Origin of the sequence: Burkholderia sp. 9777_1386, assembly GCF_015712265.1 — a bacterium.
GTDB classification, from domain to species: Bacteria; Pseudomonadota; Gammaproteobacteria; order Burkholderiales; family Burkholderiaceae; genus Burkholderia; species Burkholderia cenocepacia.
The window spans coordinates 1-112,750 of sequence record NZ_JACCQB010000019.1 but is presented as its reverse complement, the minus strand read 5'-3'; the positions used below and the strand labels follow the sequence as shown (position 1 = coordinate 112,750).

Annotated in this window: 104 protein-coding genes and 1 tRNA gene; 55 read left to right on the top strand and 50 right to left on the bottom strand. The window is 67.1% G+C overall.

Features of this window, described 5'->3' with window-relative positions; genetic code table 11:
* Window positions 1-56: 56 nt before the first annotated feature.
* Together H0X91_RS16945 and H0X91_RS16940 are read right to left on the bottom strand one after the other, a co-directional pair.
* The gene (locus H0X91_RS16945) at window positions 57-590 is read right to left on the bottom strand and encodes a cytochrome b (protein ID WP_196433159.1); all 534 of its coding nucleotides are present in this window, start codon (window positions 588-590) and stop codon (window positions 57-59) included.
* Window positions 587-1,675: a catalase family peroxidase gene (locus tag H0X91_RS16940; RefSeq protein ID WP_105866423.1), complete on the bottom strand. Its 1,089-nt coding sequence runs from the start codon at window positions 1,673-1,675 to the stop codon at window positions 587-589. Before H0X91_RS16940 ends, H0X91_RS16945 begins: the two co-directional genes overlap by 4 nt.
* 158 nt (window positions 1,676-1,833) lie before the next feature.
* Between H0X91_RS16940 and H0X91_RS16935 the strand changes: the two genes are divergently transcribed.
* The gene (locus H0X91_RS16935) at window positions 1,834-2,355 is read left to right on the top strand and encodes a sigma-70 family RNA polymerase sigma factor (protein ID WP_034201189.1); all 522 of its coding nucleotides are present in this window, start codon (window positions 1,834-1,836) and stop codon (window positions 2,353-2,355) included.
* Window positions 2,352-3,110 (top strand): anti-sigma factor family protein, encoded by a 759-nt coding sequence (locus H0X91_RS16930; protein ID WP_196433158.1) that lies wholly within the window; start codon window positions 2,352-2,354, stop codon window positions 3,108-3,110. The genes H0X91_RS16935 and H0X91_RS16930 overlap by 4 nt, the downstream gene beginning before the upstream one ends.
* A 588-nt stretch (window positions 3,111-3,698) precedes the next feature.
* Here the strand turns inward: H0X91_RS16930 and H0X91_RS16925 are convergent.
* The 4 genes from H0X91_RS16925 to H0X91_RS16910 all read right to left on the bottom strand — a co-directional run bounded on the left by H0X91_RS16925 (window position 3,699) and on the right by H0X91_RS16910 (window position 5,204).
* Window positions 3,699-4,016, bottom strand: a complete 318-nt coding sequence (locus H0X91_RS16925; protein ID WP_080323632.1) for a hypothetical protein — start codon at window positions 4,014-4,016, stop codon at window positions 3,699-3,701.
* Window positions 4,017-4,198: 182 nt separating this feature from the next.
* Window positions 4,199-4,456 (bottom strand): Imm74 family immunity protein, encoded by a 258-nt coding sequence (locus H0X91_RS16920; RefSeq protein WP_060213137.1) that lies wholly within the window; start codon window positions 4,454-4,456, stop codon window positions 4,199-4,201.
* A gap of 18 nt (window positions 4,457-4,474) precedes the next feature.
* Window positions 4,475-4,804, bottom strand: a complete 330-nt coding sequence (locus H0X91_RS16915) for a hypothetical protein (protein WP_196433157.1) — start codon at window positions 4,802-4,804, stop codon at window positions 4,475-4,477.
* Window positions 4,805-4,835: 31 nt separating this feature from the next.
* The gene (locus tag H0X91_RS16910; protein WP_230877958.1) at window positions 4,836-5,204 is read right to left on the bottom strand and encodes a hypothetical protein; all 369 of its coding nucleotides are present in this window, start codon (window positions 5,202-5,204) and stop codon (window positions 4,836-4,838) included.
* A 480-nt stretch (window positions 5,205-5,684) separates the two neighbouring features.
* Between H0X91_RS16910 and H0X91_RS16905 the strand changes: the two genes are divergently transcribed.
* A tRNA-Val gene (locus H0X91_RS16905) sits at window positions 5,685-5,761 on the top strand.
* A 308-nt stretch (window positions 5,762-6,069) separates the two neighbouring features.
* Entirely contained in the window at window positions 6,070-6,585 is a 516-nt protein-coding gene (locus H0X91_RS16900; protein WP_196433156.1) for a DUF2628 domain-containing protein, read from the top strand.
* A 101-nt stretch (window positions 6,586-6,686) separates the two neighbouring features.
* On the opposite strand, the gene H0X91_RS16895 is transcribed toward H0X91_RS16900, so the two are convergent.
* Window positions 6,687-7,568, bottom strand: a complete 882-nt coding sequence (locus H0X91_RS16895) for a sigma-70 family RNA polymerase sigma factor (RefSeq protein WP_196433155.1) — start codon at window positions 7,566-7,568, stop codon at window positions 6,687-6,689.
* Entirely contained in the window at window positions 7,568-8,044 is a 477-nt protein-coding gene (locus tag H0X91_RS16890; RefSeq protein ID WP_034201185.1) for a carboxymuconolactone decarboxylase family protein, read from the bottom strand. Before H0X91_RS16890 ends, H0X91_RS16895 begins: the two co-directional genes overlap by 1 nt.
* Window positions 8,045-8,625: 581 nt before the next feature.
* Between H0X91_RS16890 and egtB the strand changes: the two genes are divergently transcribed.
* From egtB to H0X91_RS16865, 5 genes are all read left to right on the top strand, one after another.
* Window positions 8,626-9,852, top strand: coding sequence for an ergothioneine biosynthesis protein EgtB (gene egtB / locus H0X91_RS16885; protein ID WP_006495412.1), 1,227 nt, complete (start codon window positions 8,626-8,628; stop codon window positions 9,850-9,852).
* The gene (gene egtD / locus H0X91_RS16880) at window positions 9,836-10,849 is read left to right on the top strand and encodes an L-histidine N(alpha)-methyltransferase (protein WP_124699369.1); all 1,014 of its coding nucleotides are present in this window, start codon (window positions 9,836-9,838) and stop codon (window positions 10,847-10,849) included. Before egtB ends, egtD begins: the two co-directional genes overlap by 17 nt.
* A 293-nt stretch (window positions 10,850-11,142) precedes the next feature.
* Window positions 11,143-11,445, top strand: a complete 303-nt coding sequence (locus H0X91_RS16875) for a hypothetical protein (RefSeq protein WP_006477218.1) — start codon at window positions 11,143-11,145, stop codon at window positions 11,443-11,445.
* 53 nt (window positions 11,446-11,498) lie between these two features.
* Complete coding sequence (locus tag H0X91_RS16870; RefSeq protein ID WP_006487314.1) at window positions 11,499-11,753, top strand: glycine zipper 2TM domain protein; 255 nt, start codon at window positions 11,499-11,501, stop codon at window positions 11,751-11,753.
* A gap of 187 nt (window positions 11,754-11,940) precedes the next feature.
* Window positions 11,941-12,315, top strand: coding sequence for a hypothetical protein (locus H0X91_RS16865; protein ID WP_048984953.1), 375 nt, complete (start codon window positions 11,941-11,943; stop codon window positions 12,313-12,315).
* A gap of 266 nt (window positions 12,316-12,581) precedes the next feature.
* Here the strand turns inward: H0X91_RS16865 and H0X91_RS16860 are convergent, their stop codons facing one another.
* From H0X91_RS16860 to H0X91_RS16780, 17 genes are all read right to left on the bottom strand, one after another.
* A complete protein-coding gene (locus H0X91_RS16860) occupies window positions 12,582-15,614 on the bottom strand; it encodes a type III restriction-modification system endonuclease (RefSeq protein WP_196433154.1) in 3,033 nt (1,010 codons plus the stop codon).
* Window positions 15,614-17,632: a site-specific DNA-methyltransferase gene (locus tag H0X91_RS16855; RefSeq protein WP_034178472.1), complete on the bottom strand. Its 2,019-nt coding sequence runs from the start codon at window positions 17,630-17,632 to the stop codon at window positions 15,614-15,616. Before H0X91_RS16855 ends, H0X91_RS16860 begins: the two co-directional genes overlap by 1 nt.
* 346 nt (window positions 17,633-17,978) lie before the next feature.
* Window positions 17,979-19,106, bottom strand: a complete 1,128-nt coding sequence (locus H0X91_RS16850) for a porin (protein ID WP_043204954.1) — start codon at window positions 19,104-19,106, stop codon at window positions 17,979-17,981.
* A 282-nt stretch (window positions 19,107-19,388) separates the two neighbouring features.
* Window positions 19,389-20,066 (bottom strand): response regulator, encoded by a 678-nt coding sequence (locus H0X91_RS16845; protein WP_196433153.1) that lies wholly within the window; start codon window positions 20,064-20,066, stop codon window positions 19,389-19,391.
* Between the two features lie 13 nt (window positions 20,067-20,079).
* Window positions 20,080-21,447, bottom strand: a complete 1,368-nt coding sequence (locus tag H0X91_RS16840) for a sensor histidine kinase (RefSeq protein WP_196433152.1) — start codon at window positions 21,445-21,447, stop codon at window positions 20,080-20,082.
* A gap of 87 nt (window positions 21,448-21,534) precedes the next feature.
* The gene (locus tag H0X91_RS16835) at window positions 21,535-22,383 is read right to left on the bottom strand and encodes an ABC transporter permease (RefSeq protein ID WP_006495404.1); all 849 of its coding nucleotides are present in this window, start codon (window positions 22,381-22,383) and stop codon (window positions 21,535-21,537) included.
* Between the two features lie 58 nt (window positions 22,384-22,441).
* Window positions 22,442-23,239 (bottom strand): ABC transporter ATP-binding protein, encoded by a 798-nt coding sequence (locus H0X91_RS16830; protein WP_006491292.1) that lies wholly within the window; start codon window positions 23,237-23,239, stop codon window positions 22,442-22,444.
* A 110-nt stretch (window positions 23,240-23,349) separates the two neighbouring features.
* A complete protein-coding gene (locus H0X91_RS16825) occupies window positions 23,350-24,354 on the bottom strand; it encodes an ABC transporter substrate-binding protein (protein WP_006491288.1) in 1,005 nt (334 codons plus the stop codon).
* A gap of 184 nt (window positions 24,355-24,538) precedes the next feature.
* Window positions 24,539-25,321 carry a flagellar biosynthetic protein FliR gene (gene fliR / locus H0X91_RS16820; RefSeq protein WP_006491278.1) on the bottom strand — a complete coding sequence of 261 codons (783 nt, stop codon included), beginning with the start codon at window positions 25,319-25,321 and terminating at the stop codon, window positions 24,539-24,541.
* A gap of 31 nt (window positions 25,322-25,352) precedes the next feature.
* The gene (fliQ, locus tag H0X91_RS16815) at window positions 25,353-25,625 is read right to left on the bottom strand and encodes a flagellar biosynthesis protein FliQ (RefSeq protein WP_006491272.1); all 273 of its coding nucleotides are present in this window, start codon (window positions 25,623-25,625) and stop codon (window positions 25,353-25,355) included.
* A 19-nt stretch (window positions 25,626-25,644) separates the two neighbouring features.
* Window positions 25,645-26,406 carry a flagellar type III secretion system pore protein FliP gene (fliP, locus tag H0X91_RS16810; protein WP_006495403.1) on the bottom strand — a complete coding sequence of 254 codons (762 nt, stop codon included), beginning with the start codon at window positions 26,404-26,406 and terminating at the stop codon, window positions 25,645-25,647.
* A 36-nt stretch (window positions 26,407-26,442) separates the two neighbouring features.
* The gene (fliO, locus tag H0X91_RS16805; RefSeq protein ID WP_006495402.1) at window positions 26,443-27,018 is read right to left on the bottom strand and encodes a flagellar biosynthetic protein FliO; all 576 of its coding nucleotides are present in this window, start codon (window positions 27,016-27,018) and stop codon (window positions 26,443-26,445) included.
* Window positions 27,015-27,503, bottom strand: a complete 489-nt coding sequence (fliN, locus tag H0X91_RS16800) for a flagellar motor switch protein FliN (RefSeq protein WP_006491286.1) — start codon at window positions 27,501-27,503, stop codon at window positions 27,015-27,017. The genes fliO and fliN overlap by 4 nt, the downstream gene beginning before the upstream one ends.
* Window positions 27,496-28,494, bottom strand: coding sequence for a flagellar motor switch protein FliM (gene fliM / locus H0X91_RS16795; protein WP_006477232.1), 999 nt, complete (start codon window positions 28,492-28,494; stop codon window positions 27,496-27,498). The genes fliN and fliM overlap by 8 nt, the downstream gene beginning before the upstream one ends.
* Before the next feature lie 22 nt (window positions 28,495-28,516).
* Window positions 28,517-29,017: a flagellar basal body-associated protein FliL gene (gene fliL, locus H0X91_RS16790; RefSeq protein ID WP_006491281.1), complete on the bottom strand. Its 501-nt coding sequence runs from the start codon at window positions 29,015-29,017 to the stop codon at window positions 28,517-28,519.
* 240 nt (window positions 29,018-29,257) lie between these two features.
* Complete coding sequence (locus tag H0X91_RS16785; protein WP_062884215.1) at window positions 29,258-29,980, bottom strand: LrgB family protein; 723 nt, start codon at window positions 29,978-29,980, stop codon at window positions 29,258-29,260.
* Between the two features lie 13 nt (window positions 29,981-29,993).
* The gene (locus tag H0X91_RS16780) at window positions 29,994-30,467 is read right to left on the bottom strand and encodes a CidA/LrgA family protein (RefSeq protein WP_196433151.1); all 474 of its coding nucleotides are present in this window, start codon (window positions 30,465-30,467) and stop codon (window positions 29,994-29,996) included.
* Between the two features lie 141 nt (window positions 30,468-30,608).
* Here H0X91_RS16780 and H0X91_RS16775 point away from each other — a divergent pair, with 141 nt between their 5' ends.
* Complete coding sequence (locus H0X91_RS16775) at window positions 30,609-31,535, top strand: LysR family transcriptional regulator (protein ID WP_006491270.1); 927 nt, start codon at window positions 30,609-30,611, stop codon at window positions 31,533-31,535.
* 30 nt (window positions 31,536-31,565) lie between these two features.
* Here H0X91_RS16775 and H0X91_RS16770 read toward each other — a convergent pair whose 3' ends face one another.
* The 3 genes from H0X91_RS16770 to H0X91_RS16760 all read right to left on the bottom strand — a co-directional run bounded on the left by H0X91_RS16770 (window position 31,566) and on the right by H0X91_RS16760 (window position 34,142).
* Window positions 31,566-31,817: a type II toxin-antitoxin system Phd/YefM family antitoxin gene (locus H0X91_RS16770; RefSeq protein WP_006495400.1), complete on the bottom strand. Its 252-nt coding sequence runs from the start codon at window positions 31,815-31,817 to the stop codon at window positions 31,566-31,568.
* Window positions 31,818-31,913: 96 nt separating this feature from the next.
* Complete coding sequence (locus tag H0X91_RS16765; protein ID WP_006491289.1) at window positions 31,914-33,476, bottom strand: DHA2 family efflux MFS transporter permease subunit; 1,563 nt, start codon at window positions 33,474-33,476, stop codon at window positions 31,914-31,916.
* Between the two features lie 177 nt (window positions 33,477-33,653).
* Entirely contained in the window at window positions 33,654-34,142 is a 489-nt protein-coding gene (locus H0X91_RS16760) for a MarR family winged helix-turn-helix transcriptional regulator (protein WP_006491271.1), read from the bottom strand.
* A 174-nt stretch (window positions 34,143-34,316) separates the two neighbouring features.
* Between H0X91_RS16760 and H0X91_RS16755 the strand changes: the two genes are divergently transcribed.
* Complete coding sequence (locus H0X91_RS16755) at window positions 34,317-34,601, top strand: multidrug ABC transporter ATPase (RefSeq protein WP_077176516.1); 285 nt, start codon at window positions 34,317-34,319, stop codon at window positions 34,599-34,601.
* Between the two features lie 284 nt (window positions 34,602-34,885).
* The gene (locus tag H0X91_RS16750) at window positions 34,886-36,451 is read left to right on the top strand and encodes an efflux transporter outer membrane subunit (protein ID WP_196433150.1); all 1,566 of its coding nucleotides are present in this window, start codon (window positions 34,886-34,888) and stop codon (window positions 36,449-36,451) included.
* Window positions 36,452-36,476: 25 nt separating this feature from the next.
* On the opposite strand, the gene H0X91_RS16745 is transcribed toward H0X91_RS16750, so the two are convergent.
* From H0X91_RS16745 to gspG, 8 genes are read right to left on the bottom strand one after another with little or no spacing between them, the layout of a single operon-like run.
* Entirely contained in the window at window positions 36,477-37,265 is a 789-nt protein-coding gene (locus H0X91_RS16745) for a type II secretion system protein N (protein WP_006491283.1), read from the bottom strand.
* A gap of 36 nt (window positions 37,266-37,301) precedes the next feature.
* Window positions 37,302-37,808, bottom strand: a complete 507-nt coding sequence (gspM, locus tag H0X91_RS16740; protein ID WP_062884744.1) for a type II secretion system protein GspM — start codon at window positions 37,806-37,808, stop codon at window positions 37,302-37,304.
* On the bottom strand, window positions 37,805-39,178 hold the full coding sequence (gene gspL, locus H0X91_RS16735; RefSeq protein ID WP_020979342.1) for a type II secretion system protein GspL: 1,374 nt from the start codon (window positions 39,176-39,178) through the stop codon (window positions 37,805-37,807). The genes gspM and gspL overlap by 4 nt, the downstream gene beginning before the upstream one ends.
* 26 nt (window positions 39,179-39,204) lie before the next feature.
* Window positions 39,205-40,314, bottom strand: a complete 1,110-nt coding sequence (gene gspK / locus H0X91_RS16730; protein WP_060213158.1) for a type II secretion system minor pseudopilin GspK — start codon at window positions 40,312-40,314, stop codon at window positions 39,205-39,207.
* Between the two features lie 2 nt (window positions 40,315-40,316).
* Entirely contained in the window at window positions 40,317-41,018 is a 702-nt protein-coding gene (locus tag H0X91_RS16725) for a PulJ/GspJ family protein (protein ID WP_102898891.1), read from the bottom strand.
* A complete protein-coding gene (gspI, locus tag H0X91_RS16720; RefSeq protein ID WP_058902309.1) occupies window positions 40,996-41,397 on the bottom strand; it encodes a type II secretion system minor pseudopilin GspI in 402 nt (133 codons plus the stop codon). The genes H0X91_RS16725 and gspI overlap by 23 nt, the downstream gene beginning before the upstream one ends.
* A 2-nt stretch (window positions 41,398-41,399) precedes the next feature.
* A complete protein-coding gene (locus tag H0X91_RS16715; protein WP_006491630.1) occupies window positions 41,400-41,969 on the bottom strand; it encodes a GspH/FimT family pseudopilin in 570 nt (189 codons plus the stop codon).
* A gap of 39 nt (window positions 41,970-42,008) precedes the next feature.
* Entirely contained in the window at window positions 42,009-42,461 is a 453-nt protein-coding gene (gene gspG / locus H0X91_RS16710; protein ID WP_012492990.1) for a type II secretion system major pseudopilin GspG, read from the bottom strand.
* Between the two features lie 175 nt (window positions 42,462-42,636).
* On the opposite strand from gspG, the gene H0X91_RS16705 reads away from it, so the two are divergent.
* A complete protein-coding gene (locus H0X91_RS16705) occupies window positions 42,637-43,047 on the top strand; it encodes a type II secretion system protein N (RefSeq protein WP_006496338.1) in 411 nt (136 codons plus the stop codon).
* A 31-nt stretch (window positions 43,048-43,078) separates the two neighbouring features.
* Here H0X91_RS16705 and gspF read toward each other — a convergent pair whose 3' ends face one another.
* From gspF to gspD, 3 genes are read right to left on the bottom strand one after another with little or no spacing between them, the layout of a single operon-like run.
* Window positions 43,079-44,296 (bottom strand): type II secretion system inner membrane protein GspF, encoded by a 1,218-nt coding sequence (gene gspF, locus H0X91_RS16700; protein WP_060213113.1) that lies wholly within the window; start codon window positions 44,294-44,296, stop codon window positions 43,079-43,081.
* Window positions 44,297-44,300: 4 nt separating this feature from the next.
* Complete coding sequence (gene gspE, locus H0X91_RS16695; protein ID WP_006496336.1) at window positions 44,301-45,800, bottom strand: type II secretion system ATPase GspE; 1,500 nt, start codon at window positions 45,798-45,800, stop codon at window positions 44,301-44,303.
* Window positions 45,797-48,130, bottom strand: a complete 2,334-nt coding sequence (gspD, locus tag H0X91_RS16690) for a type II secretion system secretin GspD (protein WP_196433149.1) — start codon at window positions 48,128-48,130, stop codon at window positions 45,797-45,799. Before gspD ends, gspE begins: the two co-directional genes overlap by 4 nt.
* Window positions 48,131-48,498: 368 nt before the next feature.
* Here gspD and H0X91_RS16685 point away from each other — a divergent pair, with 368 nt between their 5' ends.
* Together H0X91_RS16685 and H0X91_RS16680 are read left to right on the top strand one after the other, a co-directional pair.
* Window positions 48,499-48,975 (top strand): lytic transglycosylase domain-containing protein, encoded by a 477-nt coding sequence (locus H0X91_RS16685; RefSeq protein ID WP_077056014.1) that lies wholly within the window; start codon window positions 48,499-48,501, stop codon window positions 48,973-48,975.
* A gap of 153 nt (window positions 48,976-49,128) precedes the next feature.
* Window positions 49,129-50,442, top strand: coding sequence for a GTP-binding protein (locus tag H0X91_RS16680; protein ID WP_020979349.1), 1,314 nt, complete (start codon window positions 49,129-49,131; stop codon window positions 50,440-50,442).
* 129 nt (window positions 50,443-50,571) lie between these two features.
* On the opposite strand, the gene H0X91_RS16675 is transcribed toward H0X91_RS16680, so the two are convergent.
* A complete protein-coding gene (locus H0X91_RS16675; RefSeq protein WP_006401505.1) occupies window positions 50,572-50,850 on the bottom strand; it encodes an HU family DNA-binding protein in 279 nt (92 codons plus the stop codon).
* A gap of 388 nt (window positions 50,851-51,238) precedes the next feature.
* Between H0X91_RS16675 and mnmC the strand changes: the two genes are divergently transcribed.
* The 7 genes from mnmC to H0X91_RS16640 all read left to right on the top strand — a co-directional run bounded on the left by mnmC (window position 51,239) and on the right by H0X91_RS16640 (window position 60,103).
* The gene (mnmC, locus tag H0X91_RS16670; protein ID WP_048988781.1) at window positions 51,239-53,170 is read left to right on the top strand and encodes a bifunctional tRNA (5-methylaminomethyl-2-thiouridine)(34)-methyltransferase MnmD/FAD-dependent 5-carboxymethylaminomethyl-2-thiouridine(34) oxidoreductase MnmC; all 1,932 of its coding nucleotides are present in this window, start codon (window positions 51,239-51,241) and stop codon (window positions 53,168-53,170) included.
* A 672-nt stretch (window positions 53,171-53,842) separates the two neighbouring features.
* Window positions 53,843-55,057, top strand: a complete 1,215-nt coding sequence (locus H0X91_RS16665; protein WP_006490002.1) for a cation:proton antiporter — start codon at window positions 53,843-53,845, stop codon at window positions 55,055-55,057.
* Window positions 55,058-55,071: 14 nt separating this feature from the next.
* Window positions 55,072-56,187 carry a YbdK family carboxylate-amine ligase gene (locus H0X91_RS16660; protein ID WP_006490006.1) on the top strand — a complete coding sequence of 372 codons (1,116 nt, stop codon included), beginning with the start codon at window positions 55,072-55,074 and terminating at the stop codon, window positions 56,185-56,187.
* A gap of 507 nt (window positions 56,188-56,694) precedes the next feature.
* Window positions 56,695-57,333, top strand: a complete 639-nt coding sequence (locus tag H0X91_RS16655; RefSeq protein WP_006489994.1) for a MarR family winged helix-turn-helix transcriptional regulator — start codon at window positions 56,695-56,697, stop codon at window positions 57,331-57,333.
* Window positions 57,334-57,361: 28 nt separating this feature from the next.
* Window positions 57,362-58,072 carry a glutamine amidotransferase gene (locus H0X91_RS16650; RefSeq protein ID WP_043205327.1) on the top strand — a complete coding sequence of 237 codons (711 nt, stop codon included), beginning with the start codon at window positions 57,362-57,364 and terminating at the stop codon, window positions 58,070-58,072.
* 210 nt (window positions 58,073-58,282) lie between these two features.
* Window positions 58,283-59,395, top strand: a complete 1,113-nt coding sequence (locus H0X91_RS16645) for an NADH:flavin oxidoreductase/NADH oxidase (RefSeq protein WP_006496328.1) — start codon at window positions 58,283-58,285, stop codon at window positions 59,393-59,395.
* Window positions 59,396-59,572: 177 nt separating this feature from the next.
* Window positions 59,573-60,103: an SET domain-containing protein gene (locus tag H0X91_RS16640; RefSeq protein WP_062884205.1), complete on the top strand. Its 531-nt coding sequence runs from the start codon at window positions 59,573-59,575 to the stop codon at window positions 60,101-60,103.
* Between the two features lie 153 nt (window positions 60,104-60,256).
* On the opposite strand, the gene H0X91_RS16635 is transcribed toward H0X91_RS16640, so the two are convergent.
* The gene (locus H0X91_RS16635) at window positions 60,257-61,741 is read right to left on the bottom strand and encodes a sensor histidine kinase (protein WP_062884204.1); all 1,485 of its coding nucleotides are present in this window, start codon (window positions 61,739-61,741) and stop codon (window positions 60,257-60,259) included.
* A 120-nt stretch (window positions 61,742-61,861) separates the two neighbouring features.
* Complete coding sequence (locus tag H0X91_RS16630) at window positions 61,862-62,554, bottom strand: response regulator (RefSeq protein ID WP_006401494.1); 693 nt, start codon at window positions 62,552-62,554, stop codon at window positions 61,862-61,864.
* A 122-nt stretch (window positions 62,555-62,676) separates the two neighbouring features.
* On the opposite strand from H0X91_RS16630, the gene H0X91_RS16625 reads away from it, so the two are divergent.
* Window positions 62,677-62,907 carry a DUF3717 domain-containing protein gene (locus H0X91_RS16625; protein ID WP_006401493.1) on the top strand — a complete coding sequence of 77 codons (231 nt, stop codon included), beginning with the start codon at window positions 62,677-62,679 and terminating at the stop codon, window positions 62,905-62,907.
* Window positions 62,908-62,999: 92 nt separating this feature from the next.
* Here the strand turns inward: H0X91_RS16625 and H0X91_RS16620 are convergent, their stop codons facing one another.
* Both H0X91_RS16620 and phhA read right to left on the bottom strand, forming a co-directional pair.
* A complete protein-coding gene (locus tag H0X91_RS16620) occupies window positions 63,000-63,377 on the bottom strand; it encodes a 4a-hydroxytetrahydrobiopterin dehydratase (RefSeq protein ID WP_256097641.1) in 378 nt (125 codons plus the stop codon).
* Between the two features lie 91 nt (window positions 63,378-63,468).
* A complete protein-coding gene (phhA, locus tag H0X91_RS16615; RefSeq protein WP_230877957.1) occupies window positions 63,469-64,362 on the bottom strand; it encodes a phenylalanine 4-monooxygenase in 894 nt (297 codons plus the stop codon).
* 139 nt (window positions 64,363-64,501) lie between these two features.
* Here phhA and H0X91_RS16610 point away from each other — a divergent pair, with 139 nt between their 5' ends.
* The gene (locus H0X91_RS16610) at window positions 64,502-64,987 is read left to right on the top strand and encodes an Lrp/AsnC family transcriptional regulator (protein ID WP_006408082.1); all 486 of its coding nucleotides are present in this window, start codon (window positions 64,502-64,504) and stop codon (window positions 64,985-64,987) included.
* A 76-nt stretch (window positions 64,988-65,063) separates the two neighbouring features.
* On the opposite strand, the gene H0X91_RS16605 is transcribed toward H0X91_RS16610, so the two are convergent.
* Window positions 65,064-65,597 carry a class IV adenylate cyclase gene (locus tag H0X91_RS16605; RefSeq protein WP_006482724.1) on the bottom strand — a complete coding sequence of 178 codons (534 nt, stop codon included), beginning with the start codon at window positions 65,595-65,597 and terminating at the stop codon, window positions 65,064-65,066.
* Window positions 65,598-65,801: 204 nt separating this feature from the next.
* Window positions 65,802-66,701: a LysR family transcriptional regulator gene (locus H0X91_RS16600; RefSeq protein WP_012492239.1), complete on the bottom strand. Its 900-nt coding sequence runs from the start codon at window positions 66,699-66,701 to the stop codon at window positions 65,802-65,804.
* A 188-nt stretch (window positions 66,702-66,889) separates the two neighbouring features.
* Here H0X91_RS16600 and H0X91_RS16595 point away from each other — a divergent pair, with 188 nt between their 5' ends.
* From H0X91_RS16595 to H0X91_RS16475, 25 genes are all read left to right on the top strand, one after another.
* Window positions 66,890-68,575, top strand: a complete 1,686-nt coding sequence (locus tag H0X91_RS16595; RefSeq protein WP_196433147.1) for a GMC family oxidoreductase — start codon at window positions 66,890-66,892, stop codon at window positions 68,573-68,575.
* Between the two features lie 438 nt (window positions 68,576-69,013).
* On the top strand, window positions 69,014-69,793 hold the full coding sequence (locus tag H0X91_RS16590; protein ID WP_006477266.1) for an ABC transporter ATP-binding protein: 780 nt from the start codon (window positions 69,014-69,016) through the stop codon (window positions 69,791-69,793).
* Complete coding sequence (locus tag H0X91_RS16585) at window positions 69,790-70,545, top strand: ABC transporter ATP-binding protein (RefSeq protein WP_059721128.1); 756 nt, start codon at window positions 69,790-69,792, stop codon at window positions 70,543-70,545. Before H0X91_RS16590 ends, H0X91_RS16585 begins: the two co-directional genes overlap by 4 nt.
* Window positions 70,546-70,622: 77 nt before the next feature.
* On the top strand, window positions 70,623-71,822 hold the full coding sequence (locus H0X91_RS16580) for an ABC transporter substrate-binding protein (protein ID WP_006482735.1): 1,200 nt from the start codon (window positions 70,623-70,625) through the stop codon (window positions 71,820-71,822).
* Between the two features lie 132 nt (window positions 71,823-71,954).
* Window positions 71,955-72,839 (top strand): branched-chain amino acid ABC transporter permease, encoded by an 885-nt coding sequence (locus H0X91_RS16575; RefSeq protein WP_006482704.1) that lies wholly within the window; start codon window positions 71,955-71,957, stop codon window positions 72,837-72,839.
* On the top strand, window positions 72,839-73,816 hold the full coding sequence (locus H0X91_RS16570) for a branched-chain amino acid ABC transporter permease (protein WP_006482714.1): 978 nt from the start codon (window positions 72,839-72,841) through the stop codon (window positions 73,814-73,816). Before H0X91_RS16575 ends, H0X91_RS16570 begins: the two co-directional genes overlap by 1 nt.
* Window positions 73,817-74,897: 1,081 nt before the next feature.
* Window positions 74,898-76,055: an ABC transporter substrate-binding protein gene (locus tag H0X91_RS16565; RefSeq protein WP_006482734.1), complete on the top strand. Its 1,158-nt coding sequence runs from the start codon at window positions 74,898-74,900 to the stop codon at window positions 76,053-76,055.
* 206 nt (window positions 76,056-76,261) lie between these two features.
* On the top strand, window positions 76,262-77,317 hold the full coding sequence (locus tag H0X91_RS16560) for a branched-chain amino acid ABC transporter permease (RefSeq protein ID WP_006496318.1): 1,056 nt from the start codon (window positions 76,262-76,264) through the stop codon (window positions 77,315-77,317).
* Between the two features lie 4 nt (window positions 77,318-77,321).
* Complete coding sequence (locus tag H0X91_RS16555; RefSeq protein ID WP_196433146.1) at window positions 77,322-79,106, top strand: branched-chain amino acid ABC transporter ATP-binding protein/permease; 1,785 nt, start codon at window positions 77,322-77,324, stop codon at window positions 79,104-79,106.
* Window positions 79,106-79,861, top strand: coding sequence for an ABC transporter ATP-binding protein (locus H0X91_RS16550; protein WP_006496317.1), 756 nt, complete (start codon window positions 79,106-79,108; stop codon window positions 79,859-79,861). Before H0X91_RS16555 ends, H0X91_RS16550 begins: the two co-directional genes overlap by 1 nt.
* 539 nt (window positions 79,862-80,400) lie before the next feature.
* Window positions 80,401-82,371: a tRNA uridine-5-carboxymethylaminomethyl(34) synthesis enzyme MnmG gene (gene mnmG, locus H0X91_RS16545; RefSeq protein WP_077056020.1), complete on the top strand. Its 1,971-nt coding sequence runs from the start codon at window positions 80,401-80,403 to the stop codon at window positions 82,369-82,371.
* Window positions 82,368-83,054, top strand: a complete 687-nt coding sequence (gene rsmG, locus H0X91_RS16540) for a 16S rRNA (guanine(527)-N(7))-methyltransferase RsmG (RefSeq protein WP_048988771.1) — start codon at window positions 82,368-82,370, stop codon at window positions 83,052-83,054. The genes mnmG and rsmG overlap by 4 nt, the downstream gene beginning before the upstream one ends.
* Before the next feature lie 51 nt (window positions 83,055-83,105).
* Window positions 83,106-83,885, top strand: a complete 780-nt coding sequence (locus H0X91_RS16535; protein ID WP_006482737.1) for a ParA family protein — start codon at window positions 83,106-83,108, stop codon at window positions 83,883-83,885.
* Window positions 83,886-83,916: 31 nt separating this feature from the next.
* On the top strand, window positions 83,917-84,810 hold the full coding sequence (locus H0X91_RS16530) for a ParB/RepB/Spo0J family partition protein (protein WP_006482728.1): 894 nt from the start codon (window positions 83,917-83,919) through the stop codon (window positions 84,808-84,810).
* Window positions 84,811-84,820: 10 nt separating this feature from the next.
* Entirely contained in the window at window positions 84,821-85,951 is a 1,131-nt protein-coding gene (locus H0X91_RS16525) for an SLC13 family permease (RefSeq protein ID WP_196433145.1), read from the top strand.
* Between the two features lie 569 nt (window positions 85,952-86,520).
* Complete coding sequence (locus tag H0X91_RS16520; protein WP_006482723.1) at window positions 86,521-87,045, top strand: ATP synthase subunit I; 525 nt, start codon at window positions 86,521-86,523, stop codon at window positions 87,043-87,045.
* Window positions 87,046-87,154: 109 nt separating this feature from the next.
* Complete coding sequence (atpB, locus tag H0X91_RS16515) at window positions 87,155-88,006, top strand: F0F1 ATP synthase subunit A (RefSeq protein WP_012492242.1); 852 nt, start codon at window positions 87,155-87,157, stop codon at window positions 88,004-88,006.
* A gap of 75 nt (window positions 88,007-88,081) precedes the next feature.
* A complete protein-coding gene (atpE, locus tag H0X91_RS16510; RefSeq protein ID WP_006482730.1) occupies window positions 88,082-88,351 on the top strand; it encodes a F0F1 ATP synthase subunit C in 270 nt (89 codons plus the stop codon).
* Window positions 88,352-88,480: 129 nt separating this feature from the next.
* A complete protein-coding gene (locus tag H0X91_RS16505; protein WP_006477283.1) occupies window positions 88,481-88,951 on the top strand; it encodes a F0F1 ATP synthase subunit B in 471 nt (156 codons plus the stop codon).
* Window positions 88,952-88,953: 2 nt separating this feature from the next.
* Window positions 88,954-89,493, top strand: coding sequence for a F0F1 ATP synthase subunit delta (locus tag H0X91_RS16500; protein ID WP_006482713.1), 540 nt, complete (start codon window positions 88,954-88,956; stop codon window positions 89,491-89,493).
* Between the two features lie 44 nt (window positions 89,494-89,537).
* Window positions 89,538-91,079: a F0F1 ATP synthase subunit alpha gene (gene atpA, locus H0X91_RS16495; protein ID WP_006482717.1), complete on the top strand. Its 1,542-nt coding sequence runs from the start codon at window positions 89,538-89,540 to the stop codon at window positions 91,077-91,079.
* Between the two features lie 69 nt (window positions 91,080-91,148).
* A complete protein-coding gene (atpG, locus tag H0X91_RS16490) occupies window positions 91,149-92,024 on the top strand; it encodes a F0F1 ATP synthase subunit gamma (RefSeq protein WP_006482709.1) in 876 nt (291 codons plus the stop codon).
* A 66-nt stretch (window positions 92,025-92,090) separates the two neighbouring features.
* Entirely contained in the window at window positions 92,091-93,485 is a 1,395-nt protein-coding gene (atpD, locus tag H0X91_RS16485; protein ID WP_006482710.1) for a F0F1 ATP synthase subunit beta, read from the top strand.
* Window positions 93,486-93,606: 121 nt separating this feature from the next.
* Window positions 93,607-94,032, top strand: a complete 426-nt coding sequence (locus tag H0X91_RS16480) for a F0F1 ATP synthase subunit epsilon (protein WP_006477288.1) — start codon at window positions 93,607-93,609, stop codon at window positions 94,030-94,032.
* 281 nt (window positions 94,033-94,313) lie between these two features.
* On the top strand, window positions 94,314-96,041 hold the full coding sequence (locus tag H0X91_RS16475; protein ID WP_196433144.1) for an AMP-binding protein: 1,728 nt from the start codon (window positions 94,314-94,316) through the stop codon (window positions 96,039-96,041).
* Window positions 96,042-96,339: 298 nt separating this feature from the next.
* Here the strand turns inward: H0X91_RS16475 and H0X91_RS16470 are convergent, their stop codons facing one another.
* Entirely contained in the window at window positions 96,340-96,528 is a 189-nt protein-coding gene (locus H0X91_RS16470) for a hypothetical protein (RefSeq protein WP_158380823.1), read from the bottom strand.
* Between the two features lie 248 nt (window positions 96,529-96,776).
* Window positions 96,777-97,589 (bottom strand): transporter substrate-binding domain-containing protein, encoded by an 813-nt coding sequence (locus H0X91_RS16465; RefSeq protein WP_006482715.1) that lies wholly within the window; start codon window positions 97,587-97,589, stop codon window positions 96,777-96,779.
* Between the two features lie 149 nt (window positions 97,590-97,738).
* Between H0X91_RS16465 and hemE the strand changes: the two genes are divergently transcribed.
* The 4 genes from hemE to H0X91_RS16445 all read left to right on the top strand — a co-directional run bounded on the left by hemE (window position 97,739) and on the right by H0X91_RS16445 (window position 107,083).
* The gene (hemE, locus tag H0X91_RS16460) at window positions 97,739-98,833 is read left to right on the top strand and encodes a uroporphyrinogen decarboxylase (protein ID WP_006482732.1); all 1,095 of its coding nucleotides are present in this window, start codon (window positions 97,739-97,741) and stop codon (window positions 98,831-98,833) included.
* A 451-nt stretch (window positions 98,834-99,284) separates the two neighbouring features.
* A complete protein-coding gene (locus H0X91_RS16455; RefSeq protein WP_006496309.1) occupies window positions 99,285-101,546 on the top strand; it encodes a primosomal protein N' in 2,262 nt (753 codons plus the stop codon).
* 380 nt (window positions 101,547-101,926) lie between these two features.
* On the top strand, window positions 101,927-105,859 hold the full coding sequence (putA, locus tag H0X91_RS16450; RefSeq protein ID WP_196433143.1) for a trifunctional transcriptional regulator/proline dehydrogenase/L-glutamate gamma-semialdehyde dehydrogenase: 3,933 nt from the start codon (window positions 101,927-101,929) through the stop codon (window positions 105,857-105,859).
* Window positions 105,860-105,943: 84 nt separating this feature from the next.
* Window positions 105,944-107,083: a branched-chain amino acid ABC transporter substrate-binding protein gene (locus tag H0X91_RS16445; protein WP_006482201.1), complete on the top strand. Its 1,140-nt coding sequence runs from the start codon at window positions 105,944-105,946 to the stop codon at window positions 107,081-107,083.
* A 123-nt stretch (window positions 107,084-107,206) separates the two neighbouring features.
* Here H0X91_RS16445 and H0X91_RS16440 read toward each other — a convergent pair whose 3' ends face one another.
* Together H0X91_RS16440 and H0X91_RS16435 are read right to left on the bottom strand one after the other, a co-directional pair.
* Window positions 107,207-108,715: an AMP-binding protein gene (locus H0X91_RS16440; RefSeq protein WP_084749709.1), complete on the bottom strand. Its 1,509-nt coding sequence runs from the start codon at window positions 108,713-108,715 to the stop codon at window positions 107,207-107,209.
* Between the two features lie 51 nt (window positions 108,716-108,766).
* Window positions 108,767-110,419, bottom strand: coding sequence for an acyl-CoA dehydrogenase family protein (locus tag H0X91_RS16435; RefSeq protein WP_084749712.1), 1,653 nt, complete (start codon window positions 110,417-110,419; stop codon window positions 108,767-108,769).
* Between the two features lie 120 nt (window positions 110,420-110,539).
* On the opposite strand from H0X91_RS16435, the gene H0X91_RS16430 reads away from it, so the two are divergent.
* Complete coding sequence (locus tag H0X91_RS16430) at window positions 110,540-111,208, top strand: TetR/AcrR family transcriptional regulator (protein ID WP_006488476.1); 669 nt, start codon at window positions 110,540-110,542, stop codon at window positions 111,206-111,208.
* 211 nt (window positions 111,209-111,419) lie between these two features.
* Window positions 111,420-112,574 (top strand): pyridoxal phosphate-dependent aminotransferase, encoded by a 1,155-nt coding sequence (locus tag H0X91_RS16425; RefSeq protein ID WP_084749715.1) that lies wholly within the window; start codon window positions 111,420-111,422, stop codon window positions 112,572-112,574.
* Window positions 112,575-112,750 lie beyond the last annotated feature (176 nt).

Genomic DNA, 112,750 nt, shown 5'->3' with positions numbered 1-112,750 from the left:
GCAGCCTCGGCCGCCCTTGAGCAGCCCCCGCCGTATCGCGCCCAACCTTCCGTCGATTACCGCCCCACCATCGCCCTCACCACGCCGTCCCGCCGAATCAGCCCGTGATACAGCGCCGCGGCAAAGTGCGCGAGGAACGTCAGGAAGAACAGATAGGCCAGCACGCGATGCGCGACCCGGAGCCACGCGAACGTCACCGGATCGGCCGACACCAGCGCCGGCAGTTGCACGCCGCCGCCCAGCGTCACCGGATACCCGCCCGCCGACAGCATCGCCCAGCCGATCAGCGGCATCGCCACCATCAGCGCGTACAGCACGAGATGCGACCCGTGCGCGGCCACCTTCTGCCACCACGGCAGATCGTCGGGCAACGCCGGCGGCTTCGACAGCATCCGCACCACGATCCGCACACACACCAGCACCAGTACCGCCGCACCGAGCGGCTTGTGAATCGCCACCAGGATTGCGTGCCGTTCGGAAACGGACGCCACCATCCCCACCCCGATGAACAGCATCGCGAGAACCATCGCGGCCATCACCCAATGCAGCACTCGCGCCGGCACACTAAACGTCGTCGAAGCCTTCATCATCGTCCCTCCCCACTCAGTCGCGCCGCGCCCGCCACGCCGGCCTCTTCACTCGTGCGCCGCAGATACGAATCCGCATACGCGGCCGAGCGCGCCGCCAGCAGCGGATCGCCCGACACCTGGATCCCCTGCGGCAGCACCGTCGGGTCGTAATTCACGTCGCGGCAGGGGCCGCTGTCCTGCGCCTCCACGCGGTCGAGCACGAGCGTGCCCGCGTCGATCGTCGTGCGCTCCACGGGCCAGACCTTCGTCGCGTCGTCCACCGGGTCGCCGGGCTCCGCCAGCGTGACCAGCAGCTTCCACTTCTGCGCACCGGCCGCGATGCGCTGCGTCACGTCCTGTTGCAGCACGTTCGGATCCGCGGCCGTCGCGACGTCGCCGGCGCCGGCCGTCTGCTCCGGCACGACGCGCCACCGCACCGCCTGGCGCTTGCCGGCCGCGTCGACGAAATAGAACGCGTTCAGCCCGTAATAGCTTTCGGTGACGTAACTCGCGCTCGGCTTCGCACCCTTCACCCACTTCAGGAACGCGCCCGCTTCCGGGTGCGCGCCGAAGAACGCCTTCACCTTCGCCGGATCGGGCTTGCCCGTCTTCGGATCGGGGCGGGTCGCGAGCGTCTGCTCGTAGAACGCCTGCGGCGTCGCGACCGGAAACACCGGCATCGCGTTCATCCCGGTCCGCCATTGCTCGCCGTCCGGCGCGGTCAGCTTCAATGCGAGGCTTCGGATCGGCACGCTGCTGTCCGGCGCGTACGGATTTCCGCCCGGCAGCGCGAAGCGCCCGACCACCGGCGTGCGCACCGGCTTGAAGAACGGCGCGACCGAATACGCGCTCGCGGCGCCGTTGCCTTCGAAGTAGCCGGTCACGCACACGCCCTTCGCGTGATTGCGCCGGTAGCCGGGATGGATGCCGCTGTTGGTCTGCAGCGCGTCGACGAGCCGGTGCGGGGTCAGACGCGCCGGCGCGAGCCACCCGCCGGCATACCCGAACGCCGCGGCCACGCCGGCCACCGCGCCGCCGATCACGGCCCAGCGCCACCACCCGCGCCCGGGCTCGCGCTGCGGCGAAGAAGAGGAAGATTGCTTCATCAATGCACTCCCGATCGTCAGATCATTGTCGAACGCGCGTAGGACGCCGCCCGCGCCGCTTTATTCCACGAAAAGTTTTTTCGTATGCTGGAGGGAATAATCGATGCCGGCCGGCGTCCTACGCGGCATCCACGACCCTTTCGGCAACCGGCCCGGCCATGCCCTCCACCGCCCTCGACGACGAAGCATTGCGCGAACTCATCCCCCGGCTGCGACGCTTCGCGCTCTGGCTGGCGCGCGACGTCCACGCGGCCGACGATCTCGTCCAGTCGACGCTCGAGCGCGCGCTGTCGCGCTGGACGAGCCGTCGCGACGACGCGTCGTTGCGCAGCTGGCTCTTCACGATCCTGTACCGGCAATTTCTCGACGGCAAACGCAGCGCGAAGCGCTACAGCTGGCTGCTCGGCCGCATCCGCGACGACGACGAAGCACACTGGCCGTCCGCCGAACGCGAATTCGCGGCACGCGCGACGCTCGAAGCATTCGGTCGGCTCTCGGACGAGCAGCGCAGCCTGCTGTTGCTCATCGCGGTCGAGGGCTTCACCTATCAGGAAGCCGCGGACCTGCTCGAGGTGCCGATCGGCACGGTGATGTCGCGGCTCTCCCGCGCGCGCCAGGCGCTGCGCCAGCTCAGCGATGGCGAACTTCCTGCTCCTTCCTTGCGGCTGATGAAGAAATGAACACGCCTCCGAACGAACACGACCTTCAGGCCTATGTCGACGGCCAGCTCGACGACGATGCGCGTGCCGCGGTCGAGCGCTATCTCGCGCTGCATCCGGCGCGTGCGGAACAGGTGAAGCAATGGCAGCAGGACGCGCAGCGGTTGCGGGCCGCGCTGGAGAGCGTGCGGATGCCGGCCGATAATCCCGCGCTCGATCCGGCGGCGATTCGCGGCCGGCGAGCCGAACGCTCGCGGATGCGGTTCGCGATGGCGGCTTCGTTCGTGTTCTGCGTCGGGCTCGGGACGTTCGGCGGATGGCAGGCGCGCGGGTGGAACGCGCCGCCGCCCATCGCGCCGATGAGCGATGCGGTCAAGGCTTACCAGATGATGGTGGTCGATCGGACGGCCAAGGTCGATTACCGGCCGACCGGTGCGGGCGATTTGCAGGGCTGGCTCACCCGGCGCGTGGGCGCATCGGCGAAGCTGCCGGATTTGAGCGCGGCGGGGTTCAGGCCAGTCGGTGGACGGTTGTTCACGACGGACAGCGGGGCCACCGCCGCGATGGTGCTCTATCAGGATGACGCGGGGCGGACGCTGAGCTTCTATCTCCGGCCCGCGGAATCGGGACATCGGCTGCTAACCGCTGGACAACGCGTGGATGGGGCGCTGCTGGCGCGGTATGGATCCGTGAACGGGCTCAACTATGCGGTGGTCGGGCCGGCCGGGAGCCTCGGGGAAAAGGCGGTCGTGCAGGCGCTCGATCAGCAGACTTGAAGCGGCAGGATGCGCGTCCGGCTGGCGGTTGGTGGTAGCCGCCAGCGCCTTATGTGCGGCGGCCCGGCGGGCTTGAACGGGCGCACGCTCACCATTCGCTTGCACAGCGTTTCGACTGACTTCCCCGGGCTGTTATTCACATCCGAAACCCCGCCGGCACCCTCACCTTTAAAATCACAGGGTTTCGAGTCGCCGCGGAACGGGATATCCACACCTCTCCTGATGGTGCTGCGTGCTGACTTCGATGGGTTCGCTCACCTTTGGCATGCACAGCGTTTCTCGTTGTTTTGGGCATCGATATCCACAACCCGGGTAATTGACCGATCGTCTTCGCCGGGTTCGACTACGCTCACCCGTTGAATGCAGCCGGTTTCGAGTGGCTTCGAGTCAACGATATCCACACGGCATTCGACATCCGGACGTCGCCGGCGATTCGTTCGCTGCCCTCTTTCATGGTCGGCAAAGCCTTGCCGGGCAATGCATTCAGGCCGACGAGCCCATCGAAACCAGGACGCTCACCGCTCGGATGCACAGGGTTTCAACTGGATCGTGCGCCGGTTATCCACACACCGCCGCTCGCGCTTCGGGTCACTTCGCCCCGACTCTCCCGAGATTCTCGCCGGTTTCCGGCGCGATGACGTAGTGGATCGACTTCCCGAGCCGGTTTGCATTGCCCAGTCCGCGCATACCCGGAATCAGCTTTGCCACGAACGTGATGGTGACGACATCGTCATCTGGCACGGGGTCCACCGTGGATGCCCTTTTATCCGTGATGCAGATCTCGAAGTTATGCAGATCCTGTCCGGTCGCCGCAAAGTCTTCGTAGGTAGCCTTCAGGCCCAGCAGCGTCGCTGTGTTGAGCGTGACCGAACACTGGTCGACCGTGCCGAAATTCAACGTGCTCATCGTGTTCTGCGAATATCACCGGGCGAAAACTGCCCGCGCTGCCGGATGCGCGCGGCAATGCCCGCGGATATCGTGATCCCGTTATCGTGTCCGTGCGGACGGCACATGATCGGTCCCGTTACCTGCTCCCTTTGCAAGCGCCGCTCGCATCACCCGGCTCTTTCCTCGGTTTCGTGACTGGCTCAGGATTCGAAATCAACCGTTGTACGTCGCGACAAAAAATAGTCGGTGATCGCCGAGATCACGGCCTCGCGCGTGGCGTTATCGATCGTCTCGCCATCGCCTTGGGGCTCGACGTACTTCATCGAATCGACATAGACGACGAATGCGGGACCGTTGTCCACGCCGGACGACAATGCCTCGCCAGGCACCCGCACGGTACGGTTTCCGTCGGACAGCACGATTTCGCCGCGCGACACCATCGGGACCGTGTACGTCATCGCGTTGCCTCGCGTGATTCAGTCATGTCGTTCGACCGCGTATTGCGACGGCCCGCGCCATGCAACCGAACGGTAACCACTTCGAACGACACCGATCTCCCGGTAATACTCGACGAGTGCCTGCGGGCTCCAGTCACGGCCCGCGGAGAACAGCGCATCGAGATCGATGAGCGCGGCTACGAGCGCCTGGCGGTCATGGTCATCTGCGATCGCGCGTTCCCAGCGATCGGATTGTCGAGCGAAGCCCAACTGCTTCAGCACATCGGCGGCAGCTGTCAGCTCGGTCACGACGACCGCAACGCGGCCTGCGATATCCGTCACCAGCATCTCATTGACAGGTGCCTTCATCGATCGCTTCGCCCCGTATCGTCTGCCGTGATCACCCTGCCACCTTCGTGAGCCATCCAACGATCTTCGCGACGTCCTCGGCGGACAGCATGCCAACACGCTCGACAAACATGCCGTAGTCGAGATCGAACTTCACGTTGAATCGCTCGCCCTCGTAGCGGCAACACAGGACCTCGGCTTCCGGTATCGACACGCGTTGCTCGAACACGATGTCGCCTGGATGGTGCTGCATCCTGCGTACGACCGTATCGATATCGAGTGCCTGGAGACGGGGCGATGAAGCATCGGTCATTTGCCGTGAGCCCGTTCGCCGAGCCTTTGCATCCTGGATGCTGGCGATTCTACAGACATGACGGCTCACGTATCGCTCGAGCACTTCACAGCGTTCCGCTTCGTTCATCCAGCCGCTGCACGCAGTGCATGTCCTGAGCGGATCACAGTCGCCGGACTGTGCTTATCCAAAGGTGTTAACAGGGTTCGTATATATACGTAGTGATAGTTAACAAGCGCTGTGCCCCACAGTGGATAACCTCGGTAACGCACTGAATTTTCAACGCGAAGCGAAATGCATAACCCTGGGTGCGCGACGTGAACAGCGCTCGGCAGCACAGAACAACTTTTCGTCGATTCACAGACTCGCCGACATATCCTCAATCGTTCCACTGTGAATCCAGAGACTTCCCGGACGGTTATCCAGAGGGCAATGTGGATAACACCGCATCACATCGACGCGTTTTGCTGTGATGCGAACAGGTGAAGCTCACGCTCGCGGCCTCGCGAGGCAACATCGATCGTCAGCCCACCGCACACGTCGATTCAAAAAATTTTCACGAAGGGGCTTGTGCTCCCCCAAAACCCTCTCTATAATTCGCGGCTTCTTAGGCTCGTAGCTCAGTTGGTTAGAGCACCACCTTGACATGGTGGGGGTCGTTGGTTCGAATCCAATCGAGCCTACCAACGAACAAAATGAAGGGGTCCGGCAGCACAACTTGCCTACAGGCAACGCGGCTCGCCAAACATACAAACGCCACGCGGCAACTTCGCGTGGCGTTTTTCTTTTCCGGTCCGAAACGACGCGTGAAGCCCCGATGCGTTGCCGGAACCGCGGCATCGCGTGCTCTCTTCGATATCCCGATCTGCCACACAACGGCCGCTGCACGGCGCGTAGAATCGTCTGCGCATCGACGCGGCGACTTCGCCCGTCACCCGATTTCCACCGCATCAGAACAACGACGCGCGTTCCGCGCGACTGAGAGCACACGATCATGTCCGAGGTCTCGACCGCTGCATCGCCTGCGAGCAACGACGAAATCGCCGCTTACGTCCGCAAGAACGCCGCCTGGTTCGAACGAAAATGGGCGATCGCCGACTCGCGCAAAAGCCGGCAATCGTGGAACTGGGCCGCGTGCTTTCTCGGCCCGGTCTGGTTGGCGTACCGATGCATGTACTGGCAGGCGGCCACCGTGCTCGCCGTCACGCTCGGCATCACGCTGGTCGAATTGCTGTACTTCCCGGGATACTTCGAATCGAGCGTGCTCGACCCGGCCACGATCGCGATCGCGGTGTCGCTCGGCTGGTACGGGAACGGCCTCTACAAGCGGCACGTCGAGCGCCAGATCGAAAAACTGCGCCCGACCGCGACGTCCCGCGAATCGTTTCTCGCGCTGCTCGAGGCGCAAGGCGGCACGAACTGGCTGGCGGCGGCCGGTTTCGCCGTCGCGACGCCGCTGCTCGGCGTACTGCTGTTCATGATGGGCAACGCCGGAGGCGCGATGTACTGATCGCGGTAGCCGGCAACCGGCAACGCAGGGCAGAAAGAAGAGGGCGGCGCTGGCGCCATGCGTTCATATGGCACATCGCACACGGCGCATGCGCGCCGCCTTCAATGCAGATGCTTCAACTTGTCAGGATTGCGTACGACATAGATCGCGACGACCTTGCCGTCGTCGATCTCCAGCGCAGTCGTCTGCAGCTCGCCATCGGCTTCCCGCGTGACGAAGCCCGGCAGCCCGTTGATGAACCCGGCCCGCACGAGCGTCGACGCATGCGTCGCGAACAGCTCGGCCAGATACGCATGCACCCGCATCACGCGCTCGAAGCCGAACACCGGCTTGCCGGCCGCCGCGCGCTTGCCGCCACCGTCGGAATGCAGGCTCACGTCCTCGGCGAGCATCGCGCCGAGCGCACGCATGTCGCCGCTGCGTGACGCCGCGAAGAACGCTTCGGCCAGTTCGATCCCGCGCTGCTTCTCGACATGAAAACGCGGCCGCGCGTCGCGCACGTGCGTGCGGGCCCGCGCGGCGAGCTGCCGGCACGCGGCCGGGTCGCGCTGGATCGTCGTGGCCACTTCGTCGAATTCGAGGCCGAACACGTCGTGCAGCAGAAACGCCGCGCGTTCGAGCGGCGAGAGCCGTTCGAGCGCGAGCAGCAGCGGCAGCGTGACGTCGTCCGGTTCGTCTTCCTCGACGACCGGCTCGGGCAGCCACGGGCCGATATAGGTCTCGCGCTGGTGTCGCGCGGACTTCAGCTGGTCGACGCACATGCGCATCACCATGCGGCGCAGGAACGCCTCGGGCACGCGCACCTCGGTACGGTCGACGTTCATCCAGCGGATGAACGCCTCCTGCACCATGTCCTCGGCATCCGCGACGGAGCCGAGCATCCGGTACGCGACGCGGATCAGCGTGCGGCGCAGCGGGTCGAAGCTCGTCGCCGCGTCGGCCTGTTGTTCGGCGCGGCCGCTGGCCGGGTCGAGGCTCGGCATCAGGCCACCATCTTCGCGGCGGCGGCCTTCGCATCGGCCGGGTCGACCCACAGCCCGAAGCCGACGGCGAGCCGGTTCCAGCCGTTGATCACGTTGATCATCACCGTGAGTTTCACCTGTTCTTCCTCGCTGAAATGGTCGTTCAGCGCCGCGTAGGCCGCTTCGTGCGCCGCATGGCCCTCCGACAGCCGGGTGAGCGCGTCGGTCCAGCCGAGCGCCGCGCGCTCGCGGTCGGTGTAGCAGGGCGCGTCGCGCCACGCGGACAGCAGGTAGATGCGCTGCTCGGTCTCGCCTTGCTCGCGCGCCTCGACGGTGTGCATGTTAAGGCAGTTCGCGCACGCGTTGATCTGCGATGCACGGATCTTGACCAGCTCGATCAGCGTCGGCTCGAGGCTCCCGGCCGCGGCGACCGACACGGTCATCCAGCTCTTCATCAGCGCGGGGGCGGCGGCAAACGGATTGAGTTTCGCAGTCATGGTTCCTTCTCCTTTCGTGTGGGTTCCGCTGATATGACGAGCGAGCCCCCCGCGTGTGTGACATCGATGCAAAAAATTTTTTGGACCGCCGAAGCGGGCAGCGGCAAGCGAAGGACCGATGAGCCGTTGAGCAGGGCGCCGAAGGACGCGATATCGACCGCCGAAGCGTCCGCATGACGCGACGCTTCCGACGAACGCGCGCCATCGACCTTTCACGCCCGCCGTGCGGTTGTCACCGGGCGTCAGGAGTGCGCAGCCGCGGGCATGGGTATTGCGTCCGCCGGCCGAGCCCCGTCGCGACCGGCGCCGACGGTCCGTTGCACATGCGATGCCGACATCACGAATGCTTTCATTTTTCTTTCTTGTTCGTTTCACCCGAAATCCGATTCGCGACGTTCACATTTCTGGACCATACTGTTCTGCACGGGCAGATGAAGTGACGCCGCATCCGCGGCCCGGCGCGCGCGCCGGCTGCCCGACGACGCAGCAGCAGGTCGCACGTCAGCCGCGCGCATTCGAGCGCAAGGCTTTCCCTTTTCCGGCAACGCAACGCAGCGAATCGCGACGTGGACGGTAAACCGATGAGCCTTCTTGCATCCCAGCTTCAGCGCCGTTACCAGGACGTGCGCGCCCATAGCGTCGCGCTGACCGCGACGCTGTCCGCCGAAGACCAGGCCGTGCAGTCGATGCCGGACGCGAGTCCGACGAAATGGCACCTCGCGCATACGACCTGGTTCTTCGAAACCGTCGTGCTGATGCGCCGCGTGCCCGGCTACGCGCCGTTCGACGACGCATTCCAGTTCCTCTTCAATTCCTATTACGAAGCGCTCGGCCCGCGCCATCCGCGGCCGCAGCGCGGGCTGCTCACGCGTCCGTCGCTCGACGAGGTGCATGCATATCGGCAATACGTCGACGATGCGATGCTGCGCGCGCTGGCCGGCGCCGATGCGGCGCTGCTCGACGCGATTGCCCCCGAGCTCGTGCTCGGCCTGCATCACGAGCAGCAGCATCAGGAACTGATCGTCACCGACATGCTCCATGCGTTCTCGTGCAACCCGTTGCGGCCGGCATTCCGGCCGCGCACGGGCGACGAAGCCGGATGCGCGCTCGCCGCGGGCGACGCCGGCCCGTTGCGCTGGCTGCCCCAGCCCGGCGGGCTCGTCGAGATCGGCCACGATGGCGACGCGTTCTCGTTCGACAACGAACGGCCGCGTCACACCGCGCTCGTGCGGCCGTACGAGATCGCGAATCGCCTCGTGACGAACGCGGAATTCGCGGCGTTCGTTGCCGATGGCGGCTATACGCGCCCCGAATTCTGGCTGTCCGACGGCTGGGCCACGGTGCAGCGGGAAGGGTGGCAAGGCCCCGCGTACTGGATGCCGGACGACGACGATGCGGCCGCCACGCGCGTGCGGCGCACCTTCGGCCTGCACGGCGTCGAGCCGCTCGCACCCGACGCGCCGGTGTGCCACGTGAGCTTCTACGAAGCGGCCGCGTATGCGGAATGGGCCGGCGCGCGGCTGCCGACCGAATTCGAATGGGAAACCGCGTTCGCGGCCGACGGCATCCGGCAGATGCTCGGCCACGTGTGGCAGTGGACGCGGTCGTCCTACGAGCCGTATCCGGGCTTTCGGCCGCTCGCCGGGGTCGCGGCCGAATACAACGGCAAGTTCATGGTCGGCCAGCAGGTCCTGCGCGGCAGCAGCATCGCGACGCCACCCGGACACGAACGGCCGACGTACCGCAATTTCTTTCCGCCGGCGGCACGCTGGCAATTCACGGGAGTGCGACTTGCGCGAGACGTCTGACCTGACGGCCACGAGCGGTGGCCTGCAACCCGCCCGCGATTCGCGGCCGAGCGCGTTCGAGCGCGACCTGATCGACGGACTGTCGCGCACGCCGCGCAGCATCCCGCCGAAATACTTCTACGATGCGGCCGGCTCCGCGCTGTTCGACCGCATTTGCGAACTGCCCGAGTACTACCCGACGCGCACCGAGCTCGGCATCCTGCGCGATCGCGCGGCCGAGATCGTGCGGCGCGTCGGCCCGCATGCGGACATCGTCGAATTCGGCGCGGGTTCGCTCGAGAAGATCCGCGTGCTGCTCGACGCATTCGCGGACAACTATGCGAACGCACCGGCGCGCTACGTGCCGGTCGACATCTCCGCCGATTACCTGCACGGCGCGGCCGCGCGGCTGCGGGCGGCCTATCCGTGGCTCGACGTCGCGCCGCTCGCGGCCGACTACACGAAGGCCGAGCAACTGGCCGCGCTGACCGAGACGCCGCGGCGGCGCATCGGTTTCTTTCCCGGCTCGACGATCGGCAACTTCTCGCCGGAAGAGGCCGACACGTTCCTGCGCGACGCGGCGCGGCTGCTGCGCGGCGGCGGCCTGCTGGTCGGCGCGGATCTCGTGAAGGACGAACGCACGCTGCATCACGCGTACAACGACGCGCAGGGCGTGACCGCGCAGTTCAACCTGAACCTGCTGGTGCGCGCGAACGCGGAGCTCGGCGCGGACTTCGACGTCGACGCGTTCTCGCACTGCGCGTTCTACGATCGCGGGCGGCAGCGCATCGAGATGCATCTGGTCAGCGACGTCGCGCAGACCGTGCACGTGCGCGGCCACGTGTTCCGTTTCGAAGCTGGCGAACGCATCCATACGGAGAACTCGCACAAGTTCACGATCGACGGCTTTCATGCGATCGCGCGCCGCGCCGGGTTCGAACCCGATACCGTGTGGACCGACGCGGACAACCTGTTCAGCGTCCACTGGCTGCGCAGCGTCGACGATATCCGCGCGTAACGTGCGTTGCCGCGAACCGCCCGCGCCGCGAAGGCGAGGACGGTTCGCTCGCCATGCACACCGGCAAGTGCGATCCGATCGCCGGTTTCGTGCCGAAAAACCCCTTTTTACCGACCCGGTGCGTCGCTGCAACGGTGTGTGGAATACCGCCTTTTCCTTGCTCCATCAGGCTTTGCGGGTACCCGTAAACGTCCGTTACCTGTCTCGCATACCCGTTTCACCTGTGTCAGCGTCCGGTGCCTAGACTCCGAACCGTAGTCACATGACGCACGACACGTGCAGGGAGTCGCGAAATGAGCAAGAAACTTATTCTCGGTGCAGTTCTCGGTGTAGCGGCGCTGGCAGCCTCGGGCGTCGCGTCGGCCCACGTCGACCTGTCGGTCGGCATCGGCGTGCCGGGCGTCTACACGGCGCCGGCGCCTGTCTATGTGGCGCCGCCTCCGCCGGTGATGTACGCGCCGGTCGGCTATCGCGATGACGACTGGCGTGCGCGTCAGTGGCGTGAACACGAGTGGCGCCGCCGTGAATGGCGCGAGCACGAGTGGCGCGAGCGCGCCTGGCGTGACGGTGGCGGCTGGCGCGGCCGTTGGGACTGAGCGCGACCGGCTCACGAGCGCACTGATCACGACGACCTGAGGAGAGTGATCACATGAATCCCATCCGGTACATCGGACGGTATGCAACCGCCGCAGTCGTTGCGCTCGCAACGATCGGCAGCGCGCACGCGGCGGGCTGCATGAAGGGCGCGGTGGTCGGCGGGGTGGCCGGCCACTACGCGGGACACCACGCGGTGGTTGGCGCGGTCGGCGGCTGTATCGTCGGCCATCACATGGCGAAGAAGCAGGCGCAAGAGCAGGCCGCGCAGCACAAGGCCGCCGTGCAGGGCATGCAGCCGGCGCAGTAAGCGACCTCGTTACCGGGGCGATGCCGTGGCGTCGCTCCGGTGCTTCGTTCCGGCGTTCATGCGCATACCGAATTGATACGACGAATGCGTGCCGCACGCGTCGTTACGATCATTTACAACGTCGTGTGGCGCGAATGTCGCGCGTTCATAAAATGCAGTCACACAAACGCGCTCCAGGGAGCACCAGATGAAACAGCAACGATATCTGTCCGTCCTGACGGCCGCGCTGCTCGCGCTCGGCTCAGTGTCCGCGCATGCGGCGGCCGGCGGCAATGGCGGTGGCGGGGGCAACGGCGGCGGTCATGGCGCAGGCGGCTCGGGCGGCAATGCGGGCGGCATGTCCGGCGGCCACATGAGCGGCCAGGCGCTGAGCAACTCGAACGGCATGCACGCGGGCGACCGCGACAAGGGCCTCGCGCGCGCGGCCGACCGTTCCGACACGATCGCCGATCGCGCCGGCACGCAGCCGGGCCGCGGTCACTCGCACGCGCATGGCCATACCGCCCATGCGTCGACGTCCACGCATCATTCGCATCGCAACGCATTCGGCCGCACGCTGTAAGCACGGCCAGCGAATGCAGGAGAAGGGCGCTTCGGCGCCCTTTTTTCATGGTGAAAACGCAACGTGGCTGGCGACCGGAAACATCGTGCCGACCCGATTTGCAACCAGCCGTAACCGCCGCGCCCGCCCGCGAGAATACGGATTGCTTTCACGCGAATGACAGGATGAAAACCGGCCGGAGCAACAGGCGACACGCGGGCACCCGGCACGATCGATAAAAGCCGAGCCACGCCGAAAAAAAGGGCGGCTCGTCGCCGCCCTTCGTCTTACCGCTCGCCGCCCGCCGGCGGCGCACCGGAGGCCGATTCGAACAACGCATCCGCCCGCCCGACGCGCACGAAGCGCGCCGCGCCGTCGCCGTCGACCAGCGCGCGGAAATGCGCTTCGCCGCATGCGAGCTTCGCGCGCTCGTGCTCGCTCGGCACGTGGCCGTCGGCATTCGGCGTATCGACGACGAAGTACAGCCGCTCGCCGCCATCCTGTTCCGCGAGCACGGCCCAGTCCGGGTGATAGCTGCCGAGCGGCGTCTGCACGCGGAACCATGCAGGCAGCTTCGCGTACAGCTTCACGCCGTCGTGCGCTTCGAGCGCATCGGCGAACGCGCGCTCCGCGTCCGTCTCGCACACCACCGCTTCGTGGATCGACTTGCGCGCGTCCAGCCGCAGGTTGCGCAGGTAGCCGGTCAGCGCCTCGCTCTCGAACGATTCGAGCGCATGCACGTGGCGCTCGCCGAGCTTGCGGTACGCGATGCCCGCGACGAGCGCGAGCCGCTTGCAGCGGTTGATCGCATCGGCCGCGACCGCGATGAACTGCTGCGGATTCACGCGGAAATCGTCGAGCCGGCCGCTGTCCGCGAGGATCGTCGCGAGCGAGCGACGCGTGAGCTGCGTGCGGTCCTGCAGCTCGGTGAGCAGGTCGGGCAGCGGCAATTCGCCTTCGTCGAGCAGCACGGTGCCGGCGCCGGCCACCTCGATCGCCTCGATGCCGGCCTTGCCGATGTCGATCTCGGCCTTGCGCCACTGCAGCCGCGCCCGTGCGATGTCCGGCGCGTCGCGCAACGCGGCCGTGCAGTCGCGCACCAGCTTCGCGTTGTCGAACTCGACGCGGTACACGGTGCGATGGCGAATGCGATCCCACAGCGCGCGGAAATCCTCGCCGAACACGACGGCCTTGCCCGACGCATCGCGCCGCAACGCGATCGCGCGGCGCTCGTCGGCGTTGCGCACCGCGAAGCGGCCCGACAGCTTGCGCAGCGTCGCGACGATCGGCGCGCGCAGCCGCTCGAACGCGTCCGGCAGCACGAGCGCGCTCTGGCGCAGCGCATCCTTCAGCCGGTCGAGCACCTTGCCCTGCGCGTCGACGTAGCCCTGCTCGTGCAGATGGTTCCACAGCACGCGCGACAGCTCGATGCCGAGCGCATGCGCGGGGCCGTCGTCTTCCTGCACCGGCAGCGCCGCGAACTGGTGTTGCTCGACGATCCCGAAGCGGATGCCCGTATCGGCCTCGATTTCCTTCTGGAGATTTTCCGCGAACGACTCGTAGCGCTCGGTCGCGATCACGGTGAGCGTGTTCACGCCCGGATCGCGCACGCGTTCGCCGTCCTGGTCGACCGCGAGGCGCAGCCCGCGGCCGAGCGTCTGGCGGCGCTCGCGTTCGGTCTGGATGTCGCGCAGCGTGCAGATCTGGAACACGTTCGGGTTGTCCCAGCCTTCCTTCAGCGCCGAGTGCGAGAAGATGAACTTCAGCGGCGTGTCGAACGACAGCAGCGCTTCCTTCTCGCGCATGATCAGGCCGTATGCGCGCTCCGCGTTCTCGCGGGCCGCCGCGCTGCTTTCGCTCGTGTCGGTCCAGCCGCCCTTGCGGTCGATCGAGAAGTAGCCGTTGTGCGCACGCTCGACCTCGAGGGCGATGTCGACGCCGTCGAACAGCGCACGGTAGGCCGGTACGCGGGCCGCGCGCGCATATTCCTCTTCGAAGATCAGCGCGTAGTCGCCCTTCACGGGCATGCCGTTCTCGTCGTAGCGGCGATAGCGCTCGACCGAGTCGACGAAGAACAGCGACAGCACCTTCACGCCGCGTTCGGCCAGACGCAGCTCCTTGTCGAGATGCTCGCGGATCGTGCGGCGGATCATCTCGCGCTGCACGGCGAGCGTGTCGATGTCGCCGAACGCCTCGCCGAGCGACAGGAACGCCTCGCCTTCCGGATGGCGCAGCTCGACGTATTCGGCGCCCTTGACCGCATGCACCTCGCCGATCCGCAGCCCCGCATACAGCGCGCGCTTGGTCAGGCGCTCGAGATCGTCGCCGTCGGTGGCCGACACGATCTGGCGCTTCACGCCGGCCGCCGTCGCGACGTCGAGTTCGACGCGCGCGCTGATCGCGCCGCGCCGGTTCGACACGCCGACGAGCCGCACGTACGGCTTGTTGTGCGCATCCTCGACGATCGCCGACGCGATCTCGATCTGCTTGACGAGCTTGCGCTCGTACGCGTCCACCGCATCGAGCCGGTACACCATGTGGTGACGGTCGACGTGGGTGGCCGAATAGCGCAGCGTGCAGAGCGGCGCCATCGCGGCGAGCGCTTCGCGCCCGCGCCCTTCGAGGCCGCCGTCGACGCTTTGCGGCTCGTCGACGATCACGATCGGTCGCGTCGCGCGGATCAGGTCGATCGGCTTCTCGCCGCCGGTCTTCTCGCTGTCCTTGTAGAGGTTGTTGATCTCTTTCTTGTTGATCGCGGCGACCGTCATCACCATGATCTGGATCGCCGCGCTCGCCGCGAAGTGGCGCACCTGGCCGAGCTTCGCGGAGTCGTACAGGAAGTAGTCGTACGGCACGCCCGCGTACAGCGCGCGGAAGTGATCCTCGGTGATCGCGAGCGTCTTGTGCACGCCTTCCTTGATCGCGATCGACGGCACGACGATCACGAATTTCGTGAAGCCGTAGCGGCGGTTCAGCTCGAAGATCGTGCGCAGGTACACGTAGGTCTTGCCGGTGCCGGTCTCCATCTCGACGGTGAAGTCGCGCGAGCCGGGCAGGCCGGACGGCGGCAGCCCGCCGCGCAGCTGCACGTCGGCGAGATTGCGCGCGAGCGCGTCGTCGGTCAGCGACAGCCGGTTGCCGACGCCTTGCTCCGACACCGCGAAGCCGAGCGAGCCTTGCGCGGCGGCCGTCGTGCCGGGCGCGGCGTTCGCGAGCACGCTGAAGTCGCCGCGATACGATTCCTGGCCGCGAAACAGGTCGCAGACGGCGTCGATCGCCTCGCGCTGGTAGTCGAGATCCGCTTCGAAATGCAGCCGCATCACAGGCTCCGCACGCGCTTCACGCCGTGCTGTTCGAGCAGCGCGGCGAGATTGAGCTTCGCGACGTCGTCGACGAAGCCGCTGTCGCGGAACAGGCACGTGACGTCGCGCGACGCGCCGGTGGCGTCGAGCAGGTCGACGATGCCGTCGGCGAGCGGGCCCGCGTCGTCGCGCGACAGGCGCGCATCGAAGCACGCGACGATCGCGCGCCCGATCAGGTGCACCGTCTTGCCGGCCACCTGGTGATGCTCGACCGGCGTGCACAGGTCGAGGCCGAGCTTGAGCGTCAGCTCGGCGAGCAGGTCGTCCTCGGTGCGGCCGGTCTTCACGTGTTCGACGGACGCGAAGAGCGCATGGTCGAAGTCGTCGCGGCGCGGGTCCCACTCGATCACGTTGGTCGTGTCGAGCCGGTACACGCGAAAGCCGAGGTCGCCATAGCTTTCCGGATAGTCGCGCGCGACCTGCTGCGCGGCGCGGCGCAGGCGTTCCTTCGTGATTTCGGCGAGCGTCAGCGGTTTTTTCAGCTTCGCGCAGAAATCGGCGGCGGCCGTCTGCGTCTTGTCGCGGCGGTCGAGCGCCTCGGGCAGCTGCACGAGGATGTAGCGGCGCGCGCCGCCGTCGGTCGCGTTCACCTGCATGACAGCGTGGCCGGTCGAGCCGGAGCCGGCGAAGCAGTCGAGCACGATGTCGTCGCCGCGCGTGCACCAGCCGATCACGGCCGCCGCGAAGTCGACCGGCTTCGGCAGGTCGAACGGAATGCCGAGCGTCTTCAGCAGCGCGTCGTCGGAGCCGGCGAACGGCAGCACCGACGGCACGTTCTCGTACATGTTCTCGTCGAGGTAGTAGATCCGCTGCGGCTGCGTGGTTTCATCCGGGCCGAATTCGATCTGGCCGCGTTCGAGCAGCGCCTGCATCGTCGCCGGCGGGTTGCGCCAGCCGCGCGCCGGCATCGCGCACGGCTTGCCGGTGACCGGGTGGATCAGCGGCGTGAAATATTCTTCGGGCGCCTTCTTCTTGTTCGGCCAGGCCATCGACACGAGGCGGTACACGCGGCCTTCCGCCGACAGCCGGTCGTACATCACCTCGCCGCCGGACAGGTTGGTCTGCGCCTTCATCCACGCGCGGTACGCCTTCTGCGCGTCCTTCGGGTTGCCGCTGCGGTACACCGCGTCGTGCGCGGCGTCGAGCATGCGCTGCGCGTTGCGCTTCGGGCGCTTGAGCGGCGCCCGTTCGAGCAGCGTCTCGGCGTTGCGCGCGAACAGCACCAGCGATTCGTGCTGGTACGCGACGCCGCGCGCGTCGCCCTTCGGGTTGCGCTTGTCCCACACGGCCACGCCGAGCTCGTTTTCCTCGCCGAAGATCTCGCGCAGCATCAGCACCAGCGCATGCACTTCGTGCTCGTCGATGTGCACCGCGATCAGCCCTTCGTCGGACAGCAGCGCGTGCGCGAGCTTCAGGCGCGGATACATCATGTTCAGCCAGTCGGTGTGGAACCGGCCGTTCGCCTCGGTGTTGGTGCTGCGCTTCACGCCGGCTTCGGTCTGGCCCGTCATCGCCAGGTAGTGGCGGATGCTGTCGCTGAAGTCGTCCGGATAGACGAAATCGCTGCCGGTGTTGTACGGCGGATCGATGTAGACGAGCTTCACCTTGCCGGCGTAGCTCTTGTGCAGCAGCTTCATCACGTCGAGGTTGTCGCCCTCGATCACCAGATGGCGCGTGTCGTCCCACGCGACGCTGTCGTCGGGGCAGGGCCGCAGCGTGCCCGTCGACGGCGTGAGCGCGGCCTGGCGCGCGGCGCGCTTGCCGTGCCAGTGGAAGCCGTAGCGCTCGTCGGCGTCGCCGACCGTGCGCTCGCCGACCAGCGCCTTCAGCACGTCGACGTCGACCGACGCGCCGTGCGGGCCTTCGGTCACGAGTTCGGGGAACAGCGCCTTCAGGCGCGCGACGTTGTCGGCGGTGAAATCCGTCGACATCGCCTGCGGGCTGGCCGCATCGAGTTTCTGCATCGTCTTTTCCATCGGAACCCGGCCGCGCGCGCCAGGACGTCGGGCGCGCTCACGGCACCGGCGGCAACGGCCGCCCGGGCAAACCCGAAACGCTAGCGAGTCGGTCGGCGCAGGTCAAGCGCCGATGTGGGCCGGGCGCGTGCGCATCGGCCGCGATCGCCCGCCGGACGGGCCGCGAGCGGGTTCGGGCCGGTTGTCGCGCGGGGCGGCCGGCGGGCGCGCGACGGCGCCGCTCAAAGGCTGAAACAGGACGAAAAAAAGGGCACGGTCGGCGCAAGCGCCGGCGTGCCCGCATGGAGAATCCCGGAAGAAGGGTGCGGCAGGGCCCGGCGGGCCCCGCCCGGATGACCGCCTCGGGTCAGAAGCGCGTGCGGATGCCCGACGTCAGTTCGAGCTGGTTCTTCGCGCCGAACGTCGACGACACCGTGTAGCCGCCGTGCAGCTTCATGTAGTCGCCGGCCAGGTACACCTCGGTGCGCTTGCTCAGGTGATAGAACACCGACCCGTAGATCGTCTCCTTGAAACCGTTGGCGACGCCGTTGGTCAGGCTGAACGCGCCGAGGTTGGCGTTCGGCGTGAAGCCGTCCGCGTTGTTCGCGGCGTTCTTGATGCGCATCTGCTGGTAGCCGAGCTCGTAGTCGAGCGCGCCCTTCGGCGCGATCTTCATCGACACCGTCCACGAATCGTCGTGGCGCTGGCCGAGCGGGCCCTGGTCGCCGTTGTAGCGGAAGTAGCCGGCATTCAGGCGCACGATGTCGAACGTGTAGTTGCCGCCGACCGAGAACGTCTGGTTCCGGAAGCCGTTGTGGTTCACGTGGTTGTAGAAGCCCGACACGGCGAACGGCCCGCCGTTGTAGCCGAGCGCGGCCTGGTACGCGGAGCCGGTCGCGAACGACGTCGAGTTGCTGAACTGGTAGCCGGCGCTCGCGAAGATGCCGTTGCTGAACAGCTTCTTCCACGCGACGCCGTTGTTGTAGCGCGTGCCGGTCGGGCCGGCCGCGTAGAAGATCATCTGCTTGAAGTTGTTCGAGTTGGTCCAGCCGCCTTCCTCGGTCGACAGCTTCGCGGAGCCGTACGCGTCGCCGTAGATCGTCGCCGCATCGCGCGCGATCGTGTTCTGGAAGCCGGCCGTCAGCTTGCCGAAGCGCTCGTCCTCGACGCCGACCCACGCGTCACGGTCGAAGATCTGGCCTTCGTCTTCCATCTGGCCGTTCGCGACCACGAATTCGCTTTCCAGGCGGAAGATGATCTTCGTGCCGCCGCCGATGTCTTCGGCGCCTTTCAGGCCCCAGCGGCTGCCGCTGAACCACGGTTCGCCTTCGTTGCCCATCCCGATCACGTGCTTGCCGTTCGCATCGGCATGGGTCCGGTAGGTCGGAAAGCTCAGGTCCATCAGGCCGTAGAGCTGCACGCTCGACTGCGCATGCGCGTGGCCGGCGCACAGGCCCGCCGCCGCGATGGAAAGGGCAAGGGTTTTTCGTTTCAAGATCGTCTCCTCCGAGCTGCCGCATTGAAATCCGGTCGTTGGCAGTACGTAATGTATGCCGACTCTTGCCGGCCACAGCGAGCGGGCCGACGCATAGCATCGTAGAGGGGGCAATCCTTCACGGCGCTTTCCCGGCGGAAAGAATCGGATCGGTGAAAACACCGAACGCGCAGCCATCACGGATCGGGCACGCGAGCGGAAGCGGTTCTGCCGGACGTCGGGCAGGCTTCGACGATGATTCGCGCTACGAATTGATGTGCGGAAGGCGGGAAGCGCGCCGCGTCAATCGTGCGCGCTCTTCATGCGCAGGATGTAGCCGAGCCCGCGCAGCGTGATGATCTCGGCCGTGCTGCCGGCGAGATGCTTGCGCAGCCGGTGGATGTAGATGTCGATCGCGTCGGCGCTGGGCTCGTCGTCGAGCGCGAACACGCTGTCCATCAGTCGCGCCTTCGACACCGTCTTGTTCTGCTGCAACATCAGCGTTTCGAGGATCGCGTGCTCGCGGCGGCGCAGCGCGAGCACCGCGTCGCCATAGCGGAATTCGCGCGTGCCGAACGCATAGACGAGGTCGCCGCACACGAGCTGGGTCGTGCCGACGCCGGCCTGCCGGCGGATCAGCGCACGGATGCGCGCCACCAGCTCGCGCGACTCGAACGGCTTCACGACGTAATCGTCGGCGCCCGCGCCGAAGCAGTCGACCTTGTCGTCGACCGAGCCGTGCGCGGTCAGCATCAGCACCGGCACGTTGTCATTGCGGCGCCGCAGCCGTGCGAGCACTTCCTTGCCGCTGATGCCGGGCAGGCGCATGTCGAGCAGCACCGCGTCGTAGCGTTCGGTCTTGAGCACCGTGTCGGCCCGTTCGCCGTCGCCGACGCAGTCGACCGCGAAATCCTCGCCGCGCAGCAGGTTCACGATCCAGTGCGCGAGCTCGGCGTTGTCTTCGACCAGCAAAAGTTTCATGACGGCGTTCTCTTCAATCGAAAGCGGGCAACCGCACGGTCACGACGACACCGCGATTGCCGGGCCCCGGCGCGAGCGACACGCTGCCGCCGTGCGCCTGCGCAATTTCGCGGACGATCGCGAGCCCGAGGCCCGAGCCGTCGGTGTCGGCCGACACGCGGTAGAACCGCTTGAATACGTGCGGTCGCGCTTCGGCCGGGATGCCGGGGCCGTCGTCGACCACGTCGAGCACGATCGCCTCGCCGTCGCGCCGCGCGCAGACCGTCACGCAGCCGCCCGGCTGGGTGTAGCGCACCGCGTTGTCGACGAGGTTCATCACCAGCGCGGTGAGCAGGCTGTCGCTGCCCGCGACGTCGAGCCGCTCGCCGAGATCCGCGCCGAGGTCGATGTCGCGCCGCTGCGCGAGCACGATCGTCTCCTCCAGCACGCTCGACACCACCGCGGCCAGGTCGACGCGCTGGGTCAGGAGCGTCGACGGCGTCGCTTCCGCGTGCGCGAGCAGCAGCAGCTTGTCGGTCACGTCGGCCATCTTGCGGCTGCTGCGCTGCATGCTGTCGAGCACCGACGCGAGTTCACGATCGTCGTTGCCGCGCTGCTGCGCGTACTGGATCTGCGTGTCGAGCACCGCGATCGGCGTGCGCAGCTGGTGCGCGGCATCCGCGATGAAGCGGCGCTGCGTGGCCGTGTGCGTGTTCAGGCGCGCGATGCACTGGTTGATCGCGTCGACGATCGGCCGCAGTTCGTATTGCAGCCGCTCCGGGCGGATCGGCTCGAGTTCCATCGGCCCGCGGTCGGCCACGTCGTCCTTCAGCTTCATCAGCGGGCGCAGCTCGAAGGTGAGGCCGAGATAGACGAGCACCACCGCGAGCACCAGCATCAGCGACAGGCGCACGAGCTGCGGCCGCCAGATCGTCGCGACCATCGCGCCGTACGAACGCGTCGTTTTCGCGACGACCACGGTGACCGTCTCGACCTGCCCCTCGTCGTACAGCTGGCGGTCGTAGGCCACCGCGCGCAGCGGCACGCCGTCGAGCGACGTGTCGTACAGCGTCGGCTCGATGCCGTGCTGCGCGGGCAGGTCGAGCGCCGGATTGCCGGCGAGCAGGCGGTCGTGGCCGTCGATCACCTTGTAGAACACCGAGTCGCCCGACGGCGATTCGAAGATCTCCAGCGCGGCAGGCGGCACATCGGCCGCCGGCCGGCCGTTGCGCCATTCGACGTCCTCGCCGATCGTGCGCGCGGACGCGACGAGCGCGCTGTCCTGCACGAGCGCGGCCGTGGTCCGCGCGGTGTCGTACGACATCGCGCCGGCGATCAGCACGAACACCGCGAGCGGCAGCAGCAGCCACCACAGCAGTCGTCCGCGCAGGCTGTGCGCCATCCTGTTGCGCTCCTTCCCGGAAATGCCGAACCGCGCCGGGGTCGCCGGCGCGGTCGGGGTGTCATGTCAAGCGCCGGCGGGCGGCGTTCAGAACGCCGCGGGGCGCCACTTCAGCAGCCGCTTCTCGATCCGCGTCAGCAGGTAGTCGGCGGCCAGCGCGACCACGGCCAGCACGATCATCGCCGCGAACACGCCGCTCGCGTTGAACGCGCCCTGGGCGGTGGAGATTAACAGCCCGATCCCTTGCTTGGAACCCAGGAATTCGCCGACCACCGCACCGACCAGCGCGAAGCCGAAGCTCACGTGCAGGCTCGCGAGAATCCAGGAGAGCGCGGACGGGATCACGACCGACGTGGTGATCTGCCGGCGCGACGCGCCGAGGATCTGCGCGTTCGCGATCAGGTAGCGATCCGCTTCGCGCACGCCCTGGAACGCGTTGCCGAACACGACGAAGAACACCATCACGACGGCCAGCGCGATCTTCGACGCCATCCCGAGGCCGAGCGCGATCACGAACACCGAGCCGAGCACGACGCGCGGAATCGAGTTTGCGATCTGGATGTACAGGCCGAACACGTCGGCCATCAGCTTGTTGCGGCCGAGCACGATCCCGCAGATCACGCCGGCCACCGAGCCGATCAGGAAGCCGATCGTGGTTTCCTCGAGCGTGACCCACACCTGCGTGAGCAGCGGACCCTGCGACGTGCCGTTCACGAACCAGTCCTGGATCTGCGCGAAGATCAGCGACGGCATCGAGAAGAAGAACGGATCGATCCATTTCAGCCGGGCGGCGAGTTCCCACCCGCCCAGCACGATCACGAGTACGGCGATCCGCAGCGTGACGATCAGCGTGCGCCGGCGGCGCAGCCGGCGTTGCGCGGCGCGCTCGTCGTCCTCGAGCGTGGTCGCCGGAAGGGCGGTGGTGGGAAGCGTCATGTCGGTCATGCTCCTGTCCTTGCTGTTTCTTGCCGGTGCTTGTCGTGCGGCGTATGCGTCAGCCGATCTGCACTTCTTCGCGCAGGTCGTGCCAGATGTCCTTGGAAATTTCGATGAAGCGTGCGTCGTAGCGCACTTCCGACATGACGCGCGGGCGCGGCAGGTCGATTTCATACACGCGCTTGAGCGTCGCGGGGCGGGCGGTCAGCACGAACACGCGGTCGGCGAGCGCGATCGCTTCCTCGAGATCGTGCGTGACGAACACGACCGACCCCTTGTTCGCGGACCACAGCTGCAGCAGCTCGTCCTGCATCAGCGTGCGGGTCTGCATGTCGAGCGCGGAGAACGGCTCGTCCATCAGCAGGATCTCCGGCTGGTTGATGAAGGTCTGCGCGAGCGCGACGCGCTTTCTCATCCCGCCGGAGAGCTGGTGCGGGTAGTGTTTGGTGAACTTGTCGAGGCCGACCTTGCGGATCCACTCCTCGGCCTGCGCGTACGCGACGTCCTTCGAGCGGCCGCGAAACAGCGGGCCGGCCGCGACGTTGTCGATCACGTTGCGCCACGGGAACACGGCGTCGGCCTGGAACACGAAGCCGATGCGCGGGTCGATCCCGTCGACCGGGCGGCCCATCACGCGGACTTCGCCCGACACGGGCTTGAGCAGCCCGGTGATCAGGTTCAGCGTGGTCGACTTGCCGCAGCCGGTCGGGCCGACGATCGCGATGAATTCGCCGCGCGCGACGCTCATGCTGAAGTCGCGCAACGCGACGGTGGCCTTGCCTTCCGGCGAAATGAAGCGGCACGACACATTGCGAAACTCGATCGCCGGTGTGCTCGGGGAGACTGCCTGATTCATCGCATTGATCCTGCGGGTGAGGAGGGCGTCGCAGTGGCGGCGCCGGGCCGGTCAACCGGGCCGGAACGGGGAACGCGCGGCGGCGGGATCGCCGCCGCCGGCGTCGCGGCTTACTTTGCGTTCACGAAATCGTTCGTATAGGTGCGCGCCAGGTCGATGTGCTTGCCCTTCACCGACGGATTGAACGCCGACAGCACCTTCAGCACGGTCGCCGGACCGTCGGCCGGCATCTTGCCGTCGGCCGTGTACATCGGCAGCGACGCCTTCAGCGCGGCCACGTACAGCGCCTTGTCCTTCTGGTAGTCGGCCGGCATCTTCGCGGCGATTTCCTCGGCGCTGTGCGTGTGGATGAACTGCATCGTCTTCGCGAACGCGTGCGCGAGCTTGGTCGCCTCCGCCTTGTGCGCATCGGCCCACGCCGACTGCACGTACAGGCTCGCGGCCGGGTAGGTGCCGCCGAGCGCGGCGCGCGTGCCGTCCAGCGTGCGCAGGTCGACCAGCACCTTCGCGTCGCCCATCTTCTCGAGCGCGGACACCGTCGGCTCGGTCGTCATCCCGGCGTCGATGCGGCCCTGCTTGATCGCGGCGATGAAGCTCGCGTCGGCGCCGACCGGCAGCATCGTGTACTGCGTCGACGGCACGCCGTGCTGCAGCGCAAGGTATTGGGTGAGGAAGCTCGTCGACGAGCCGAGGCCCGTCACGCCGAGCGTCTTGCCCTTCGCGTCGGCCATCGACTTGAAGGTCGGCGCGGCCTTGGTCGAGACCATCTCGACTTCGCCCGGCACCTGGCCGAACACGGCGATCGCCTTCACGTCCTTGCCCTTGCTCTGCAGGTCGATGGTGTGATCGTAGAAGCCGACGACGCCTTGCACGGCGCCCGCGAGCAGCTCGTTCTCGGCGTCGACGCCGGCCGGCTGCGACAGCAGTTCGACGTCGAGCCCTTCGGCCTTGAAGTTGCCGAGCTCCTGCGTGAGCCGCGCGGGCAGGTAGATCAGCTTCGCGATCCCGCCGACCATGATCGTGATCTTGCCGCCGTCGTCGGCGAACGCGGGATGAGCGGCGAGCGCGCAGCTCAGGCTGGCTGCAACGGCGAGGGTGCGCAGGATGGGTCGCATCGGGGTCGTCTCCTTCGTTGTATTCGTATGGCGCGATGCTTGCTGCATCGTCATCACGAGTATAGGGAGGCGAAACCTTCCGCAACCTTTCGCGGGTCGGCGGTTCGTTTAGGGGTTTTCCAGCAACGGGGGCGGAATGGGGGCGACCGGCGCCGAAGCGGGTCGACAGGGGACCGCGGGGCGTCTAGCGCCAGCCGAGCAACACCCGCCCCATCGCATCGAGCCCCATGTCGAACAGGTGCGACACGAACGGCACCAGGTTCGGCACCATCAGTTGCACGAGCAACAGCCCGACGAGCATCGTCACCGGAAAGCCGACCTGGAACACGCCGATCTGCGGCGCCGCGCGGTTCAGGATGCCGAGCGCGAGGTTCGCGATCAGCAGCGCCGCGACCACCGGCAGCGCGAGCAGCAGCCCCATCTCGAACACGACCGCGCCGAAGGTGGCGAGCGTGCGCCAGCCCGGCGCGTGCAGCAGGTCGCCCGACACCGGCAGCGACTGGAACGACGCGGCGAGCGCCGCGAACATCTGCAGGTGGCCGTCCACCGCGAGGAACGCGAGCATCGCGACCGCGTTCAGGAAACGGCCCATCACGGGTGTCGCGCCGCTCGTGTGCGGATCGAAGAAGGTCGCGAAGCCGAGGCCCATCGACAGCCCGATGAAGTCGCCGGCCGCCTCGACGGCCGCGAACACGAGCTGCATCGTGAAGCCCATCGCGACGCCGATCAGGAATTGCGTGACGAGGATCCAGATGCCCGGCGCGGAGAACACGGTGACGTCCGGCATCGCGCCGAGCGTCGGCGCGACGACCAGCGCCATGAACGCGGCCAGGCCGATCTTCACGCGCACCGGCACTGCCGCGTGGCCGACGACGGGCGCCGTCGCGACGAGCGCGAGCATCCGCACGAACGGCCACAGGAACGCCGTGAGCCAGCCGTTGAGCTGCGCGTAGGTAACCGAGAACATCGTCGCGGAACGGGGCTGCCGGGCGCGCGGCTCAGCCGACGCCGAGCGTCGCGACGTGCAGCAGCGTCTGCCGCAGGTAGTCGAGCATCGTCGTCAGCATCCACGGGCCGGCGATCACGAGCGTCGCGGCGACCGCGAGCAGCTTCGGGATGAACGACAACGTCGCTTCGTTGATCTGCGTCGCGGCCTGGAACAGGCTCACGACGAGGCCGACCGCGAGCGCGACCAGCAGCAGCGGGGCCGCGAGCAGCAGGCCGACCATCATCGCCTGGTGCGCGAGCGTCATCACTTGTTCGGGCGTCATCGCGTGATTCCTCCGCGGCTTACGTGAAGCTCTGCGCAAGCGAGCCGATCAGCAGCTGCCAGCCGTCGACCAGCACGAACAGCATCAGCTTGAACGGCAGCGACACGGTGGACGGCGACACCATCATCATCCCCATCGACATCAGCACGCTCGCGACGACCATGTCGATGATCAGGAACGGGATGAACACCGTGAAGCCGATCTGGAAACCGGTCTTCAGCTCGCTCGTGACGAACGCGGGCACCAGCAGCGACAGCGGCACGTCGTCGGGGCCCTGCATCGGCGCGGCCTTCGAGATCTTCGCGAACAGCGCGAGGTCGGTCTCGCGGGTCTGCTTCAGCATGAAGGTCTTGAACGGCGCGACGCCGCGCTGCACGGCCTGCTCCATCGGCATCGAGCCGTCGGAGAACGGCTTGTAGCCGTCGTTGTACGCGCGGTCGAGCACCGGCGACATCACGAAGAAGGTGAGGAACATCGCGAGGCCGACGAGCACCTGGTTCGGCGGCGTCGTCGCGGTGCCGAGCGCCTGGCGCAGCAGCGACAGCACGATGATGATGCGCGTGAAGCTCGTCATCATCAGCAGCATCGCCGGCAGGAACGACAGCATCGTGAGCAGCAGCATCGTCTGCACGCTCAGCGAATAGGTGGTGCCGCCGTGCGGCCCCGGGCTCGCGTTGAACGCGGGCAGGCCGCTCGCCTGCGCATACGCGAGCGCAGGGGCGAGACAGAGGATCAGCACGGGCGCGACGCGCGCCGCGCGACGCAGGAATGCGTGTTTCATCGGAATGCGGAGACTGGAAGAGGGCGCGGCGCCATGTCAACGGTCCTTGCCACGCCCGAGGCGTTTCGCGGCTTCGCCCGCGAGCGCGTCGCGAAACCGCGAGCCGAACGTGCCGGGCAGGCCGGCGTCGGGCGCATGGCCGCCGGCGGACGCGTCGGCCGGAGCCGACCCCGCGGTCGCGGTGGTGGCCATCGAACCGGCCGGCAGCGTATGCAGCAATCGCACGTTGCCCGGCGCGACGCCGAGCACGAGCCAGGTGTCGCCGATCTCGACGATCGTCGCGCTTTCCTTCGCGCCGAGCCCGACGCTCGACACGACCTTCAGCGGGCCGCCGCGCCGCGCGGGCTGGAAGCCGAAGCGGCGCGCGAGCCACGCGCACGCGAACACGAGGCCGATCACGACCGCGAGCCCGACGAGCGTCTGCAGCACCGCGCCGATGCCGAGCGACGGCGCGGCCGAGCCGACCGTCACGCTCGACGCGATCGAACCGGGGTGGTTCACCGCGTTCATGTCCGCGGCGCCGGCCGGCGCGCACACGAGCGACGCGACGACGGCAAGCACCGTCGCCGCCATCGCGCGGCACACACGCTGGCCGGGCTTGACGACGTTCATCGATTCAGCTTCCGGATACGTTCGGCCGGCGTGATGATGTCGGTGAGGCGAATGCCGAACTTGTCGTTGACCACCACGACTTCGCCCTGCGCGATCAGGCAGCCGTTCACGAGCACGTCCATCGGCTCGCCGGCCATGCCGTCGAGCTCGACGACCGACCCCTGCGCGAGCTGCAGCAGGTTGCGGATCGCGATCTTCGTGCGGCCGAGCTCCACGGTCATCTTGACCGGGATGTCGAGGATCATCTCGATGTCGTTGTGCGTCGAGCTCGCCGCGGCCTTCGACAGCGGCTGGAACACGCCGGCGCCCGTCGCCCCGGCCGCCACCGGCTGCTGGTTCTGCTCGGCGAGCGCGGCCGCCCAGTCGTCCATGCCCGGATCCTCGTCGGCCGCGGCCGGCGCCTGCGCGTCGGCGGCCGACGCCGCGAGCGCTGCATCGGCCATCGCCTGCATGTCGTCGTCGGGCGTCTGGTTCAGCTCACTCATATCCACCTTCCTTCATCGAATCGCTCGCGCCGATCATCTTCTGCACGCGCAACGCATATTGACCATTGAAAATTCCGTAGCCGCATTCCATCACCGGCACGCCGTCGACCTTCGCGGTGATCGTGTCCTCGATCTCAAGCGGCAGCACGTCGCCCGCGCGCAGGTTCAGGATCTTCTCGAACGTCGACGAGATCTCGGCGAGATTCGCGGTCAGCTCGACCTCGGCGGCCTGCACCTGCTGCGACAGCACGCGCACCCAGCGGCGGTCGACTTCGAGCGCCTCGCCCTGGATCGGCGAGCTGAGCACGTCGCGGATCGGCTCGATCATCGAGTACGGCATGCAGATGTGCAGCGTGCCGCCCGTCGGCCCGAACTCGATCGAGAACTGCGTGACGATCACGATCTCGTTCGGCGTCGCGACGTTCGCGAACTGCGTGTGCATCTCCGAGCGCACGAATTCGAACTGCAGCGGCCGCACGCTCTTCCACGCGGTCGTGTAGTGCTCGAACACGAGGTTCAGCAGCTTGCCGATGATTCGCTGCTCGGTGGCCGTGAAGTCGCGGCCTTCGACGCGCGTGTGGAAGCGCCCGTCGCCGCCGAACAGGTTGTCGACGACGAAGAACACGAGGTTCGGGTCGAACACGAACAGCGACGTGCCGCGCAGCGGTTTCACGTGCACCAGGTTCAGGTTGGTCGGGATCGGCAGGTTGCGGGTGAATTCGCTGTACTTCTGCACCTTCACCTGGCTGACGGAGATTTCCGCCGTACGCCGCATGAAGTTGAAGATGCCGATCCGCAACAGGCGCGCGAAGCGGTCGTTGATGATCTCGAGGCCGGGCATCCGGCCGCGGACGATTCGCTCCTGCGTCGCGATGTTGTAGGGGCGGACGCCCGATGTGTCGCGCTGCTCGTCGACTGCATCGGTTTCGCCCGTGACGCCCTTGAGGAGGGCATCGACCTCCTCCTGGGACATGAACTCCTGGTGACCCATACGCGCTCCTTTCGCGGCCGCGTTACTGGACGACGAACTCGGTGAACAGGACGTCGTCGACCTTCGCGCGCTGGTTGCCCGGCTGCGTCGGCTGCTCGATCAGCTCCCGCAGCTCCGTCGCGAGCGAACGTTTGCCGTCCGGCGTCGCAAGCTCCTCGGGATGCTTGTTCGACAGCGCGAGCAGGATCCGGCTGCGGATTTCCGGCATCCGCGCAGTCAGTTGCTCCTGCGCCTTCGGGTCGGTGAGTTTCAGCGACAGGCCGACGCGCAGGTAGTGCTGCGCGCCGTCGTCGGACTGCAGGTTCACGGTCAGCGGGTCGAGCGGGAAGAACACCGGCGCGGCCAGCGGCGCCGGCTCGGCGGGCGCGCTCGCGTGGCCGACGCCTGCCTTGCCCAGGAACACGTACATGCCGCCGGCGGCGGCGGCAGCCGCGCCCAGCGCGATGACGGCGATGAGCGCGATGCGCTTGAACTTGCCGGACGAAGCCGGCTTGTCGGCGGTCGGGTTTGCGGTCGTGGCCATGTGAATGCGTGCGTGATGTCTCGTAGCATGCATTGTTCGGCATCCGGGCCGAGGCCGATGGGCGGAAAAGAGGGGGGAATTGCGGCTATCTCAGCCGATTGTCGGCCGGCGCGGCTCGATGCAGGGCAGGAACGGCGGGGAAACGATCCCCGGGGAGGAGCGGAGTGCGGCCGGCGGGAACAGACCGTCAGGCGAGGAACGCGGCAGGGCGGCGAGCGGCGCCCGCCCGCGCATCCGTCGTCAGATCGGCAGCAGCGTGAGCAGCGGCGCGATCAGCACCATCGCGACGCCCGCGATCATCATCGTCAGGCTCGACACGACGCCTTCCTCGTTGCCGATCTCGCGCGCCTTCGCGGTGCCCACGCCGTGGGCGGCCGCGCCGAACAGCGCGCCGCGCGCGAGCCGCGTGCGCATCGGCACGAGCGCCAGCACGAGTTCGCCGAGCAGCATCCCGCAGATGCCGGTCGCGATCACGAACAGGGCCGTGAGGTCCTTCGGCGCATGGATCTTGTCGGACACGGCGAGCGCGAACGGCGTCGACACCGAGCGCGTCATCAGCGAGCGCTGCAGCTCGGGCGACAGGTGCAGCAGCTTCGCGAGCAGCAGCGACCCGCATACGCCCGCCGCGATCCCGACCGCGACGCCGACCGACAGCGACAGCCAGTGGCGACGGATCAGGTCGCGATAGTCGTAGATCGGCACCGCGAACGCGATCGTCGCCGGGCCGAGCAGCCACATCAGCCAGCGCGTGTCGCGGAAATAGACCGAATACGGGATGCCGGTCAGCAGCACGAGCAGCACCAGCACGCCCGGCACGAACACGAGCGGCGAGAACAGCAGCGTCTTCTTGTACGCATAGAGCCGCTTCGACGCGAAATACAGCACGACGGTCAGCACGAAGCAGCCGACGGAGATCGCGGTATTCACCCGGTCGGCGGGCAGGTTCGATAGCGCGGCGAGCATGAACGGCTCCGGCTCAGTGCGCGATGGCGCTCAGGCGCGCGCGGCGGCGTTCCGCGAACACGCGCTGCGCGGCGAGCCGGCGTTCGAGCTTCGCGGCGAGATCGACCGCGACGGCCACCGCGACCATCACGAACGCGGTGCCGGCGAGCATCACCAGCGCGATGCGCCAGCCGTCCTCGCGGAACAGCCCGCCGTACTGCACGGCCGCGACGGCGGCCGGCACGAAGAACAGCAGCATGTCGGACAGCAGCCAGTTCGCGCCGTCCTTCACCCACGCCGGCGCGACGCGACCCGAGAACAGCAGCACGAGCAGCACCGCGAGGCCGATCACGCCGGACGGAATCGGCAGCCCGACCTTGCGCACGGCCCAGTCGACCGTCATCCACAGCACGCCGAGCGCGGCGGCCTGCAGCACGATCCGGCCCGTGTGCGCGAGGCTGCCCGAAGCAGCGGGGCGGGCGGCGGCAGTGGCGGTCGGCTTGTTCATGGCGGGCTCCATACAGATGTTTCTGTCAATGGAGCAAGTATAGGGTTTCCCCTAACCATAAATAAAATGACTTGTCTCTATCCTTGTCATTCCAATTCGGAATTCGCTTGCATTCAGCCGCACCAATCTGGGGAGTGATCGATGGAATTGCGCGCACTGCGGTACTTCGTCGAGGTGGTTCGTCAGCAGAGCTTCACCGCGGCGGCCGACAAGCTGTTCGTCACGCAGCCGACCATCAGCAAGATGGTGAAGGCGCTGGAAGACGAGATCGGTTCGCCGCTGCTGCTGCGCGACGGCCGGCAGATGGTGCTGACCGACGCCGGGCGGATCGTGTTCCAGCGCGGCCAGGACGTGCTGGCCGCGCAGGCGCAGCTGCAATCGGAGCTGAACGATCTCGGCACGCTCGGACGCGGCGAGCTGACGATCGGCATTCCGCCGCTCGGCGGTTCGCTGTTCACGCCGATCATCGCCGCGTACAAGCAGCGCTACCCGAACATCGAGCTGAAGCTGTTCGAGCAGGGCGCGCGGATGATCGAGGCCGCGCTGACGTCGGGCGAGCTGGAGCTCGGCGGGCTGCTGGAGCCGGTCGATCCCGGCACGTTCGAGCGGCTGCCGATGGTGCGCGCGCCGCTGTGGCTCGTCGCGCCGCGCGAGTCGCGCTGGGAGGACCACGCGGCCGTGCCGCTCGCGGATCTCGCGCGCGAATCGTTCGTGTTCTATGCGGAAAGCCTCGCGCTGCACGACGCGGTGCTCGATGCGTGCCGGCAGGCCGGCTTCACGCCGTCGATCGTGAGCCGCAGCGGTCACTGGGATTTCATGGCCGCGCTCGTGCATGCGGGCGTCGGCATCGCGCTGCTGCCCGAGCCGTATTGCCGGCGGCTCGACGCGGGGCAGTTCACGTGCCGGCCGATCGTCGAGCCGGAAATCACGTGGGCGATCGCGCTCGGCTGGCTGAAGAAGGGCTATCTGTCGCACGCGGCGCGCGCCTGGCTCGACGTCGCGCGGGCGACGCTGCCGCTCGCGCCGGCCGACGATCTCGCGTTCGGGGGCTTGCGGGCGCGGGAATGAGGCAAGGACGAGACGTTCGGCACGCTGATTTCATTCAGTGCCGTCGAATCTGTTTCGAATCGTGTCGGCGTGCAACGCATCGAAATCCTCGGGGACCCGAATCTGCCCCTTCATGAATCCGACCCGCGATACCGGAGCAAGCGTCGGTGCCGAGGCAATCGGCACGACTTTGACCAGCGGCTTGCCGTCGTTCTCGATGACGAACGGTTCACCAGAACGAATTGCGTCATCGATCAAAAGCGACAGGTTCCTTGTCGCATCACGTAGGTCATAAGTCGGCATTTCACTGTTCCGCGAGTCCGGGTCGGCCAGCTTAGCTCTTTATCTATGTGGCGGACGCCGCATGGGCGGCGTGCCGGGAACCCGAACGCGACCGCCTCAATGCCCCATCGCCGGCCCCGCGCCCTTCTTGGGCTTCGTGATCCACACGAGCGCCGCGAGCGCGATGAACACGCCCGCCGACAGATGGAAGAAGTCGTTGGTCGCCATCATGAAGCCCTGCTGCGTGACGAGCTGGTTGAGTTGCGCATTGGCCGTCTGCCCGACGATGCCGAGCTGCGCGAGCGCGCCCTGGTAGTCGGTCGTGTTCTGCGCGTAGACGCTCACCGATTCCGACAGCCGCGCATGATGGTAGATCGCGTCGTTCTCCCAGAACGTCGAGCTGGCCGCGGTGCCGATCGCGCCGGACAGCGTGCGCAGGAAGTTCGACAGCCCCGACGCGCTCGCGAGCCGCTCGTCGGAGATGCTCGACAGCGTGATCGTCGTCATCGGCACGAAGAAGCACGCGACGCCGATGCCCTGCACGAGCCGCGGCAGGATCACGTGGTTGAACGGCACGTCGAGCGTAAACGTCGCGTTCCACAGCGACACGCCCGCGAACACGATGAACGCGAAGCTCGCGACCATCCGCAGGTCGAGCCGGTGCATGTTGCGGCCGATCAGCGGCGACAGCACCAGCGCGAGCAGCCCGACCGGCGCGGTCGCGAGGCCAGCCTTGCCGGCCGTGTAGCCCATCACCGTTTGCAGCCACAGCGGGAAGATCACGACCGAGCCGAAGAACGCCATGAAGCCGAACGAGATGATCAGCGCGCCGAGCGCGAAATTGCGGTCCTTGAACAGCGACAGGTCGACCACCGGCTCCTTCTCGGTCGCCTCCCACACGAGCATGAACGCGAGCGACACGACGGCGATCAGCGCGAGCGCGACGATGAACGACGAGTTGAACCAGTCGCGGTCCTTGCCGAGGTCGAGCATCATCTGCAGGCACGACACGCCGATCACGAGCAGCGCGAGGCCGATCGCGTCGATCCGCTGCTTCGACGTCTTCGTTTCGCGGCCGCGCAGCAGGAAGTACGCGCAGGTCGCCGAGAACACGCCGATCGGCAGGTTGATGTAGAAGATCCACGGCCACGTGTAGTTGTCGCTGATCCAGCCGCCCAGCAACGGGCCGAAGATCGGCGCGACAATCACCGTCATCGCCCATAGCCCGAGCGCGAGCCCGCGTTTCGCGGGCGGGTAGCTGCGCATCAGGATCGTCTGCGACAGCGGCACCATCGGCCCCGACACGAGGCCTTGCAGCAGCCGGAACGCGATCAGCGTCTCGAAGTTGGTCGCGAGGCCGCACAGCGCCGACGCGATCGTGAACGCGAGCACCGACAGCGTGAAGAGGCGCACCTCGCCGACCCGGCGCGCGAGCCAGCCGGTGAGCGGCACCGCGATCGCGGACGCGACCGAGTACGACGAAATCACCCACGTGCCTTCGCTCGTCGCGACGCCGAGGCTACCCGAGATGGTCGGCACCGCGACGTTCGCGATCGACGTGTCGAGCACTTCCATGAAGGTGCCGAGCGCGAGCCCGACGGTCAGCAGCGCGAGTGCGCCGCCGGTCAGCGGTGCGGGTTCGGCGGCGGGGGAGGGGGCGGATGCCGTGGTGGCGGACATCGGAATCTCCTAGACGCGGCGCGCGCGACGCGCCGGCACAACGCACGGGCGCGCGACGCAGCGCGGCCCGGCCGGGTGGAATGAAAAAGGGAAAAAGCGGAGCGCGTGCCTCGTCATCTTCTGCCCAGACAGAGAAATAAGCGAATGCTTAACCTAGACATGAGGGCTCCGCGCACATCAGCAGTCGGGTTCGTCGGGCTTCGGGCAACCGGTCGAGCCTGGCCCGTTGGCGATGAAACGCTGCAGCAGGCCGGTGAGCGTCGCCAGTTCGTCGGCCGAGAAGCCTTCCAGTTGCGCGTTGAGCGCGGTCGCGACCAGCGACGGCAGCGCGCGGGCGGCTTCGAGGCCGCGCTCGGTCAGCGTCAGCTCGATCATCCGGCGGTCCTGCTCGCTGCGCGCGCGTGCGATCAGCCCCTTGCGTTCGAGCCGGTCGAGCATGCGCGTCATCGAGCCGCTGTCGTACGACATCTTGCGGGACAGTTCGAACGGCGTGCGCGCGTAGCCGCGCGACAGCAGCAGGATCACGCCGATCTGCTGCGCGGTGAGGTCGAGCGGCTCGAGCGCGCGATCCATCCGCTCGACGAGCGCCTGCTTCGCCTTCGACAGGTAATAGCCGAGGCTCGTTTCCAGCGCGATGTTCTCGGGATCGTAGAGGCCGCCGGTCATACGATTGCGCGCGCAGCAATAGTGCGTTTCGGGTTAAAACGCGCCCAGTATCTTGAAAAATGATTGCTTAGTCAATATTATTTGAGTCAACCAGTTACGACGTGCATGTTGCACTGCCGGAGACTATGTTCTGACCGATTGGCCCGCGCTGCCGGGCACCCGAGGATGTTCGCGATGCTGTTCCTGAAAAATGCCGCCGGCGCGCTGCGCCGCAACCTGACCGATACCGCTCATCATGTGTTCTCCGGGCCGCACCGCGGCTGGAAGATCGCGCTGTACGTGACGATGCTGGTCGTGCCTGGCGGCTCGCTCGCGGCGCTCGGGTTCGCATGGTTCGATCATCGCCGGCAGCGCAACGCGAAGGGCGGCGCCCGCCGTACGAGCCAGCCGGCCGCGACGGAGCCGTCGACATGGCGGGCCGCCGCCGAACCCGTCCCGGTGCCCGTGCGCTGCCACTGACGCTGCGCTGCTCCCGCCGCTCTCCGCACGATCCCGCCTGATCGCCGGCCGCGTCACGCGCGGCCGGTGTCGTACGCCCGTTCGTACGCCCGTTTTCCCGCAAGCCGGCCGTAATGGCCGGTAAACCGGCCGGCCGCGCCGGTAACACATTCGGGCTGTCGCCCACCGTACCCTTAGGGCTGCGCAGCTTTCCCGCCGTCAGTTACCATTTGTCCGCCAGCGGCATGACGACCGCATCGCGCGGCGCCGCTCGCCGGCCGTCACGCCCAGACAGGAAAACCACCATGCCGTACGCCCCCCTCCCGCGCGCCGTTCGCCCGCTGAGCGCCGCCGTCGCCATCGCGACGGCCGTGCTGCTCGCCGGCTGCGCCGTCGGGCCCGACTATCACCGGCCCGACACGTCGATCCCCGCCGCCTTCAAGGAAGCGCCGGCCGGCTGGAAAGTCGCGCAGCCCGCCGATCGCGCCGACCGCGGCCCGTGGTGGACGGTCTACAACGATCCGCAGCTCGATGCGCTGATCGGCAAGCTCAACGCGTCGAACCAGACCATCGCGCAATCGGCGGCCGCCTACCGGCAGGCGCGCGCGCTCGTCACCGAGGCGCGCGCCGCGTATTTCCCGACCGTCGGGCTGACCGCATCGGGCTCGCGCGCGCGGACGCCGCGCACGTCGCTGTCGTCGGGTTCGTCGTCGAATTTCGGCAGCGGGTCGACCGGGTCGATCAACAACAGCTACAGCGTCGGCCTCGACGCCAGCTGGGAACCCGACCTGTGGGGCAAGGTGAGCCGCACCGTCAGCGCGCAGCGCGCCGGCGAAGCGGCCGCCGCGGCCGATCTCGCGAACGCGCGGCTGTCGCAGCAGGCGCTGCTCGCGCAGACCTACTTCCAGTTGCGCACGTCCGATGCGCTGCAGAAGCTGCTCGACGACACCGTGCAGTCGTACCAACGGTCGCTGCAGCTCACGCAGAACCAGTACGCGCAGGGCGTCGCCGCGCGCGCCGACGTGATCCAGGCGCAGACGCAGCTGCAGAGCGCGCAGGCCGCGCAGATCGACAACGGCGTCGCCCGCGCGCAATACGAGCATGCGATCGCGACGCTGATCGGCGAGCCGGCGTCGACCTTCTCGCTGCCGCCGAACCCGCTCGCGGCCGAGCCGCCGATCACGCCGGTCGACGTGCCGTCCGCGATCCTCGAGCGCCGGCCCGACATCGCGGCGGCCGAGCGCCGCGCCGCGGCCGCGAACGAGCAGATCGGCGTCGCGATCGCCGCGTTCTTCCCGACGCTCACGCTGTCGGCCACCGGCGGCTTCCAGAGCTCGGTGTGGTCGCAGCTGTTCACGCTGCCGGCGCGCTTCTGGACGGTCGGCCCGCAGCTCGCGGCCACGCTGTTCGACGCGGGTCTGCGCGCCGCGCAGACCGATGCGGCGCGCGCGACCTACGACCAGGACGTCGCCGCCTATCGGCTCGCGGTGCTCACCGCGTTCCAGGACGTCGAGGACAACCTCGCGTCGCAGCGCATCCTCGCGCAGGAAATCGACGTGCAGCGACAGGCCGTCGACAGCGCCGAGCACGCGCTCGCGATCGTCACGAACCAGTACAAGGCCGGCACGGTCGCGTACCTGAACGTGCTGACCGCGCAGACCACCGCGTTCACCGCGCAGCAGAAGCTCGCGACGATCGCCGGGCAGCGGATGGTGTCGTCGGTCGGGCTCGTGAAGGCGCTCGGCGGCGGCTGGAACGTATCGGAGATGGCGCGCGAGAACGGCGACATGGCGGCGCCTGTGCCGGCGTCCGGTGCGGCCGTGCCCGCGGCCACCGCACCGTCGGTCGCCGCGCCGCTCGCGCAGAAGTAGAAAGGGAAGCGGGCGACGCGCGCGTTCAGCGCTGCGCGTCGCCGAAGATCAACGACACCTGGTTGTTGCCGATCGGGTGGCCGAGCAGGTTCAGCAGCCCGGCGAGGTTCGCCTGCTGCTCGGGCGCCGCGTGCGCGGTGCCGCGGAACGAACCCTGGCCGGGGCCGAAGCTGCCGTGCCCGTCGAGGAACAGCGGGCCCTGCGTCGTCGACAGGTCGAGATCGGCGCCCGCGCCCTTCGCCTGCAATACCGCACGGTACGAACCGAGCGGCTTCACGCGCGACACGCGCGAACTCATCGAATCGATCGTCACCGTCAGCTGGCCGAACGCGTTGTTGCCGATCAGCCGCCAGTCGCTCCAGCCGAGCCGCACGTCGCCCTGCAGGTCGAGCGTGTTGAACGGCGTGCCGAGCCCCGTGAGCAGCGACGCAGGCACGGCCATCGTGCCCGCCGACAGCACCGCGCCGCGCCACGTCGCATCGAGCGTGACCGCGTCGGGCATCGCTTCCGTCTGCCGCATGCGCATCTGCACGCGCCCGGTCAGCAGCGGCCAGAAGCGCGTGGTCCATTCGACCCGGCCCGGCAGCAGCGTCGCCGCGCTCTGGTCCGCGCCCGGCGCGAGCATCAGCGTGCCCGAGCCGTGCCACAGCGACCCGTCCGGATCGACGAGATTCACGTGGCCGCCGGTCGCCCGCGCGAACTGCGGCGCGATCCACGCGGCCGGCGCGAGCGCGACGAGCGTCACCGCCGTCGCCAGGCCGCCTGCCAGCACCCACGGCAACACGGCGACGAGCCGTCTCACCCACGGCCGCATCGGCCGGCCTTCGTTCGCGTCATCCACTGCCGTCATCTATTTCTGGACGGAAGGTTGCATCACGGCCGTCAGGTCCACCTGGCCGTCATCCTTCAGCGCCGTCGCATGCGCCTCGCCGACCTGCACCTTGAACTGCCGGCGCGCATCGTCGAGCCACTGCGTCCATGCCGGGAACGACACGTTCTTCATCTGGATCTGCACGCCGTTGCCGACGATCTGCACCTGCGCGCCCTGCAGCCCGTGATCGGACAGCGACGCGGTCAGCGCATCCTTCAGCGCGAGGCCGGTCGGCGCGACGCCTTGCGCGGCGGCGGCCAGCGACTTCGCCTCGTTCGCCTGCGCGGTCATCTGCGCGAGTTCGTGACGCATCGTCGGCAGCTCGCGCTGGATCCGCGCACGGCCTTCCTGCGCGGGCGACCACAGCACCGAATACGCGATCGCGACCGCCAGCACGGCGCCGCCCCAGCCGAGCAGCGTCTTCTCGCGCGGCGTGCGCTCGCCCCAGAACTGGGCCAGCGTCTGGTTCAGTTGTTCGGTTTTCATGAGCGGCTCCGGATCGTCCATTTGCCCGTGTTGCTGTCGACTTCGCCGGACAGTCCGTTACGCGCGAGGCGCTGCGTGAAATCGGGATCGACCTTGACCTCCGGCTTGAAGCCGACGTCGAGCCGCCGGTCGTGATAGTCGAGCGACGCGATGCCGTTCAGCGGCAGCGCGCCCATCGAACGCGACAAACCGCTCGACAACGCGAGGAAATCGTTCGGCGACAGCTCGCCGGCCGCGAGCCGAAGCTGGTCGAGCTGGCGCTGCATCTGCGCGGGCGGATCGAGCACGGTGGTCGTCTTCGGGAACGCGGACAAGAGCGTCTCGGTGATCTGCGCGGACAGCGCGTCGCGCTCACGCGACAGCTTCCACCAGTGCAGGTTCATCCCGATCACCGCGACGCCGAGCGTCGCCGCGGCCAGCGCGATCGGCACGCGCAGGCGCTTCACCGTCGCGCGGTCGAAGCGCCACGGCTGCGACTCGAACTCGAACTGGCACAGATCGAATGGCTCGGTCAGCGCCCGGCGCGCGAACGTGTCGAACGACAGCGGCGCAGCGCCCGGCAGCAGCGGCGCGTCGGTGCGGCCGACCGACGCGAGCCGCGGCTCCGCGCCCGGCTCGCCGAGTTCGTACAGTTCGACGTCGCCGCCGCCCGCGAGCGCGGCCAGCGTGCCGGCCGCGCGCGATGCGGGCGCCGCGAAGCCTTCGCCGAGCGCGCCGCGCGCGACCGCCAGCTCGAGGCGCGGCGCACTGGCAGCCGCCGGCAGCGCGCCGGCTTCGACGAGCACCGGTTCGACCGCCGTCGCGAGCCCGAGCACCGCGGCGACGGTCGCCGGGCGGGCAGGCGGCTCGGTGACGTCCGCGACGAGCGCGGCGGCGTCGGTCGCCTCGCCGTCGGCCGGCACGGCGGAGGCCGCGTGGGCCGACGCGCGCGGCGCCGGCAGGCAGCGGGTCGCGGGGACCGCGCTCAGGTGCCGGTGACCGGCCGCGGTGAACGCGTCGCAGATCGTGCGGAACCACGCGCGATCGACGACGGCCAGCACGCGGCGCCCGTCGGGCAGCGCGGCCGGATCGAGCGCGATGTGGCAGCCGAGCGGGTCCTGGATCAGCTGATCCTCGACGATGTTGGGCAGCGCCTGGCGCAGCTTCGGCCCCTTCAGCGGCGGCACGGTCGCGGCCAGCAGCAGCACGTCGCGCGCGGCGACGATCAGCACCGTCGCGTTCGCGCGCGGCAGCAGCGCGAGCGCGGCGCGGCCCGCGCGCTGCACCTGGCCGGCCTTGTCGACGAGCGTGAACGGCAGCTCGGGCCACTGCCATTCCTGCAACGGCACGGCAGGCTCGCGCGGCGGCAAAGAAACAATCAACGTGCTCACAAGAGCTCCTCTCCCGATTGGCGTCGTTATAGCTGGTCGCGGATGCGCACGACCCGCGTCGAGTGCGTGGTCGGATCACGATACACGAGCGAGGTGCGGTCGACCTCCGCGCGTTCGTGCTGGATCCGGCCATGCACGATGAAATAGCTCGAATTGACGTCGACGAGGCTCGAGTCGATCGTCACGTTCGGCGGCGCGCCGGCGCCGCGCAGCGCGAGCTGCACGTCGCCGACGTTCCGGAAAAACACCGTCTCGCGGCGCGACACGAGCGCCTGCGCGGACGACACGCTCATCCCCGGTATCAGCGCCGCGATCACTTCGGCCGGCGCGGTGTTCATGTTCACGGGCGTGGTAGTCGGCAGCACGGTGACGAACGGGCGCAGCCGCGCGACCATCTCGGGCGTCACGCCGTCGACGTCGAGCAGGCTGTCGACGCGCGTCATCATCAGCGGCGCGGGCCCGCGGTCGCCGCCGGCCATCCCGGGATCGTCGGTGAAGCCGCTGCCCTGCATGTCGCCGCTCGTCACCGGCGCGGTCGCGGCGTTCGCCGCGGTGCCGCCGCCGCCGGGCAGGTTCGGCATCTGGAACCGCGTGGCCGAATGCAGCAGGCCCGCGCGCACCTGCAGCGCGATGCGCTTCGCGAACGCGCTGTCGTAGCCAAGCGTCGTCAGCAGGCGCTGGAACGCCTGCATCTGCGTGACGTTCAGTTGCAGCACGCCGGGCGCCGGCGACGACACGAGGTTGCGCAGGTTGAACTTCGCCTGCGCGTCCTCGATCGAGCCGGACAGGTAAGTGTCTTCGGCGTCGGTGTCGTTGGGCGCGCCGATGCGGCCGAGGAAATCCGACAGCTTGGTCTTCGCGATCGGCACGCCCCAGATCCCGCCGAGATACGTGATGCCGGGCGCCGTATCGCCTTCGGAGCGCAGGATCATCCGGGTCCAGTCGAGCGCGCCGCGCGCGACCCACTGCGCCTGCGCGATCACGCGCTGGTTCTCGATCCGGCGGATCTGCACCTGCTGGCGCCACAGCATCCCCGACACGAGGATCGCCGACAGCGCGACCACGAGCAGCGCGGTGATGATCGCGGCGCCGCGCTGGCGGCGGGCAGGCATTCGGTGGAGTGGGCGCGCACGCATCGTCATTCCCCGACGAGGAAGATGCGCGTGACCGGCACGCGCAGCGACGTCGCGCCGATGCTGACCTGCAGCCCGGTCACCGCGCGCGCCGGCGGCGCGTTGCCGATCTGCGGCACCTTGAGCGCGTCGTTGTTCTGCGCGAGCGCTTCGTCGGCCGTCTGCAGGTTGGTGGTCCAGCCCACGCGCGGCACATACAGCTTCGCGTCGATCGCGCCGACGCCGCCCATCAGCGCGACCCAGCTCCAGCCTTCGACGCTGCTGTCCTTCAGCATGGTGCGCAGCCGGTTCGTGTCGTCGATCGGCGGCGACGCATAGCGCACGACGCGCCCGCCGGCGATCCGGTAGCGGACCACCTGCAGCCGCGGCGCGACGCCCGGCACGTCGAGTTCGCGCACGATCTGCAGCGTATTGCCGGCGACGCCGATCGCCGGCTGGCCGGCTTCGTCGTCGGTCGCGGCGAGCCGCGCGTCGATGCGCATCTGGTCGAACATCTGCGCGAACACGCGCTCGTCTTCCATCGCGGCCGCGACCTTGTCGCGACCGCGCATGATCTGGTCGAGCCCGCGCCACGCGAGGATCGCGACCACCGCGAGGATCGCGATCGCGATCATCAGCTCGATCAGCGTGAAGCCGCGGGTGGCGAGGCGCGCCGGGCGGGCGGACGGGCGGCGCATCGGCGCGTCAGAGTGGACGGCTGGTTTCATTCGCGACCACCGTCACCATCTGCGCGAGCACGCCGGCGCGGCCAGGCATGCTCACCGAAATCCGCACGCGCCGGAACACCGGATTCGGCGTGGTGCTCACACGCTGCGTGCAGACCAGCTGCACGTTGCCTTGCGAGCAGTCGAAACTCTGCTCGCCGACTTCCGGCCACGCATGCGTGAGCCGCAGCTGCGCGAGCGCGTTGTCGGCGCTCCAGCCGGCGAGCAGCCGGCGATGCAGGTCGGACGCATTGGTCGCCATCGTGCCGACCGCACGGATCGACGCGGCGAGCGCGACCGCGATGATCGCGAGCGCGACCAGCACCTCGATCATCGTGAAGCCGCGGGATGAAGAAACGGAGAAGGGCAGGCGACGACGCATCGTCATTGCACCTCGTAGCGGCCGTTGCCGGTGCCGACGATCGTCGCGCTGCCGGCGGCCGAATGCAGCGTCACGCGCACGGGCGTGTCGATGCTCTCGGTGCCGAACACGACTCGGCTCGCGCGCGTATCCGACCCCGGGTAATCGATGTCCGCGCCGGTGACGCCGCCATCCCAGTCGCGCGGGCGCAGCAGGTCGTCGCGCAGCGTGCGCCAGCCGTCGGGCGAGCTCACGTCGAACTGGAAGCCGTGCGCGGTCGGCTGCCATGCGATCGGCCGCGCGCGCACCTGCGCTTCGTCGCCGGCCGTCTCGAACAGCAGCGCGATGCGCTGCGCTTCCTCGCGCAGGTCGGTGCGCGGATTGCGCGTCAGCGACAGCGACGCGAGCGACACCAGCAGCCCCGCGATCACGAGCACGACCAGCATTTCGAGCAGCGTGAAACCGCGCGCGCGACGCCGCGCCGCGCGGTGCTTCATCGAGCCGCCATCGGCACCTGCCGGTGCGGACGGCACCGCACCGCGACGCACACGGCAATCGCGGCCGCAGCGGGAGGTCGTGCGAATGGCGAGCATGAAGAACGGGAATGAAGCGTCGGGGCGATCAGCGCCGGCTTATTGCCACGAGCCGATGTCGGAGTCGTTGCTTTCGCCGCCTTCCTTGCCGTCGGCGCCGTAGCTGAACACGTCGATCTCGCCGTGCACGCCCGGGTTCAGGTACTTGTACCCGTTGCCCCACGGATCGTTCGGCAGGCGCTCGAGATAGCCGCCGTCCTTCCAGTTGTTCGGGATCGGATCATTGGTCGGCTTCTGGATCAGCGCGTTCAGGCCCTGCTCCTGGGTCGGATAGCGGCCGTTGTCGAGACGATACAGCTTGAGCGCCTGCATGATCGTGCCGATGTCCTGCTTCGCGGCGATGCGGCGCGCCTCGTCCGGGCGGCTCATGATCTTCGGCACGATCAGCGCCGCCAGGATCCCGAGGATCGCGACCACCACCATGATCTCGATCAGCGTGAAACCGCGCTGACGACGCACGGCCGCGTTGCGGCGAGTGATCCACGTTTGCATGACTGACTACCTCTTTCCAAAAAATGTCGTCGATTGAGTGACGCACCCGGCGCACCGGACGATTGCCTGACGGCAACCTTCCGGACCGGCGGGCGCGGAGCACGCATTGTAAGGCGCGCATCGCCGAGGGCTTTCACTCAACGCAAATTTCACATACATCCGTACAATAGCGCGCATGAACGCGCTCTCGATCCGGATCCTTTCCCTCGCCCTCTTCGCGGGTTTGTGCGCGACGGCCACCTACTGGGTCGTCACGCTGTCGGCCCGCGAAGCGCCGCTGCCCGCCGCCGCCGCGCGGCTGCCGATCCGCACCGAGGACGCCGCGGCGCTCTTCGGCGGCCAGCTCGACAAGAATCCCGTCCAGGACATCCACCTGTTCGGCATTCTCGCGCTCGACCACGGCGGCGCCGCGATCGTCGGCGTCGGCGGCGAACCGCCGCGCGCCGTGTCGCTCGGCGCGGACGTCACGTCCGGCGCGAAGCTCGCCGAAGTCCGCCCGCGCTCGATCATCATCGACCGCAACGGCGCCCGCGCCGAAATCCAGCTCCCGGCGAACACGCCGTCCCCCGCGATCTACATGCGCTGAACGATGGCGGCCCGGCAAACGGGCCGCAGCGTCACTGCACCATGTTGTTCAGCTCGATGATCGGCAGCATCACGGCCAGCACGATCACGAGCACGATGCCGCCCATCGCGAGGATCAGCAGCGGCTCCAGCAGGCTCGTCAGGAACATCGTGCGGCGCTCCAGCTCGCGCGCTTCGCCTTCGGCCGCGCGGTCCAGCATCGTCGTCACGTCGCCCGTCGCTTCGCCCGACCGGATCAAGTGCACCAGCACCGGCGGAAACGTCTTCACGTTGTTCAGCGCGCGCGACAGCGCGGAGCCTTCGCGCACGCGCACGATCGCATCGTCGATGTTCGCGCGCATCGCGCGGTTCGACAGCGTCTCGCCGGCCGCCTGCAGCGCGCGCAGGATCGGCACGCCGGCCGCGGTGAGGATGCCGAGCGTGCTCGCGAAGCGCACCGTGTTGTAGCCGCGCACGAGCTTGCCCGCGAGCGGCGCGGTCAGCACCCAGCGATCGAACGCGAGCCGGGGCCCCGCGCGCGACAGCGTCGCCTTCACGAACCACACGGCGAGCGCGACCGCGATCAGGATCGCCCACCACCAGTGCCGCACGAACTCCGACAGCGCCATCATCACGACCGTGAGGATCGGCAGCTGCTGCTTCGTGCTCGCGAACACGTTGACGACCTGCGGCACGACGTAGCTCAGCAGGAACGTGACGATGCCGAACGCAATCAGCGTGACGATGCCCGGATACGTGAACGCCAGCAGGATCTTCTGCTTGAGCGCATTGCTCTGCTCGATGTAGTCGGCGAGGCGCGACAGCACGATGCCGAGCTTGCCGGTGTGCTCGCCCGCCGCGACCAGCGCGCGGTAGATTTCCGGAAAATCGCGTGGATGCTGGCCCAGCGCATTCGCGAGCGAATGGCCGCCGAGCACTTCGGCGCGGATCGCGGCCATCAGTTCGCGAATGTAGTCGCGCTCGGCCTGCTCGGTCAGCACGCCGAGCGCCTCGTCGAGCGGCAGCCCGGCGATCAGCAGGCTCGCGAGCTGGCGCGTGAGGATCGCCTGTTCGCGCTGCGACAGCTTGCGGCCGAACGCGAGCCGCTGCGAACGCGCGCCGCGCGTCGCGCTCGCGGCCGGCTCGACGACGAGCGGCGTGAGTCCCTGCGTGCGCAGCTGGCCGCGCGCGGCACGCGCGCTGTCGGCATCGATCACGCCTTTCTGCGCGCGTCCCGCCGCATCGATCGCTTCGAAACGGAATGCCGGCATCGCGCTATGCGCCTCCCGTCACGCGCAGCACTTCCTCGAGCGACGTCGCGCCGGACGCGAGCCAGCGCTCCGCGTCGTCGCGCAGCGTGCGCATGCCTTCCGCGCGGCCGGCGGCGAGGATCTCGGCATCGGCCGCATTGCGGTGGATCAGCGTGCGGATCGACTCGTCGACCAGCAGCAGTTCGTAGACCCCGCGCCGGCCCGAATAGCCCGAATGCCCGCACTTGTCGCAGCCGACCGGATGCCACACGGTGCGGCCTTCCTCGTGCCGCTCTTCCTTGCAGACGGGGCAGAGCTGGCGCACCAGGCGCTGCGCGAGCACGCCGAGCAGCGACGACGCGAGCAGGTACGGCTCGACGCCCATGTCGGTCAGGCGCGTGACCGCGGACGCCGCATCGTTCGTGTGCAGCGTCGCGAGCACGAGGTGGCCCGTCAGCGACGCCTGCACCGCGATCTGCGCGGTTTCGAGGTCGCGGATTTCGCCGATCATGATCACGTCCGGGTCCTGGCGCAGGATCGAGCGCAGCGCGCGGGCAAAGGTCATCCCGATCCGCTCGTTCACCTGCGTCTGGCCGATGCCGGCGAGGTCGTATTCGATCGGGTCCTCGACGGTCATGATGTTGGTCGTCGCGGTTTCGAGCCGCGACATCGACGCGTACAGCGTGGTCGTCTTGCCCGAACCGGTCGGGCCGGTGACGAGCACGATGCCGTGCGGGCGGCCGATCAGCTTGTCGAACTGCACGAGCGTGTCGCGGCCCATCCCGAGCGCTTCGAGGTTCAGGCGCTGCGCGTCCTTTTCCAGCAGACGCAGCACCGCGCGCTCGCCGTGCCCGGTCGGCAGCGTCGACACCCGCACGTCGACCGGCCGGCCGCCGACGCGCAGCGTGATGCGGCCGTCCTGCGGCAGGCGCTTCTCCGCGATGTCGAGCTGCGCCATGATCTTGATCCGCGAGATCAGCGCGCCATGCAGCGCCTTCTTCGGGCGCACGACGTCGCGCAGCGTGCCGTCGACGCGAAAGCGCACGACCGACGCATTCTCGAACGGCTCGATGTGAATGTCCGACGCCTGTTCGCGCGCTGCTTGCGTGAGCAGCGCGTTGATCATCCGGATGATCGGCGCGTCGTCTTCCGATTCGAGCAGATCCTCGACTTCGGGAATGTCCTGCATCAGCCGCGACAGGTCGACTTCGCCTTCGACCTCGCCGACCACCTGCGCGGCGCTGCCGTCCTGGCGCGCGTACGCCTGGTTGATCGCCTGCGCGAGCTCGTCGGCCGGCACGCGATGCACGGCGATCGAGCCGAAGTTGCGCGCGATTTCCGCGAGCGCGGCGTCGCTCGTGCGTTCGCTGATCCACACCTCGAGCGTGTCGTCGAGCTGATGCGCGATCAGCACCTGGCCGCTCTTCGCGAAGCCGTACGGCAGCAGGCGCGCGGCGAGCGGCGACGGCGGCTGGCGTTCGCCCGGCGCGCCGTCGTGGGCGGAAGACGCGAGCACGTCGCTCACTGCGAGGCTCCCGGTGCGGTGGTCAGCGGCTGGGCCGGCACCGTCTGCTGCGGCACGCCCTGCGGCTGCGCGGGCGTGGCTTCCGGCAACGGCTGGGCCGGCACCGGCGCGACCTGGCGCTGCAACTGCTGGCGACGCATCTTGTCGAGATCGAACAGGTTGCCGGCCGGCGTGCCGCCCTGGCTCGGACCGATCGGCATCGGCGGGACGACCGGATCGTCCTTGTCGCGGATCACGTTGTTGTCCGACTTGTACGCGCCCGTCACACCCTGGATGTAGTCGTAGCGGTTGGCCGTGACTTCCTGCGCGGTGCTGCGATCGGAAATGATCACCGGGCGCAGGAACACCATCAGGTTCGTCTTCTGCCGCTGCTTCGATTCCGAACGGAACAGCTGGCCGATCCACGGGATGTCGCCGAGCAGCGGCACCTTGCTGTTCGACACCGCGTAGTTGTCCTGCATCAGGCCGCCGAGCACGATGATCTCGCCGTTGTCGGCCAGGATCGTCGACTGGATCGAGCGCTTCGTGAAGGTCGGGCCGGTCTGCGCGCTGGTGGTGCCGCTGACGACCGCCGAATCCTCCGTGTAGAGCTGCAGCTTCAGGATCCCGCCGTCGGTGATCTGCGGCTTCACGTGCAGCGTCAGGCCGACGTCGCGACGATCGTACGTGTTGAACGCATTGCTCGTGGTGCCGCTCGTCAGGTTCGAGTACGAACCGGTCGCGATCGGCACGTTCTGGCCGACGACGATCTTCGCTTCCTCGTTGTCGAGCGTGATCAGGTTCGGCGTCGACAGCACGTTCGCGTCGCTCACGCCCGAGAAATACTGCAGCAGCGCGCCGAGGCCCTGCACGCCGAACATGTTGTGCAGCCAGCCGATGTTGAGCCCCTGGTTCAGCCCCGAAAGGTTGGCCGCGAGGCCGGCGCCGGTACTGCCCGCGGTGCCGGTCGTGAGGTTGATGATGCTGTTGCCCGCGACGTTGCCGGCCGCCGCGGCCAGGTTCGTGCCGCCGAGGAACTGGCCGCTCGCGACCTGCCACTGGATACCGAGTTGCCCCTGCGTCGTCGAGTTCAGCTCGACGATCAGCGCTTCGATATAGACCTGCGCGCGCCGCGCGTCGAGCTGGTCGATCACCGAGCGCAGGTTCCGGTAAACCGGATCGGACGCGGTGATGATCAGCGAGTTGGTGGCCGAGTCGGCCTGGATCATCCCGCCTGGCTGGTTGTCGTCACCGCTCTTGTCCTTGTCGCCGCCGAGCAGGCCGCCGCTGCCGATTCCGCCGCTGGACGAAGAACCGCTGCCGTAGGACGACGACGACGAGCCGCCCAGGCCGCCCGACGGCAGCGGCGGGGTGCCCGACGTGCCGGTCGAGAAGTTGCCGCTCGCCGACGAACCGCCGTTCTGGTTGAAGCTGTTCGCATCGTTGGACGACGCCGACGAGCCGCTGTCGTTGCCGCCCTTGCCGAGCATCCCGCGCAGCGTCTTCGCGAGCTTCACCGCATCGGCGTTGCGCAGCGGCACGACGTGCATGTTGCCGGGCACCGCGCTCGGCGCGTCGAGCTGCAGCGCGAGACGTTTCGCGGCCGCGAGGCGCGACCCGTTCGATGCGCGCAGCAGCAGCGAATTGGTGCGCGGGTCGGCCGTGACCGACACCTTCAGCGTCGCGTCGCTGTTGCCGATCGCACCCGGGTCGAGCATCTTCTGCATCTGCGCGGCGAGGTCGATCGCGTTCGCGTTGCGCAGCGTCACGACCTGCACCTGCGCGCCCGCGGCGCTGTCGATGCCCGAGATGATCTGCGCGATGCGGCGCACGTTGTCCGCATAGTCGGTCACGACGATCGTGTTGTTCGCCGGGTAGGCCGTCACCGTGTTGTTCGGCGAGATCAGCGGCCGCAGCACGGGCAGCAGGTTGTTCGCCGATTCGTTGTGCAGCTCGAACACCTGCGTGATCACCTGGTCGCCACGCGCCTGCGGCGCATTGCCGACGTAGGTCGGCACGCCCTGCAGCTTCGCGTCGGCTTCCGGCACGACCTTCAGCACGCCGTGATCCTGCACGAGCGCGAAGCCCTGCATGCGCAGCGCCGACTGCAGCGTCTTCAACGCCTGGTCTTCCGGCACCGGCCGTTCGGCCACGAGATTGAGCTGCCCCTTCACGCGGGGGTCGACGATGATGGTCTTGCCGGTCGCGGCGCCGATCGCTTTCGCGACCTGGTCGATATCCGCATTCACGAAATTGAGCGTGACCTGAGCGTAGGCGGCCTGCGAGACGATGATGCCGGCCACGAGCAGGGTCGTGGCAACACGCCGCATAACGAAGCGATTTCTTGTCATGGATGAATGGGTCGATGCCGGCTCAGGCCACTTCCGGCGGTAGTGCTGGGATCCAAGTCCGAAAGAGGCGACATTAGCAGTTTTTCATGTCCGAAATATCACATTGATCCGAGGACTGTCTCACATACGACATGTGTCCGGCGAATCGTATGCAATATGTAAGGATCCGCGTCGCCCTCCGCATGCCGGCCCTCTCCCTTGTTTTCGCGATGAACCGACACGGAAATGCGGTATAACCGGGCTGCCGTATTCCTGCCTGTCGCAATCTGACGGTCTGCCGGTATGATACGGGCGACGCGTTTCTCGTCGCACTAATAACAGGCACGGGTTTTCCCGAGCTTCGCGCAATTCCTTTTCGTTTCCGCACGATGAACAGACGGTTCGCTTCGATCGCGTTGATCGCCGCCGGCGCGTGGTTCGCCAGCGGCAACGCACGCGCCGATTGTTTCGACGAAGCGGCCAAATATCAGCAGGTCAATCCGCTGATCCTGCGCGCGATCGCGTGGCAGGAGTCGCGCAACCGGCCCGGCGCGCTGAACAAGAACACCAACGGCTCGGTCGACTACGGCCTGATGCAGATCAATTCGATCCACCTGCCGACGCTGTCGCGCTACGGGATCGGCCGCGACACGCTGATGGAGCCGTGCAAGAACGTGTACATCGCCGCGTGGCATCTCAAGCAGAAGATGAATCGCTACGGCAACACGTGGCAGGCAGTCGGCGCCTATCATTCGGAAACGCCATCGCTGCGCGACAAGTACGCGCGGCAGATCGCCGGCATCCTGACGCAATGGAAGCTGCTGCCGCCCGCGCAGACCGCTCAAGCCGCTCAAGCCGCGCAGTGATTCTGCGCCGCGTCACCGGCCGGCGCCGGGCCGGCCGCGCGCGTTTGATGCACAATGCGGGCTGACGCCGCCGTTTGGCCCGTGCGCGGGCCGATCGCGCCCCGGCAGGGCGCCGCGGCCGCTTTTTCATCTTTTCCGTTGGTGCATATCATCATGAATCCGGCAATGAAACAGCCGTTGCCCGTCACCGTGCTGTCCGGTTTCCTCGGCGCCGGCAAGACCACGCTGCTCAACCACGTCCTCGCGAACCGCGCGGGCCTGAAAGTCGCGGTGATCGTCAACGATCTCGCGGCGGTCAACATCGACGCGTCGCTCGTGCGCGATGCGCAGGCGCTGTCGCACGTCGAGGAACGCCTCGTCGAAATGTCGAACGGCTGCATCTGCTGCACGCTGCGCGACGATCTGCTCGTCGAGATCCGCAACCTTGCATCCGAAGGCCGCTTCGACGCGATCATGATCGAATCGACCGGTATCGCGGAGCCGATGCCGATCGCCGAAACCTTCACGTTCGTCGACGACGACGGCGCGTCGCTGTCGTCCATCGCGCGGCTCGACACGCTCGTCACCGTGGTCGACGCGTACAACTTCCTGCGCGACTACGGCTCCGACGACGCGCTCGCGACGCGCGGCATCGCCGCGTCGGAAGACGACGACCGCACGCTCGTCGAACTGCTGATCGAGCAGATCGAATTCTGCGACGTGCTGGTGATCAACAAGGCCGACCTCGTCGGCGCGGACGATCTCGCGCGCCTGCAGCACATCCTCGCGCGCCTCAATCCGCGCGCGCACCAGGTCGTGTCGACGTTCGGCAACGTGCCGCTCGACGAAGTGCTGAACACCGGCCGCTTCGATTTCGACGAAGCCGCGAACGCGCCGGGCTGGCTCGCGTCGCTCGATCACGATCACACGCATTGCGACGACCCCGACTGCCATGATGACCATCATGCGCACGTGCACGGCGAAGCCGACGAATTCGGGATCGGCAATTTTGTTTACCGCGCGCGCCGGCCGTTTCACCCGGCACGACTCTGGGCGCTGCTGCATCAGGAGTGGCCGGGCGTGCTGCGCAGCAAGGGTTTCTTCTGGCTCGCGACGCGCAACGACATCGCGGGCTCGCTGTCGCAGGCGGGCGGCGTGTGCCGGCATGGCCCGGCAGGCTTGTGGTGGGCGGCGCAGGATCGCGCGGAATGGCCGGACGACGACGAGTTGCTCGCCGAAATCCGCACGGAATGGCTGGGCGATCTCGACGATCGCACGGTCGGCGATCGCCGGCAGGAACTCGTGCTGATCGGCATCGCGCTCGACGCCGACGCGTGGCGCGCGAAACTCGATGCGTGCCTGCTGACCGATGCGGAGTTCGCGCTCGGCGCGGCGGGATGGGCGGCGTTCGACGATCCGTTCCCGGCGTGGGATGTCGATTCGCACGACGACGACGATCACGGCGACACGCAGATCGTGCACGCATGATCGCCTGGTAACGGCTTGTAAAAGTAACCGTTAACTTTTGCAAGAGCGGCGCGAACTGTGGCGAAAATGCCGCGCGCGCCCAACAAAAAACCCGCCTCTCGGCGGGTTTTTCCTGGAACAGGCGCGGGTTTAACGCTTGTTGACGGCGTCCTTGAACGCCTTGCCAGCCGTGAACTTGACCGTCTTGGCTGCCGGGATCTTGATGGTTTCGCCCGTCTTCGGGTTGCGGCCCGTACGTGCTGCGCGCTTGCCCGAACCGAAGCTGCCGAAGCCGATCAGCTGAACCGCATCACCCTTCGACACGGCCTTCTTGATGACTTCGAGCAGCGTGTCCAGCGTTTCGCCGGTTTGAGCCTTGCTGGCGCCCGTTTGGGCGGCGACGGCGTCGATCAGTTCCTGTTTGTTCATTAAGGTTCCTTTATCAGGTTAGGTTGACACGAACAGCGCGAACGCGCCGATTATACGTGCGCGAACCGTGCCGTCGAGAGTCAGACTCCGACGACACAGCGCCGAATCCTGGCCCGCGCGACGCGCCCTCCGGCTTGCCGGCGGCCACCCCGCGGTACGGCGTTGCTATGATAGCGCAGCGCAAACCCAATAACGACAAGGGTTTCAAAGATTTTCATCGGTATTTCGCCGAATGAATCGTCGATTGCCCGTTTTTTGACCTGCGCCAACCGGACAGGATACGCAGCGCGGTCCGCCCGACCGCCGCCCCGTTGGCTTTTCCCAACGGCCCGTCGGACGGCCTCCCGCAATCCCTTGCCAGGCTTGGCTGCCACGTTTTTTGTTTCGCATGCCCGACCGACTTGTTTCCGCCACGCTCGCGCTTCGCGACGACGGCACGCTCGTTTCGCCCGAGTTCGGCACGCTCCATCGCGGCGCATCCGGCACGCTCGCGCACGCGCATCGCGCGTTCGTCGCGGGCAACGGGCTGCCCGCGCGCTGGCAGCGCCGCCGAACGTTCACAATCGTCACGACGGGATTCGGCGCGGGCGCCGGCTTCCTCGCCGCATGGGCCGCGTGGCGCGACGATCCTGAGCGCTGCGAACGGCTGCACGTCGTCGCGGTCGAACCGCACCCGTTGTCGCGCGACGACCTGCGCCGCGCGGTGTCGCATATGGTTGCAGACACAACCATATCGGCAGACGTCGACGCATTGATCGATGCATGGCCGATGCTGGTGCCGGGCCTGCACCGGCTCGAATTCGACGCAGGGCGCGTGGTGCTCACGCTCGCGTTCGGCGATGCGATCGAGCTGTCGAAGAAGCTCGTCGCGCGCGCCGATGCATTTTTTCTCGATGGCGCCGCGGCATCGAGCGACGGAATTCGCGCGCTCGCAAAAATGGCCGGCGAGCACGCGACGTTTGCGACGCATGCAACGTCCGATGCCGTGAAACACGCGCTCGGCGAGACAGGTTTCACGTTCCGCGAAGTCGACGGTCGTCTCGTCGGCGAATATGCGCCACGCTGGCGCGCGCGCCGGCACGAACCGCCGCATGCATTGCCCGTTGCAGTACGCCGCGCGATCGTGATCGGCGCGGGCCTCGCGGGCTGCGCGGTGGTCGAACGTCTGGCCGCGCGCGGCTGGGACGTCACGTTGATCGAGCGGCACGAACGAATCGCGCGCGACGCGTCGGGCAATCCGGCCGGCGTTTTCCATCCGTTGATGACTCGCGACGACAACGTCGCGAGCCGGCTCACGCGCGGCGGCTTCCTGCACGCGATCGCACGCTGGCGAGCCCTCGAACGTGCGGGCCATGCCTTCGCACGCAGCACGCGGGGGATGATCCATCTCGCCGAATCGGCCGACGATTTCGCGCGGATGCGCGACGCGTTCGATGCCTTCGGTGCGCCGTCCGACTACGTGACGCTGCTCGACGCCGACGCCGCGCGTGCGCACCTGAACCTGCCGGTCGCGCATGGCGGGCTGCTGTTTCCGCACGGCGGCGCCGTCTGGCCGGCCGGGCTGTGCGCCGCGCAATGCACGGCGGCCGGCGAGCGTGTGCGCCTGCTTGCGTCCACCCGCGTCGCGCGGCTCGAGCGGCGGGACGACATCTGGCATGCGCTCGACGAGACGGGTGCCACGCTGGCCGACGCGCCCGTCGTCGTGCTCGCGAACGCGGGCGACGCCGCGCGCCTTGCCGGACTGCAGCACGTCGCGCTGCAACCGGTGCGCGGCCAGCTCACGCTGCTGCCGCCGGGCACGACGGCGCCGCTGCCGTGCCCGGCGATCGGCGACGGCTACGCGATCCCGCTCGACGACGGCACGCTGCTGATCGGCGCCACCTTCGAGCCGGACGACACCGATCCCGCGATGCGCGCGGCCGGCCACGCCGAAAACCTCGAGCGCGTGCGGCGCCTGCTGCCGGGCCTGATCGGCGAGTGGCCGGATCCCGCCACGCTGCGCGGCCGCGTGGCGTTCCGCTGGGTCGTCGGCGATCGCCTGCCGCTCGTCGGCCCGCTCGCCGACGAAGCGCAGGCCGTTGCGAACGCACGCGCGCTGGGCGGTGCGCAGGCGCGCGACCTGCCGCGCATGCCGGGCCTCTACGGCGCATTCGGCTTCGGTTCGCGCGGGCTCGTGTGGGCGGCGCTCGGCGCCGAACTGATCGCGTCGCAACTCGAAGGCGAACCCTGGCCGCTCGAGCGCGAGCTCGCCGACGCGATCGATCCCGCCCGCTTCCTGATCCGCGCACTGCGCGCCCGCCGTGTCGGTTCGACCGGCTGACCGGTCGCACGCCTGCGTCACAGTTTCCCGATTTTTCCGCGCAAGGTTATCCACGCGATGCTGTGGATAACCGCGCGGAATCCGCGCGCACTTCGTGTGCAATCACAGTGGACGTAAACTGGGCAACTCGGCACTGCTGTGCAGCGGCCCGAAAGTTGCTCAACTCAAATGTCTGTGCACGAACAGCCTGTGCAACCGGTTATGGTTTCGCCAACACCTTGATCTACCAGCGTAAACCGGAGTTATCCACAGAACTGTGCGTCCTTTGTTAACTTCTACTACGTATATATACAAGTAAACCTTTGAAACCAAAGACCTGCGGTGCCGCACAGCGCCGCGAGTCGATTCAATCGGTTCCGGAGCGAAAAAGCTGTGGCACAATCGGTTTCCTTCGCGTTCGTTCGGCCAGGCGCCGGACATGCTTCAATGGAACGGTCGGCACGATTTCGAATCAGAATCCTCGAGACTGCGCAGTCCGTTCACACACCAGGCCGACAATCCAGATCGGCAACCTGAACGACGTTCCGCCCTGTGGTGGAACAGGCGGACCCCATGTACCGCCGTCGTCGAGCACAACAATCACATTCGGGGCGATACCCAGCCGGCGCGCATCCATTCCTGTCGCTTGACCCCGCGTCGCTGGCGGTTGCTTCCAAAGGAGAAGTCACCACGATGAAGTCGGCGTTCTCATTCCTGCCCAACTGGCCGCTTACGCCGGATGCCGTGTTCTGGGCCGGGCTCGCGCTGTTCGCAGCCGGCCTGTGCGGCGAGCTGTGCTATCGCGCGTGGCGCCTGCCGCGCATCACCGGCTATGCCGTGATCGGCCTGATCGCCGGTTCGTTCGGATTCGGCGTGATCGACGCGAGCACCGACGAAACCTCGCGGCTGCTGATGGACGTCGCGCTCGGCCTGCTGCTGTTCGAACTCGGCAGCCGTCTCGACCTGCGCTGGATCCGGCGCAATCCGTGGCTCGTCGCGTCGAGTCTCGCGGAAGCCACGCTGACCTTCGTGCTCGTGCTGTTCGTGATGCTCGCGCTCGGCGTATCGGGCATGGTCGCGCTGGTGCTGTCGGCGATCGCGATCGCGACGTCGCCGTCGATGGTGATCCAGCTCAAGACCGAACTGCGCGCGGAAGGGCAGGTATCGCAACGCCTGATCACGCTCACCGCGCTCAACAGCGTGTATGCGATCGTGCTGACCAAGCTCGTCACGAGCTGGCTGCACCAGGAAGCGTACGGCAACGTGTTCGCGACGATCCTGCAGCCGCTCTACCTGCTCGCCGGTTCGTTCATCGTCGCGTATCTCGTCGCGCGTTCGTGCAATTACCTGTTCCGTCACATGACCGCGACGATGCGCGACGAGCATTCGTTCGTCGCGCTGTTCGGGCTCGTGATGCTGGCGATCGCCGTCGCGCAGGCGCTGAAGCTGTCGACGCTGCTCACGCTGCTGCTCGCCGGCATCATCGTGAAGAACCTCGAAGCACGGCCGCAACTGTGGCCCGAGCATTTCGGTACGGCCGGCTGGCTGCTGACGGTGGTGCTGTTCGTGCTGACGCTCACGTCGTTCACGTGGGGCGACATCGCGCTCGGCGGGCTGCTCGCGATCGTGCTGATCGTCACGCGGCTCGTCGCGAAGCTGGCCGGCGTCGTCGCGTTCGCGAAGCCGAGCGGCCTCGGGATGAAGCAGGGCGTCGCGCTCGGCATCGCGCTCACGCCGATGTCCGCGCTGTCGTACCTGCTCGTCGACGATACCTACCAGCTTTATCCCAATTTCGACCCGCACCTGCGCGCGATCGTGATGTGCTCGATCGTGATCCTGCAGCTCGTCAGCCCGTTCGTCGTCTATCGCTGCCTGTCGGCGGTCGGCGAACGCAGCGACGGCAACTGATTCCGGAACCTGCCATGGCACTCGAAACCTTCGTCAATTCCGAACCGTTCACGTTCGGCGTCGAACTGGAGATCCAGGTCGTCAACACGCACAACTACGACCTGACCAAAGCGGCATCCGACCTGATGCGCCTGATCCAGGGCGAGACCTTTCCGGGCAACATCACGCCGGAAATCACCGAAAGCATGATCGAGCTGTCGACCGGCATCTGCCATTCGCACGAGCAGGCCGTCAGCGAGCTGCATGCGATCCGCGACGTGCTCGTGAAGGCGGCCGACCAGCTCAACGTCGGGCTGGCCGGCGGCGGCACGCATGCGTTCCAGCAATGGAGCGACCGGCAGATCTACGATGCGCCGCGCTTCCAGTACATCTCCGAGCTGTACGGCTATCTCGCGAAACAGTTCACCGTGTTCGGCCAGCACGTACACATCGGCTGTCCCGATCCCGACAGCGCGCTGTTCCTGCTGCACTCGATGTCGCGCTTCATTCCGCACTTCATCGCGCTGTCCGCGTCGTCGCCGTTCGTGCAGAACGTCGACACGGGCTTCCATTCGGCACGCCTGAATTCGGTCTTCGCGTTCCCGCTGTCGGGCCGCGCGCCGTTCGTGCTCACCTGGGACAGCTTCGAGGAGTACTTCACGAAGATGGTGAACACGGGCGTCGTCAACTCGATGAAGGACTTCTACTGGGACATCCGGCCGAAGCCCGGCTACGGCACGATCGAGGTGCGCGTGATGGACACGCCGCTGTCGGTCGATCGCGCCGCGGCGATCGCCTGCTACATCCAGACGCTCGCGCGTTACCTGCTGACCGACCGGCCGCTGAAGCTGTCGGAGGACGACTACCTGGTCTACACGTTCAACCGTTTCGAAGCGTGCCGCTTCGGGCTCGAAGGCACCTGCGTGAATCCTCAGACGGGTGAGCGCCGCACGATCGCGGAAGACATCCTCGACACGCTCGACCGGATCGCGCCGCATGCGGCCGCGCTGGGCTCGCGCGCGGCGCTCGACGAAATCGGTGCGCTCGCGAAGGCGCGCGTGAACGACGCATCGTGGTTGAGAACCGTTTTCAAACAGGAAAAATCGCTGAACGAGACGGTCCGGCAGCAGTGCTTACGTTGGCGTGAGTGAAAAAATGTTTTGCAGATTGCAGGATCGACCGAACCGGGATTCGCTGAACGGCGCTCGGCGCCGTGTCCCGCTGAAATCGTTGCCAGGCGTCCTCAAAATCTGTGGATAACCCGATATTCCACTGCAAAGTCAACGCTCTGCAGGCGGGATAACCCGGTGGACCATTACCAGGCGGCCGATGGCCGATTCGAACAGGACAATGCCGGCGCGCCCCGTTTTGTGGGCGCGCGACATTGCGCGCACAACGAAAAATGACGGTTATCCAGTGATTTTCCACAGAATGCAGGGGATAACTTAGCTGTGCGATTTTCCGCTCTCGCTTAGAATGTCGGCTTTGCGGACACCGGAACGACGCGTGTCTCTCCGGTCGCCGCGAACGCGACCGCCGCGTGTGCCTCGCGACGGCCGTGCTGACGCACTCGAGAGAGTGTGTCTGTTTTGAGATAGACATTCGATCTCCACACTACGGCTGCTCGGCAATCCGGGCGGCGGCAAAGCGAAAAGACTATGAGCGAAGGCGTTTACGGGAACCAGGCTGCGGGACGTGTGACCCACAGCTTGCTGCGGTTGAGCACGGCCATGCGGAGCGAGGCATGGGATTGGGCGGAAGGCGCTGGCCTCACGCCGACGCAGGGCGAGATTCTCGTGCTGCTGCTGCAGCGCAAGGGCCCGATGCGGCTCGGCGAGATCGCGCGCGAGACGCAGCTCACCGCGGCTACCACGAGCGATGCGGTCAGCACGCTCGAGACGAAGGGGCTCGTCGAGAAGCGCCGTGCGCTGGACGACGGCCGCGCGCTGGCCGTGCGCCTGTCGGCGCGTGGCCGCACGGCCGCGAAGAAGGCGCTGCAGTGGCCTGAATTCCTGACGAAAGCGGTCGGCAAGCTCGGCGCGGACGAGCAGGGCACGCTGTATCGCGCGCTGCTGAAGACGCTGCGCGAGCTGCAAGTGGCCGGTGCGACGCCGCCGCAGCGCATGTGCCTCACGTGCACGCATTTCCAGCCGGGCAAGCCGTCGAAGAAGACCGTGCATCACTGCGCGGCGCTCGACATCGCGATGTCCGACAGCGATCTGCGTCTCGACTGCTCGGTGCAGGAAGAAGCCGACGCGGCGACGCAGAAGAAGACCTGGAAGATTTTCGCAGGCTGACGTCCGTCGATCGACCGGGAGGCCGATGATGAACGCTGAAGTCGTGGCGATCCGCCACGTGCATTTCGAGGATCTCGGGAGCTTCGAGCAGGTGCTCGGCGAACGCGGTCGACGGGTGCGCTATGTCGATGTCGGATCGTCGCGGGTCGAGGTGCTGGACGTGCTCGAGCCGTCGCTGTTGGTCGTGCTCGGCGGGCCGCTCAGCGTGTACGACGATGCGCAGTATCCGACGATCGCGCCGCTGCTGGCGCTCGTGCGCCAGCGTATCGACGCGGGATTGCCGATCCTCGGTATCTGCCTCGGCGCGCAGTTCATCGCGCGGGCACTCGGCGCGCGCGTCTATCCGGCCGCGCAGCACGAACTCGGCTGGGCGCCGCTGACGCTCACCGACGCCGGCCGTGCATCGCCGCTGCGCCATCTCGATGGCGCGACGACGTCGATGCTGCACTGGCATGGCGATACGTTCGACCTGCCGGGCGGTGCGATCCATCTCGCGTCGACGCCGGCCTGCCGCCACCAGGCCTTCGCCTGGGGGCAGCACGTGCTGGCGCTGCAATGTCATCCCGAGATCCGCACCGATCGCTTCGAACCGTGGCTGATCGCGAACGCCGGCGAAATCACCGCGACGCCCGGCGTCGACGCGCGCCAGCTGCGTGCTGATACCGCGCAGCACGGGCCCGTGCTCGAGACGGCCGCACGGCGCATGTTCGCGGAGTGGCTCGGCAGCGTCGGGCTCTGACGTCGCGGGCGGCTCCGCCCGCTGCACAGGTTCGGCCCGACCCGCATCCGTTGCGGGCCGGCGCCTCGCCGTACATCGCGCATTCCGCGCACTGCCGGCGCCCGGCCGGCCGTACCTGACCATCCGCTTACTGCCGATCGCGCCATCTGCACGCTTCAGGCGTGCGTGCTACGCTCGTCCGCTCTTCCCCTTTCCTGACGAGCGGCTTCCATGACTGCGCTGTTTTCTCCGTTCACGCTGCGCGGCGTGACCCTTCCGAACCGGATCGTGATTTCCCCGATGTGCCAGTACTCGGCCGAACGCGGCGAAGCGACCGACTGGCACATGATTCACCTCGGCCATCTCGCGCTGTCGGGCGCGGGGCTGCTGTGCATCGAGGCGACCGCGGTGGAGCCCGACGGGCGCATCACGCATGGCGACCTCGGCTTGTGGGACGACGTGACCGAAGCCGCGCTGAAGCCGGTGCTCGCCGCGATCCGCAAGCATTCGCCGGTCCGTATCGCGATGCAGTTGTCGCATGCGGGGCGCAAGGCGTCGAGCGCGGCGCCCTGGGAGGGTGGCCAGCTCGTGCCGGTCGCCGATGGCGGCTGGTTGCCGCATGGGCCGTCGGCCGTGCCGCACAAGGACGGCGAGACGCCGCCGCTCGCGCTCGATGCCGCGGGCCTGAACCGCATCCGCGAAGCCTTCGCGGCGTCGGCGAAGCGTGCCGCGCGGCTCGGCATCGACGCGATCGAAGTACACGCGGCGCACGGCTACCTGCTGCATCAGTTCCTGTCGCCGCTCGCGAATCAGCGTACCGACGAATACGGCGGCTCGCGCGACAACCGGATGCGGTTTCCGCTCGAGATCTTCGAGATCGTGCGCGCGGCGTTTCCGGAAGACCGGCCGGTCGGCGTGCGCGTGTCCGCGACCGACTGGGTCGAAGGCGGCTGGGAGCTCGACGATACGATCGCGTTCGCGCACGAACTGAAGCGCCGCGGCTGCGACTGGATCGACGTGTCGTCCGGCGGCGTGTCGCCGCTGCAGAAGATTCCGCTGTCGCCCGGCTACCAAGTGCCGTTCGCGCAGGCCGTGAAGCGCGCGGTCGGCATGCCGACGATCGCGGTCGGGCTGATCAACGAGCCCGCGCACGCGAACCGGCTGATCGAGGCCGGCGATGCCGATTTCGTCGCGATGGCGCGCGCGATGCTGTACGACCCGCGCTGGCCGTGGCACGCGGCGGCCGAGCTCGGCGCGCAGGTGACGGCGCCGCCGCAATACTGGCGCTCGCAGCCGCGCGAGCACAAGGCGCTGTTCGGCGACGTCGCATTCGGCCAGCGCTGAGGACATCGCGCAATATTGCGCGCGATGTTGAACGAAGCAATCTTGAACGTGTAGGATGCGGGTGATTCGCCGCATGCCCCGACGCGGCACCGACCGGTGCCGCGTTTTCGTTTTGCGCGGCGCCCGGCCGCGATCGCGGCTGCTTCCCTTCAGGTCGTCTTCACAAGGATTGGTTCGATGAGTTCACGCAGGATCGCGGTGCGCCGCTCGGGAGTACACGGCAAGGGCGTGTTCGCCGTGGCGCCGATCAAGGCCGGCGAGCGCGTAGTGGAATACAAGGGCGAGCGAATCTCGTGGAAGGAAGCGCTGCGCCGTCATCCGCACGACCCGAGCGAGCCGAACCATACGTTCTACTTCGCACTGGACGAAGGCGGCGTGATCGACGGCAAGATCGACGGCAACAGCGCGCGCTGGATCAACCATTCGTGCGCGCCGAACTGCGAAGCCGAGGAAGTCAAAGGCCGTGTGTACATCCACGCGCTGCGCGACATTGAACCGGAAGAGGAACTGTTCTACGACTACGGCCTCGTGATCGACGCGAAGCTGACGAAGAAGCTCAAGCGCGAATACGCGTGCCACTGCGGTGCGGAGTCGTGCCGCGGCACGTTGCTCGCGACGTCCGACGAAGGCGGGAAGAAGAAAAAGAAGAAGGACAAGAAGGACGGCAAGCCGGCGTCCGGTTCGAAGGACAAGAAGCACAAGAAGTGATGCAGGCGGCAGCGCATCGCGCGCTGTCGTTGTCGTTTCAGCCGACGGTTGCCGCATCGTGGCGGCCCGTCATTCGCTTTCCGTCTTTCCGTTCCTGTTCCGGCGGGCTGCCCGGTCGACGGGCACGCGGTTGCCCGCCGAACATCGCGCCGCTCAGTGCGTCGGCGTCGCGGCCGGCGTTTCGCTGGCCGGCTTCTCCGTACGCGCGGCGAGCGGCACCCGCACCACGAAGCGCGAGCCGCCTTCCGATGCATCCTCGTACGACACGGTGCCGCCGTGCATCGCGATGATGTCGTGCACGATCGCGAGCCCGAGCCCGGCGCCCGTCTCGACGCCATTGCCGCTTTGCGCGTCGCCACGGAAGAAGCGCTTGAACAGGTCGGCCTGCTGGTTCGCGGGCACGCCGGGGCCGTTGTCCTCGACGACGATCTCGGCGGCCGGCTGGTTGCCCTCGAGCGCGGCACGCGCGACGTTCACCGTGATCCGCGCGCCGTCCGGCCGCGCGAGCGGCACGTACTTCAGCGCATTGTCGAGCAGGTTCGCGATCACTTCGCGCAGCAGCACCGGGTTGCCGCGCACGATCAGCTTCTCGTCGTCGCCCGGGTCGTCGCTGCGCTGGAAGCCGAGGTCGACATGCGACGCGAGCGCGCGCGGCACCCATTCGGCGCCCGTCTCGAACGCCATCGCCGCGAGGTCGACGTCGACGAAGCGCGCGGCCTGTTCGCCCGGCTCGGCACGCGCGAGCGACAGCAGCTGATTGGACAGCCGCACCGCGCGGTCGGCGGCCGCGCGCAGCTCGCGTACCGCGGCGAAGGTCTGGTGCGGGTCGCGCGCGACGGCCGCCTGCTCGGCATGCAGCTTCACCGCGGTGAGCGGCGTGCGCAACTGGTGCGCGGCGTCGGCGATGAACTTGCGCTGCGCGTCGAGCGCGGTCTTCAGACGGCCGAGCAGCGCGTTCATCGCGCTCGTCAGCGGCCGGATCTCCAGCGGCACGTCGGTTTCGTCGACCGGCTCCAGCGACGTGTGGGTCTGCCGGTTCAGCGAATCCGCGAGATGCGTGAGCGGGCCGAGCTGCTGGTTCACGACGCGCCACACGATCCCCCAGCCCGCGAGCAGCAGCAGGAGCAGCGGCATCATGATCGCGACGAGGAATTCGGCCGCGATCCGGTAGCGGTGCCGCACCGGCTGCGCGACTTCGACGACCATCGGCTTGCCGCCCTCGACGTCGTCGACGCGCACCTGCGCGACCCGCACCGCGCGATTGTCGTACTCGGCCTCGAATACGTACGCATGGTGCATGCGGCGCACGTTGATGCCCTGCAGCGGCAGTTTCGGATCGCCGGCGAGTTCCTGTTCGCCGTCGCTGATCCGGTAGATCAGCGCTTCGGCCGGATCGGAGAACATCGCCTGCGCGAGCGGCGGCACCGTGAACGGCGCGTCGGGGCCGGCGATCTGGATCTGTTTGGAGATGGCGGTCGCGAGATCGGCGAGCGAGCGGTCGATCACGTGCTGCGTGTACTGCCACGCGAGCCAGTAGGCGATCAGGCCGCTCATCAGCGCGAGCATCGATAGCGGGGCGGCGAGGCGCCGGAGCAGCGAGCGGCGCAGGCTGGTGGTCACAGCCGGATCAGGAGACATTTCGACGGGCAAATGGATGAGCGCCGCTCACGGGGAGCGGCGCGGTCGTGCGCCGGGCGGCGACGCGCAAGCCGCACGCAGGCGCGCCGCGGCACGCGGCCGGCCGGCGCGCGGCGTCGCTCAGACGCTCGCCGTCTGGCGGATTTCCTGCAGCAGGTAGCCGAAGCCGCGCACGGTGACGATTTCGACCCGGCACTGCTCGAGTTTCTTGCGCACGCGGTGCACGTAGACTTCGATCGCGGTGTCGCCGAGATCGCCGCCGAAGTGCGTGAGGTGATCCTGCAACTGCGCCTTGCTGACGACGCGGCCGTGACGCAGCAGCAGCATTTCGAGCACCGCGAATTCGCGCGGCGACAGTTCGAGCGGCTTGTCGTCGTTGAAGATGCGGCGGTCGACGCCCGACAGGCGGACGCCGCCGAGCGACACTTCCGGACGCGGCATGTCGCTGTGCGGGCCGCTGCGGCGCATCACCGCGCGGATGCGCGCTTCGAGCTCGGCCGGCTCGAACGGCTTGAGCATGTAGTCGTCGGCGCCGGAGTTCAGGCCCTGGATCCGGTCGTTCAGCTCGTCGCGCGCGGTCAGCACGATCACGGGCGTGTGGCGGTTGGTCTGGCGGAAGCGCGTGAGCAGCGTCATTCCGTCGATGCCCGGCAGGCCGAGGTCGAGGATCACGAGTTCGTGGCGGTTCTGTGCCAGCGCCTGTTCGGCAAAGATGCCGTCATGCACCATGTCGACGGTGAAGCCAGCCTGCTCGAGGCTGCTCTGGATACCGCGTGCGATGGGGCGGTCGTCTTCGATCAGAAGGAGTCGCATGAAGTTCGCTCAAGTACAATGGGTTGGCGGTTCAGGCACGCGGACAGCACGACGCCGTTTCCACAGGGGCGCCGCCTCGCCTGACATCAAGCATGGCGGCCAGCGAACGATTAGATCCAATCATGTCCGATATTTCGATCCACGACCTAGAAGCCGCGATCAATTTCTGGCGCGCCCGCTCGCCGTCGAGCGGCGACGAACTCAAACTCTGCGAAGAGGCCAGCGCGCTTTCCAAGCCGTATGCGCTGCTGATTGTACAGCGCGAAAGCGCGCTGCAACTGGAAGGTTTGGACCCCAAGGCACGGAAAGCGTACGAGACTTACGTGCGCCTTAAGGATGGCTTGGAAAGCTGAAGGCTTTCGCTGAGTACATCCTAGAAAACGTTCATCGAAATGAAAAGTTGACGCGCCGCGCACCGAAAGACGCGCGGCGGTAGAGGCGGGACTCAGGCGCCGGGTTGCGCGTGCGTCGCGGCGCCGTCGATGAAACGCGCGAGTTCGATGTCGCGTTCGGTGAGGCCGTCGGCATCGTGGGTCGACAGCGTGACGTCGACACGGTTGTACACGTTGAACCATTCCGGATGGTGGTTCATCTCCTGCGCCTTGATCGCGACGCGCGTCATGAAGCCGAATGCCTCGTTGAAATCGGCGAAGCGCAGGCGGCGCTGAATCGCGTCGCGGCCCGGCACGGCGGTCCAGTGCGGCAGGCCTTCGAGCCGGGTCTTGCGTTCTTCGGATGTGAGCTTGTGGATCATCTTGCACCTCTCGTTCGGTAACGGCGCCCGCACGCGGCTGCACCGCGCGGCGAGGCCGGCATCGTTCATTGTTTCATAGTTGCGGAAAGGGCGACGGGTGGGCGGCGACGGGCCGCTGGCCGCGGGCGGTCGGCGCCGCGGTGTCGCGGCGCCTGGTGCGTCACGCGTCGGCGTCGTCGGGCCAGCCTTCGCCCGTGCCGCGATGCAGCACGCGGTCGGTGTCGAGCACCGCGCCGGCCGCGAATTCGGGCAGCGCCGCGAGCCGGTCGGCCAGCGCGCGGCCGTCGACGTCGGCGAGCGCGAACAGTTGCGCGAAATCGTCGATCACGAAGTAGGTCTTCTGGAACGTGTCGATCCGGTACTTCGTGCGCATCACGCGCTCGAGATCGAACCCGAGGCGGTTCGGCGCCGCGCTTTCCAGGCTGTACAGGCTTTCGCCCTTGCTCGACACGATCCCGGCGCCGTAGATCGACAGCCCGTCGGTCCCGCGCGGGTCGCGGATCAGCCCGAATTCCACCGTATACCAATAGAGGCGCGCGAGCCGCGCCAGCGCCGCTTCGTCGTCGGCGACCGCGAGCGCGGTGCGGCCGTACGCCTGCATGTAGTCGGCGAACACCGGGTCGATCAGCAGCGGCACGTGGCCGAACAGGTCGTGGAAGCAGTCGGGTTCCTGCAGGTAGTCGAGCTGGTCGGGGCGACGCATCCACCAGGTGACGGGGAAACGCCGGTTCGCGAGGTGCTCGAAGAACACGCGGTCGGGCACGAGGCCCGGTACCGCGACGATTTCCCAGCCGGTCGTGGGCTTCAGCTGGCGATTCACGTCGGCGAACGACGGCACGCGATCGGCCGGCAGCTCGATCTTGCCCAGTCCGGCGACGAACGCGTCGCACGCGCGGCCGCGCAGCAAGGCCGACTGGCGCGCATAGAGCTGCTTCCACACCGCGTGGTCGACCTGGCCGTAGCGGTGCAGCGGCTGGTCGATGGTGAAATCGGCGCGGGTTTCGAGGCCCGCATCGAACTGCTCCTGCAGTTTCGCGGTGACGACGGTGGACATGATCAGGCTCTGCACGCTGTGGGTTGGGACCATGCAAGTGTAGAGCGGGCTGCGCGCAGATTGGGCGCATAGTTGGCGTTGATTTGCCGAATGATGCGATAATCACGCATCAAATCACGAATCAATGCGGAGAACACTCATGCTGGAACTCGATCACTTCGATCTCGCGCTGCTGGACGTACTGCAGCGCTTCGGTCGCGCGACGCATCAGCAGCTGGGTGAGGAGGTGCCGCTGTCGCCGTCGCAGATCGGCCGGCGGCTGCAGCGGCTCGAGGCGGCCGGCGTGATCGAAGGCTACCGCGTGATGCTGCGCCCCGAAAAGCTCGGGCTCGGCGTGACCGCGTTCACGAGCCTGAAGCTCAAGCATCACGGCGATTCGATCATCGAGCAGTTCCAGCAGCAGATCGACGTGCTGCCCGAAGTGCTCGAATGCCATGCGGTGGTGGGCGATGCCGACTATCTGCTGCGGATCGTCGCGCCGGATCTCAACGCGCTGTCGCAGTTCGTGATGAAGAAGCTGATGCGGGTGCCGGGCGTCGACAGCGTGCGCTCGAACATCGTGCTGACGACCTTCAAGCGCAACGGCGCGCTGCCGCTCGCGCACCTGGCGCCCGGCGCCGCGTGACGGGGCGGGGCGGCGCCCGCAGGGCCGGCGCCGGCGCTGAAGGCGGCACGCGCGGCGCGCCTTCAGCGGGGCCGGATCAGGCCGTTTCGGGCTGGGCGTCGGCGTTCAGCAGATCGACGTACGCGACCGCGACGAGATCCTCCTGCGCCACGCCGAGCTTCGCGAACACCTCGTGCGCTTCCGCTTCGCCGCCGGCTTCGTCGTCGTCCGGGCCGAGCACGACTTCGAGTTCGATGAAATCGCCGAGCCCGTCGACGCGGTCGAGATGGATGCGCGTGCGGCCCGCGAGGTACACGTGCCGCTCCTTCGTCACGATTCCGCGCGTGGTCAGCGCGGTCGCGAGCAGCGAATGCATCGCGTCGGGGTTCGTCACCGGGCTGCGCGTGTAGTACGACGCCTTCGGGCCGTCGCGGTCGTCGCGCTGGTAGAAGATCAGCTCGGCCGGCGTGCCGTCCTCGAAGCGGCGCAGCTTCAGCCGGCCGCGCGGCACGTCGTAGAAGAAATCCTGCTGGCGGTAGAACAACGGCGCTTCGGTCGCGAGTTGAGCCGCCTGTTCGCGCAGCCGGTCGAATTCGCGGGCGCGGGCTTTGATCTCGATGTTGCGGGCCATGCGGGTCTCCTTCAATCGGGGTCTCGCGGTGTGCGAACGCACAATCTAGCAAAAAGCCTGCGATGGTGGCGTGACGAGCGGGCGGGGGCGCGGCGACACGACGCGGGGCGGGCGAGGCGGTGATTCGGCCCGCGACGGCGATCCGCGGGATGCATCACGCACCGATACCCGATGCGCAATCGGCCGCATCGACATCAGCAATGCTCATATCGCCCACTGCGCTTCGATCAGCCGCAACGCGGCCGCGATCGCCGGCTCGTCGCGCCGCTCGGCGAGCGTCACGAACGTCAGTTCGGTCGGCACCGTCACGTGCTCGACGATCGTCAGCGCATGCGCGTGCGCTTCGGCCAGCGCGGTCGAATCGCGTGCGAGCGTCAACCCGATCCCCGATTTGACGAGATCGAGCATCGACTGCTCCTGGTCGACCTCGGCGACCTTCACCGGCTGCGCGCCGGCGTCCGCGAAACGCCGCGACAGCAGCCGGTGGTGCGCGGACGCCGGCGGCGTCCAGATCCACGGCAGCGCGGCGAGCGCGCGCCAGTCGTGCGCGCGCTGCACGCGCTCCTTCCAGCCGGCGGGCGCCAGGACGCGATATTCGAAGCGCGTCAGCGTGACGGTGTGGAACAGCGCTTCGTCGCGCGGCGAGTCCTCTTCGGGACGGCCGATGTAGTAGCCGACGTCGAGCGCCCGCGCACGCACCTGTTCGATCACCCAGCCCGACATCCCGTGCCGCAGCGCGGTCTCGATCTGCGGATGGGTCTCGACCAGCGCACGCAGGAAGCCGCCGAGCCGCAGGAACCCCGGATCGAGGATCGTGCCGATCCGCAGCCGGCCGCGCACCTCGTGCCGCAGTGCGGCGGCGGCGCGCTGCACGTCGGCGGCCGCGGCCAGCGCGCGTTCCGCATGCGGCAGCAGCGTCTGGCCGTCGCGCGTGAGCGCGAGCCCGCGCGACGTGCGTGTGAACAGCGCGACGCCGAGCGTTTCCTGCAGATGCTTGATCTGCAGGCTGACGGCCGGCTGCGTCAGGTGCAGCTGCGCGGCGGCGCGCGTCAGGTTGCCTTCGCGCGCGACCGTCGCGAACGCGCGGAGCAGGGTGAGATCCATCGTCGTGATATGAGCGCGGCTTATAACGCAGTTCAGCATAACTCATTGGATCGGCGCCCGCGCGCGGGAGTACGCTTCATCGGGTCGCGGCGCGCGGCCTTGAGCGCGGCGCGCGACACGACGCACTATGCTGAACATGCGCGCGGCATCGCGCCGCGCGGCGCACAACAAGCAGAAGGGGGCACGCCGTGAGTACTCAACGCACGCTCGAGGGCGAATTCGACTACGTGATCGTCGGCGCGGGCACCGCGGGCTGCGTGCTCGCGAACCGCCTGACCGAGGATCCCGACATCAGCGTGCTGCTGCTCGAAGCGGGCGGCAAGGACGACTACCACTGGATCCATATCCCGGTCGGCTATCTGTACTGCATCGGCAACCCGCGCACCGACTGGCTGTACAAGACGCAGCCCGAAGCGGCGCTCAACGGCCGCGCGCTGTCGTATCCGCGCGGCCGCGTGCTCGGCGGCTGCTCGTCGATCAACGGGATGATCTACATGCGCGGCCAGCGCGAGGACTACGATCACTGGGCGCAGGAAACCGGCGACGCCGGCTGGTCGTGGGACAGCGTGCTGCCGATCTTCAAGCGCAGCGAGGATCACCATGCGGGCGCGAGCGACGCACACGGCGCGGGCGGCTACTGGCGCGTCGAGAGACAGCGGCTGCGCTGGGAGATCCTCGAATCGTTCGCGCAGGCCGCGCAGCAGACGGGCATTCCCGCGACCGACGATTTCAACCGCGGCGACAATGCCGGGGTCGGCTACTTCGAAGTGAACCAGAAGCGCGGCGTGCGCTGGAATACGTCGAAGGGGTTCCTGCGGCCGGCGATGGCGCGCCCGAACCTGACCGTGATCACCGGCGCGCATGCGCAGCGCGTGATTTTCGACGGTCGGCGCGCGGTCGGCGTCGAGTATCGCGGCGGCGGCACCGATTACGTCGCGCGCGCGCGAGCGGAAGTGCTGCTGACGTCGGGTGCGGTGAATTCGCCGCAACTGCTCGAACTGTCGGGCATCGGCGATGGCCGGCGGCTGCAGGCGCTCGGCATCGACGTCGTGCAGGATCTGCCCGGCGTCGGAGAAAACCTGCAGGATCACCTGCAATTGCGCATGGCGTTTCGCGTCGACGGCGTGCGTACGCTCAATACGCTGTCCGCGCACTGGTGGGGCAAGCTGATGATCGGCGCCGAATATGCGCTGCTGCAGCGCGGGCCGATGTCGATGGCGCCGTCGCAGTTGGGCGCATTCGCGAAATCGGACCCGGACGATCCCGCACTCACGCGCCCCGATCTCCAGTATCACGTGCAGCCGCTGTCGCTCGAACGCTTCGGCGAACCGCTGCACCGCTTCAACGCCTTTACGGCGTCGGTTTGCCATTTGCGGCCGACGTCGCGCGGCAGCGTGCACGTCACGAGCGCCGATCCGGGCAGCGCACCGGCGATCGCGCCGAACTATCTGTCGACCGATCACGATCGGCACGTCGCCGCGAACGCGCTGCGCCTCACGCGCCGGATCGCGTCCGCACCGGCGCTTGCGCGTTATCGCCCCGAGGAAATCCTGCCGGGCCCGCAGTACCGGACCGAGGCCGAACTGGTCGACGCGGCCGGCGCGGTCGGCACGACGATCTTCCACCCGGTCGGCACGTGCCGGATGGGGCGCGCGGACGACGAACGCGCGGTGGTCGACAGCCGGCTGCGCGTGCGCGGCATCGCCGGGTTGCGGATCGTCGATGCGTCGGTGATGCCGTTCATCACATCGGGCAACACCAATTCGCCGACGTTGATGATCGCCGAGCGCGCGAGCGACATGATTCGTGCCGACCGCCGCGCGGCGCGCGAAGCGACGGCGGTGCGAACCGAGGCCGCGGTGACGGCTGCGTGACGACCCGCTGACACGCATGCCAGCGGGCGGTCATGCGAACGCCCGCTGATTCGCTATGCGAAACAAGCTGCCGTCGCGTCCGTTCGAACGGCAAGATCCCTGCAAGCCGCGTCGTCGCGCGGCTTTTTTTCGTCGAGCGCGCGCGTGCCGGATCCCGCAGCAGGTCAACGCGTGATGATGCACGTGTCAAAAAAGCGCGGTGCAAAACCGCACGCAGTCGCGGCCGATATGGCGGCCAGCCCTATAAGTGCAAATCCCGATGATTGCACTGCACCAACGGCGCGACAATGTTCTGTAATGTGCATACGCGTCGGCGCGGGAGACCAACCCTCGAGGCGTACCACGGCGCCCGGGGGCAGCCCGCTGATCCGCTGACCTGTTCGCGGCCGCCTGCGCCAGGCATCCCGGTGCTTCGCCTGACTTCGTACGGAAGGGAACATGATTCTCGGCGACACGATTCTGGAAACACGCGGACTGACGAAGGAATTCAGGGGCTTCACCGCCGTGAACGGCGTCAACCTGCGTGTGCGGCGCGGTGCGATCCACGCATTGATCGGGCCGAACGGCGCGGGCAAGACCACCTGTTTCAACCTCCTCACCAAATTTCTGACGCCGACGGCCGGCCAGATCGTCTTCAACGGCATCGACATCACCGACGAGCGGCCCGCGCAGGTCGCGCGGCGCGGCATCATCCGCTCGTTCCAGATCTCGGCCGTGTTCCCGCACCTCACCGCGCTGCAGAACGTGCGCATCGGCCTGCAACGCGCGCTCGGCACCGAATTTCATTTCTGGCGCAGCGAGCGCACGCTAAAGCGGCTCGACGATCGCGCGATGGACCTGCTCACGCAGGTCGGCCTCACCGATTTCGCGCACGTGCCGACCGTCGAGCTGGCCTACGGCCGCAAGCGCGCGCTCGAGATCGCGACGACGCTCGCAATGGAGCCCGAACTGATGCTGCTCGACGAGCCGACGCAGGGGATGGGCCATGAGGACGTCGACCGCGTGACCGCGTTGATCAAGAAGGTCGCGAGCGGGCGCACGATCCTGATGGTGGAGCACAACATGAACGTGATCGCGGGAATCTCCGACACGATCACCGTCCTGCAACGCGGCGAGGTGCTGGCCGAAGGCTCGTATGCGGAAGTGTCGAAGAATCCGCTCGTCATCGAGGCCTACATGGGCAGCGCCGACGCGGCGCTCGCGGGGGCGCACGCATGAAGCACAGCGAACGGGAGGAACGCGAATTGAGCGGCGTCGAGAGCGGTACGCCTGCGCTGGAGATCACGGGCCTGGAGGCCTGGTACGGGGAATCCCACATCTTGCACGGTGTCGACCTGACGGTGCATCGCGGCGAGGTCGTCACGCTGCTCGGCCGCAACGGCGCGGGCCGCACGACGACGCTGCGCGCGATCATGGGCCTCACGGGCCGCCGCAGCGGGTCGATCAAGGTTGCCGGCCACGAGACGATCGGCCTCGCGACGCACCGCATCGCGCATTACGGCATCGGTTACTGCCCGGAGGAGCGCGGGATCTTCGCGAGCCTGTCGTGCGAGGAGAACCTGATGCTGCCGCCGCTGATCGGGCCGCGCGAACACGCGATGTCGCTCGACGAGATCTACGCGATGTTCCCGAACCTCGCGTCGCGCCGGCAGAGCCAGGGCACGCGGCTGTCCGGTGGCGAGCAGCAGATGCTCGCGGTCGCGCGGATCTTGCGCACCGGCGCGAACCTGCTGCTGCTCGACGAGATTTCCGAGGGCCTCGCGCCGGTGATCGTGCAGGCGCTCGCGCGGATGATCGTCGCGCTGAAGGCGCGCGGCTACACGATCGTGATGGTCGAACAGAATTTCCGCTTCGCCGCGCCGCTCGCCGACCGCTTCTACGTGATGGAGCACGGCAGCATCGTCGAGCATTTCCGCGCGTCCGAACTGGAAGGCAAGATGCCGACGCTGCACGACCTGCTCGGGGTGTGACGCCGCTCCGATTCCCTTGCCGCTGGCCGTGGCGGCCCTCGAACAACCACAACGCATCAGAACAACAGGAGACGTCAATGAAAATGAAGACCCTCGCACAGGCCTGTCTCGCGCTCGCGACCGCCGCGTTCACCGCCGGCGCCGCCCACGCGGCGGATACCGTGAAGATCGGCTTCATCACCGACATGTCGGGGCTTTACGCGGATATCGACGGGCAGGGCGGTCTCGAGGCGATCCGCATGGCGGTCGCGGACTTCGGCGGCAAGGTGCTCGGCAAGCCGATCGAGGTCGTCTATGCCGATCACCAGAACAAGGCCGACATCGCCGCATCGAAGGCGCGCGAATGGATGGACCGCGGCGGCCTCGACCTGCTGGTCGGCGGCACGAACTCGGCCACCGCGCTGTCGATGAACCAGGTCGCGGCCGAGAAGAAGAAGGTCTACATCAACATCGGCGCGGGCGCCGACACGCTGACCAACGAGCAGTGCACGCCGTACACGGTCCACTACGCGTACGACACGATGGCGCTCGCGAAGGGCACCGGGTCGGCGGTGGTGAAGCAGGGCGGCAAGAGCTGGTTCTTCCTGACGGCCGACTACGCGTTCGGCAAGGCGCTCGAGAAGAACACGTCGGACGTCGTGAAGGCGAACGGCGGGCAGGTGCTCGGCGCGGTGCGTCATCCGCTGTCCGCATCGGATTTCTCGTCGTTCCTGCTGCAGGCGCAATCGTCGAAGGCACAGATTCTCGGCCTCGCGAACGCGGGCGGCGACACGATCAACTCGATCAAGGCCGCGAAGGAATTCGGCATCACGAAGACGATGAAGCTCGCCGCGCTGCTGATGTTCATCGACGACGTGCACAGCCTCGGCCTCGAGACGACGCAGGGTCTCGTGCTGACCGACAGCTGGTACTGGAACCGCGACGCGGCGTCGCGCCAGTGGGCGCAGCGCTACTTCGGCAAGATGAAGAAGATGCCGTCGAGCCTGCAGGCGGCCGACTACTCGTCGGTGACGACGTACCTGAAGGCCGTGCAGGCCGCCGGGACGACCGACTCCGACAAGGTGATGGCCGAGCTGAAGAAGATCAAGATCAGCGACTTCTACGCGAAGGGCTACATCCGCCAGGACGGCAGCATGATCCACGACATGTACCTGATGGAAGTGAAGAAGCCGTCCGAATCGAAGGAGCCGTGGGACTACTACAAGGTGCTCGCGACGATTCCGGGCGAACAGGCGTTCGGCACCAAGCAGGAAACGCGCTGCGCGTTGTGGAAGTAAGCGCTGCGTAGCGGCGCGCGCGAGTCGCGCGCCGCGCGGCGGCGGCCGCAGCGACGTGCCTGCTGCGCCGCTCGCGCGCGCAACGGCCGTAAGGTTGCGCACGCAACGAAACTCATTCTGACGGCTAAGTCGATGGAAATCTTTGGCATTCCGTTGCCGGCGATGCTGAGCCAGTTGCTGCTCGGGCTCGTCAACGGCTCGTTCTACGCGATCCTGAGCCTCGGGCTCGCGGTGATCTTCGGGCTGCTCAACGTGATCAACTTCGCGCACGGCGCGTTGTTCATGCTGGGCGCGATGCTCGCGTGGATGGGCCTGTCGTATTTCGGGCTGCCGTACTGGGCGATGCTCGCGCTGGCGCCGCTGATGGTCGGCGCGTTCGGGATCGCGATCGAGCGCTCGATGCTGCGCTGGCTGTACAAGCTCGATCACCTGTACGGGCTGCTGCTCACGTTCGGCCTCACGCTGGTCGTCGAAGGCGTGTTCCGGTCGATCTACGGATCGTCGGGCCAGCCGTACGACGTGCCGTCGCAGCTGTCCGGCGCGACCAACCTCGGCTTCATGTTCCTGCCGAACTATCGCGCCTGGGTCGTCGTCGCGTCGCTCGCGGTGTGCCTCGCGACGTGGTTCGTGATCGAGAAGACGCGGCTCGGCGCGTACCTGCGCGCGGGCACCGAGAACCCGAAGCTCGTCGAGGCGTTCGGCGTGAACGTGCCGATGATGATCACGCTCACCTACGGCTTCGGCGTCGCGCTCGCCGCGTTCGCGGGCGTGCTGGCCGCGCCGGTGATCCAGGTGTCGCCGCTGATGGGCCAGCCGATGATCATCACCGTGTTCGCGGTGGTCGTGATCGGCGGGATGGGCTCGATCCTCGGCTCGATCGTCACGGGCCTGCTGCTCGGCGTGATCGAGGGCTTCACGCGCGTGTTCTATCCCGAAGCATCGGCCACCGTCGTGTTCGTGATCATGGCGATCGTGCTGCTGTTCCGCCCGGCGGGCCTCTTCGGCAAGGAAAAATGATGCAGAGAAAAGTGCTCTACGGCGTGCTGCTCGCCGCACTGCTCGCCGCGCCGTTCATCGGCGCGTATCCGGTGTTCGTGATGAAGGTGCTCGCGTTCGCGCTGTTCGCGGCCGCGTTCAACCTGCTGATCGGCTATACGGGGCTGCTGTCGTTCGGCCATGCGATGTTCCTCGCGACGGCCGGCTATGCGACCGGCTACTCGATGCAGACGCTCGGTTTCACGCCGGAGCTCGGCGTGCTGGTCGGCACCGTCGCCGCGACGCTGCTCGGGCTCGTCGTCGGGCTGTTCGCGATTCGCCGGCAGGGCATCTACTTCGCGATGATCACGCTCGCGTTCGCGCAGATGGTCTACTTCATCTATCTGCAGGCGCCGTTCACGCACGGCGAGGACGGCCTGCAGGGCGTGCCGCGCGGCCGCCTGTTCGGGCTGCTCGACCTGTCGAACGACGTCGCGCTGTACTACGTCGTGCTGGTGGTGGTCGTGGCCGCGTGCGCGTTCATCGTGCGGGTCGTGCATTCGCCGTTCGGCCAGGTGCTCGTCGCCATCAAGGAGAACGAGGCGCGCGCGATCTCGCTCGGCTACGACACCGACCGCTTCAAGCTGCTCGCGTTCATCCTGTCGGCCGGGCTCGCGGGGCTGGCCGGCTCGCTGAAGGTGCTGGTGCTCGGCTTCGAGACGCTGTCGGACGCGTACTGGACGATGTCGGGCCTCGTCGTGCTGATGACGCTGGTCGGCGGAATGGGCACGCTGTTCGGGCCGCTGCTGGGCGCCGCGCTGATCGTGGCGCTGGAAGACCGGCTCGGCGACATCGGCGAATGGCTCGCGTCGACGACGGGCGTCGCGTGGTTCCATTCGCTCGGCGAATCGGCGACGATCGTCACCGGGCTGATCTTCATCGCGTGCGTGCTGGCATTCCGGCGCGGGATCGTCGGCGAGATGGTCGCACGGGTCAAGCCGCTCAGGGCCTCGTCATGAGCATGCGGTGCGCGTCGCCGCGCGTTGATGCGAAGCACCATCCGGCACGCCCGGGAAGGGCGTCGCAGCAGGCTCCGGCCGGCGCCGCGCGGCAGGCTGGTGCCCCATTTTCGTGCGGCGATGCACCATAGGGGTAAATGCTAAGTTGTCGTGGTGCTTAAGCCTCTTTAAGATTCACCTTAGTTCTGATGCACCGCGAAACGAATTTGCAGGTGGAGAACGAGGAGACAATCGAGGCACAAAGTGCCCGGACCCCAAAGCGCTGTTGGACGGAATCCAACAGCGCTTTTTCATTTGCGTGCACGGATTCCTTCGATGGTGCATCGGCCCGCGTGACGGCCACTTCCCGCGTTTGCGTTCGCACCGCGTCTTTTCCGCGCTTCGCGCGTCCCCCGTTTTCCGTTTCCGGCGATTCGTTCGCAGACGCTGCGCAGTCCTGCACAGGCGCTTCGGGCTTACCCGGTTGGCGTGCGCGAAATGCGTCCGTTACACTCGGCTTTCGCCGACCGTGCGGTCGGGAAAATGGTCGGCAGTTCTCCTACAAGCACAATGCAGAAGAGGGAGTACGGTTGGATGAGCAGCGCAGCACGGTGGATCGGGGCAGGAGAGGCGGCAGGCGCCGTCCGTTCGTCATGGGGTGCGCGGTGGGTCATCGCGGCGTTCCCGAGCCGTTCCGCGGCCCGTATGCGCGTTCCCGCGCCCTCGCGGGTCGTTGCGCTCGCATCGACATCCGCGTTTGCGTCCGTATTCGCATGAGCGGCCGGTTTTTCGATGTTTCACCCGTCGCGGGCTTGGCCGCAGCAGGCCGGTTCGAGCTGCGCGCCGATCATCGATGCAGCCGCAACGATCACTCGCGCGCTCGCGCATTTCTTCGCTTTCTTCATCCTGACGACACCCCCGCTGCGCATCGTGACGGTCGAACGATCGTTTGGGCCGGCATGCGGCGCGTGCCCGGCGTGTCACGGGAAAACGAGCATTGGCGGGGCAGGACGAGATAGTTAATTTATTAACTTGTTTTTGGGGACCGGGAGCCGCCCGAGCGACCCGTGGTTTTTTCGAGCAGCGTTTGGAGACAACGTAAATGAAGATGAATCGATGGATGGAGGCCCTGCTTGCCGCGGGCCTCGTGTGTGCGGCGGCTACGGCGTCGGCGCAGGTCAAGATCGGCGTGACGCTGTCGGCCACCGGCCCGGCCGCTTCGCTCGGGATTCCGGAAAAGAACACGATCGCGCTGCTGCCGAAGGAAATCGCGGGCAAGAGCGTGCAGTACATCGTGCTGGACGACGCCTCCGACACGAGCCGCGCGGTGCAGAACGTGCGCAAGCTGATCGACGAGGACCACGTCGACGCGATCATCGGCTCGTCGGTCACGCCGAACTCGCTCGCGATGCTCGACCCCGTGTCGCAGGGCAAGACGCCGACGATCTCGCTCGCGGCGAGCGCGCAGATCATCGCGCCGATGGACGCGAAGCGCGCGTGGATGTTCAAGGTGCCGCAGAACGACCAGCTGATGGCCGACGCGATCGCCGGTTACATGGCGAAGCACGGCGTGAAGACGGTCGGCTTCATCGGTTTCGCCGACGCGTACGGCGACAGCTGGTACAAGACTTTCGACGCGGCGGCCGCGAAGAACGGGCTGAAGCTCGTATCGAACGAGCGCTACAACCGGACCGACGCGTCGGTGATGGGGCAGGTGCTGAAGCTGCTGGGCTCGAACCCGGATGCGGTGCTGATCGCGGGCTCCGGCACGCCGGCGGCGCTGCCGGCCAAGACGCTGAAGGAGCGCGGCTACAAGGGCAAGGTGTACCAGACGCACGGCGTCGCCAACAACGATTTCCTGCGCGTGTGCGGCAAGGATTGCGAAGGCGAGATCCTGCCGGCCGGCCCCGTGCTCGTGACCGACCAGCTGCCCGACTCGAACCCGGTGAAGAAGCCGGCGCTCGGCTACAAGGCCGCGTACGAGAAGGCCTACGGCGCGGGTTCGCTGTCGACGTTCGGCGGTCATGCGTGGGATGCGGGCCTGCTGCTGCAGCGGGCGATCCCGGAAGCGCTGAAGAAGGGCCAGCCGGGCACCGAGGCGTTCCGCGAAGCGCTGCGCGCGTCGCTCGAAAGCGTGAAGGATCTGCCCGTGTCGCACGGCGTGATCAACATGACGGCGACCGATCATAACGGCTTCGACACGCGTGCGCGCGTGATGGTGCAGATCGTCGACGGCAAGTGGAAGCTGCAGGCCGAGTAAGCGCAAGCATCACGTGAAACCGGCGTGCGCGGCGCGAACGGCGCCGCGCACGCCGTCGGGAGGGTAGCGCGCCTGACGGCCGCACCCGTGTCGCCTGGAACCACCGGGGCCCGCCGCATGGCGCGCGACGTGCCGATCGCGTCGCGCGCGTCCCGGCCGTTTCCGCCTTTCGTTTCTCCGCAGCCTTCTCTCGATACACGAAACGTATGGATCTCTCGATTGCGGCGATCCTCGCGCAAGACGGCATCACGACCGGCGCCATTTATGCATTGTTGTCGCTGGCGCTCGTCCTGGTGTTTTCCGTCACGCGGGTGATCTTCATTCCCCAGGGCGAGTTCGTCGCCTACGGTGCGCTGACGCTGGCCGCGTTGCAGGCGCAGAAATTCCCCGCCACCTGCTGGCTGCTGTTCGTGATGGGCATCGCGTGCTTCCTGCTCGAAGTCGGTGGCCTGATCCGGCATCGCGAACGCCGCCATCAGCTCGGCCGCACGCTCGCGACGCTCGCCAGCCGCTACATCCTGCTGCCGCTCGCGGTGTTCGCGATCACGCGCAGCTTTGCCGCGCAACCGATGCCGATGCTCGCGCAGATCGCACTGACGCTCGCGATCGTCGTGCCGATGGGGCCGTTCGTCTACCGGCTCGTGTACCAGCCGATCGCCGAAGGCACGACGCTGCTGCTGCTGATCGTGTCGGTCGCCGTCCATTTCGCGATGGTCGGTCTCGGCCTCGTGATGTTCGGCGCGGAAGGCTCGCGCACCAACGCGTTCTCGGACGCGTCGCTCGCGATCGGCAGCATGACGGTGTCGGTGCAGAGCATCCTCGTCGTCGTCACGGCGCTCGTGCTGATCGGTGCGCTCTACGTGTACTTCGGCCGCACGATCGCGGGCAAGGCGCTGCGCGCGACGTCGGTGAACCGGCTCGGGGCGCGGCTCGTCGGCATCGGCACCACCGAAGCGGGGCGGCTCGCGTTCACGTTCGCGGCGGGGCTCGGCGTGCTGTCCGGGATCCTCGTCGGTCCGCTGACGACGATCTACTACGACTCGGGCTTCCTGATCGGCCTGAAGGGCTTCGTCGGCGCGATCATCGGCGGGCTCGTCAGCTATCCGCTCGCGGCCGCCGGCTCGCTGCTGGTCGGCGTGCTCGAATCCTATTCGTCGTTCTGGGCGAGCGCATACAAGGAGGTGATCGTGTTCACGCTGATCATTCCGGTGCTGCTGTGGCGGAGCTTCGTGACGCCGCATGCGGAAGAGGAAGAGGAGTGACGCGATGAAGACGATGGTACGCAACAAGACCTTCTGGGTATTTCTCGTGGCGCTGTTCGCGCTGCCGGTGCTGCCCGGCGCGCTGCAGGTGCCCGAGTACTGGATCACGCTGCTGAACTACATCGGCCTGTATGCGATCGTCGCGATCGGGCTCGTGCTGCTGACGGGCGTCGGCGGGATGACGAGCTTCGGGCAGGCCGCGTTCGTCGGCATCGGCGCGTATGCGACCGCGTTCCTGACGACGCGGTATGGCGTGTCGCCGTGGCTCGCGCTGATCGTCGGCGTCGTGCTGACGGCGCTGGTCGCGCTCGTGCTGGGCGCCGTGACGATGCGGCTGTCCGGGCACTTCCTGCCGCTCGGCACGATCGCGTGGGGACTCGCGCTGTTCTACCTGTTCGGCAACCTCGAACTGCTCGGCAAGTACGACGGGATCAACGGGATTCCGGCGCTGAACCTGTTCGGCATCGAGCTCGAAAGCGGTCGCAGCCTGTATTTCCTGATCTGGGCCGTGGTGCTGGCCGCGATCGTGTCGGTGCAGAACCTGCTGAACAGCCGTCCGGGTCGCGCGATCCGCGCGCTGCGCGGCGGCGGCGTGATGGCCGAGGCGATGGGCGTGAACACCGCGTGGATGCGCGTCGTGATCTTCGTCTACGCGGCCGTGCTCGCTGCCGTATCGGGCTTTCTGTACGCGCATCTGCAGCGCGCGGTGAACCCGACTCCGTTCGGCCTGAACCACGGGATCGAATTCCTGTTCATGGCCGTGGTGGGCGGCGTGTCGCACGTATGGGGCGCGGTGCTCGGCGCCGCGATCCTGACCGTGCTGCAGGACTATCTGCAGACACTGCTGCCGAAGCTGCTCGGTTCGGAAGGCAACTTCGAGATCATCGTGTTCGGCGTGCTGATGGTGCTGCTGCTGCAGTACGCGCGCCAGGGCGTATGGCCGTTCGTCGCAAAGTTGTTCCCGCGCGGGCCGCGCGCGCATGTGCCGGAGCAGGCCGACCCGCTGCCGCAGCGCGCGAAGCCCGTGGCCGGCGAGCCGCTGCTCGTCGTCGACAACGCACGCAAGCAATTTGGCGGGCTGGTGGCCGTCAACGACGTCAGCTTCGACGTGAAAGCGGGGCAGATCATCGGGCTGATCGGCCCGAACGGCGCAGGCAAGTCGACCACGTTCAACCTCGTGACCGGCGTGCTGAAGCCGACCGGCGGAGCGATCACGTTCCGTGGCGAACGCATCGACGGGCTGACGTCGCGTCAGATCGTCCGCCGTGGCATCGGCCGCACGTTCCAGCACGTGAAGCTGCTGCCGGCGATGACGGTGCTCGAGAACGTCGCGATCGGCGCCCATCTGCGTGGCCACACGGGCGTGTGGCGCAGCATCGCGCGGCTCAATGCGCACGAGGAAGCGCAGTTGCTGGCTGAAGCCGCGCGCCAGATCCGCCGCGTCGGGCTGGAAAAGCACATGTACGACGAAGCGGGCAGCCTCGCGCTCGGCCAGCAGCGGATCCTCGAAATCGCGCGGGCGCTGTGCTGCGATCCGACGCTGCTGCTGCTCGACGAGCCGGCCGCCGGGCTGCGTTACCAGGAGAAGCAGCAACTCGCCGACCTGCTGCGGCGGCTGAAGGCCGAAGGGATGAGTGTGTTGCTCGTGGAACATGACATGGATTTCGTGATGAACCTCACCGACCGGCTGGTGGTGATGGAATTCGGCACGCGGATCGCGGAAGGGCTGCCGCAGGATGTGCAGCAGGACCCGGCCGTACTCGAAGCGTATCTGGGCGGGGTGGAGTGATGACGGACACGACGATGCCGATTCTTGAAGTACGCGGATTGGCGGTGCGGTACGGAAAGGTGGAGGCGCTGCACGGCGCGGCCATCAAGGTCGGGGCGGGACAGATCGTCAGCGTGATCGGCCCGAACGGCGCCGGTAAGTCGACGCTGCTGAACGCGATCATGGGGGCGCTGCCGGTAACGGGGCACGCATCCGGCGCGGTCGTGTATCGCGGCAACGACGTCGGCGCATTGCCCGTCGAGCAGCGCGTCGCACGCGGGATGTGCCTCGTACCGGAGAAACGCGAGCTGTTCAGCACGATGACGGTCGAGGACAACCTCGTATTGGGCGCATATCGGCGCAAGCAGGCCGGGGAAGCGAACTTCCTCGATCAGCTCGATCACGTGTTCGCGCTGTTCCCGCGGCTGAAGGAGCGGCGCCGGCAGGCGGCCGGCACGCTGTCCGGTGGCGAGCGGCAGATGCTGGCGGTCGGCCGTGCGCTGATGGGCAAACCCGATCTGCTGATGCTCGACGAGCCGAGCCTCGGGCTGGCGCCGCTGATCGTGAAAGAGATCTTTCATATCATCAGCGCGTTGCGCGGCACCGGCGTGGCGACGCTGCTGATCGAGCAGAACGCACGGGCGGCGCTGCAGATCTCCGATTACGGTTATGTGCTGGAGACGGGCGAGTTTGCACTGGAAGGGCCGGCGGCCGAACTCGCGCAGAATCCGCGTGTGATCGAAACGTACCTCGGGCTGGCGAAGAAGACGGCTTGATTGTTGGCTCGGTGGGCGGGAAACGGACGGCGTGTTTCACGTGAAACACGCCGTTTTTGTTTTGGGGCTGGCCGGGTTTCGATGCGTCGACGATTCTGGCCCGGCGGATAAGTCGCGCCGGAATAGTGGGAAGCTCTGTGCGGTGCTGCGCTTGCTTGTTCCACAGGCCGATGATGTGGCGCGCTTCGGTGGATAAGCATGGGGACGACCGACAGAAATGCTGTGTGGTGATGGGCACAGGATGTCGGGTCTGGCGCGTTGCGCTGCTCCACAGGCATTGGCCAGTTAACGAGTTCCACACATGCTGACGCGACTATCAACCAGGTTTTTTGCACAGGCACGACGATGTGCGTTGAATCGCTCGTAGGCATCGCCGAAGTACGCCTACCAACGCATTTCACCGGTCCTCAGCCAAAAAATCGCCGAAATGCACAGACCCTACCATTCGGACGGCCTTCGGGTGAAAAGCGAACCCGCTATAATTCGGCCCATACATTTCTCTGATAGGTTCGTGCGCAGCTCTGCGTACGGAATCCACCATGCTTTTTCCCACAGAATTTGACGTCATCGTCGTCGGTGGCGGTCATGCCGGCACGGAAGCCGCGCTGGCGTCCGCCCGCATGGGCGCAAAGACACTGCTGCTGACCCACAACATCGAAACGCTTGGGCAGATGAGCTGCAATCCGTCGATCGGCGGCATTGGCAAGGGCCATCTGGTCAAGGAAGTCGACGCACTGGGCGGCGCAATGGCCGCCGCGACGGACGAAAGCGGTATTCAGTTCCGGATCCTCAATTCGTCGAAGGGCCCGGCCGTGCGCGCGACACGCGCGCAGGCCGATCGCATCCTGTACAAGGCCGCGATTCGCCACCGGCTCGAAAATCAGCCGAACCTGTGGCTGTTCCAGCAGGCGGTCGACGACCTGATCGTCGAAGGTGACCGCGTGGTTGGCGCCGTCACGCAGATCGGCATCCGCTTTCGCGCGCGCGCGGTCGTGCTGACGGCCGGTACGTTCCTCGACGGCAAGATCCACGTCGGCCTGAACAACTACACGGGCGGCCGCGCGGGCGATCCGGCGGCCGTGTCGCTGTCGTCGCGCCTGAAGGAGCTGAAGCTGCCGCAGGGCCGCCTGAAGACCGGTACGCCGCCGCGTATCGACGGGCGAACGATCGACTTCTCGAAGCTCGACGAGCAGCCGGGCGACCTCGATCCGATCCCCGTGTTCTCGTTCCTGGGCCGCGCGGAGCAGCATCCGCAGCAGCTGCCGTGCTGGGTCACGCATACGAACGAGCGCACGCACGACATCATTCGCGGCGGTCTCGACCGTTCGCCTATGTATACAGGCGTGATCGAAGGTGTCGGGCCGCGCTATTGCCCGTCGATCGAGGACAAGATCCACCGGTTCGCATCGAAGGAATCGCACCAGATCTTCCTGGAACCGGAAGGGCTGACGACCAACGAGTTCTACCCGAACGGGATCTCGACGAGCCTGCCGTTCGATGTCCAGCTCGAGCTCGTGCATTCGATGCGCGGCCTCGAGAACGCGCACATCCTGCGTCCCGGATACGCGATCGAGTATGACTACTTCGACCCGCGCGCGCTGAAGGCGTCGCTCGAGACGAAGGCGATCAACGGGCTGTTCTTTGCGGGCCAGATCAACGGCACGACCGGCTACGAAGAGGCGGCTGCGCAGGGTCTGCTGGCCGGCCTCAATGCGGGCCGTTACGTGCAGGAGAAGGAGGCGTGGTGCCCGCGGCGCGACCAGGCCTATCTGGGCGTGCTGGTCGACGATCTCGTTACGCGCGGTGTGGCCGAGCCGTACCGGATGTTCACGAGTCGCGCCGAGTATCGCCTGAGCCTGCGCGAAGATAACGCTGACATGCGCCTGACCGAAATCGGTCGCGAACTGGGGCTGGTCGACGACGCGCGCTGGGACGCCTTCAGCCGGAAACGCGACGCTGTTTCACGTGAAACCGAACGCCTGAAGTCGACCTGGGTCACGCCGAAGACGCTGCCGGCAGAAGAGGCGACCGCGTTGCTCGGCAAGGCGATCGATCACGAATACAGCCTCGCCGAACTGCTGCGCCGCCCGGGTGTGAGCTACGACGGCGTATGCGGACTGAAGGGCGGCGAGTGCGGCCCCGCGGAGCCGCTGACGGACGATCCGGTGCTGCTCGAACAGATCAAGGAACAGGTCGAGATCGGCATCAAGTATCAGGGCTATATCGAGCGCCAGGCGTCCGAGATCGAGCGCAACGATGCGAACGAGAACACGCGCCTGCCGGACGGTATCGATTACCGTGAAGTCCGCGGCCTGTCGTTCGAGGTGAGCCAGAAGCTCAACGAGTTCCGGCCGGAAACGATCGGGCAAGCGTCGCGTATCTCGGGTGTCACGCCGGCGGCCATCTCGCTGCTGATGGTGCACCTGAAGCGGCGCGGCTTGGGCCGCCGCAACGGCACGGCCGCAGAGGCCGCGGAGCAGGGGGACGGCACCGTCCCGACGCAACAATGACGGCGCGTCGCGCGCCGGCGGTTAATCGGGACGTACTGGAACAGATGCTCGTCGAAGGCACGGCGGCGCTCGACCTCACGCTGACGGATGCGCAACGCAACCAGCTGCTCGACTACGTCGCGCTGCTCGGCAAGTGGAACGCGGTCTACAACCTGACCGCGATCCGCGACCCGAAGCAGATGCTGATCCAGCACATCCTCGATTCGCTTTCCATCGTCCCGCATCTGCGTGGTCGTACGTCGGCGCGCGTGCTCGACGTCGGCTCGGGTGGCGGGCTGCCCGGTATCGTGCTGGCGATCGTCGAGCCGGGCTGGCAGGTCACGCTGAACGATATCGTGCAGAAGAAGTCTGCCTTCCAGACGCAGATGCGCGCGGAGCTGAAGCTGGCGAACTTGTCGGTGGTCACCGGGCGGGTCGAATCGCTGCAGCCGGGTGTCGAAGTGCCGGAAAAATTCGACATGATCGTATCCCGCGCTTTCGCGGATCTATCCGACTTCGTTAAACTTGCTCGACATCTGGTCGCGCCGGGTGGTTCGATCTGGGCGATGAAGGGCGTTCACCCGGACGACGAGATTGCGCGGTTGCCGGAAGGCAGCCACGTCAAGCAGACGATCCGGCTGGCGGTGCCGATGCTCGATGCGGAGCGGCATCTGTTCGAAGTGGCCGTCGACGACGCGAATTGAAGGCGCGCGGTAGCGCGCCGTTTGTTTGAAGGTAAAGGGAACACACCAACGATGGCAAAGATCTTCTGCGTTGCGAACCAGAAGGGGGGCGTCGGCAAGACGACGACATCGGTCAATCTCGCCGCAAGCCTTGCAGCGCAGGAGCAACGAGTCCTGTTGATCGATCTCGACCCGCAGGGCAACGCGACGATGGGCAGCGGGATCGACAAGGCCGCCTGCGAAGCGACCGTGTACGAAGTGCTGGTCGATGGCGTGTCGGTGACCGACGCGCGCGTGCGTCCGGAAGGCGTCACCTACGACGTGCTTCCCGCGAACCGCGAGCTGTCCGGCGCCGAGATCGAGCTGATCAGCATCGACAATCGCGAGCGCCGGCTGAAGGCCGCGCTCGAGCGCGTGGCCGACGACTACGATTTCGTGCTGATCGATTGCCCGCCGACGCTGTCGCTGCTGACGCTGAACGGCCTGTGCGCGGCGCACGGCGTCGTGATCCCGATGCAGTGCGAGTACTTCGCGCTGGAAGGGCTGTCGGATCTCGTCAATACGATCAAGCAGGTTCACGCGAACATGAATCGCGACCTGAAGATCATCGGCCTGCTGCGCGTGATGTTCGATCCGCGCATCACGCTGCAGCAGCAAGTCTCCGATCAACTGAAAGCGCACTTCGGCGACAAGGTGTTCGACGCGGTGATTCCGCGCAACGTGCGCCTGGCGGAAGCGCCGAGTTACGGGTTGCCGGGCGTCGTGTTCGATCGCAGCTCGCGCGGTGCGCAGGCGTATATCCAGTTCGGTGCCGAGATGATCGAACGCGTGCGCGCGTTCGAGGTGTCGTGATCCGGACATGAGCGAAGCGAGGAAGAAAGACATGAACGCGGTACCAAAGAAGAAGGGCTTGGGACGTGGCCTCGAAGCGCTGCTCGGCGGCAGTGCCGATATCACCGAAGCGGTGAAGATCGAAGGCGCACCGAACACGCTCGCGCTCGGCAAGCTGCAAGCCGGCAAGTACCAGCCGCGTACGCGGATGGACGAAGGCAGCCTGCAGGAGCTCGCGGCCAGCATTCGCGCGCAGGGCGTGATGCAGCCGATCCTGGTACGGCCTATTTCGTCAGACAAATACGAGATCATCGCGGGCGAGCGGCGTTTCCGCGCGGCGCGCCTGGCCGGCCTCGATGAAGTGCCGGTGCTCGTGAAGGACGTATCCGATCAGGCCGCCGCCGCGATGGCGCTGATCGAGAACATCCAGCGCGAGGACCTGAATCCGCTCGAAGAGGCGCACGGCATCCAGCGCCTGCTCGACGAGTTCGGTTTCACGCACGAACAGGCGGCCGAATCGGTCGGCCGTTCGCGCAGCGCGGTGTCGAACCTGCTGCGCCTGCTGAACCTCGCGTCACCCGTGCAGACGATGCTGCTGGCCGGCGATCTCGACATGGGGCACGCGCGCGCGCTGCTCGCGGTCGACGCGGCCACGCAGATCACGCTCGCGCATCAGGTGGTCAACAAGCGCATGTCGGTGCGCGAGACCGAGAAGCTCGTCGCACATACGACGAAGGAAGCGCCGGCCGTGAAGGCGCGCGCGAAGGACGACGGCGGCCGCGATACACGTCGTCTCGAAGAGGAGTTGTCAGACCTGCTCGCGTCGACGGTGAAGATCAAGCTGGGCCGCCGCGGGCGCGGGCAGGTGCTGATCGACTTCGGCAACCTCGACGCGCTCGAGGGCATTCTCGCGCGCCTGCGCGGCAACGTCGCGACCGAAGAGTAACGGGCAACCCATGGAGCAAACGGGCGCACCGGCGCCGCGCCGGTGGCTCGGCTGGCTCGCGCAGGAACCGGTACTGTCGGTGCTGGCACTTGGCCTGATCGTGCTGCAATGGGTGCGTCCGCAACCATTTTCGGTACTGGCCGACCGCGTCGACTGGCAGACGGTCGCGACGCTCGCGGGCCTGCTGATGCTGACCAAGGCGCTCGAGTTGTCCGGCTGCCTGATGTGGCTCGCGCATCGCATCGTGCATCACGTGCATTCCGAGCGAGGGCTCGCGATGCTGCTTGTCGGCTTCGCCGCCGTGCTGTCGATGTGGCTCACCAACGACGTCGCGCTGTTCGTCGTCGTACCGTTGATGGTGTCGCTGCGCGCGCTGACACCGCTGCCGTTCCGGCGGCTCGTGATCGTCGTCGCGCTGGCCGTCAACGCCGGGTCCGTCGCGACCCCGCTCGGCAATCCCCAGAATCTGTTCCTGTGGCAATTGAGCGGCGTGTCGTTCGGCCGTTTCGTGGTCACGCTCGGGCCGCTCGCGCTCGCGCTGATGGCGCTGCTGCTCGTGCTGACTGCATTGATGTTTCGCGCGAAGCCGCTCGACCTGTCCGGCGACGCCGCGTCCTTTCCCGTCCAACGCATTCACGCGTTGATCGCGGCGGTGCTGTTCGCCGCGTTCGTGCTGCTCGCCGATGCGCACCATCCGCTGCCCGGCCTCGCGTGTGTCGCGATCGTGCTGCTCGCCGTCAAACGTGACGCAGTCCTGAAGATCGACTGGCTGCTGCTGCTGATCTTCGTGCTGATGTTCGTCGTGTTGCGCAGTGCGGCTGCGCTGCCCGTCGTGCACGATGCGGTCGCGCATGCGCAACTCGATTCGCCGCTGCGCGTCTACGCCGCCGGCGCGGCGCTGTCGCAGGTGATCAGCAACGTGCCGGCCGCGATTCTGCTGTCGGAGTTCACGCACGACTGGCGCGCGCTGGCATTCGGCGTATCGGTCGGCGGCTTCGGTTTCGCGATCGGCTCGCTCGCGAACCTGATCGCGGTGCGTCTCGCGAAGGAGCCGCGCATGTGGCTGCCGTTCCACCTCGTTTCGATTCCGTTCGCGCTGGTGAGCGCGGCGCTCGGCGCGTGGTTGCTCATGCACGGTTGAGCGAGGCCGATGCGCGCCGCACAGGTGTGCCGTTCGGGCGGCGGACGGGGCGCACAGCGTCCGCAGTGATCAAGGATTGTTGATAAGTGCTGCGGCCCACAGTCGAACTTCTGTGGCGGCGCGACAACTGATTGGACGAATCGATGCGCGAGCAACCGGTCGAGTTTCTCGCGCCGCGCGCGATGGTTTGATCGCGGCGTCTTGCGTGTTCCGGCGTGTCGCGCCGAGTCGTTCCCGACGACTCCATGGCAGCGGATGCCCGGCGGCGATCGCGCCGCTTCCTGCTGTCCCGCAGCGGGCGTCGTTTCCCCGTCATTTCCGCCGTCACCGGACTTTTTCGCACAAGAAATACCGGTGCAAAAAACCGACCTTACAACTGTCATCGTACGTCGTCGAATCGGGTGTTTTTTCACATCATGAGGCGTCGTTTTATGCAGGTTTTTGTCGCGTCTAAAGCCTTGAATCACTTGCAACTATCGCTTACAATCGCCCGGATTTGTTAGCTAGGCACCCCTGAAAGCTTTCAGAAAGCTTGGGGTCGGGTTCAAGGATTTCAGCGGAAGATTGCGATGGCGGGTCAGGCGCCGGACGACAGGCACGATGATCAGCGCACGCAACGCACCGCTTCGGCGGCCGGCGCGCGGCGTGAATCCGACGATGACTGGGATGTCGAGCAGCAAGATAACAACATCGTTCCGCTTACACGGGCAGAGGCCGAAAGGCTGTTCGGTCCGAACGTGAGCAAGCCCTCGCGCGTGACCCCCTACAAGGTGGTGTTCGCGCAAGTGGTCCTGTCCCTGGTTGCAACGCTGGCGTGGTGGCTGTTTTCGAAGTCGCCGGGCGCCGCTGCGCAATCCGCGTTTCTGGGCGGAGCGATCGGCTGGGTGCCCAGTGCGGTATTCGTGGCACGACTGAAGGCAGGTGGCTCGGCCACCGTGATGAGCTGGGTGATGGGCGAAGCCCTGAAACTCGCTCTGACGATCGGGATGTTCACCGCGGTGGCGTTCGGCTGGGCCGGCGTGCACTGGGTGCCGTTCCTCGTCACGTACCTCGTCGTGCTGAAGACGTACTGGATCGCGCTGGCCTGGCGGTAAGGAACAAGCAGCGTGCGGTTTCGACAACGAACCGCACCGGCCCGTTCCCGCAATAGCGTGTTGCGGAACGGGCAAAACGATTTTCGACAATTTGGGTGGCATTAACGATATGGCAGCTAGCGAAGGCACGCGCGGTCCGGATCCGTCCGAGTACATTGCGCACCACTTGCAGAATTTCTCCACCTCGCATCAGACGTCGATTTTCGACATTCACGTCTGGAATCTCGACACGCTGTTCTGGTCGATCGTATGCGGCATCGTGACGATCGTCCTGCTGCGTCTGGCTGCCCGCAAGGCGACGTCGGGCGTGCCGGGCCGTTTCCAGTGCGCGATCGAGATGCTCGTCGAAATGGTCGAAGACCAGTCGAAGGCCATCGTCCACGGCAATCGCACCTTCATCGCGCCGCTCGCCCTCACGGTGTTCGTGTGGGTTGCGCTGATGAACTCCCTCGACTTCCTCCCGGTCGACCTGCCGGGCCGCGTGATCGGCCTGCTCGGTCTGTCGGACGTGATTTCCCACCATCGCATCGTTCCGACGGCCGACCTGAACGGCACGCTCGGCATCGCGCTCGGCGTGTTCGTCCTGATGATCTACTACAGCATCAAGATCAAGGGCGCGGGCGGCTTCGTGCACGAGCTGCTGTCGGCACCGTTCGGCGCGCACCCGCTGCTGTGGATCCCGAACCTCGCGCTCAACATTGTCGAATATCTCGCGAAGACCGTCTCGCTCGGTATGCGGCTGTTCGGCAACATGTACGCGGGTGAGCTGTTGTTCCTGTTGATCGCCCTGCTCGGCAGCATGTGGAGCTTCGGTGGCGACGCAACGTTCCTCGGCTTCGTTGGTCATGTGATCGCGGGTAGCGTCTGGGCAATCTTCCACATCCTGATTGTTCTGTTGCAGGCATTCATTTTCATGATGCTGACGCTGGTGTATCTCGGCCAGGCGCACGACAAGCACTAAGCGCGGCGTGCAAGAAAGAGTTTCCGTTTTAGTTTTTTAAATCTCAGTTCCAAGTCTTTTCACAAAGGAGTGATCATGCAAGCTTACATCGCCAACATCCAGGGTCTGACCGCCATCGGTATCGGCATCATCATCGGCCTGGGTGCAATCGGCGCCTGTATCGGTATCGCGCTGATGGGTGGCAAGTACATCGAAGCCTGCGCACGTCAGCCGGAACTCATCAACCCGCTGCAAACGAAGATGTTCCTGCTGGCTGGTCTGATCGACGCTGCATTCCTGATCGGCGTTGGTGTCGCAATGCTGTTCGCGTTCGCGAACCCGCTCCTGTCGAAGCTCGCAGGCTAAGGTTCCTCGGAAATATGCGTCCGGCGTGAGCCGGCGCAGGGCGGAACGGAGACTTGGGGCGCTGATCGAATGCAACTCGATGAGCGCCTTACCGTTTCATTTTTCCGGAATAGCAGATAAGGAAACACCGTGAATCTCAACGCAACTCTGTTTGCGCAAATGGTCGTGTTCCTGGTCCTCGCGTGGTTCACGATGAAATTCGTGTGGCCGCCGTTGATCAACGCCCTCGACGAACGTTCGAAGAAGATCGCCGACGGCCTCGCCGCCGCGGAGAAGGGCAAGGCGGAACTCGACGCAGCGCACAAGCGCGTGGACCAGGAACTCGCGCAGGCCCGCAACGACGGCCAGCAGCGCATCGCCGACGCTGAAAAGCGTGCCCAGGCGGTCGCCGAGGAAATCAAGGCCAATGCCCAGGCTGAAGCCGCCCGCATCGTCGCCCAGGCGAAGGCGGAAGCAGAACAGCAAATCGTGAAGGCGCGCGAAGCGCTGCGTGGCGAAGTCGCCGCGCTGGCCGTGAAGGGCGCCGAGCAGATCCTGAAGCGCGAAGTCGATCAAACGGCCCACGCCCAACTGCTGAATCAACTGAAAGCCGAGCTCTGATCATGGCCGAACTTGCAACCATCGCCCGCCCTTACGCAGAAGCGCTGTTCCGCGTGGCCGAGGGCGGTGACATCGCCGCCTGGTCCACGCTCGTGCAAGAGCTGGCCCAGGTTGCGCGTCTGCCGGAAGTGCTGTCGGTCGCGTCGAGCCCGAAGGTGACGCGCACGCAAGTAGCCGAGTTGCTGCTTGCTGCGGCCAAGTCGCCGCTCGCGGCCGGCGCCGAAGCGAAGAACTTCGTGCAGATGCTGGTCGACAATCATCGCATCGCGCTGCTGCCGGAAATTGCCGAGCAGTTCGAGGCGCTCAAGAACGAACGTGAAGGCGCAGCCGACGCCGAGATCGTGAGCGCGTTCCCGCTGAACGGCGCGGATCTCGACAGTCTCGTCTCGGGCCTCGAACGCAAGTTCAAGCGCAAGCTGAAACCGACGGTCGAAGTCGATTCGTCGCTGATCGGCGGCGTGCGCGTGACGGTCGGCGACGAAGTGCTCGACACCTCGGTTCGCGCGCGCCTCGCATCGATGCAGGCTGCCTTGACCGCCTGAGCGCCACGCCGGCACGCAACAGAATTGACTATCAGGAGCGAATAATGCAACTCAATCCCTCTGAGATCAGCGAGCTGATCAAGAGCCGGATCCAGGGCCTTGAAGCGAGCGCAGACGTTCGCAACCAGGGCACCGTGATCTCCGTGACCGACGGTATCGTGCGCATCCACGGCCTGTCGGACGTGATGCAGGGCGAAATGCTCGAGTTTCCGGGCAACACGTTCGGCCTCGCGCTGAACCTCGAGCGCGACTCGGTCGGCGCGGTGATTCTCGGCGAATACGAACACATTTCGGAAGGCGACATCGTCAAGACGACGGGCCGCATTCTGGAAGTCCCGGTCGGTCCGGAGCTCGTCGGCCGCGTGGTCGATGCGCTCGGCAACCCGATCGACGGCAAGGGCCCGGTCAACGCGAAGCTGACCGACGCGATCGAAAAGATCGCCCCGGGCGTGATCTGGCGCAAGTCGGTGTCGCAGCCGGTGCAGACGGGCATCAAGTCGATCGACGCAATGGTGCCGATCGGCCGTGGCCAGCGTGAGCTGATCATCGGCGACCGTCAGTGCGGCAAGACCGCGGTGGCGCTCGACGCGATCATCAACCAGAAGGGCAAGGACCTGATTTGTATCTACGTCGCGATCGGCCAGAAGGCTTCGTCGATCATGAACGTGGTTCGCAAGCTCGAAGAAACGGGCGCGATGGAATACACGATCGTCGTCGCCGCTTCGGCATCGGATTCGGCTGCCATGCAGTACCTGGCGCCGTACGCCGGCTGCACGATGGGCGAATACTTCCGCGACCGTGGCCAAGACGCGCTGATCATCTATGACGACTTGACCAAGCAGGCTTGGGCATACCGTCAGATCTCACTGCTGCTGCGCCGTCCGCCGGGCCGTGAAGCGTACCCGGGCGACGTGTTCTATCTGCACTCGCGTCTGCTGGAGCGTGCGGCTCGCGTGTCGGAAGAGTACGTCGAGAAGTTCACGAACGGCGAAGTGAAGGGCAAGAGCGGTTCGCTGACGGCACTGCCGGTCATCGAAACGCAGGCTGGCGACGTGACCGCGTTCGTTCCGACGAACGTGATCTCGATTACCGACGGCCAGATCTTCCTGGAAACCGACCTGTTCAACGCAGGCATCCGCCCGGCAATCAACGCCGGCGTGTCGGTGTCGCGCGTCGGTGGCGCTGCTCAGACGAAGGTCGTGAAGAAGCTGTCGGGCGGTATCCGTACCGACCTCGCGCAGTACCGTGAACTGGCCGCATTCGCGCAGTTCGCATCGGACCTCGACGAAGCGACCCGCAAGCAGCTCGAGCGCGGCCGCCGCGTGACGGAACTGCTGAAGCAGCCGCAGTACCAGCCGCTGCAGGTCTGGGAACTGGCCGTGTCGCTGTACGCCGCGAACAACGGCTACCTCGACGACCTCGACGTCAAGCAAGTGCTGTCGTTCGAGAAGGGCCTGCGCGACAACCTGAAGACCAGCCACGCTGACCTCATCAAGCGCATCGAAGACACCAAGGATCTCTCGAAGGACGACGAAGGCGCACTGCGCTCGGCGATCGAAGCCTTCAAGAAGTCCGGTGCCTATTGATCCGCGAGTGACACACTGAGGCCGCGCGGGTGCTGATGCGCCCGCGCCCCCTTGGTCAAGGAGCAAGCTATGGCTGGAATGAAGGAAATTCGCGGCAAGATCAAGAGCGTGCAGAACACGCGCAAGATCACGAAGGCGATGGAGATGGTGGCTGCATCGAAGATGCGTCGCGCGCAGGAACGCATGCGCGCCGCTCGTCCGTATGCAGACAAGGTCCGTGCCATCGCCGCGCACATGAGCCGTGCGAACCCCGAGTACCGTCACCCGTTCATGGTGGCGAACGACGGCGCGCAGACGGCCGGCATCATCCTCGTCACGACGGACAAGGGTCTGTGCGGTGGTCTGAACACCAACGTGCTGCGTGCGACGGTGCAGAAGTTCAAGGAGCTGGAAGAGAAGGGCCAGAAGGTCGAAGCCACCGCGATCGGCGGCAAGGGCCTCGGGTTCCTGAACCGCTTCGGCGCGAAGGTGATGTCGCAGGTCGTGCACCTCGGCGACACCCCGCACCTGGACAAGCTGATCGGCGCCGTGAAGACGCAGCTCGATCTGTACTCGGAAGGCAAGCTGTCGGCGGTTTATATCGCTTACACGCGCTTCGTCAACACGATGAAGCAGGAAGCCGTGATCGAGCAGCTGCTGCCGCTGTCGTCGGACCACTTCGAAGCCGATGACGGTACGCCGGCGACGTCGTGGGACTACATCTACGAGCCGGACGCGCAGGCAGTCGTCGACGAACTGCTCGTGCGTTACGTCGAGGCGCTGGTGTACCAGGCCGTCGCGGAAAACATGGCGTCCGAGCAATCGGCGCGCATGGTCGCGATGAAGGCCGCGTCCGACAACGCGAAGACGGTGATCAGCGAACTGCAGCTCGTGTACAACAAGAGCCGTCAGGCCGCGATCACGAAAGAACTGTCGGAGATCGTCGGCGGCGCAGCCGCTGTTTAAGCGCGCGCCCGGGACGACAACTGCGCCTTTGCGCGAGTAAAGAATCAGGTATTTAAAGGAAAAGCGATGAGTACTGCTGCTTTGGTAGAAGGCAAGATCGTACAGTGCATCGGCGCCGTTATCGACGTGGAATTCCCGCGCGACAGCATGCCGAAGATTTACGACGCGCTCATTCTCGATGGCTCGGAACTGACGCTCGAAGTCCAGCAGCAGCTGGGTGACGGCGTGGTCCGTACCATTTGTCTGGGTGCATCCGACGGCCTGCGCCGCGGCCTGACCGTGAAGAACACGGCGAAGCCGATCTCGGTGCCGGTCGGCAAGCCGACCCTCGGCCGAATCATGGACGTGCTTGGCCGTCCGATCGACGAAGCCGGCCCGATCGACAGCGACGTGACGCGTTCGATCCACCAGAAGGCACCGGCGTTCGACGAACTGTCGCCGTCGACCGAACTGCTCGAAACGGGTATCAAGGTCATCGACCTGATCTGCCCGTTCGCAAAGGGCGGCAAGGTTGGCCTGTTCGGTGGTGCAGGCGTGGGCAAGACCGTCAACATGATGGAGCTCATCAACAACATCGCGAAGGAACACGGCGGTTACTCCGTGTTCGCGGGCGTGGGCGAGCGTACCCGTGAAGGGAACGACTTCTACCACGAAATGAAGGACTCGAACGTTCTCGACAAGGTCGCGCTGGTGTACGGCCAGATGAACGAGCCGCCGGGCAACCGTCTGCGCGTCGCGCTGACCGGCCTGACGATGGCCGAGCACTTCCGTGACGAAGGCCTCGACGTGCTGTTCTTCGTCGACAACATCTACCGTTTCACGCTGGCCGGTACCGAAGTGTCGGCACTGCTCGGCCGTATGCCGTCGGCAGTGGGCTATCAGCCGACGCTGGCTGAAGAAATGGGCAAGCTGCAAGAGCGCATCACGTCGACCAAGAAGGGCTCGATTACGTCGGTCCAGGCCGTGTACGTCCCTGCGGACGACTTGACCGACCCGTCGCCGGCGACGACCTTCGGCCACCTGGACGCAACCGTCGTTCTGTCGCGTGACATCGCTTCGCTGGGTATCTACCCGGCGGTCGACCCGCTCGACTCGACGTCGCGCCAGATCGACCCGAACGTGATCGGTGAAGAGCACTACTCGATCACCCGTCGCGTTCAGCAGACGCTGCAGCGCTACAAGGAACTGCGCGACATCATCGCGATTCTGGGCATGGACGAACTGTCGCCGGAAGACAAGCTGTCGGTCGCCCGTGCGCGTAAGATCCAGCGTTTCCTGTCGCAGCCGTTCCACGTTGCTGAAGTGTTCACGGGCTCGCCGGGCAAGTACGTGCCGCTGAAGGAAACGATCCGCGGCTTCAAGATGATCGTCGACGGCGAGTGCGACCACCTGCCGGAACAGGCGTTCTACATGGTCGGCACGATCGACGAAGCCTTCGAAAAGGCCAAGAAGATCCAGTAAGGGCTTGAGTGAGTCGCAAGCCGGCGAGCGCCGGCCGGAACAATAAGTCAGTGATGATTTATATTCCGGCCGCCTGCGCCGGCCGCAATACGCTCAACCCGTGGATGAGATTGGAGTCGATATGGCAACCATCAAAGTAGACGTCGTCAGCGCGGAAGAGCAGATCTTCTCGGGCGAGGCGAAATTCGTCGCGCTGCCGGGCGAAACGGGTGAGCTGGGCATTCTGCCGGGTCACACGCCGCTCATTACCCGGATTCGTCCGGGTGCGGTGCGCATCGAGGTCGAGGGCGGCAACGACGAATTCGTGTTCGTCGCGGGCGGCATTCTCGAAGTGCAGCCGGGCGCCGTGACGGTGCTCGCCGATACCGCGATCCGCGGCAAGGACCTCGACGCGGCGAAAGCCGAGGAAGCGCGCAAGCGTGCCGAGGAAACGCTGCAGAACGCGAAGTCGGATCTCGACCTCGCGAAAGCGCAATCCGAGCTCGCGACCGCGATGGCGCAGCTCGAGGCGATCCAGCGTCTGGCGAAGATCCGCAGCCGGCACTGAGCCGCGCCGCGTATCCCGCGAAAGAAAGCAGCCTTCGGGCTGCTTTTTTTCGTCTGGGCGTCGTCCACGCTTCCTCCGTGTTTCGCCCGCATTTCGTCTGCGTTTTTCGGGCCGGATCATTGCGTCCGATCGTGCTATTTCATCCGTCCGCCGCGATTTGATGTCAGAGTACCGTCAGCGGAGCGCGGCATCATCCGCGGTGAGGCCGCCCGTCGCGAGCGTTGCGGCGGAGGCGCGCAGCACGCGCGCGGGCCGATCAGACCCAAAGGACGGAGACATTCATGGCAGCAGACCTTGGCGTGGGCGCGCTGATCGCGCCCGAGAACGGCTTGTCGTACGTGCGTGGTGCAACCGACGTGCCGCTATCCGAAGCGACGATCGGCCGGTTCCTGCTCGACACGGCTGGCCGCTTTCCCGACCGCCCGGCCGTCGTGTTCCGCGAGCAGCAGGTGCGCTGGACCTGGCGCGAGTTCGCGAACGAGATCGACGTGCTGGCGGCAGGGCTCGCCGCGCTCGGGATCGTGAAGGGCGACTGCGTCGGCATCTGGTCGCCGAACCGCAGCGAATGGCTGCTCACGCAGTTCGCGACCGCGCGGATCGGCGCGGTGCTCGTCAACATCAATCCGGCCTACCGGCTGTCGGAACTCGAATATGCGCTGAACAAGGTCGGCTGCAAGGCCGTGATCGCAGCCGAGCGCTTCAAGAGCTCCGCGTACGTCGAGATGCTGCAGACCATCGCGCCGGAGCTCGCGCCCGCGACGCCGGGCGACCTGCATGCAGCGCGCGTGCCGAGCCTGCGCACGATCGTGTCGATGGGCGAGGTGGCGCCTGCCGGCATGTTCCGCTTCGCGGACGTGATGGCGCGTGGCCGCCGGGCCGTCGATCCGGCGCTGCTCGATGCGATCGGCGCGACGCTCTCGGCCAACGATCCGATCAACATCCAGTTCACGAGCGGCACGACCGGCAGCCCGAAGGGCGCGACGCTCACGCACCGCAACGTCGTCAACAACGCGCGCTCGATCGCGATGGCGATGCGTTTCACCGAACAGGATTCGCTCTGCATCCCGGTGCCGCTCTATCACTGCTTCGGGATGGTGCTGGCCGTGCTCGCGTGCGTGTCGAAGGGCGCCGCGATGGTGTTTCCCGGCGAAGCATTCGACCCGGTCGCGACGCTCGCGGCGGTGGCCGAAGAACGCTGCACCGCGCTGCATGGCGTGCCGACGATGTTCATCGCGGAGCTCGACCATCCGGAATTCGCGAAATTCGACCTGTCGACGCTGCGCACCGGGATCATGGCCGGTTCACCGTGCCCGATCGAGACGATGAAGCGCGTGGTGTCGCAGATGCATCTGTCGGAGATCACGATCGCTTACGGGATGACGGAGACGAGCCCCGTGTCGTTCCAGAGCTCGACCGACGATCCGCTGGAGAAGCGCACGACGACGGTCGGCCGCATCCAGCCGCATCTCGAAGTGAAGATCGTCGATCCGAGCGGCGACATCGTGCCGGTCGGCGCGACGGGCGAGCTGTGCACGAAGGGCTATTCGGTGATGCTCGGCTACTGGGACGACGACGCGAAGACACGCGAGGTGCTGGTCGACGGCTGGATGCATACCGGCGACCTCGCGACGCTCGATGCGGACGGTTACTGCAACATCGTCGGCCGCCTGAAGGACATGGTGATTCGCGGCGGCGAGAACGTCTATCCGCGCGAAATCGAGGAATTCCTGTTCCGGCATCCGAAGATCCAGAGCGCGCAGGTGTTCGGCGTGCCCGATGCGAAGTACGGCGAGGAGCTGTGCGCGTGGATCGTGCTGCGCGCGGACGAGCAGATGACCGAGGACGACGTGCGCGCGTTCTGCAACGGGCAGATCGCGCACTACAAGATCCCGCGCTATATCCGCTTCGTCGACGAGCTGCCGATGACGGTGACGGGCAAGGTGCAGAAGTTCGTGATGCGCGACCGGATGATCGAGGAGCTGAAGCTCGACGTGCAGAAGACCGCTTGAAGCGGAACGATGCCGGAAAATGCGGGAAAAACGTGGCGGCCTGTGCAGGCCGTTACGTTTTCGATGGACGAAAAAAAGCGGGCTTATTAGCCCGCTAAAAACCACACGCTACGGGGTTAGCGCGAGGAGACCAAAGATGAAACCGAGTCCGGCGGGGGGGCCGGAAACGACTCCAACAGGGATGCCCCCCGGAAGGGCTTCGGTACGTGACCGACTGGCTCGCAGCGCTTCGCGTCCGCTCACACTTGGCACACGAGACCGCATCCGTGTTGAAACCGTTGAGGCCATTGTGGGCGAATTAATGACCCGTCGCGGTAACAAAGTGTTTCAGGTTGTAACGCCCGCCAGATAAGGCTTTCCGGGATTTTTTGCTGTTTTCGGGGTCCTGAAAAAGGTCATTTTTACCCATATTTTCCACCGCGTTTTCAGGGTGTGCGCGCGATGCGTTTTTCACGCGTATCGGGCGCGATGAATTGCCGATTTTCACGCGAGAAAGTGCACGGCGCGACCGATACCGCGCATGACGATTCATTCGTCAGAAAGATTTTGAAACGTGATCGGAATGCGCGGAAGTCGGCCGTTCGGCCAATCGGCGGGTTTTGAGCCGATGGCGAAGGGCGGCGGCGCGAACGGAAGGTGTAACGGCGGCCGGGCGGCCGCCGCTTCCGGCGAGATGTCGGCACCCCGGCGGCCGCGGGGTCGGTGCCCGTTATCGGCCGCCGCGGCGCGGGCCGCCTACTTCAGCCACTTGTCCGAAATGGCCTGGTACTCGCCGGTCGAGCGCGCGAGATGCAGCCACTGGTCGACGTACTGCTGGAACACGACGTCGCCGCGCGGCACCATGTACGCCTTCTCGCCGAACTGGAACGGCTTGTCCGGATGCACCGAGCACAGGCCCGGATTCAGCTTTTGCTGCAGCAGCGTCTCGGACGCATCCGTCACCATCACGTCGGCCTTGCCCGCGAGGATCTGCTTGAAGATCGTCACGTTGTCCGGATAGACGGTCAGGTTCGCGTGCGTGAAGAACTGCTTCGCGAACCGCTCGTTGGTGCCACCCGGATTGACGATCACACGGGTTTCGGGCCGGTCGATCTGCGCGACGGTTTGGTATTTGTCGGCATCCGCGCAGCGCACGATCGGCGTCTTGCCGTCGACCACGTACGGCTGCGTGAAGAACACGCGCTTCTGGCGCTCGAGCGTCGTCGACACGCCGCCCACCGCGATGTCGCATTTCGCGACGAAGTCGTTGGTGAGGTTCGACCAGCTCGTCTTCACGTAGTCGGTCTTCACGCCGAGCGATTTCGCGAGCGATTCGGCCATGTCGATGTCGATGCCCTCGAAGCGGCCGTCCGCGCGATAGTACGAATACGGCTTGTAGTCGCCCGTCGTGCACACGCGCAGCGCGCCGCGCGCGAGCACGTCGTCGAGCCGCGAGCCGGCGGTAGCGGCGCTCGCAGGCGCCGCAGTGGCCGTACTCTGCGCGTGCGCGGCGGCGCAGCAAAACGCGGCGGCAGCAGCGAGCGTGGCAAGCGTGGCGAATGTCTTCATCGGTCTCCTCCTTCGTTCGGTTCGATATGAGCGTCCGATCATAACGGAGCCATCGCGCGCGTCATATGGCCGCCATCGCATCGGCATGCGCGGCCCGAGCGCGGCTGTCCGGTAAAATGCCGCTTTGCCTTCGCATCGTCGCTCCTACCGTGGCCCATAACCTGCTCAACGACACCTTCCTGCGTGCGCTTCTGCGCGAGCCGACCGACTACACGCCGATCTGGCTGATGCGCCAGGCCGGCCGCTACCTGCCCGAATACAACGCGACGCGCGCGCGCGCCGGCAGCTTCCTCGGCCTCGCAAAGAATCCCGACTACGCGACCGAGGTGACGCTGCAGCCGCTCGAGCGCTTCCCGCTCGACGCCGCGATCCTGTTCTCGGACATCCTGACGATTCCCGACGCGATGGGGCTCGGCCTCGACTTCCAGGTCGGCGAAGGGCCGAAGTTCGCGCATCCGGTGCGCACCGAGGCCGACGTCGCGAAGCTCGCGGTGCCGGACATCGAGGCGACGCTCGGCTACGTGACGGGCGCCGTGCGCGAGATTCGCCGCGCGCTCACCGACGCTCAGGGCCGTCAGCGCGTGCCGCTGATCGGCTTTTCGGGCAGCCCGTGGACGCTCGCGTGCTACATGGTCGAAGGCGGCGGCTCGGACGATTTCCGCACGGTGAAGTCGATGGCGTATTCGCGCCCGGATCTGATGCACCGGATCCTCGACGTGAACGCGCAGGCGGTGGCCGCGTACCTGAACGCGCAGATCGAAGCGGGCGCGCAGGCCGTGATGATCTTCGATACGTGGGGCGGCGCGCTGGCCGACGGCGCGTATCAGCGCTTCTCGCTCGACTATATCCGCCGCGTGGTGTCGCAGCTCAAGCGCGAGCACGATGGCGAGCGCGTGCCGGTGATCACGTTCACGAAGGGCGGCGGGCTGTGGCTCGAGGAGATCGCGGCGACCGGCGTCGACGCGGTCGGGCTCGACTGGACGGTCAACCTCGGCGCCGCGCGTGAGCGCGTCGCGGGGCGCGTGGCGTTGCAGGGCAACCTCGACCCGACGATCCTGTTCGCGCCGCCGGCCGCGGTGCGCGAACAGGCGCGCGCGGTGCTCGACAGCTACGGCAACCATCCGGGCCACGTGTTCAACCTCGGGCACGGCATTTCGCAATTCACGTCGCCCGATCACGTCGCCGAACTCGTCGACGAAGTGCATACCCACAGCCGCGCGATCCGTAGCGGAGCAGCGGGCTGAACGCAAGCGCTGTCATGCTGCACTGCAGGATGACGGCGTTTCGTTGCTGAAACTAAACAGGGCGCAACCCCGCTCCCGCTGCCGATTCGGTGCTTGTCAAGACTTGACTTATACACATTTTCCACGTTGCAGCGCGGTAGAGCCCCGTATCGGTCAATTTGTCTCGCTATGGTTCGGTAATTTGAATAGCAGCCTTATGGAATAAGGCTTCGCGGGGCACCGCAGCAAGCAGTGAAAAACAGCGCAAAGCACGGCCCCGCGCGCGTTGCGGCCGTTGAGCGGCGAGTTCTCAACAAAGTTATCCACAGGCTGGGCAGGGTATACGGCGATTCCTAATGCGAATCCAAAACTTAGCGCCGAATCTGAAGTTTTACTTTAAGTTCGCCGTCGCGATGCGGGCGCGGATGCAAGCCGTCCGTACTTCGCGTGCTGCCGCCGCCGGAGCGCCGCAATGAGCGGCACCTACCTGCGCGTCGCGCTCGATCATCCGCTCGCCACGCTGTTCGACTACCGCTGCGACGCGCAGCCGGCGCCGGTGCCCGGGACGCTCGTGCAGGTGCCGTTCGGCAAGCGGCAGGCCGTCGGCCTCGTCTGCGAAGTCACCACTCACACCGATGTGCCGCCGTCGCGGTTGCGCGCGGTCGACGCGATCTGCGCCGACTTGCCGCCGCTGTCGCCGGACTGGCTCGCGCTCGTGTCGTTCGCCGCCGATTACTATCAGCGCGGGCGCGGCGAGGTCGCGTTGCCGGCGCTGCCGCAGGCGTTGCGCGACGCCGGGCGCTGGGGGCGGCTGCTCGCGCCGGAAGTGCGCTACCAGCCGACCGAAGCCGGCCGCGCGGCGCTGCCCGACGCGTTGCCCGCGCGCGGCGCCGCGCTGCGCCGGCTCGCGCAGGCACTCGTCGACACCGGCTCGCTGACGCTGCCCGACGCGCGCGCGCTCCATCCGAAGGCGGCCGCGACACTCGACGACTGGGCGGCGCGCGGCTGGGTCGACGTCGAGGAGATCGGCTGGGCCGATACGCCTGTGGCCAAACCTGTGGATAACCTGTCGACAAACGGTGGACGAACTGTGCCGCCGGCGTTGACGGACCAGCAGGCCGAGGCGCTGGACGCGATCCGCGCGGCGCACGGTTTCGCGCCGTTCCTGCTGCACGGCGTGACGGGCAGCGGCAAGACCGAGGTCTATCTGCATGCGCTCGCGTCGCTGCTCGACGCGCGGCCGGACGCGCAGGCGCTCGTGCTCGTGCCCGAAATCAACCTGACGCCGCAGTTCGAGGCCGCGTTTCGCGCGCGCTTCGCGGGTGCGCTCGCCGACGACGCGATCGTCACGCTGCACAGCGGGCTCGCCGAAGGCGAACGGGCGCGCAACTGGCTCGCCGCGCACACCGGCCGCGCGCGGATCGTGCTCGGCACGCGGCTCGCGGTGCTCGCGTCGATGCCGACGCTCGCGCTGATCGTCGTCGACGAGGAGCACGAGCCTGCGTACAAGCAGCAGGAAGGACTGCGCTATTCGGCGCGCGACCTGGCCGTGTGGCGCGCGAAGCAGCTCGGCATCACGGTCGTGCTCGGCTCGGCGACGCCGTCGCTCGAAAGCTGGTGGCAGGCCGAGCAGGGCCGCTACACGCGTCTCACGCTGTCGCGCCGCGCGGTGGCCGACGCGACACTGCCGACCGTGCGGCTGATCGATCTCGAGGAGGAGCGGCGGCGCGGGCGCGCGTCGATGGGCGGGCTGTCCGGGCCGCTCGTCGCGGCGCTGAAGGCGCGGCTCGAACGCGGCGAACAGAGCCTCGTGTTCCTGAACCGGCGCGGTTACGCGCCGCAGCTCGCGTGCGACGCGTGCGGCTGGGTGGCCGGTTGCCCGCGCTGCAGCGCGTACGTCGTGCTGCACAAGCCCGAGCACGCACTGCGCTGCCATCACTGCGGCTGGGAAGCGCGCATTCCGCGCTCGTGCCCCGAGTGCGGGAACGTCGACATCGCGCCGCTCGGGCGCGGCACGCAGCGCATCGAGGAGGCGCTTGCCGAAGCGGTGCCGGGCGCGCGGATCCTGCGGATCGATGCGGACAGCACGCGCCGCAAGGGCAGCGCGCAGGCGCTTTTTTCCGACGTGCACGCGGGCGAGGTCGACATCCTGGTCGGCACGCAGATGATCGCGAAAGGGCACGACTTCCAGCGCGTGTCGCTCGTCGGCGTGCTCAATGCCGACACCGCGCTGTTCTCGCACGACTTCCGCGCGAGCGAGCGGCTGTTCGCGCAGCTGATGCAGGTGAGCGGCCGCGCGGGGCGCGCCGGGCTGCCGGGCGAGGTGATGGTGCAGACGCGCTACCCGCGTCACGCGCTGTATCACGCGCTCGGGCGGCAGGACTACGTGGGCTTCGCGAATTCGACGCTTGCCGAGCGGCGCGACGCGCACCTGCCGCCGTTCGTCTACCAGGCGCTGCTGCGCGCCGAAGGGCGCACGCTCGACGCGGCGCTCGCGTTCCTGCTGCAGGCCGCGGCCGCGTTGCCGGGGCTGCCCGGCGCGGATCGCGTGACCGTCTACGACGCGGTGCCGATGACGATCGTCAAGGTCGCGAACGTCCATCGCGCGCAATTGCTGCTCGAAAGCGCGTCGCGGGCGGCGCTGCAGCATGCGCTGCGTGCATGGCAGCCGGCGCTGCGCGCGCTGAAGGGCGTGCTGCGGTGGAGCGTCGAGGTCGATCCGCTGGATATCTGAGCGGCGCCCGCGCGGCGCCTGCCACGGCGCGTTGCCGAATGCCGCGAAGCCCCGGCCGCCGGGCGCGCCGAACCGTCTCCCGTTGCTTGCCCGCCGCCGGCATCGTCCGCGTCACACCATGCAGTGCAACCGGTTTTCGCCCGCTTGCGCGCATACGGAAGGTTGCACACGCGTGTCGAACCGGCCCGATCAGGGAAAACACCGATCCTCCGACCACGGGCAACCCCTAGGTTGCAACCGCATAAGTGACTGATTATATTGACTAACTTATGGGTGCAACCTATCTCTCAATTTGGTTGCACCTTTTTATTGCGTGCCGTAGGATTTCGCGCATCCTCTTACACCACACTGCCGGGCTCGCACCGGCGCACGAACCCACCATGGCAAGCACGACTCTCGGCGTCAAAGTCGACGACCTTCTCCGCTCGCGCCTCAAGGACGCCGCCGCGCGTCTCGAGCGCACTCCCCACTGGCTGATCAAGCAGGCGATCTTCGCGTATCTCGAGCGGATCGAGCACGGCCAGTTGCCGCCCGAGCTGTCGGGCCACAGCGGCGTGACGGAGCTCGCCGACGGTCAGGCCGCAGACGGCGACGACGACAACTCGCCGCATCCGTTCCTCGAGTTCGCGCAGAACGTGCAGCCGCAATCGGTGCTGCGCGCGGCGATCACGGCCGCGTACCGCCGTCCGGAACCGGAGTGCGTGCCGTTCCTGCTCGGTCAGGCGCGCTTGCCCGCGAACCTGCAGGCGGACGTGCAGGCGCTCGCGACGAAGCTGGTCGAGGCGCTGCGCGAGAAGAGCTCGGGCGGCGGCGTCGAAGGGCTGATCCACGAGTTTTCGCTGTCGAGCCAGGAAGGGGTCGCGCTGATGTGCCTCGCCGAGGCACTGCTGCGCATTCCGGATCGCGCGACGCGCGACGCGCTGATCCGCGACAAGATCAGCAAGGGCGACTGGCGCTCGCACGTCGGCCATGCGCCGTCGCTGTTCGTGAACGCGGCGACCTGGGGGCTGATGATCACCGGCAAGCTCGTGACGACCAACAGCGAAGCGGGCCTGTCGTCGGCGCTCACGCGCCTGATCGGCCGCGGCGGCGAGCCGCTGATCCGCAAGGGCGTCGACATGGCGATGCGCCTGATGGGCGAGCAGTTCGTCACCGGCGAAACGATTTCCGAAGCGCTCGCGAACAGCCGCAAGTACGAAGCGCGCGGCTTCCGCTACTCGTACGACATGCTCGGCGAAGCGGCGACCACCGAAGAGGACGCGCAGCGCTACTACGCGTCGTACGAACAGGCTATCCACGCGATCGGCAAGGCGGCCGGCGGCCGCGGCATCTACGAAGGCCCGGGCATCTCGATCAAGCTGTCGGCGCTGCATGCGCGCTACTCGCGCTCGCAGCAGGACCGCACGATGAGCGAGCTGCTGCCGCGCGTGCGCGCCCTCGCGCTGCTCGCGCGCCGCTATGACATCGGCCTGAACATCGACGCGGAAGAAGCCGACCGTCTCGAACTGTCGCTCGACCTGCTCGAGGCGCTGTGCTTCGATCCGGAGCTCGCCGGCTGGAACGGCATCGGTTTCGTCGTGCAGGGCTACCAGAAGCGCTGCCCGTTCGTGATCGACTACCTGATCGATCTCGCGCGCCGCAGCCGTCACCGCCTGATGATCCGCCTCGTGAAGGGCGCGTACTGGGATACCGAGATCAAGCGGGCGCAGGTCGACGGCCTCGAAGGCTATCCGGTCTACACGCGCAAGATCTACACCGACGTGTCGTACCTCGCGTGCGCGAAGAAGCTGCTCGCCGCGCCGGACGCCGTGTACCCGCAGTTCGCGACGCACAACGCGTACACGCTGGCCGCGATCTACCAGCTCGCGGGCCAGAACTACTACCCGGGCCAGTACGAATTCCAGTGCCTGCACGGGATGGGCGAGCCGCTGTACGAGGAAGTCACCGGTCGCGACAAGCTGAACCGCCCGTGCCGCGTGTACGCGCCGGTCGGCACGCACGAGACGCTGCTCGCGTACCTCGTGCGCCGTCTGCTGGAAAACGGCGCGAACACGTCGTTCGTGAACCGCATCGCCGATAAGACCGTGTCGGTGAAGGAGCTCGTTGCCGATCCGGTCGACGAAGCGTCGAAGGTCGTGCCGCTCGGCGCGCCGCACGCGAAGATCCCGCTGCCGCGCAACCTGTATGGCGACGAGCGTCCCAACTCGATGGGCCTCGACCTGTCGAACGAACACCGTCTCGCGTCGCTGTCGTCCGCGCTGCTCGCGAGCGCGCACCACCCGTGGCGCGCGGCGCCGATGCTCGCCGACGACGCGCTCGCCGATGCGCCGGCGCGCGACGTGCGCAACCCGGCCGACCAGCGCGACGTGGTCGGCACGGTCAGCGAAGCGACGTCCGAACACGTGAGCGCGGCGCTCGCGCACGCGGTGGCCGCCGCGCCGATCTGGCAGGCGACGCCGGTCGACGCGCGCGCCGATTGCCTGGTGCGCGCCGCCGACCTACTCGAAGCGCAGATGCACACGCTGATGGGCCTGATCGTGCGCGAAGCCGGCAAGTCGCTGCCGAACGCGATCGCCGAGATCCGCGAAGCGGTCGACTTCCTGCGCTACTACGCGGCGCAGATCCGCGGCGAATTCTCGAACGACACGCACCGCCCGCTCGGCCCCGTGGTCTGTATCAGCCCGTGGAACTTCCCGCTCGCGATCTTCATGGGCCAGGTCGCCGCGGCGCTCGCCGCCGGCAACACGGTGCTCGCGAAGCCGGCCGAACAGACGCCGCTGATCGCCGCGCAAGCCGTGCGCCTGCTGCGCGAGGCCGGCGTGCCGGCCGGCGCGGTGCAACTGCTGCCGGGCACCGGCGAGACCGTCGGTGCGGCGCTGGTCGCCGATGCGCGCACGCGTGCGGTGATGTTCACCGGTTCGACCGAAGTCGCACGCCTGATCAACAAGACGCTGTCCGCGCGCCTCGACCCGGACGGCAAGCCGATTCCGCTGATCGCGGAAACGGGCGGCCAGAACGCGATGATCGTCGATTCGTCGGCGCTCGCGGAGCAGGTCGTCGCGGACGTGATGCAGTCGTCGTTCGACTCGGCCGGTCAACGGTGTTCGGCGCTGCGCGTTCTGTGTCTGCAGGACGACGTCGCGGACCGCACGCTGACGATGTTGAAGGGCGCGATGCACGAGCTGGCGCTCGGCAACCCGGACCGGCTGTCGACCGACGTCGGCCCGGTGATCGACGCCGAGGCGAAGCAGACGATCGACACGCACGTCGCGGCGATGAAGGACAAGGGCCACATGGTCACGCAATTGCCGATGCCCGACGCATGCGCGCACGGCACGTTCGTGCCGCCGACGCTGATCGAGATCGGCAGCATCGACGAGTTGAAGCGTGAAGTGTTCGGCCCCGTGCTGCACGTGGTGCGCTACCGCCGCAGCCAGCTCGACAAGCTGCTCGAGCAGATCCGCGCGACCGGCTACGGGCTGACGCTCGGCATCCACACGCGGATCGACGAGACGATCGCGCACGTGATCTCGAATGCGCACGTAGGCAACATCTACGTGAACCGCAACGTGATCGGCGCGGTGGTCGGCGTGCAGCCGTTCGGCGGCGAAGGGCTGTCGGGCACGGGCCCGAAGGCCGGTGGCGCGCTGTACCTGCAGCGCCTGCTCGCGACGCGTCCGTCGGGCCTGCCGCGCGCGCTCGCGCAGTCGCTGGTGGCGGACGGCGCGACCGAAAGCGATGCGCGCGGCAATCCGGCTGCGGCGCTCACGATGCTGCGCGACTGGCTGATCGAGCAGCGCGAGCCGGCGCTGGCCGCGCGTTGCGACGGCTACCTCGCACAGGTGCCGGCCGGCGCGACCGCGGTGCTGACCGGGCCGACGGGCGAGCGAAACACGTATACACTCGGCCCGCGCGGCACGGTGCTGTGTGTCGCGGCCACGCCGGGCGGCGCGCGTGCGCAGTTCGCGGCGGTGCTCGCGACCGGCAACCGCGCACTGTTCGCCGGCGCGGCGGGCGAGGCGCTGGTCGCCGCGCTGCCGGCGTCGCTGAAGGCGCACGCGGCGGTGCGCAAGCAGGCCGACGCGCCGTTCGACGCGGTGCTGTTCGAAGGCGACAGCGACGAACTGCAGACGCTCGTGAAGGACGTCGCGCAGCGGCCGGGCCCGATCGTGTCGGTGCAGGGCGTGTCGGCGGGCGCGTTCGAGAACGGCGACGCGGAAGACTACGCGCTCGAGCGGCTGTTGACGGAACGCTCGGTGAGCGTGAACACGGCCGCGGCGGGCGGCAATGCGAATTTGATGACGATCGGCTGATCATCCTTGCCGTTCGGATCAAACAAAGGAAGCGGCAAGGCGATCCCGAAGCCGCTCCATTTACCCTGGTACCAAGGAGATGCTATGCAACACACGATGAAAAAGGTGGCAGGCGCGACGTTCGTCGCGGTCATGTCGCTGGCGGGGACGGCCCATGCGGATGACGTGAAGATCGGTTACGCAGGGCCGATGACGGGCGCGCAGGCGCACTACGGCAAGGATATGCAGAACGGGATCGTGCTCGCGCTGGAAGACTTCAACGCGACGAACCCGAAGATCGGCGGCAAGCCGGTGAAGTTCGTGCTGAGCACGCAGGACGACCAGGCTGACCCGCGTACGGGCACGACGGTCGCGCAGAAGCTGGTCGACGACGGCATCAAGGGCATGCTCGGCCACTTCAACTCGGGCACGACGATTCCGGCTTCGCGTATCTACGCGAACGCGGGCATTCCGGAAATCGCGATGGCGACGGCGCCGGAATACACGCAGCAAGGCTACAAGACGACCTTCCGCATGATGACGTCCGACACGCAGCAGGGCTCGGTGGCCGGCACGTTCGCGTCGAAGGATCTCGGCATGAAGAAGATCGCGATCGTCGACGACCGCACGGCCTACGGCCAGGGTCTCGCCGACCAGTTCGAGAAGGCCGCGAAGGCCGGCGGCGCAACGATCGTCGACCGCGAATTCACGAACGACAAGGCCGTCGACTTCAAGGCGATTCTCACGAAGCTGAAGGCGGCGAAGCCGGACCTCGTCTACTACGGCGGCGCGGATTCGCAGGCAGCGCCGATGGTCAAGCAGATGAAGGCGCTGGGCTTCAACGCACCGCTGATGAGCGGCGAAATGGTGAAGACGCCGACGTTCCTGAAGATCGCGGGCAACGCGGCCGACGGCACGATCGCTTCGCTGGCAGGCCTCCCGCTGGAAGAAATGCCGGGCGGCAAGACCTACGCCGACAAGTACAAGAAGCGTTTCGGCGAAGACGTGCAGACCTACTCGCCGTACGCGTACGACGGCGCGATGGCGATGCTGAACGCGATGAAGAAGGCCGATTCGACCGATCCGGCGAAGTACCTGCCGGTGCTCGCGAAGACCGACATGGCCGGCGTCACGTCGACGCACGTCGCGTATGACGCGAAGGGCGACCTGAAGAACGGCGGCATCACGATGTACAAGGTCGAGAAGGGCGAGTGGAAGCCGCTGAAGAGCATCGGCGGCAAGTAAGCAGCTTGATGTGATGGTCTGAAGCGCGGGCGGCGGCGCAGGTCGCTGCCCGGCCGCTCATGCATGCAGAAAAGCCACCGGCCTGTTGCGGCCCGGTGGCTTTTTTATCGTCGTGAGCGGCAGCTAATCCCCACGCACGCGCAGCAGAAACTTCTGCAGCTTGCCGGTCGGCGTGCGCGGCAGCGCCTGCGCGAACGTGAACTCGCGCGGGATCTTGTACGCGGCAAGCCGCTCGCCGCAGAACGTGCGCAGCGCATCCGCATCGCGCACCGCGTTCGCCCGCATCACGACGTGCGCGACGACTGTCTCGCCCCAGTCCGGATGCGGGACGCCGACGACGGCCGCCTCAGCGATGTCCGGATGCGCGCCGAGCACGTCCTCCACTTCCTTCGAATAGACGTTCTCGCCGCCGGTGACGATCATGTCCTTCAGCCGGTCGACGATGAACAGGTAGCCTTCCTGATCGATCCGCGCGACGTCGCCGGTGCGGTACCAGCCGTCCGGCGCGAACGCGGCGCGCGTCGCGGCCGCGTCGTCGAGATAGCCGAGCATCATGCTGTCGGCCTTCAGCCAGATCTCGCCGGTCTCGCCCGGCCGCGCATCGACGCCGTCCATCCGCACGACGCGCAGGTCGACGCCCGGGCCGCCCTGGCGGCCGATCGAGCCGGCCTTCGCGATCTGCTCGTCCGGATACAGCGTCGTGCCGGCCGGCCCCGTTTCCGTCATCCCGTACACCTGGAAGAACGCGTGGCTGCGATACGCTTGCGCGAGCCGTTCGGCCTGCGCGGCGCCGATCGGGCCGCCGCCGTACAGCCACGCGCGCACGCTCGACAGGTCGAATGCCGCGAAGCCGTCGATCGTGTCGAGCGGCAGCGTGTACGACACCGGCGCGCCGAAATACAGCGTCACGCGCTCGCGCTCGACGGTCTGCAGGAAGCGCAGCGGATGGTATTCGCGCAGCAGCACGACGGTGCCGCCCGCGACCAGCGTGCCGCCGAACCAGTTGTTCAGCGGCGACGAATGCCAGATCGGCATCGCCATCAGCGTGCGTTCGTTGCGGCCGATCCCGATGGCGAGCGCCGCCTGCATCGCCGCGAGCGTCACCGTGCGATGGCTGTGCACGCAACCCTTCGGACGGCCGGTCGTGCCGGACGTGTAGAGAATCTGCGCGATGTCGTCATCGGCCGGCTCGATGCCCGCGAGGCCGTCCATCGTCGCGCACATCGTGTCGAAGTTCGGCACGCCGTCGAGCTCGCCCTCCGTCACGAGCCGCCGCGCCGGATGCACGAGGCGCTCGACCACCGGCGCGAGCGCCACGTCGAACAGCAGCGCGGTGCTGCCGCTGTGCTCGAGCACGTAGTCGACTTCCGGCGCCTGCAGCTTGTGGTTGATCGGCACGAACGCCGCGCCGAGCCGCCACGCGCCGAACATCAGGTCGACGAAGGCCGGCGTGTTGAAGCACATCGCGGCGACGCGGTCGCCGGCCGCGACGCCGAGCGCGCTCAGCACGGCCGCCGCGCGGTGCGAACGCGCGCGCGCGGCCGCATACGTGATCGTCGCGGATTCGCTGACGAGAAACGGCTTGTCGGGCGTCGCACGGGCGGCGCGGTCGAGGGCGGCGACGAGGTTCATCGAGGCTCCGGGGCGGGCGAACGAACGCGCGTTCGGGTGAACGGGCCGGCGTCAGGCCGGGTACGCGCGCTGCAGCAGCGCGGCGACGTCGATCGCGTGCGGATCGAAGCCGCCCGCGATGCGGCCCCAGTCGGGCGCGGCGAGCCGCGTCGCGACGAACGCGTCGGCGACGGCCGTCGGCGCATCGCGGCGCAGCAGGCACGCCTGCGCGACGAGCGCGAGCCGCTGCGCGAACACGCGGCCCGACGCTTCGAGCGTGTCGGCCGGGGCGGCGAGCATCGCGCGCAATCCGTCGAGCGCCGCGCGGATGCGCGGTTCGCCCGCGCCGAGGTCGGCCAGTTCGTCGAACAGCGCGGCGGCCGCGTCGGGCTCGCGCGATACGGCGCGCAGCACGTCGAGGCACATCACGTTGCCCGAGCCTTCCCAGATCGAGTTGACGGGCGCCTCGCGGAACAGGCGCGCGATCGGGCCGTCGTCGACGTAGCCGTTGCCGCCGAACACTTCCATCACCTCGCCGGTCAGCTCGACCGCGCGCTTGCAGACCCAGAATTTCGCGGCGGGCGTGACGATCCGCTTCCATGCGCGTTCGCGCGGCGAGTCGTCGCGTTCGAACGCGTCGGCGAGCCGCATCGCGAGCGACAGCGCCGCCTCGCTCTCCAGCGCGAGATCGGCGAGCACGGTGCGCATCAGCGGCTGCTCGGCGAGCGCGCGGCCGAACGCATGGCGCTGGCGCGTGTACGCGATCGCCTGCACGACGCCCTGGCGCAGCATCGCCGCGCTGCCGAGCACGCAGTTCAGCCGCGTGTAGGTGGCCATCTCGATGATGGTGGGAATGCCGCGGCCTTCGTCGCCGAGCATGATGCCCCACGCGTCGTTCAGCTCGATCTCGCTGCTCGAATTGCTGCGGTTGCCGACCTTGTTCTTCAGCCGCTGGATCTCGACCGCGTTCTTCGTGCCGTCCGGGCGCCAGCGCGGCACGTAGAAGCACGACGGGCTGCCGGCCTCGGTGCGCGCGACGACGAGGTGCGCGTCGCACATCGGCGCGGAGAAGAACCACTTGTGGCCGCGCAGCCGGTATTCGCCGCCGCGCCCGCCCGCGCCGACCGGCGTCGCGAGCGTCGTGTTCGCGCGCACGTCGGAGCCGCCCTGTTTCTCGGTCATGCCCATGCCGAACCAGATCGCGCGCTTGTCGGGGACCGGCACGTCGCGCGGATCGTAGTCGTCGCTGTAGAGCTTGTCGCGCAGCAGGTCCCACAGCGCCGGCTCCTTCTGCAGCACGGGGATCGCGGCCTGCGTCATCGTCGCGGGGCACAGCGTGCCGGCCTCGATCTGGCCGTGCAGGTAGAAGCCGGCGGCCGTCGCGGCCCAGCGGCCGCGGCGTGCATCGCGGAATGCAAGCGACACGAAGCCTTCGTGGCGATACTGGCCGAGCAGCGCGTGCCACGCAGGGTGGAAGTCGACGCGGTCGATGCGCCGGCCGCGCCGGTCGAACGTGTTCAGCTCCGGCGTGTGGCGGTTCGCTTCGTCGGCGAGCCGCGCGGTGTCGGCGCTGCCGAGCCGCGCACCGTACGCATCGAGCTGCGGCACGGCCCAGTCGGCGCCCGCCCGGGCGAGCGCGTCGCGCAGCGCGAGATCCGTCGCGAAGAGGTTATAGTCGACGAGTTCGTCGAACTGGTTCGTGACGGCGTGGGTCGAGTCGGTCATCGCGGTTGTCTCCGGTCTCAGGCTTCGCGGTCAGCCGGCGTGATGCCGCACGGCGCGCGCTTCGGCGCGGGTTCCGGCTTCCGGTAAAACGTATTCCCTGCTGAATTCAGAGTAGCAAATATGCCGCCGCGACATGTTCAGGTTCCGGCGCCGCCCGGCTCGCCGGCGGCGCAACCCGCGCCCGCGTTGCGTCGCCGGCCGCGCCAGTCGCGCGCGCAGGCGAGTTCCGACGCGCTGCAGCAGGCGTTCGTTCAGCTTTTGCTCGAACGCGGCTACGCGAAGGCGACGATCCGCGAGATCGCGGCCGTCGCGGGCGTCAGCATCGGCACCTTCTACGAGTATTTCGGCGACAAGCAGAGCCTCGCGGCGCTCTGCATCCACCGCCGCGTGCTGGCGCTGGCCGACCGGCTGCGCGACGCCGTGCAGCGGCTGCGCGGTGCGCCGCGGGCCGAACTCGCCGCCGCGCTGGTCGATCTTCAGGTCGAGACGATCGCCGCCGACGCGGCGCTGTGGGGCGCGCTGTTCGTGCTGGAGCGCCAGGTGTCGCCGCTGGCCGCGTATCGCCGGCATTACGACGCCTATGTCGCGCTGTGGCGCGACGCGCTCGCCCACGCGGCCGATCCGCCGCCGGCCGCGCGGCTCGACGGGCTCGCGCGGATGGCTCACACGATCTGCTACGGCGGGCTGTCGCAGGCGCTACTGACGCTCGGGCCCGCGCTCGATTTCGCCGCGCAACGCCGCGAACTGCGGGCCGTGCTGCTCGCGTACCTCGCGGCGGCGCACGCGTAGCGTTGCCGTAGGGGAAATGCCTGATTTGCATGTCGGGTGCCCAGGCGAGCCTTCCCGCCAGGGGCTTCTCACCGAGAGCCATGAGAAAAATGCATGGCCGCCATGACGAACTTTCGATTGTCCGCCGATATTGGCTGGGGCTAAATCATGCGGCAGATGCAGGCCCGCACATGCCGCGCGGCTCGCCCGAAGGACATCAGGAGGAGAAGTCATGCGAAGCGCCACCGCGCCCCGTTCGAAACTGCCCGACGTCGGGACGACGATCTTCACGGTGATCGGCCAACTGGCCGCTCAACACAACGCGCTGAACCTGTCGCAGGGCGCGCCGAATTTCGCGCCCGATCCGGCGCTCGTCGAAGGCGTCGCGCGTGCGATGCGCGACGGTCACAACCAGTACGCGCCGATGGCCGGCGTGATCGCGCTGCGCGAGCGGCTCGCCGAGAAGACCGAGGCGCTGTACGGCGCGCGCTACGACCCGGCGACCGAGATCACGGTGATCGCGAGCGCGAGCGAGGGGCTTTACGCGGCGATCAGCGCGCTCGTGCATCCGGGCGACGAGGTGATCTACTTCGAGCCGTCGTTCGACAGCTACGCGCCGATCGTGCGGCTGCAGGGCGCGACGCCGGTCGCGATCAAGCTGTCGCCCGAGCATTTCCGCGTGAACTGGGACGAGGTGGCCGCGGCCATCACGCCGCGCACGCGGATGATCATCGTCAACACGCCGCACAACCCGACCGCAACGGTGTTCTCCGCCGACGATCTCGAACGCCTCGCGCGGCTCACGCGCGACACGGGCATCGTGGTGCTGTCCGACGAAGTGTACGAACACGTCGTGTTCGACGGCGCGCGGCACCAGAGCGTCGCGCGCCATCGCGAACTGGCCGAGCGCAGCGTGATCGTGTCGTCGTTCGGCAAGTCGTTCCACGTGACCGGCTGGCGGGTCGGCCATTGCCTCGCGCCGGCCGAGCTGATGGACGAGATCCGCAAGGTGCACCAGTTCATGGTGTTTTCGGCCGACACGCCGATGCAGGTCGCGTTCGCGGAAATCCTCGCGCGGCCGGACAGCTATCTCGGCCTGTCGGCGTTCTACCAGGCCAAGCGCGACCTGCTCGCGCGCGAGCTGGCCGATTCGCGTTTCGAGCTGCTGCCGAGCGAAGGCTCGTTCTTCATGCTGGCGCGCTTTCGCCACTTCTCGGACGAAAGCGACAGCGATTTCGTGCTGCGCCTGATCCGCGACGCGCGCGTCGCGACGATTCCGCTGTCGGCGTTCTATACCGACGGCACCGACGCCGGCGTGATCCGGCTCAGTTTTTCGAAGGACGACGCGACGCTGGTCGAAGGCGCGCGGCGGCTGCGTTCGCTGTAAGACAACCGGCGACGGGTACGTCGCATCGACCAGACACAGGAGAATTGAGATGAACGCGTCCCACCCGTGAACGTGAGAGCAGAAAAAGGGGTGGACCCTCACGGGCCAACGGCATCGATGTGCCCAAGTGGAAAATGCACGCATTTCCCGGCAACCGGAGGATCCACGATGAACAG

What these genes read in the sequence shown, in the direction of transcription:
- fliL (WP_006491281.1), bottom strand. Translation starts at nt 29,017, where the DNA reads ATGGCCACGACCGCAAACCCGACCGCCGACAAGCCGGCTTCGTCCGGC.
- atpD (WP_006482710.1), top strand. Translation starts at nt 92,091, where the DNA reads ATGAGTACTGCTGCTTTGGTAGAAGGCAAGATCGTACAGTGCATCGGC.
- H0X91_RS16705 (WP_006496338.1), top strand. Translation starts at nt 42,637, where the DNA reads ATGAACGCGCTCTCGATCCGGATCCTTTCCCTCGCCCTCTTCGCGGGT.
- H0X91_RS16590 (WP_006477266.1), top strand. Translation starts at nt 69,014, where the DNA reads ATGATTCTCGGCGACACGATTCTGGAAACACGCGGACTGACGAAGGAA.
- mnmG (WP_077056020.1), top strand. Translation starts at nt 80,401, where the DNA reads ATGCTTTTTCCCACAGAATTTGACGTCATCGTCGTCGGTGGCGGTCAT.
- H0X91_RS16500 (WP_006482713.1), top strand. Translation starts at nt 88,954, where the DNA reads ATGGCCGAACTTGCAACCATCGCCCGCCCTTACGCAGAAGCGCTGTTC.
- H0X91_RS16725 (WP_102898891.1), bottom strand. Translation starts at nt 41,018, where the DNA reads ATGAAACCAGCCGTCCACTCTGACGCGCCGATGCGCCGCCCGTCCGCC.
- putA (WP_196433143.1), top strand. Translation starts at nt 101,927, where the DNA reads ATGGCAAGCACGACTCTCGGCGTCAAAGTCGACGACCTTCTCCGCTCG.
- H0X91_RS16875 (WP_006477218.1), top strand. Translation starts at nt 11,143, where the DNA reads ATGAGCAAGAAACTTATTCTCGGTGCAGTTCTCGGTGTAGCGGCGCTG.
- gspM (WP_062884744.1), bottom strand. Translation starts at nt 37,808, where the DNA reads ATGAAAACCGAACAACTGAACCAGACGCTGGCCCAGTTCTGGGGCGAG.
- H0X91_RS16900 (WP_196433156.1), top strand. Translation starts at nt 6,070, where the DNA reads ATGTCCGAGGTCTCGACCGCTGCATCGCCTGCGAGCAACGACGAAATC.
- H0X91_RS16890 (WP_034201185.1), bottom strand. Translation starts at nt 8,044, where the DNA reads ATGACTGCGAAACTCAATCCGTTTGCCGCCGCCCCCGCGCTGATGAAG.
- H0X91_RS16925 (WP_080323632.1), bottom strand. Translation starts at nt 4,016, where the DNA reads ATGAGCACGTTGAATTTCGGCACGGTCGACCAGTGTTCGGTCACGCTC.
- H0X91_RS16455 (WP_006496309.1), top strand. Translation starts at nt 99,285, where the DNA reads ATGAGCGGCACCTACCTGCGCGTCGCGCTCGATCATCCGCTCGCCACG.
- H0X91_RS16935 (WP_034201189.1), top strand. Translation starts at nt 1,834, where the DNA reads ATGCCCTCCACCGCCCTCGACGACGAAGCATTGCGCGAACTCATCCCC.
- H0X91_RS16630 (WP_006401494.1), bottom strand. Translation starts at nt 62,554, where the DNA reads ATGCGACTCCTTCTGATCGAAGACGACCGCCCCATCGCACGCGGTATC.
- H0X91_RS16775 (WP_006491270.1), top strand. Translation starts at nt 30,609, where the DNA reads ATGGAATTGCGCGCACTGCGGTACTTCGTCGAGGTGGTTCGTCAGCAG.
- H0X91_RS16920 (WP_060213137.1), bottom strand. Translation starts at nt 4,456, where the DNA reads ATGACGTACACGGTCCCGATGGTGTCGCGCGGCGAAATCGTGCTGTCC.
- H0X91_RS16550 (WP_006496317.1), top strand. Translation starts at nt 79,106, where the DNA reads ATGACGGACACGACGATGCCGATTCTTGAAGTACGCGGATTGGCGGTG.
- H0X91_RS16520 (WP_006482723.1), top strand. Translation starts at nt 86,521, where the DNA reads ATGGCGGGTCAGGCGCCGGACGACAGGCACGATGATCAGCGCACGCAA.
- H0X91_RS16780 (WP_196433151.1), bottom strand. Translation starts at nt 30,467, where the DNA reads ATGAACAAGCCGACCGCCACTGCCGCCGCCCGCCCCGCTGCTTCGGGC.
- H0X91_RS16555 (WP_196433146.1), top strand. Translation starts at nt 77,322, where the DNA reads ATGAAGACGATGGTACGCAACAAGACCTTCTGGGTATTTCTCGTGGCG.
- phhA (WP_230877957.1), bottom strand. Translation starts at nt 64,362, where the DNA reads ATGTCCACCGTCGTCACCGCGAAACTGCAGGAGCAGTTCGATGCGGGC.
- H0X91_RS16715 (WP_006491630.1), bottom strand. Translation starts at nt 41,969, where the DNA reads ATGCTCGCCATTCGCACGACCTCCCGCTGCGGCCGCGATTGCCGTGTG.
- atpG (WP_006482709.1), top strand. Translation starts at nt 91,149, where the DNA reads ATGGCTGGAATGAAGGAAATTCGCGGCAAGATCAAGAGCGTGCAGAAC.
- atpA (WP_006482717.1), top strand. Translation starts at nt 89,538, where the DNA reads ATGCAACTCAATCCCTCTGAGATCAGCGAGCTGATCAAGAGCCGGATC.
- gspF (WP_060213113.1), bottom strand. Translation starts at nt 44,296, where the DNA reads ATGCCGGCATTCCGTTTCGAAGCGATCGATGCGGCGGGACGCGCGCAG.
- H0X91_RS16625 (WP_006401493.1), top strand. Translation starts at nt 62,677, where the DNA reads ATGTCCGATATTTCGATCCACGACCTAGAAGCCGCGATCAATTTCTGG.
- H0X91_RS16475 (WP_196433144.1), top strand. Translation starts at nt 94,314, where the DNA reads ATGGCAGCAGACCTTGGCGTGGGCGCGCTGATCGCGCCCGAGAACGGC.
- H0X91_RS16755 (WP_077176516.1), top strand. Translation starts at nt 34,317, where the DNA reads ATGCTGTTCCTGAAAAATGCCGCCGGCGCGCTGCGCCGCAACCTGACC.
- atpB (WP_012492242.1), top strand. Translation starts at nt 87,155, where the DNA reads ATGGCAGCTAGCGAAGGCACGCGCGGTCCGGATCCGTCCGAGTACATT.
- H0X91_RS16565 (WP_006482734.1), top strand. Translation starts at nt 74,898, where the DNA reads ATGAAGATGAATCGATGGATGGAGGCCCTGCTTGCCGCGGGCCTCGTG.
- mnmC (WP_048988781.1), top strand. Translation starts at nt 51,239, where the DNA reads ATGCCCGACCGACTTGTTTCCGCCACGCTCGCGCTTCGCGACGACGGC.
- H0X91_RS16930 (WP_196433158.1), top strand. Translation starts at nt 2,352, where the DNA reads ATGAACACGCCTCCGAACGAACACGACCTTCAGGCCTATGTCGACGGC.
- H0X91_RS16600 (WP_012492239.1), bottom strand. Translation starts at nt 66,701, where the DNA reads ATGGATCTCACCCTGCTCCGCGCGTTCGCGACGGTCGCGCGCGAAGGC.
- H0X91_RS16760 (WP_006491271.1), bottom strand. Translation starts at nt 34,142, where the DNA reads ATGACCGGCGGCCTCTACGATCCCGAGAACATCGCGCTGGAAACGAGC.
- H0X91_RS16940 (WP_105866423.1), bottom strand. Translation starts at nt 1,675, where the DNA reads ATGAAGCAATCTTCCTCTTCTTCGCCGCAGCGCGAGCCCGGGCGCGGG.
- H0X91_RS16530 (WP_006482728.1), top strand. Translation starts at nt 83,917, where the DNA reads ATGAACGCGGTACCAAAGAAGAAGGGCTTGGGACGTGGCCTCGAAGCG.
- H0X91_RS16575 (WP_006482704.1), top strand. Translation starts at nt 71,955, where the DNA reads ATGGAAATCTTTGGCATTCCGTTGCCGGCGATGCTGAGCCAGTTGCTG.
- H0X91_RS16825 (WP_006491288.1), bottom strand. Translation starts at nt 24,354, where the DNA reads ATGCGACCCATCCTGCGCACCCTCGCCGTTGCAGCCAGCCTGAGCTGC.
- H0X91_RS16915 (WP_196433157.1), bottom strand. Translation starts at nt 4,804, where the DNA reads ATGAAGGCACCTGTCAATGAGATGCTGGTGACGGATATCGCAGGCCGC.
- H0X91_RS16845 (WP_196433153.1), bottom strand. Translation starts at nt 20,066, where the DNA reads ATGAAACTTTTGCTGGTCGAAGACAACGCCGAGCTCGCGCACTGGATC.
- H0X91_RS16895 (WP_196433155.1), bottom strand. Translation starts at nt 7,568, where the DNA reads ATGCCGAGCCTCGACCCGGCCAGCGGCCGCGCCGAACAACAGGCCGAC.
- fliO (WP_006495402.1), bottom strand. Translation starts at nt 27,018, where the DNA reads ATGAACGTCGTCAAGCCCGGCCAGCGTGTGTGCCGCGCGATGGCGGCG.
- H0X91_RS16785 (WP_062884215.1), bottom strand. Translation starts at nt 29,980, where the DNA reads ATGCTCGCCGCGCTATCGAACCTGCCCGCCGACCGGGTGAATACCGCG.
- H0X91_RS16560 (WP_006496318.1), top strand. Translation starts at nt 76,262, where the DNA reads ATGGATCTCTCGATTGCGGCGATCCTCGCGCAAGACGGCATCACGACC.
- H0X91_RS16660 (WP_006490006.1), top strand. Translation starts at nt 55,072, where the DNA reads ATGGCACTCGAAACCTTCGTCAATTCCGAACCGTTCACGTTCGGCGTC.
- fliR (WP_006491278.1), bottom strand. Translation starts at nt 25,321, where the DNA reads ATGTTCTCGGTTACCTACGCGCAGCTCAACGGCTGGCTCACGGCGTTC.
- H0X91_RS16680 (WP_020979349.1), top strand. Translation starts at nt 49,129, where the DNA reads ATGAATCCGGCAATGAAACAGCCGTTGCCCGTCACCGTGCTGTCCGGT.
- H0X91_RS16620 (WP_256097641.1), bottom strand. Translation starts at nt 63,377, where the DNA reads ATGAACGATGCCGGCCTCGCCGCGCGGTGCAGCCGCGTGCGGGCGCCG.
- H0X91_RS16685 (WP_077056014.1), top strand. Translation starts at nt 48,499, where the DNA reads ATGAACAGACGGTTCGCTTCGATCGCGTTGATCGCCGCCGGCGCGTGG.
- H0X91_RS16465 (WP_006482715.1), bottom strand. Translation starts at nt 97,589, where the DNA reads ATGAAGACATTCGCCACGCTTGCCACGCTCGCTGCTGCCGCCGCGTTT.
- H0X91_RS16750 (WP_196433150.1), top strand. Translation starts at nt 34,886, where the DNA reads ATGCCGTACGCCCCCCTCCCGCGCGCCGTTCGCCCGCTGAGCGCCGCC.
- H0X91_RS16430 (WP_006488476.1), top strand. Translation starts at nt 110,540, where the DNA reads ATGCCGCCGCGACATGTTCAGGTTCCGGCGCCGCCCGGCTCGCCGGCG.
- H0X91_RS16675 (WP_006401505.1), bottom strand. Translation starts at nt 50,850, where the DNA reads ATGAACAAACAGGAACTGATCGACGCCGTCGCCGCCCAAACGGGCGCC.
- H0X91_RS16435 (WP_084749712.1), bottom strand. Translation starts at nt 110,419, where the DNA reads ATGACCGACTCGACCCACGCCGTCACGAACCAGTTCGACGAACTCGTC.
- H0X91_RS16445 (WP_006482201.1), top strand. Translation starts at nt 105,944, where the DNA reads ATGCAACACACGATGAAAAAGGTGGCAGGCGCGACGTTCGTCGCGGTC.
- H0X91_RS16605 (WP_006482724.1), bottom strand. Translation starts at nt 65,597, where the DNA reads ATGGCCCGCAACATCGAGATCAAAGCCCGCGCCCGCGAATTCGACCGG.
- H0X91_RS16860 (WP_196433154.1), bottom strand. Translation starts at nt 15,614, where the DNA reads ATGCGGCTGCATTTCGAAGCGGATCTCGACTACCAGCGCGAGGCGATC.
- H0X91_RS16525 (WP_196433145.1), top strand. Translation starts at nt 84,821, where the DNA reads ATGGAGCAAACGGGCGCACCGGCGCCGCGCCGGTGGCTCGGCTGGCTC.
- H0X91_RS16425 (WP_084749715.1), top strand. Translation starts at nt 111,420, where the DNA reads ATGCGAAGCGCCACCGCGCCCCGTTCGAAACTGCCCGACGTCGGGACG.
- egtB (WP_006495412.1), top strand. Translation starts at nt 8,626, where the DNA reads ATGAGCCTTCTTGCATCCCAGCTTCAGCGCCGTTACCAGGACGTGCGC.
- H0X91_RS16535 (WP_006482737.1), top strand. Translation starts at nt 83,106, where the DNA reads ATGGCAAAGATCTTCTGCGTTGCGAACCAGAAGGGGGGCGTCGGCAAG.
- H0X91_RS16770 (WP_006495400.1), bottom strand. Translation starts at nt 31,817, where the DNA reads ATGCCGACTTATGACCTACGTGATGCGACAAGGAACCTGTCGCTTTTG.
- gspK (WP_060213158.1), bottom strand. Translation starts at nt 40,314, where the DNA reads ATGCGTGCGCGCCCACTCCACCGAATGCCTGCCCGCCGCCAGCGCGGC.
- rsmG (WP_048988771.1), top strand. Translation starts at nt 82,368, where the DNA reads ATGACGGCGCGTCGCGCGCCGGCGGTTAATCGGGACGTACTGGAACAG.
- H0X91_RS16610 (WP_006408082.1), top strand. Translation starts at nt 64,502, where the DNA reads ATGCTGGAACTCGATCACTTCGATCTCGCGCTGCTGGACGTACTGCAG.
- H0X91_RS16945 (WP_196433159.1), bottom strand. Translation starts at nt 590, where the DNA reads ATGATGAAGGCTTCGACGACGTTTAGTGTGCCGGCGCGAGTGCTGCAT.
- H0X91_RS16830 (WP_006491292.1), bottom strand. Translation starts at nt 23,239, where the DNA reads ATGAATCAGGCAGTCTCCCCGAGCACACCGGCGATCGAGTTTCGCAAT.
- H0X91_RS16835 (WP_006495404.1), bottom strand. Translation starts at nt 22,383, where the DNA reads ATGACGCTTCCCACCACCGCCCTTCCGGCGACCACGCTCGAGGACGAC.
- H0X91_RS16650 (WP_043205327.1), top strand. Translation starts at nt 57,362, where the DNA reads ATGAACGCTGAAGTCGTGGCGATCCGCCACGTGCATTTCGAGGATCTC.
- H0X91_RS16635 (WP_062884204.1), bottom strand. Translation starts at nt 61,741, where the DNA reads ATGTCTCCTGATCCGGCTGTGACCACCAGCCTGCGCCGCTCGCTGCTC.
- H0X91_RS16745 (WP_006491283.1), bottom strand. Translation starts at nt 37,265, where the DNA reads ATGCGGCCGTGGGTGAGACGGCTCGTCGCCGTGTTGCCGTGGGTGCTG.
- H0X91_RS16480 (WP_006477288.1), top strand. Translation starts at nt 93,607, where the DNA reads ATGGCAACCATCAAAGTAGACGTCGTCAGCGCGGAAGAGCAGATCTTC.
- fliQ (WP_006491272.1), bottom strand. Translation starts at nt 25,625, where the DNA reads ATGACGCCCGAACAAGTGATGACGCTCGCGCACCAGGCGATGATGGTC.
- H0X91_RS16865 (WP_048984953.1), top strand. Translation starts at nt 11,941, where the DNA reads ATGAAACAGCAACGATATCTGTCCGTCCTGACGGCCGCGCTGCTCGCG.
- H0X91_RS16840 (WP_196433152.1), bottom strand. Translation starts at nt 21,447, where the DNA reads ATGGCGCACAGCCTGCGCGGACGACTGCTGTGGTGGCTGCTGCTGCCG.
- H0X91_RS16580 (WP_006482735.1), top strand. Translation starts at nt 70,623, where the DNA reads ATGAAAATGAAGACCCTCGCACAGGCCTGTCTCGCGCTCGCGACCGCC.
- atpE (WP_006482730.1), top strand. Translation starts at nt 88,082, where the DNA reads ATGCAAGCTTACATCGCCAACATCCAGGGTCTGACCGCCATCGGTATC.
- H0X91_RS16870 (WP_006487314.1), top strand. Translation starts at nt 11,499, where the DNA reads ATGAATCCCATCCGGTACATCGGACGGTATGCAACCGCCGCAGTCGTT.
- H0X91_RS16640 (WP_062884205.1), top strand. Translation starts at nt 59,573, where the DNA reads ATGAGTTCACGCAGGATCGCGGTGCGCCGCTCGGGAGTACACGGCAAG.
- H0X91_RS16665 (WP_006490002.1), top strand. Translation starts at nt 53,843, where the DNA reads ATGAAGTCGGCGTTCTCATTCCTGCCCAACTGGCCGCTTACGCCGGAT.
- gspG (WP_012492990.1), bottom strand. Translation starts at nt 42,461, where the DNA reads ATGCAAACGTGGATCACTCGCCGCAACGCGGCCGTGCGTCGTCAGCGC.
- gspI (WP_058902309.1), bottom strand. Translation starts at nt 41,397, where the DNA reads ATGCGTCGTCGCCTGCCCTTCTCCGTTTCTTCATCCCGCGGCTTCACG.
- H0X91_RS16570 (WP_006482714.1), top strand. Translation starts at nt 72,839, where the DNA reads ATGCAGAGAAAAGTGCTCTACGGCGTGCTGCTCGCCGCACTGCTCGCC.
- H0X91_RS16855 (WP_034178472.1), bottom strand. Translation starts at nt 17,632, where the DNA reads ATGGAAAAGACGATGCAGAAACTCGATGCGGCCAGCCCGCAGGCGATG.
- fliN (WP_006491286.1), bottom strand. Translation starts at nt 27,503, where the DNA reads ATGAGTGAGCTGAACCAGACGCCCGACGACGACATGCAGGCGATGGCC.
- H0X91_RS16585 (WP_059721128.1), top strand. Translation starts at nt 69,790, where the DNA reads ATGAAGCACAGCGAACGGGAGGAACGCGAATTGAGCGGCGTCGAGAGC.
- fliP (WP_006495403.1), bottom strand. Translation starts at nt 26,406, where the DNA reads ATGAAACACGCATTCCTGCGTCGCGCGGCGCGCGTCGCGCCCGTGCTG.
- fliM (WP_006477232.1), bottom strand. Translation starts at nt 28,494, where the DNA reads ATGGGTCACCAGGAGTTCATGTCCCAGGAGGAGGTCGATGCCCTCCTC.
- H0X91_RS16910 (WP_230877958.1), bottom strand. Translation starts at nt 5,204, where the DNA reads ATGAACGAAGCGGAACGCTGTGAAGTGCTCGAGCGATACGTGAGCCGT.
- H0X91_RS16655 (WP_006489994.1), top strand. Translation starts at nt 56,695, where the DNA reads ATGAGCGAAGGCGTTTACGGGAACCAGGCTGCGGGACGTGTGACCCAC.
- H0X91_RS16440 (WP_084749709.1), bottom strand. Translation starts at nt 108,715, where the DNA reads ATGAACCTCGTCGCCGCCCTCGACCGCGCCGCCCGTGCGACGCCCGAC.
- H0X91_RS16765 (WP_006491289.1), bottom strand. Translation starts at nt 33,476, where the DNA reads ATGTCCGCCACCACGGCATCCGCCCCCTCCCCCGCCGCCGAACCCGCA.
- H0X91_RS16645 (WP_006496328.1), top strand. Translation starts at nt 58,283, where the DNA reads ATGACTGCGCTGTTTTCTCCGTTCACGCTGCGCGGCGTGACCCTTCCG.
- gspD (WP_196433149.1), bottom strand. Translation starts at nt 48,130, where the DNA reads ATGACAAGAAATCGCTTCGTTATGCGGCGTGTTGCCACGACCCTGCTC.